General features: G+C 61.4%; 107 protein-coding genes (2 of these 107 cut by a window edge). 52 read left to right on the forward strand and 55 right to left on the reverse strand.

Going from position 1 to position 115,343, the window contains the following annotated elements:
- The 8 genes from ICI42_RS12635 to ICI42_RS12670 form a co-directional block, all read left to right on the forward strand.
- Positions 1–859, forward strand: partial view of a TRAP transporter large permease gene (locus tag ICI42_RS12635; protein WP_188164920.1) — the final stretch only. The gene continues 1,010 nt to the left of window position 1, outside the view; only the last 859 of its 1,869 coding nucleotides appear in the window; its start codon lies off the left edge, out of view; it ends in the stop codon at positions 857–859.
- Positions 860–919: 60 nt separating this feature from the next.
- On the forward strand, positions 920–1,930 hold the full coding sequence (locus ICI42_RS12640) for a TRAP transporter substrate-binding protein (protein WP_188164921.1): 1,011 nt from the start codon (positions 920–922) through the stop codon (positions 1,928–1,930).
- 217 nt (positions 1,931–2,147) lie between these two features.
- Positions 2,148–2,951, forward strand: coding sequence for an SDR family NAD(P)-dependent oxidoreductase (locus tag ICI42_RS12645; RefSeq protein ID WP_188164922.1), 804 nt, complete (start codon positions 2,148–2,150; stop codon positions 2,949–2,951).
- Positions 2,951–3,865: an IclR family transcriptional regulator gene (locus tag ICI42_RS12650; protein ID WP_188164923.1), complete on the forward strand. Its 915-nt coding sequence runs from the start codon at positions 2,951–2,953 to the stop codon at positions 3,863–3,865. Before ICI42_RS12645 ends, ICI42_RS12650 begins: the two co-directional genes overlap by 1 nt.
- The gene (locus ICI42_RS12655; RefSeq protein WP_188164924.1) at positions 3,862–5,031 is read left to right on the forward strand and encodes an acetyl-CoA acetyltransferase; all 1,170 of its coding nucleotides are present in this window, start codon (positions 3,862–3,864) and stop codon (positions 5,029–5,031) included. Before ICI42_RS12650 ends, ICI42_RS12655 begins: the two co-directional genes overlap by 4 nt.
- Positions 5,028–6,662, forward strand: a complete 1,635-nt coding sequence (locus ICI42_RS12660; protein WP_188164925.1) for an acyl-CoA synthetase — start codon at positions 5,028–5,030, stop codon at positions 6,660–6,662. The genes ICI42_RS12655 and ICI42_RS12660 overlap by 4 nt, the downstream gene beginning before the upstream one ends.
- 12 nt (positions 6,663–6,674) lie before the next feature.
- The gene (locus ICI42_RS12665; RefSeq protein WP_188164926.1) at positions 6,675–7,439 is read left to right on the forward strand and encodes an SDR family NAD(P)-dependent oxidoreductase; all 765 of its coding nucleotides are present in this window, start codon (positions 6,675–6,677) and stop codon (positions 7,437–7,439) included.
- A complete protein-coding gene (locus tag ICI42_RS12670) occupies positions 7,436–8,287 on the forward strand; it encodes a PCC domain-containing protein (protein ID WP_330999157.1) in 852 nt (283 codons plus the stop codon). Before ICI42_RS12665 ends, ICI42_RS12670 begins: the two co-directional genes overlap by 4 nt.
- 2 nt (positions 8,288–8,289) lie before the next feature.
- Here the strand turns inward: ICI42_RS12670 and ICI42_RS12675 are convergent, their stop codons facing one another.
- The 5 genes from ICI42_RS12675 to ICI42_RS12695 all read right to left on the reverse strand — a co-directional run bounded on the left by ICI42_RS12675 (position 8,290) and on the right by ICI42_RS12695 (position 15,133).
- The gene (locus ICI42_RS12675; RefSeq protein ID WP_188164927.1) at positions 8,290–9,591 is read right to left on the reverse strand and encodes a glucoamylase family protein; all 1,302 of its coding nucleotides are present in this window, start codon (positions 9,589–9,591) and stop codon (positions 8,290–8,292) included.
- A gap of 475 nt (positions 9,592–10,066) precedes the next feature.
- Positions 10,067–11,467, reverse strand: coding sequence for a dihydrolipoyl dehydrogenase (lpdA, locus tag ICI42_RS12680; protein ID WP_188164928.1), 1,401 nt, complete (start codon positions 11,465–11,467; stop codon positions 10,067–10,069).
- Between the two features lies 1 nt (position 11,468).
- Entirely contained in the window at positions 11,469–12,767 is a 1,299-nt protein-coding gene (locus ICI42_RS12685; protein ID WP_188164929.1) for a dihydrolipoamide acetyltransferase family protein, read from the reverse strand.
- Position 12,768: 1 nt separating this feature from the next.
- Positions 12,769–13,782 carry an alpha-ketoacid dehydrogenase subunit beta gene (locus ICI42_RS12690; RefSeq protein WP_188164930.1) on the reverse strand — a complete coding sequence of 338 codons (1,014 nt, stop codon included), beginning with the start codon at positions 13,780–13,782 and terminating at the stop codon, positions 12,769–12,771.
- Between the two features lie 118 nt (positions 13,783–13,900).
- The gene (locus ICI42_RS12695; protein WP_188164931.1) at positions 13,901–15,133 is read right to left on the reverse strand and encodes a 3-methyl-2-oxobutanoate dehydrogenase (2-methylpropanoyl-transferring) subunit alpha; all 1,233 of its coding nucleotides are present in this window, start codon (positions 15,131–15,133) and stop codon (positions 13,901–13,903) included.
- Positions 15,134–15,401: 268 nt separating this feature from the next.
- Here ICI42_RS12695 and ICI42_RS12700 point away from each other — a divergent pair, with 268 nt between their 5' ends.
- Positions 15,402–15,905: an Lrp/AsnC family transcriptional regulator gene (locus ICI42_RS12700; RefSeq protein WP_230980303.1), complete on the forward strand. Its 504-nt coding sequence runs from the start codon at positions 15,402–15,404 to the stop codon at positions 15,903–15,905.
- Positions 15,906–16,008: 103 nt separating this feature from the next.
- On the forward strand, positions 16,009–18,000 hold the full coding sequence (locus ICI42_RS12705; protein ID WP_188164932.1) for a PhoX family protein: 1,992 nt from the start codon (positions 16,009–16,011) through the stop codon (positions 17,998–18,000).
- Positions 18,001–18,058: 58 nt separating this feature from the next.
- On the opposite strand, the gene ICI42_RS12710 is transcribed toward ICI42_RS12705, so the two are convergent.
- From ICI42_RS12710 to ICI42_RS12735, 6 genes are all read right to left on the reverse strand, one after another.
- Positions 18,059–19,060: an ABC transporter ATP-binding protein gene (locus ICI42_RS12710; protein ID WP_188164933.1), complete on the reverse strand. Its 1,002-nt coding sequence runs from the start codon at positions 19,058–19,060 to the stop codon at positions 18,059–18,061.
- Positions 19,061–19,071: 11 nt separating this feature from the next.
- The gene (locus tag ICI42_RS12715) at positions 19,072–20,133 is read right to left on the reverse strand and encodes a Gfo/Idh/MocA family protein (RefSeq protein ID WP_210317172.1); all 1,062 of its coding nucleotides are present in this window, start codon (positions 20,131–20,133) and stop codon (positions 19,072–19,074) included.
- A gap of 217 nt (positions 20,134–20,350) precedes the next feature.
- Positions 20,351–21,190 carry a carbohydrate ABC transporter permease gene (locus ICI42_RS12720; protein WP_188164934.1) on the reverse strand — a complete coding sequence of 280 codons (840 nt, stop codon included), beginning with the start codon at positions 21,188–21,190 and terminating at the stop codon, positions 20,351–20,353.
- A gap of 11 nt (positions 21,191–21,201) precedes the next feature.
- A complete protein-coding gene (locus ICI42_RS12725) occupies positions 21,202–22,152 on the reverse strand; it encodes a carbohydrate ABC transporter permease (protein WP_188164935.1) in 951 nt (316 codons plus the stop codon).
- 237 nt (positions 22,153–22,389) lie between these two features.
- Positions 22,390–23,646: an ABC transporter substrate-binding protein gene (locus tag ICI42_RS12730; RefSeq protein WP_188164936.1), complete on the reverse strand. Its 1,257-nt coding sequence runs from the start codon at positions 23,644–23,646 to the stop codon at positions 22,390–22,392.
- Positions 23,647–23,670: 24 nt separating this feature from the next.
- Positions 23,671–24,585, reverse strand: a complete 915-nt coding sequence (locus ICI42_RS12735; RefSeq protein ID WP_188164937.1) for an N-acetylmuramic acid 6-phosphate etherase — start codon at positions 24,583–24,585, stop codon at positions 23,671–23,673.
- 206 nt (positions 24,586–24,791) lie between these two features.
- On the opposite strand from ICI42_RS12735, the gene ICI42_RS12740 reads away from it, so the two are divergent.
- Genes ICI42_RS12740 through nagA form a run of 4 tightly spaced genes read left to right on the forward strand, consistent with a single transcriptional unit; the run spans position 24,792 to position 28,647 of the window.
- Positions 24,792–25,688: an N-acetylglucosamine kinase gene (locus ICI42_RS12740; protein ID WP_188164938.1), complete on the forward strand. Its 897-nt coding sequence runs from the start codon at positions 24,792–24,794 to the stop codon at positions 25,686–25,688.
- Complete coding sequence (locus ICI42_RS12745; protein WP_188164939.1) at positions 25,685–26,449, forward strand: GntR family transcriptional regulator; 765 nt, start codon at positions 25,685–25,687, stop codon at positions 26,447–26,449. Before ICI42_RS12740 ends, ICI42_RS12745 begins: the two co-directional genes overlap by 4 nt.
- A gap of 24 nt (positions 26,450–26,473) precedes the next feature.
- Positions 26,474–27,484, forward strand: coding sequence for an SIS domain-containing protein (locus ICI42_RS12750; protein ID WP_210317174.1), 1,011 nt, complete (start codon positions 26,474–26,476; stop codon positions 27,482–27,484).
- A complete protein-coding gene (nagA, locus tag ICI42_RS12755) occupies positions 27,481–28,647 on the forward strand; it encodes an N-acetylglucosamine-6-phosphate deacetylase (RefSeq protein ID WP_188164941.1) in 1,167 nt (388 codons plus the stop codon). Before ICI42_RS12750 ends, nagA begins: the two co-directional genes overlap by 4 nt.
- On the opposite strand, the gene ICI42_RS12760 is transcribed toward nagA, so the two are convergent.
- Positions 28,639–29,619 carry an AraC family transcriptional regulator gene (locus ICI42_RS12760; RefSeq protein ID WP_188164942.1) on the reverse strand — a complete coding sequence of 327 codons (981 nt, stop codon included), beginning with the start codon at positions 29,617–29,619 and terminating at the stop codon, positions 28,639–28,641. The genes nagA and ICI42_RS12760 overlap by 9 nt on opposite strands.
- Before the next feature lie 80 nt (positions 29,620–29,699).
- Here ICI42_RS12760 and ICI42_RS12765 point away from each other — a divergent pair, with 80 nt between their 5' ends.
- Together ICI42_RS12765 and ICI42_RS12770 are read left to right on the forward strand one after the other, a co-directional pair.
- Positions 29,700–30,899 (forward strand): MFS transporter, encoded by a 1,200-nt coding sequence (locus tag ICI42_RS12765; protein ID WP_188164943.1) that lies wholly within the window; start codon positions 29,700–29,702, stop codon positions 30,897–30,899.
- Positions 30,900–31,065: 166 nt separating this feature from the next.
- Complete coding sequence (locus ICI42_RS12770) at positions 31,066–31,689, forward strand: TetR/AcrR family transcriptional regulator (protein WP_188164944.1); 624 nt, start codon at positions 31,066–31,068, stop codon at positions 31,687–31,689.
- 47 nt (positions 31,690–31,736) lie between these two features.
- Here ICI42_RS12770 and ICI42_RS12775 read toward each other — a convergent pair whose 3' ends face one another.
- The gene (locus tag ICI42_RS12775; RefSeq protein WP_188164945.1) at positions 31,737–32,510 is read right to left on the reverse strand and encodes a cyclase family protein; all 774 of its coding nucleotides are present in this window, start codon (positions 32,508–32,510) and stop codon (positions 31,737–31,739) included.
- Between the two features lie 22 nt (positions 32,511–32,532).
- Positions 32,533–33,519, reverse strand: a complete 987-nt coding sequence (locus tag ICI42_RS12780) for a fumarylacetoacetate hydrolase family protein (RefSeq protein WP_188164946.1) — start codon at positions 33,517–33,519, stop codon at positions 32,533–32,535.
- A gap of 93 nt (positions 33,520–33,612) precedes the next feature.
- On the opposite strand from ICI42_RS12780, the gene ICI42_RS12785 reads away from it, so the two are divergent.
- From ICI42_RS12785 to ICI42_RS12805, 5 genes are read left to right on the forward strand one after another with little or no spacing between them, the layout of a single operon-like run.
- The gene (locus ICI42_RS12785; protein WP_188164947.1) at positions 33,613–34,548 is read left to right on the forward strand and encodes an ABC transporter substrate-binding protein; all 936 of its coding nucleotides are present in this window, start codon (positions 33,613–33,615) and stop codon (positions 34,546–34,548) included.
- Positions 34,549–34,550: 2 nt separating this feature from the next.
- A complete protein-coding gene (locus ICI42_RS12790; protein WP_188164948.1) occupies positions 34,551–35,267 on the forward strand; it encodes a GntR family transcriptional regulator in 717 nt (238 codons plus the stop codon).
- On the forward strand, positions 35,264–36,055 hold the full coding sequence (locus ICI42_RS12795) for an ABC transporter ATP-binding protein (RefSeq protein WP_330999158.1): 792 nt from the start codon (positions 35,264–35,266) through the stop codon (positions 36,053–36,055). The genes ICI42_RS12790 and ICI42_RS12795 overlap by 4 nt, the downstream gene beginning before the upstream one ends.
- A gap of 23 nt (positions 36,056–36,078) precedes the next feature.
- Positions 36,079–36,816, forward strand: a complete 738-nt coding sequence (locus ICI42_RS12800; RefSeq protein ID WP_330999159.1) for an ABC transporter permease — start codon at positions 36,079–36,081, stop codon at positions 36,814–36,816.
- A complete protein-coding gene (locus tag ICI42_RS12805; protein WP_188164949.1) occupies positions 36,813–37,580 on the forward strand; it encodes an ABC transporter permease in 768 nt (255 codons plus the stop codon). The genes ICI42_RS12800 and ICI42_RS12805 overlap by 4 nt, the downstream gene beginning before the upstream one ends.
- 12 nt (positions 37,581–37,592) lie before the next feature.
- Here the strand turns inward: ICI42_RS12805 and ICI42_RS12810 are convergent, their stop codons facing one another.
- The 8 genes from ICI42_RS12810 to ICI42_RS12845 form a co-directional block, all read right to left on the reverse strand.
- Entirely contained in the window at positions 37,593–38,351 is a 759-nt protein-coding gene (locus ICI42_RS12810) for an SDR family NAD(P)-dependent oxidoreductase (RefSeq protein WP_188164950.1), read from the reverse strand.
- A gap of 11 nt (positions 38,352–38,362) precedes the next feature.
- Positions 38,363–39,376 carry an acyl-CoA dehydrogenase family protein gene (locus ICI42_RS12815; protein WP_188164951.1) on the reverse strand — a complete coding sequence of 338 codons (1,014 nt, stop codon included), beginning with the start codon at positions 39,374–39,376 and terminating at the stop codon, positions 38,363–38,365.
- A gap of 1 nt (position 39,377) precedes the next feature.
- On the reverse strand, positions 39,378–40,592 hold the full coding sequence (locus ICI42_RS12820) for an acyl-CoA dehydrogenase family protein (protein WP_188164952.1): 1,215 nt from the start codon (positions 40,590–40,592) through the stop codon (positions 39,378–39,380).
- Complete coding sequence (locus ICI42_RS12825) at positions 40,592–42,715, reverse strand: acetate--CoA ligase family protein (RefSeq protein WP_188164953.1); 2,124 nt, start codon at positions 42,713–42,715, stop codon at positions 40,592–40,594. Before ICI42_RS12825 ends, ICI42_RS12820 begins: the two co-directional genes overlap by 1 nt.
- A 2-nt stretch (positions 42,716–42,717) precedes the next feature.
- Positions 42,718–43,488, reverse strand: a complete 771-nt coding sequence (locus ICI42_RS12830) for an enoyl-CoA hydratase/isomerase family protein (protein ID WP_188164954.1) — start codon at positions 43,486–43,488, stop codon at positions 42,718–42,720.
- Positions 43,489–43,583: 95 nt separating this feature from the next.
- On the reverse strand, positions 43,584–45,080 hold the full coding sequence (locus tag ICI42_RS12835; RefSeq protein ID WP_188164955.1) for a tripartite tricarboxylate transporter permease: 1,497 nt from the start codon (positions 45,078–45,080) through the stop codon (positions 43,584–43,586).
- Positions 45,081–45,092: 12 nt separating this feature from the next.
- Positions 45,093–45,548 carry a tripartite tricarboxylate transporter TctB family protein gene (locus ICI42_RS12840; protein WP_330999160.1) on the reverse strand — a complete coding sequence of 152 codons (456 nt, stop codon included), beginning with the start codon at positions 45,546–45,548 and terminating at the stop codon, positions 45,093–45,095.
- A gap of 57 nt (positions 45,549–45,605) precedes the next feature.
- Positions 45,606–46,577, reverse strand: coding sequence for a Bug family tripartite tricarboxylate transporter substrate binding protein (locus ICI42_RS12845; protein WP_230980304.1), 972 nt, complete (start codon positions 46,575–46,577; stop codon positions 45,606–45,608).
- 278 nt (positions 46,578–46,855) lie between these two features.
- On the opposite strand from ICI42_RS12845, the gene ICI42_RS12850 reads away from it, so the two are divergent.
- From ICI42_RS12850 to ICI42_RS12900, 11 genes are all read left to right on the forward strand, one after another.
- Entirely contained in the window at positions 46,856–47,626 is a 771-nt protein-coding gene (locus ICI42_RS12850; protein ID WP_188164956.1) for an SDR family NAD(P)-dependent oxidoreductase, read from the forward strand.
- A 146-nt stretch (positions 47,627–47,772) separates the two neighbouring features.
- Positions 47,773–48,912, forward strand: coding sequence for an ABC transporter ATP-binding protein (locus ICI42_RS12855; RefSeq protein ID WP_188164957.1), 1,140 nt, complete (start codon positions 47,773–47,775; stop codon positions 48,910–48,912).
- 30 nt (positions 48,913–48,942) lie between these two features.
- Complete coding sequence (locus ICI42_RS12860; RefSeq protein WP_188164958.1) at positions 48,943–50,058, forward strand: ABC transporter substrate-binding protein; 1,116 nt, start codon at positions 48,943–48,945, stop codon at positions 50,056–50,058.
- Positions 50,059–50,130: 72 nt separating this feature from the next.
- Positions 50,131–51,075 carry an ABC transporter permease gene (locus tag ICI42_RS12865; RefSeq protein WP_188164959.1) on the forward strand — a complete coding sequence of 315 codons (945 nt, stop codon included), beginning with the start codon at positions 50,131–50,133 and terminating at the stop codon, positions 51,073–51,075.
- The gene (locus ICI42_RS12870; protein ID WP_188164960.1) at positions 51,072–51,872 is read left to right on the forward strand and encodes an ABC transporter permease; all 801 of its coding nucleotides are present in this window, start codon (positions 51,072–51,074) and stop codon (positions 51,870–51,872) included. Before ICI42_RS12865 ends, ICI42_RS12870 begins: the two co-directional genes overlap by 4 nt.
- A gap of 37 nt (positions 51,873–51,909) precedes the next feature.
- Positions 51,910–53,238 carry a histidinol dehydrogenase gene (hisD, locus tag ICI42_RS12875; RefSeq protein ID WP_188164961.1) on the forward strand — a complete coding sequence of 443 codons (1,329 nt, stop codon included), beginning with the start codon at positions 51,910–51,912 and terminating at the stop codon, positions 53,236–53,238.
- A 3-nt stretch (positions 53,239–53,241) separates the two neighbouring features.
- Positions 53,242–54,360: a zinc-dependent alcohol dehydrogenase gene (locus ICI42_RS12880; protein ID WP_188164962.1), complete on the forward strand. Its 1,119-nt coding sequence runs from the start codon at positions 53,242–53,244 to the stop codon at positions 54,358–54,360.
- Complete coding sequence (locus ICI42_RS12885; protein WP_407945154.1) at positions 54,357–55,679, forward strand: hypothetical protein; 1,323 nt, start codon at positions 54,357–54,359, stop codon at positions 55,677–55,679. The genes ICI42_RS12880 and ICI42_RS12885 overlap by 4 nt, the downstream gene beginning before the upstream one ends.
- A gap of 142 nt (positions 55,680–55,821) precedes the next feature.
- The gene (gene kynA, locus ICI42_RS12890; protein ID WP_188164963.1) at positions 55,822–56,661 is read left to right on the forward strand and encodes a tryptophan 2,3-dioxygenase; all 840 of its coding nucleotides are present in this window, start codon (positions 55,822–55,824) and stop codon (positions 56,659–56,661) included.
- Positions 56,662–56,685: 24 nt separating this feature from the next.
- Positions 56,686–57,519, forward strand: a complete 834-nt coding sequence (locus tag ICI42_RS12895) for an alpha/beta hydrolase (RefSeq protein ID WP_188164964.1) — start codon at positions 56,686–56,688, stop codon at positions 57,517–57,519.
- Between the two features lie 122 nt (positions 57,520–57,641).
- Entirely contained in the window at positions 57,642–58,394 is a 753-nt protein-coding gene (locus tag ICI42_RS12900; RefSeq protein ID WP_188164965.1) for a GntR family transcriptional regulator, read from the forward strand.
- On the opposite strand, the gene ICI42_RS12905 is transcribed toward ICI42_RS12900, so the two are convergent.
- The 5 genes from ICI42_RS12905 to ICI42_RS12925 form a co-directional block, all read right to left on the reverse strand.
- Positions 58,360–59,199: an alpha/beta hydrolase gene (locus ICI42_RS12905; RefSeq protein ID WP_188164966.1), complete on the reverse strand. Its 840-nt coding sequence runs from the start codon at positions 59,197–59,199 to the stop codon at positions 58,360–58,362. The genes ICI42_RS12900 and ICI42_RS12905 overlap by 35 nt on opposite strands.
- A 22-nt stretch (positions 59,200–59,221) precedes the next feature.
- The gene (locus tag ICI42_RS12910) at positions 59,222–60,061 is read right to left on the reverse strand and encodes a DMT family transporter (protein WP_188164967.1); all 840 of its coding nucleotides are present in this window, start codon (positions 60,059–60,061) and stop codon (positions 59,222–59,224) included.
- A gap of 73 nt (positions 60,062–60,134) precedes the next feature.
- Entirely contained in the window at positions 60,135–61,310 is a 1,176-nt protein-coding gene (locus ICI42_RS12915) for a M14 family metallopeptidase (RefSeq protein ID WP_188164968.1), read from the reverse strand.
- A 73-nt stretch (positions 61,311–61,383) separates the two neighbouring features.
- On the reverse strand, positions 61,384–62,448 hold the full coding sequence (locus ICI42_RS12920) for an aldo/keto reductase (protein ID WP_188164969.1): 1,065 nt from the start codon (positions 62,446–62,448) through the stop codon (positions 61,384–61,386).
- Positions 62,445–62,807 (reverse strand): TIGR04076 family protein, encoded by a 363-nt coding sequence (locus ICI42_RS12925; RefSeq protein ID WP_188164970.1) that lies wholly within the window; start codon positions 62,805–62,807, stop codon positions 62,445–62,447. Before ICI42_RS12925 ends, ICI42_RS12920 begins: the two co-directional genes overlap by 4 nt.
- 143 nt (positions 62,808–62,950) lie before the next feature.
- On the opposite strand from ICI42_RS12925, the gene ICI42_RS12930 reads away from it, so the two are divergent.
- The 14 genes from ICI42_RS12930 to ICI42_RS12995 all read left to right on the forward strand — a co-directional run bounded on the left by ICI42_RS12930 (position 62,951) and on the right by ICI42_RS12995 (position 80,678).
- On the forward strand, positions 62,951–64,957 hold the full coding sequence (locus tag ICI42_RS12930; protein ID WP_188164971.1) for a hydantoinase B/oxoprolinase family protein: 2,007 nt from the start codon (positions 62,951–62,953) through the stop codon (positions 64,955–64,957).
- Positions 64,954–67,077: a hydantoinase/oxoprolinase family protein gene (locus tag ICI42_RS12935; protein WP_188164972.1), complete on the forward strand. Its 2,124-nt coding sequence runs from the start codon at positions 64,954–64,956 to the stop codon at positions 67,075–67,077. The genes ICI42_RS12930 and ICI42_RS12935 overlap by 4 nt, the downstream gene beginning before the upstream one ends.
- A 97-nt stretch (positions 67,078–67,174) precedes the next feature.
- Positions 67,175–68,683: an ABC transporter substrate-binding protein gene (locus ICI42_RS12940; RefSeq protein WP_188164973.1), complete on the forward strand. Its 1,509-nt coding sequence runs from the start codon at positions 67,175–67,177 to the stop codon at positions 68,681–68,683.
- A gap of 80 nt (positions 68,684–68,763) precedes the next feature.
- Positions 68,764–69,714, forward strand: coding sequence for an ABC transporter permease (locus tag ICI42_RS23650; protein ID WP_188164974.1), 951 nt, complete (start codon positions 68,764–68,766; stop codon positions 69,712–69,714).
- 2 nt (positions 69,715–69,716) lie between these two features.
- Complete coding sequence (locus tag ICI42_RS23655; RefSeq protein ID WP_330999167.1) at positions 69,717–70,589, forward strand: ABC transporter permease; 873 nt, start codon at positions 69,717–69,719, stop codon at positions 70,587–70,589.
- 43 nt (positions 70,590–70,632) lie between these two features.
- On the forward strand, positions 70,633–72,480 hold the full coding sequence (locus ICI42_RS12955; protein ID WP_188164976.1) for an ABC transporter ATP-binding protein: 1,848 nt from the start codon (positions 70,633–70,635) through the stop codon (positions 72,478–72,480).
- Positions 72,481–72,551: 71 nt separating this feature from the next.
- Entirely contained in the window at positions 72,552–73,799 is a 1,248-nt protein-coding gene (gene kynU / locus ICI42_RS12960) for a kynureninase (protein WP_188164977.1), read from the forward strand.
- Between the two features lie 91 nt (positions 73,800–73,890).
- The gene (locus tag ICI42_RS12965; protein WP_230980305.1) at positions 73,891–74,439 is read left to right on the forward strand and encodes a MarR family winged helix-turn-helix transcriptional regulator; all 549 of its coding nucleotides are present in this window, start codon (positions 73,891–73,893) and stop codon (positions 74,437–74,439) included.
- A gap of 148 nt (positions 74,440–74,587) precedes the next feature.
- Complete coding sequence (locus tag ICI42_RS12970) at positions 74,588–76,906, forward strand: bifunctional salicylyl-CoA 5-hydroxylase/oxidoreductase (protein ID WP_188164978.1); 2,319 nt, start codon at positions 74,588–74,590, stop codon at positions 76,904–76,906.
- Positions 76,907–76,908: 2 nt separating this feature from the next.
- Positions 76,909–77,682, forward strand: a complete 774-nt coding sequence (locus ICI42_RS12975; RefSeq protein WP_188164979.1) for an SDR family NAD(P)-dependent oxidoreductase — start codon at positions 76,909–76,911, stop codon at positions 77,680–77,682.
- 49 nt (positions 77,683–77,731) lie between these two features.
- The gene (locus ICI42_RS12980; protein ID WP_188164980.1) at positions 77,732–78,184 is read left to right on the forward strand and encodes a cupin domain-containing protein; all 453 of its coding nucleotides are present in this window, start codon (positions 77,732–77,734) and stop codon (positions 78,182–78,184) included.
- Positions 78,185–78,223: 39 nt separating this feature from the next.
- Positions 78,224–79,069 carry an enoyl-CoA hydratase family protein gene (locus tag ICI42_RS12985; protein ID WP_407945155.1) on the forward strand — a complete coding sequence of 282 codons (846 nt, stop codon included), beginning with the start codon at positions 78,224–78,226 and terminating at the stop codon, positions 79,067–79,069.
- A 3-nt stretch (positions 79,070–79,072) separates the two neighbouring features.
- The gene (locus ICI42_RS12990; RefSeq protein WP_188164982.1) at positions 79,073–80,266 is read left to right on the forward strand and encodes an acyl-CoA dehydrogenase family protein; all 1,194 of its coding nucleotides are present in this window, start codon (positions 79,073–79,075) and stop codon (positions 80,264–80,266) included.
- 16 nt (positions 80,267–80,282) lie between these two features.
- The gene (locus ICI42_RS12995) at positions 80,283–80,678 is read left to right on the forward strand and encodes a RidA family protein (RefSeq protein ID WP_188164983.1); all 396 of its coding nucleotides are present in this window, start codon (positions 80,283–80,285) and stop codon (positions 80,676–80,678) included.
- Between the two features lie 26 nt (positions 80,679–80,704).
- Here the strand turns inward: ICI42_RS12995 and ICI42_RS13000 are convergent, their stop codons facing one another.
- Positions 80,705–81,523: a transglutaminase-like domain-containing protein gene (locus ICI42_RS13000; RefSeq protein WP_188164984.1), complete on the reverse strand. Its 819-nt coding sequence runs from the start codon at positions 81,521–81,523 to the stop codon at positions 80,705–80,707.
- Positions 81,524–81,961: 438 nt separating this feature from the next.
- Between ICI42_RS13000 and ICI42_RS13005 the strand changes: the two genes are divergently transcribed.
- From ICI42_RS13005 to ICI42_RS13015, 3 genes are all read left to right on the forward strand, one after another.
- Positions 81,962–82,276, forward strand: coding sequence for a co-chaperone GroES (locus tag ICI42_RS13005; RefSeq protein WP_188164985.1), 315 nt, complete (start codon positions 81,962–81,964; stop codon positions 82,274–82,276).
- 45 nt (positions 82,277–82,321) lie between these two features.
- The gene (gene groL / locus ICI42_RS13010) at positions 82,322–83,947 is read left to right on the forward strand and encodes a chaperonin GroEL (RefSeq protein WP_188164986.1); all 1,626 of its coding nucleotides are present in this window, start codon (positions 82,322–82,324) and stop codon (positions 83,945–83,947) included.
- Positions 83,948–84,039: 92 nt separating this feature from the next.
- Positions 84,040–84,201: a hypothetical protein gene (locus tag ICI42_RS13015; RefSeq protein ID WP_188164987.1), complete on the forward strand. Its 162-nt coding sequence runs from the start codon at positions 84,040–84,042 to the stop codon at positions 84,199–84,201.
- Between the two features lie 17 nt (positions 84,202–84,218).
- Here ICI42_RS13015 and ICI42_RS13020 read toward each other — a convergent pair whose 3' ends face one another.
- Together ICI42_RS13020 and ICI42_RS13025 are read right to left on the reverse strand one after the other, a co-directional pair.
- On the reverse strand, positions 84,219–85,223 hold the full coding sequence (locus tag ICI42_RS13020) for an inorganic phosphate transporter (protein WP_188164988.1): 1,005 nt from the start codon (positions 85,221–85,223) through the stop codon (positions 84,219–84,221).
- Position 85,224: 1 nt separating this feature from the next.
- Positions 85,225–85,869: a DUF47 domain-containing protein gene (locus ICI42_RS13025; protein WP_188164989.1), complete on the reverse strand. Its 645-nt coding sequence runs from the start codon at positions 85,867–85,869 to the stop codon at positions 85,225–85,227.
- Positions 85,870–86,142: 273 nt separating this feature from the next.
- On the opposite strand from ICI42_RS13025, the gene ICI42_RS13030 reads away from it, so the two are divergent.
- A complete protein-coding gene (locus tag ICI42_RS13030) occupies positions 86,143–86,532 on the forward strand; it encodes a GFA family protein (protein ID WP_188164990.1) in 390 nt (129 codons plus the stop codon).
- Positions 86,533–86,564: 32 nt separating this feature from the next.
- Here ICI42_RS13030 and lhgO read toward each other — a convergent pair whose 3' ends face one another.
- From lhgO to ICI42_RS13130, 20 genes are all read right to left on the reverse strand, one after another.
- Positions 86,565–87,770 (reverse strand): L-2-hydroxyglutarate oxidase, encoded by a 1,206-nt coding sequence (gene lhgO / locus ICI42_RS13035; RefSeq protein WP_188164991.1) that lies wholly within the window; start codon positions 87,768–87,770, stop codon positions 86,565–86,567.
- 392 nt (positions 87,771–88,162) lie between these two features.
- Positions 88,163–88,576, reverse strand: coding sequence for a hypothetical protein (locus tag ICI42_RS13040; protein WP_188164992.1), 414 nt, complete (start codon positions 88,574–88,576; stop codon positions 88,163–88,165).
- Between the two features lie 257 nt (positions 88,577–88,833).
- Entirely contained in the window at positions 88,834–89,502 is a 669-nt protein-coding gene (locus tag ICI42_RS13045; RefSeq protein WP_188164993.1) for a transcriptional regulator, read from the reverse strand.
- Positions 89,503–89,754: 252 nt separating this feature from the next.
- A complete protein-coding gene (gene cydB, locus ICI42_RS13050) occupies positions 89,755–90,759 on the reverse strand; it encodes a cytochrome d ubiquinol oxidase subunit II (RefSeq protein WP_188164994.1) in 1,005 nt (334 codons plus the stop codon).
- Positions 90,749–92,167 (reverse strand): cytochrome ubiquinol oxidase subunit I, encoded by a 1,419-nt coding sequence (locus ICI42_RS13055; protein ID WP_188165085.1) that lies wholly within the window; start codon positions 92,165–92,167, stop codon positions 90,749–90,751. Before ICI42_RS13055 ends, cydB begins: the two co-directional genes overlap by 11 nt.
- A 420-nt stretch (positions 92,168–92,587) precedes the next feature.
- On the reverse strand, positions 92,588–94,606 hold the full coding sequence (locus tag ICI42_RS13060) for an acyltransferase family protein (protein ID WP_210317178.1): 2,019 nt from the start codon (positions 94,604–94,606) through the stop codon (positions 92,588–92,590).
- Positions 94,607–94,740: 134 nt separating this feature from the next.
- Positions 94,741–94,971, reverse strand: a complete 231-nt coding sequence (locus tag ICI42_RS23660; RefSeq protein WP_230980306.1) for a hypothetical protein — start codon at positions 94,969–94,971, stop codon at positions 94,741–94,743.
- A gap of 25 nt (positions 94,972–94,996) precedes the next feature.
- Positions 94,997–96,031 carry a 4-hydroxythreonine-4-phosphate dehydrogenase PdxA gene (locus ICI42_RS13070; RefSeq protein ID WP_188164996.1) on the reverse strand — a complete coding sequence of 345 codons (1,035 nt, stop codon included), beginning with the start codon at positions 96,029–96,031 and terminating at the stop codon, positions 94,997–94,999.
- Entirely contained in the window at positions 96,028–97,146 is a 1,119-nt protein-coding gene (locus ICI42_RS13075) for an ABC transporter ATP-binding protein (protein ID WP_188164997.1), read from the reverse strand. The genes ICI42_RS13070 and ICI42_RS13075 overlap by 4 nt, the downstream gene beginning before the upstream one ends.
- The gene (locus ICI42_RS13080; RefSeq protein ID WP_188164998.1) at positions 97,143–99,086 is read right to left on the reverse strand and encodes a glycoside hydrolase family 127 protein; all 1,944 of its coding nucleotides are present in this window, start codon (positions 99,084–99,086) and stop codon (positions 97,143–97,145) included. The genes ICI42_RS13075 and ICI42_RS13080 overlap by 4 nt, the downstream gene beginning before the upstream one ends.
- A 30-nt stretch (positions 99,087–99,116) precedes the next feature.
- Positions 99,117–99,977, reverse strand: a complete 861-nt coding sequence (locus ICI42_RS13085; RefSeq protein ID WP_188164999.1) for a carbohydrate ABC transporter permease — start codon at positions 99,975–99,977, stop codon at positions 99,117–99,119.
- Positions 99,977–100,903, reverse strand: a complete 927-nt coding sequence (locus ICI42_RS13090; protein WP_188165000.1) for a carbohydrate ABC transporter permease — start codon at positions 100,901–100,903, stop codon at positions 99,977–99,979. Before ICI42_RS13090 ends, ICI42_RS13085 begins: the two co-directional genes overlap by 1 nt.
- A gap of 90 nt (positions 100,904–100,993) precedes the next feature.
- A complete protein-coding gene (locus ICI42_RS13095; RefSeq protein ID WP_188165001.1) occupies positions 100,994–102,235 on the reverse strand; it encodes an ABC transporter substrate-binding protein in 1,242 nt (413 codons plus the stop codon).
- A gap of 62 nt (positions 102,236–102,297) precedes the next feature.
- Positions 102,298–103,308: a LacI family DNA-binding transcriptional regulator gene (locus ICI42_RS13100; protein ID WP_230980307.1), complete on the reverse strand. Its 1,011-nt coding sequence runs from the start codon at positions 103,306–103,308 to the stop codon at positions 102,298–102,300.
- Positions 103,309–103,590: 282 nt separating this feature from the next.
- Entirely contained in the window at positions 103,591–104,205 is a 615-nt protein-coding gene (locus tag ICI42_RS13105) for a flavin reductase family protein (protein ID WP_188165002.1), read from the reverse strand.
- 15 nt (positions 104,206–104,220) lie between these two features.
- Positions 104,221–105,129: a 2-hydroxyacid dehydrogenase gene (locus ICI42_RS13110; protein WP_188165003.1), complete on the reverse strand. Its 909-nt coding sequence runs from the start codon at positions 105,127–105,129 to the stop codon at positions 104,221–104,223.
- A complete protein-coding gene (locus tag ICI42_RS13115) occupies positions 105,119–106,645 on the reverse strand; it encodes a tripartite tricarboxylate transporter permease (RefSeq protein WP_188165004.1) in 1,527 nt (508 codons plus the stop codon). Before ICI42_RS13115 ends, ICI42_RS13110 begins: the two co-directional genes overlap by 11 nt.
- A 2-nt stretch (positions 106,646–106,647) precedes the next feature.
- Positions 106,648–107,109 (reverse strand): tripartite tricarboxylate transporter TctB family protein, encoded by a 462-nt coding sequence (locus ICI42_RS13120; RefSeq protein WP_188165005.1) that lies wholly within the window; start codon positions 107,107–107,109, stop codon positions 106,648–106,650.
- Complete coding sequence (locus tag ICI42_RS13125; RefSeq protein ID WP_188165006.1) at positions 107,102–107,623, reverse strand: 3-isopropylmalate dehydratase small subunit; 522 nt, start codon at positions 107,621–107,623, stop codon at positions 107,102–107,104. Before ICI42_RS13125 ends, ICI42_RS13120 begins: the two co-directional genes overlap by 8 nt.
- Positions 107,624–107,823: 200 nt before the next feature.
- Positions 107,824–108,804 (reverse strand): Bug family tripartite tricarboxylate transporter substrate binding protein, encoded by a 981-nt coding sequence (locus tag ICI42_RS13130; protein ID WP_188165007.1) that lies wholly within the window; start codon positions 108,802–108,804, stop codon positions 107,824–107,826.
- A 434-nt stretch (positions 108,805–109,238) separates the two neighbouring features.
- Between ICI42_RS13130 and ICI42_RS13135 the strand changes: the two genes are divergently transcribed.
- Together ICI42_RS13135 and ICI42_RS13140 are read left to right on the forward strand one after the other, a co-directional pair.
- On the forward strand, positions 109,239–110,000 hold the full coding sequence (locus ICI42_RS13135; protein ID WP_188165008.1) for an enoyl-CoA hydratase/isomerase family protein: 762 nt from the start codon (positions 109,239–109,241) through the stop codon (positions 109,998–110,000).
- A gap of 88 nt (positions 110,001–110,088) precedes the next feature.
- Positions 110,089–110,817 (forward strand): GntR family transcriptional regulator, encoded by a 729-nt coding sequence (locus ICI42_RS13140; protein WP_188165009.1) that lies wholly within the window; start codon positions 110,089–110,091, stop codon positions 110,815–110,817.
- A gap of 5 nt (positions 110,818–110,822) precedes the next feature.
- On the opposite strand, the gene ICI42_RS13145 is transcribed toward ICI42_RS13140, so the two are convergent.
- The 5 genes in view from ICI42_RS13145 to ICI42_RS13165 are tightly spaced (at most 35 nt apart) and all read right to left on the reverse strand, a layout consistent with a single transcriptional unit that may run on beyond the window.
- Positions 110,823–112,085: a 3-isopropylmalate dehydratase large subunit gene (locus ICI42_RS13145; RefSeq protein WP_188165010.1), complete on the reverse strand. Its 1,263-nt coding sequence runs from the start codon at positions 112,083–112,085 to the stop codon at positions 110,823–110,825.
- Between the two features lie 35 nt (positions 112,086–112,120).
- Positions 112,121–112,732 (reverse strand): fumarate hydratase C-terminal domain-containing protein, encoded by a 612-nt coding sequence (locus tag ICI42_RS13150; RefSeq protein ID WP_188165011.1) that lies wholly within the window; start codon positions 112,730–112,732, stop codon positions 112,121–112,123.
- Between the two features lies 1 nt (position 112,733).
- Positions 112,734–113,603 carry a fumarate hydratase gene (locus ICI42_RS13155; protein WP_188165012.1) on the reverse strand — a complete coding sequence of 290 codons (870 nt, stop codon included), beginning with the start codon at positions 113,601–113,603 and terminating at the stop codon, positions 112,734–112,736.
- On the reverse strand, positions 113,600–114,229 hold the full coding sequence (locus tag ICI42_RS13160) for a carboxymuconolactone decarboxylase family protein (RefSeq protein ID WP_188165013.1): 630 nt from the start codon (positions 114,227–114,229) through the stop codon (positions 113,600–113,602). Before ICI42_RS13160 ends, ICI42_RS13155 begins: the two co-directional genes overlap by 4 nt.
- A 4-nt stretch (positions 114,230–114,233) precedes the next feature.
- Positions 114,234–115,343, reverse strand: the 3' portion of a protein-coding gene (locus ICI42_RS13165; RefSeq protein WP_188165014.1) for a CaiB/BaiF CoA transferase family protein. 66 nt of this gene lie beyond the right edge of the window; the window shows 1,110 of its 1,176 coding nt (coding positions 67–1,176); its start codon lies off the right edge, out of view; it ends in the stop codon at positions 114,234–114,236.

Genomic DNA, 115,343 nt, shown 5'->3' on the forward strand with positions numbered 1-115,343 from the left:
GATTGCCCTTCTGGCCACCGGCGCTGCCATGGCCGATACGGTGCCGCCATCCATCGTGCTGATCGTGCTTGGCTCGGTGGCCGGCGTCTCCATCGCAGCCCTCTTCACCAGCGGCTTCGCCATCGCCATGGTGCTCCTCGTCATGCTGGCGATCCTCGCCCGCATCAAGGCGCGCATCGAAAACGTCGACGGCGTCAAGCGCCCTACGCTCGGCCTCATCGGCAAGGCAGCACTCGTGGCCGCCCCTGCGCTTGTCCTGCCCTTCATCATTCGAAGCGCGGTTGCCAGCGGTGCGGCAACAGCCACCGAAGTCTCGACCATCGCCGTGCTCTATGCCTTCATCATCGGCGTCGTGCTCTATGGCGGCATCAGGCCGGCTAAAATCTACAAGATGTTCGTCGAAACGGCGGCCATGAGCGGCGCCATCCTGCTCATTTTGGGCACGGCCGCGGCCATGGCCTGGGCGCTGACGCAGACCGGCTTCGCTTTCCAGCTCCGCGATATGCTGAGCGGCCTGCCCGGCGGCTGGTTCAGCTTCATGCTGGTGTCCATCGCACTGTTCATGCTGCTGGGCTGCGTGCTCGAAGGTCTTCCCGCCATCGTCCTTTTGGCGCCGATCATGTTCCCCATCGCCCGCGCCATGGGTATCCACGACATCCACTATTCGATGGTGATCGTCACGGCCATGAATATCGGCCTGATGGCGCCGCCCATCGGCGTCGGCTTCTACATCGCCTGCAAGGTCGGCAATGTATCGCCCGACGAAGCCATGGGCGCCATCTGGCCTTACCTTGGCGCCCTTCTCATCGGCCTGCTCGCCATTGCAGCCGTTCCGTGGTTCTCGCTGGCCCTGCTCTAGGGTCGGCCGGACTTAGCCAACCGTTCTACCCGAAATTCAACCTGGAGGAGACTTTAAGACATGAAGATCACACGTCGCACGATGATGATAGGCACAGGCGCCGTCGCCTTGGGCGCTGCGTTTCACACGCGCGCCTATGCCGCCGACTTCACCTACAAATTCGCCAACAACCTGCAGCCCGCGCACCCGCTTAACGTGCGCCTGAAGGAAGCCACCGACAAGATTCTGGAAGAGTCCGGCGGCCGCATGCAGATCAACGTGTTCCCGGCCAGCCAGCTCGGCAACGACACCGAGACGCTGTCGCAGCTTCGCGCCGGCGCAACCGAGTTCTTCTCGTTGTCGCCGCTCATCCTGTCGACGCTGGTCCCGAACGCTGCCATCAGCGGCATCGGCTTCGCTTTCCCGGATTACGATTCGGTCTGGAAGGCGATGGACGGCGAACTGGGCGCCTATGCCCGCGCCGAGATTGAGAAAAAGGGCCTCGTGCCCATGGAAAAGATCTGGGACAATGGCTTCCGCCAGATCACCAGCTCGACCAAGACCATCAACACGCCGGCCGATCTCGAAGGCTTCAAGATCCGTGTCCCGCCGAGCCCGCTGTGGCAGTCGATGTTCACCGCCTTCGGCGCGGCACCGACGACCATCAACTTCTCCGAGGTCTACACCGCGCTTTCGACCGGCGTTGTCGACGGCCAGGAAAACCCGCTCGCCATCGCCTCGACTGCCAAGCTCTACGAAGTGCAGAAGCATTGCGCGATGACCAACCACATGTGGGACGGCTTTTGGTTCCTCGCCAACAAGCGGTCGTGGGAAGCGCTGCCTGAGGACATTCGCGAAATCGTCGCGAAGAACCTCAATGCATCGGCTCTCGATCAGCGCACCGACACCCAGAAGCTGAACGACACCGTTCGCGAAGAGCTGACCAAGAACGGCATGACCTTCACCGATCCGGATAAGGCCGCGTTCCGCGAAAAGCTCAAGGCTGCCGGTTTCTATACCGACTGGAAGGGCAAGTTCGGCGACGAGGCCTGGGGCATTCTCGAAAAGGCCGTCGGCACCAGCCTGACGTAAGAGCGGCTGGGGTTGACGTAAGCGGCACCCTCACCCTGTCCCTCCCCCACAAGGGGGAGGGAACGCTCTCAGCCAGCGGCAGCAAAATGCGCAGGCTGGAATGGCAATGCCGCAAATTTCCCTCCCTCCAAGGGGGGAGGGTCAGGGGGTAACCCCGCCAATATTTTCACTGCCGCGCACCGGTGCGGCGGATACTCTTTTGCATGCCGAGGAAACCGTGCCTGATCGCGTAAAAGGTAAAGTCGCCATCGTCTTCGGCGCCGGATCGTCCGGGCCGGGCTGGGGCAACGGCAAGGCCGCGGCGGTGCTTTATGCCCGCGAGGGTGCCACCGTCGCCTGCATCGACCTCTCGGAAGACGCCGCGCGCGAGACCGCCGATATCATAGAAAACGAAGGCGGCCGCGCCATAGCTATCGCTGCCGATGCGACCAAGCTTGACTCCGTCGAGGCGGCAGTTGCCCAGACGCTATCCGCCTTCGGTTCGATCTCCATTCTGCACAACAATGTCGGCGTCACCCATATGGGCGGACCGACGGAGTTGTCGGAAGCGCAGTTCCAGCTCTCGGTCGACCTCAATCTCGGCTCAGTCTACCGCACTGCCAAGGCGGTGATCCCGCATATGGTGGAAGCGGGCGGCGGCGCCATCGTCAACATTTCCTCGCTCGCAGGCATCCGCTGGACCGGCTATCCCTATTTCGCCTATTGCGCCACCAAGGCTGCGGTGAACCAGGCGACGGTGGCGATTGCCATTCAGTACGCGCCGCAGGGTATCCGCGCCAATTGCGTGGTGCCCGGCTTGATCGACACGCCTCTGATCTACAAGCAGATTTCCTCGCAATACGCGTCGGTCGAAGAGATGGTCGCGGCCCGCAACTCCGCCGTTCCAGGTGGCAAGATGGGCGACGCGTGGGATATCGCGCATGCGGCTCTGTTTCTCGCTTCAGACGAGGCCAAATTCATCAATGGCGTCTGCCTGCCGGTCGACGGCGGCCAGAGCTGCACGGTCATAGGGCCGCGCTGATGACAGCCAAGCCGCCTGTCGCCGACAAGGACACGACCGGCTCCCAGAGCGTCGACCGGGCGCTCAGGCTGCTGTCGCTTGTCGGCCATCAGGCGGAACGAGGCATGCCGCTCAACCAGATCGTCGAGGAAGGCGGCTTCAACAAGCCGACGACCCGCCGTCTGCTTCTGGCACTGATCCGCGCCGGCTTCCTCGAGCAGGACCCGGCAGACCGCCGCTATTATATCGGTCAGGAAGCTTATGTTCTGGGTTCGCTCGCCTCGCCGCGTTTCGGCCTTCTGCAGATGTCGATGGAAAGCCTGATCCGCATCTCACGCAAGACGGAGGATTCAAGCTTCTTGTCGATCCGTCGCGATACGCATTCGATCTGCCTGCATCGCGAGGAAGGCACCTACCCGATCCGCACCCATGCGCTTCAAGCCGGATTCGAGCATCCGCTTGGCGTCGGCGCCGGGTCCCTCGCCATGCTCGCCGCTTTGCCCGATGACGAAATCGAAACGGTCCTGCAGCGCAATTCCCAGGTTCTCGACGAGGAATATAAGCTGTTGACGCCCGAGCAGCTCTGGCGCGACGTCAAGACGACGCGTGCGCGCGGATATTCCTTCAATCCCGGCCTGATCTACGCCAATTCCTGGGGCATGGGAATTGCGCTGAAATTCCCCGACGGACGGCTCGCAGGCGCGCTCAGCATTGCGGCCATCGACAGCCGCATGCAGGAAGCCCGCCAAGCCGACCTTGCCGCCATACTGCGCGAGGAGGCTGCCCGCGTGGAAGCCAAGCTCGCTGACATACACAACACCCAAGACAAACCAGCGGACACGGGCCGACAGCGCGAGCCGATAGCCTTGCGCGCAAACACACCCCTTCGGAACAATACCCCTTTACGGAAAACCACCAGGAGACTTGCGAGATGACGAAAGCACAGATCGTTGGCTGGGCCCATTCCCAGTTCGGCAAGACCGAATACCCCGACACAGAAGCACTGATGGCAGCGGTCGTGGCCCCCGCGCTCGCCCATGCCGGCGTCGAAGCCAGCCAGATCGACGGCATGTTCGTCGGGGTGATGAATGGCGGCTTCTCCAAGCAGGAATTCCAGGCCGCGTTGATCGGCATGGCCGAACCCGACCTCGCCCATGTGCCCTCGGTGCGGCTTGAAAACGCCTGCTCGACCGGCTCGGCGGCGATCTACACCGCCATGGACTTCATCGAATCCGGTCGCGGCCGTATCGCGCTGGTCGTCGGCGCCGAGAAGATGACGGCGGTGCCAACCGCCCAGGTCGGCGACATTCTTCTCGGCGGCAGCTACCGCAAGGAAGAGGCCGATGTCGAAGGCGGCTTCGCCGGCGTGTTCGGCCGCATCGCCCAGCATTACTTCCAGCGTTACGGCGACCGCTCCGAGGAACTGGCCATGATCGCGGCCAAGAACCACGCCAACGGCGTTTCCAACCCTTATGCTCACATGCGCAAGGATTTCGGCTTCGACTTCTGCAACACCGTCTCCGACAAGAACCCGCTGGTCGCGGCCCCTCTCCGCCGCACCGATTGCTCGCTGGTCTCGGACGGTGCCGCAGCGCTTGTCCTGGCCGACGAGGAGACTGCAGCAACGCTGCAGCGCGCCATCGGCTTCCGCGCCCGCAAGCATGTCAACGATGTCTTCGCCCTGTCGCGCCGCGACATGCTGGCCTTTGACGGCCCGCGCCGTGCCTGGCAGGGCGCGCTGGAACAGGCTGGCATGACGCTCGACGATCTGTCCTTCGTCGAGACGCACGACTGCTTCACCATCGCAGAGATGATCGAATATGAAGCGATGGGCCTGGCCAAGCCGGGCGAAGGCTACAAGGTAATCCGCGACGGCATTTCGGCCAAAGGCGGCCGCCTGCCGGTCAACCCCTCGGGCGGCCTGAAGTCCAAGGGTCACCCGATCGGCGCCACAGGCGTATCTATGCATGTCATCGCCGCGATGCAGTTGATGGGCGAAGCCGGCGGCATGCAGATCCCAGACGCCAACGTCGCCGGCGTATTCAACATGGGCGGCGCGGCGGTGGCCAACTACGTCTCGATCATGGAGCGCGTAAAATGAGCGGAGCAGACCCGAAAGGCGGCGTGACGCCGTGCACCACGCGCGTCATGAACCTCTCGCATTTCGTCACCCAGGCAGCGCGTCGTCATGCCGACGGCATAGCCTTCGTCTGGGGCGAAAAGCAGTGGAGCTGGCGCGAGATGGAAGCGCGGGTCAACGCGATGGCCCACGCTCTGGTGCATGAATTCGGCCTCAAGAAGGGCGACCGCGTGCTGGTGCAGTCGGCCAACAGCAACCAGATGTTCGAGTCCATGTTCGCTACCTTTCGGGTCGGCGCAGTGTGGGTTCCGACCAACTTTCGGCAAACGCCCGACGAGGTCGCTTATCTCGCCGAGTCGAGCGGTTCGGTGCTGATGATCTGCCAGGCAAATTTTGCCAGCCATGCCCGCGCCTGCCTGGCAAGCGAGGGCAGCAGCATCAAATCGGTCATTGCCATCGGGGCATCCGACATCGGCGACGATTACGACGCCATTGTCGAACGCAACCTCGGCAAGACACTCACCTCCGAGGCCGTCGATCGCGACGATCCCTGCTGGTACTTCTACACCTCCGGCACCACCGGCCGCCCAAAAGCTGCCGTGCTGACCCACGGCCAGATGGCGTTCGTCATCAACAACCACCATGGCGACCTCTTCCCTGCCACCACGCATGAGGATCGCTCGATTGTCGTGGCGCCGTTGTCGCATGGCGCGGGCGTGCACCAGCTCTGCCAGGTCGCGCACGCCGCCACCACCATCCTGATGCCCTCCGACAAGATGGACGTCGATGCGTTCTGGCGGCTGGTTCAGGAGTGGAAGGTCACCAACCTGTTCACCGTGCCGACCATCGTCAAGATGCTGGTCGAGGATCCTGCGGTAAACCGTTACGATCGCTCGTCTTTGCGCTACGTCATTTATGCTGGCGCGCCGATGTATCGCGCCGACCAGAAGAAGGCGCTGGAAACGCTCGGGCCAATCCTGGTGCAGTATTTCGGCCTCGGCGAAGTCACCGGCGCGATCACCGTGCTGCCGCCCATGCTGCACAGCCTGGACGACGGCCCGGAAGCACGCGTCGGCACCTGCGGCTACGAGCGCACCGGCATGCAGATGCAAATCCAGGACGACAAGGGCAATGAAGTCGCCCAAGGCGAGACCGGCGAAATCTGCGCCATGGGACCGGCGGTCTTCGCCGGTTACTACAACAACCCCGAAGCCAATGCGAAAGCCTTCCGCGACGGCTGGTTCCGCACCGGCGATCTCGGCCATATCGACGAGACCGGCTTCCTCTACATCACCGGCCGCGCCTCGGACATGTACATTTCCGGTGGCTCGAACGTCTATCCGCGTGAGGTCGAGGAAAAGCTCTTGATGCATCCGGCGCTGAACGAGGTGGCTATCCTTGGCGTGCCGGATCCGTTCTGGGGCGAAGTCGGCATTGCCGTCTGCACGCTTCGGCCCGGCTCGCTGACGGATGGCAACGAGTTGCGCGCCTGGCTCGACGGCAAGGTGTCCCGCTACAAACTGCCCAAGAAATTCGTGTTCTGGGACGAAATGCCGAAATCGGCCTACGGCAAGATCGCCAAGAAATTGATCCGCGAGGAACTCGAAAAACGCGGCGACCTCGACGACATGTCCGAAAAACTCAGCGCATAGGCGGAATACACAATGACTGAAAAGCAGAAATCCGCTGTTATCACCGGCGGAGCATCCGGCATCGGCCTGGACATCGCCGTCGTGCTCAAGGAGCGCGGCTGGGCCGTCTTCCTGCTCGACCGCAATGCCGAGATGTTGGCCGAGGCCTGCAAGAAGCTCGGCCTTGACGATAGCCACGCGATCACAGCCAGCGTCACTGACGAAAACGACGTCGACGCAGCCGTAGCACGGGCCGGCGAACGCTACACGCTGGGCGCTGTCGTCAACTCCGCCGGCGTCGGCATGGACAAGCCCGCCGTCGACACCAGCGTCGAGGATTTCCGGCGCATCGTCGACATCAACCTGACAGGCACCTTCATCGTCGCCCGCGCCGCTGCACGCCACTGGATTGCCAGGAACGAGCCCGGCGCTATCGTCAACATCTCGTCCGTGTCCGGCATGATCGGCAACAAGGGCCGCAGCGCCTATGGCTCGTCCAAGGGCGCGGTCAACATGCTGACGCAGATTCTCTCGACGGAACTGGCGCGGAGCAACATCCGGGTCAACGCGGTTGCCCCCGGCGCCGTGGACACGCCTCTGGCGCGTGCCGTGCATACGGAAGACGTCCGCGCGCAATGGCACGAACGCATCCCGCAGGGCCGCTACGGGCACACCCGCGAAATCGCCACCGCCGTCGCTTTCCTGGTGTCGGACGATGCGTCTTATGTCAGCGGCCAGGTGCTGGCCGTCGATGGCGGTTTCGTCAATGCCGGCCTTGCAGACAGGAAAGTATCGTGAGAACTATCGTTCACCCCGGAGAGGCCAGCGAACCGCGCGTGCTGGCCCTACCTTGCACAGTCCGTTCGGTGCGCGTTACCTTCCAGCCGGGCATGCCGGTGCTGGATGCGGTCACGCAGGCATTCGCTCCGCATGGCATCGAAAGTGCTGTGGTGACCATCTCCGGCGGCGCTTTCGACCCGCTGATTTACGTTATGCCCGCCCCTGCCAGTGATGGCATCCACGCCGCATGGTACAGCGAAACTCACTCTCCCGAAGGCCGCGGCGCCATCGAGACGCTGACCTTCACCTATGGCCGCCGCGATGGCGCACCGTTCCTGCATTGCCATGGCATCTGGCACCACGCCGATGGAAGCCGGCACGCCGGGCATTTGATGCCGCACGATGCTCATTTCGCGGAGGTCGTCGACGCGGAGGTGCTTGCCATTTCCGGTGCGGTTCTCGACCAGCTCGATGACGACGAGACCAAGTTCAAGCTGTTCACGCCGGTGCCGCTCGAGGGTACTGCGGCCGAGGGCGGCAAGCGCGGCGTTCTCTGCCGCGTCAAGCCGAATGCCGAAATCAATGCCGCCGTGGAACAGACGGCCAAGGCGGCCGGTTTCGAACGTGCGACGCTTCACGGCATCGGCAGCTTGGTCGGCTGCGATTTTGTCGACGGACAGCATATGGAATCCTTCGCCTCGGAACTGTTCATCCGCAACGGAATGGTCGAGACGGTGAACGGCAAGATGCAATCAAGCATCGACATCGGCATCGTTGACGTTGACGGCGCCATCTTCGAGGGTGAGATCGTGCATGGCCGGAACCCCGTCTGCGTGACGTTCGAACTCCTGATCATCGAGAACTGACGCTAAGACAGCCATCCGCCGGTGAACCCGGCGCGACGCAGGCCACGCACGATGTGCGGGCAACCTCGCATCAGCGTCCACAGGAAGCCGGTGCGGTGGTTTTCGATCATCAGCGGGATCGGTCCCTGGTTGATGCCGACATGCTCGCAGGATGCCCAGCCGATGGGGTCGCCGTCCTCGGCAAGCGTCGGGTTGAAGCTGCAGGTGAAGCCGTAGGGGTTGCCGTCCCTCAGGTCGATCTCATGGAAATGCCGGATCGTCGGCAGCACGATCTCCGGCGCGAAGGGCAGCGACGCCACCGCCGACCAGGGCGACAGCGTGCCGTCGTCGGGGCCATAGGGAGCGCCGCGGGCGCGGTAGCTGTAGAAGCGACGCTCCTTGCCATCGACACGTCGTGTCAGCGGGCCGGGGCCGTCGCTCGCTGTCAGTCCCCAGCAGTTTGCGTCATACTCGCGAAAGCCGCGCGGATTGCGGATGGCATAGTCGCGCTGCACATAGGTCGCCTCGCGGCTGTTCTGAAAATAGTCCGACCCCTTCTTGCGCATATAGGCATCCTGTATCCCGCGCAGGTCGAGCCAGATATGCGCGAACTGATGGATGAAGAGCGGGCCGGCATAGACCATCTCGCGCCCGTAGATCGTCTTCCAGCGGTGGCCCGCCGTCCAGGCGGCATAGGCTTCCGGACCGATCGGGAAGGTCGGCGAGCCGAGCGCCAGCACATAAAGGATAAGTGCTTCGCTATAGCCCTCCCATCTGTAGGGCAGGAACCCCCGCTTCGGCTTCCAGCCGAGCGACAAGGCTGCCCCGCCATTCTGCGCCCATTGCCAATCGACTCGGCGGTACAGCGCATCCGACAGGGCGCGGATTTCCTTTTCTTCAGCGGTGTCGCGGGAAAAATACGCGCCGACCGTCAGGATACCGGCCATCAGAAGTGCGGTGTCGATGGTCGACAGTTCGCATTTCCAGGCGCGGCGACCGGTCTCCATATCGAGGAAATGATAGTAGAAACCGCGATGCCCAGTGGCATGCGGCGCTTCGCTCTGCTCGCTGTTGGAAAAGAAGCGAAGGGCCGCCAGCGTGCGCTGGCAAGCGTCGGCGCGTTGCATCAATCCACGCTCGACGCCCACCGTATAGGCCGACAGCGCAAAGCCGGTCGCCGCGATGCTTGCCGGCGACCCTTCGCGGGTACGGTCGCGCACCAAGCCGTTTTCGTGCCGTTCCTCGTGGAGGAAATATTCGAACGTCCGCCGCTGGAGAGAGTCGAGAAGCTCTGCGTCGGTCGGAATGTCTACGATCGTATCCATGCACTGCCCAGGTGGGTCACTCAAAACCGACCTGACATATACGCCGATTCTCGCGTCGCCGATCACCGCGCGCGAAAAGTTGACAACGGTAAACTTGGGTGTGGAAGAACCGTATTTATCTTAAATTGTATTTTGAAAGGGAAACTCGGCACAAAAAACGTGATGCTGTGTCACGGTGCTGGGGTGATGGACCTTTGCACTCTCCTCCATGTCACGGAATGGATTCCATGGTCGTGCTCGGCTTTGCCTCGCTTGCCATAGAATGACGAAGGTAGAGAGGTCCCCGCCGACTCCAACGTTGGTGACATACCCTTCCGCGTCTTCGTCATTCCCGCGGTGGAGCCGAGCGCAGCGAGGCGGAAACCCGGGAATCCATTCCGTGACCAATGAGATGGCCACGAAAGCAGAACTAGCCACGGCCTTCCCACACGGGAATGATAAGACGTGATACATTGCTCCGCTGCCACGTGTTCCCTCAAATATGCAGCGCGTGTCCCAATGCGCCCAAAGCGGCTTCCTGGAACGCTTCGCCGCGCGTCGGGTGGGCGTGGATCGTTCCGGCGATGTCTTCCAGCACGGCACCCATTTCCAGCGCCAGCGCGAAGGCCGAGGACAGTTCGGCGACGCCCATGCCGACCGCCTGGATGCCGAGCACAAGATGATTGTCGGCGCGCGCGACGACGCGAACGAAGCCCGCCTCGTCATCCTGGCTCATGGCACGGCCATTGGCGAGGAATGGGAAATTGCCGATGACAATTTCCAATCCCTGCGCCTTGGCTTGGTTCGGCAAAAGCCCGACGGAGACGATCTCTGGGTCGGTGAAGCACACGGCGGCAATGGCTGTCTTGTCGAAGCTGCGCTTTTCACCGGCGATGATCTCGGCAACCATCTCGCCCTGCGCCATGGCGCGGTGCGCCAGCATCGGCTCGCCGGTGACGTCGCCCACAGCCCAGACATTGCGCATGGAGGTGGCGCATTGGTCGTCGATGGCGATGAATCGGCCTTGCATGGTGAGGTCGAGCTTTTCCAGCCCGAAACCCTGTGTGCGCGGCATGCGGCCTACCGCTACCAGCACCTTGTCGGCAGCAATCGTCAGTTTGTCGACCGAACCGCTCTGCCGCACCACCAGCGCACGTTGGTCGTCGGAAAGCGCATGAGCGGTGGTCGCGGTCAGCACCTCGACGCCGAGCTGCTTGAGCCGCTTGGCAACCGGCGCGGTGAGTTCGGGGTCCCACACCGGCAGGATGCGGTCGGCGGCTTCGACAACCGTGACCTTGGAGCCGAGCTTGGCATAGGCCATGCCGAGTTCGAGCCCGATATAGCCGGCCCCGACAACGACGAGGGTGGCGGGAACCGCATCGAGCGCAAGCGCTTCCGTAGAGGAGATCACCGGCCCGCCGAACGGCAGCGCAGGCACTTCCACAGGCGCCGAGCCCGTCGCCAAGACGATATGTTCGGCATGAATGCGCTTGTCGCCGTCAGCCATCCGCACCACGCAGCTCTTGCCGTCGATGAGCTCCGCTTTACCCGCGATGGCCTTGACCTTGTGCTTGCGCAGCAGGCCGGCCACGCCATTCGTCAGCCTTCCGACGATGCCATCCTTCCAGCCGATGGTCTTGCCGAAATCGAGGGTAGGCGATGCCACTGAGAGCCCGAAGGGCGAAGCACCTTTTTCCTGTGCCTTGGCGTGGTGGAAGGCCTCCGCCGCATGGATCAACGCCTTGGACGGAATGCAGCCGACATTGAGGCAGGTGCCGCCGAGCTTTGCCTCCTCCACCACGATGGTGGGCAGGCCGAGCTGGCCCGCGCGGATGGCTGTGACATAGCCGCCCGGTCCGCCGCCGATCACCAGCACCTTTGTCGAAATTTCTTCCATGTCAGGCCTCGATGAACAAAGTTGCGGGCAGCTCAAGCCGCTCCTTGATGGCTCGGATGAAGCTTGCCGCGTCATGCCCGTCGACCACGCGGTGATCGAAGGAGGACGACAGGTTCATCATCTTGCGCGGCACGAACCGATCGTCCTGCCAGACCGGCCGGATCGCCATCTTGTTGATGCCGACAATCGCCACTTCCGGCCGGTTGATCACCGGCGTGGACACGATACCGCCAAGGTCGCCGAGGCTGCTGATGGTGATCGTCGAACCGGACAGTTCGTCGCGCTTGGCGGTGCCGTCTCGTGCGGCTTCCGCAAGGCGACGGATTTCCTGAGCCGTCTGCCAAAGGTCGAGTGTTTCGGCATGCTTCAGAACCGGCACCATCAGACCGTTCGGCGTCTGGGCGGCGATACCGACATGAGCGGCCGCATAGCGCGAGACCACTTCGGCATCGTCGTCATACAGCGCGTTCATCTGCGGGAAGTCGCGCAGCGCCTGTGTCAGCGCCCGGACGATGAAGGGTAGCACGGTCAGCTTCGGCCGGTCTGGATGACGCTTGTTGAGATGCGCGCGCAATTCTTCGAGAGCCGTCATGTCGACTTCCTCAACATAGGCGAAATGCGCGATCTTGCGGGTGGATTCCGCCATCTTCTCGGCGATGCGGCGGCGCAGGCCGACGATCTTGATCTGCTCGACGCCTTCACGCCTCGGCGTTCGCGAACTGGCGGCCGGGACGGCACCCGAGGCCATGAAGGCATCGAGATCCTGATGCGTGACGCGGCCTGCCGGACCGGTGCCGCGTATCTGGCGCAGATCGACACCGGCGTCGCGCGCCCTGCCCCGGACGGCGGGCGACGCAACCGGCTTTGCCTGTGCTTCGAGAGGCGTGCCGCGAACGGGCTCCGCCGGAGGACGAGAAACCTTCTCAGGTATGGGTGCTTTGGGCTTTTCCACGACAGGCGCCGACTTTTCGGCGGGCTTTTCCACCGATGCTGCGGCAGGTTCCGCTTTCGGCGCGTCCTCAACGGGCACCGTTTCGGCCTCAAGCCTACTGCCCGCGGCTTCCGTTTCGATGGCAACCAGCTTGGAGCCGACGGCCATAACGGAGCCGACCTCCCCGCCAAGCTCGATCACGGTGCCGGCGACCGGAGACGGGATTTCCACCGTCGCCTTGTCGGTCATGACGGCCGCCAGAAGATCGTCCTCCCCAATTTCCTGTCCGGGCTGGACGTGCCATTCGACAACCTCGGCTTCCGCCACGCCTTCACCGATATCGGGCAGCTTGATGATGCGGATCGCCATGTCAGCCCTCCATCGCCTGCTTGAGTGCGCGGCCGACCCTGTCGGGGCCGGGGAAATAGTTCCACTCCTGCGCATGCGGGTAAGGCGTATCCCAGCCCGTCACCCGAAGCACCGGCGCTTCGAGATGGTAGAAGCAACGTTCCTGCACCTGCGCGGCCAGTTCGGCGCCGAAGCCCGAGGTGCGCGTCGCCTCATGCACCACCACGCAGCGTCCGGTCTTGGAGACCGACGCCACGATCGTCTCGACATCGAGCGGCACCAGCGTGCGCAGATCGATCACCTCGGCGTCGATGCCGGTCTCCTCAGCGGCCGTTAGCGCGACATGGACCATGGTGCCATAGGCGAGCACGGTCAGCGCGGAGCCCTCGCGGCGAACCGCTGCCTTGCCGATCGGCACGGTGTAATGGCCGTCGGGTGTTTCGCCCAGATCGTGTTTGGACCATGGCACCACCGGCTGGTCGTGATGGCCGTTGAACGGACCGTTGTAGAGCCGCTTTGGCTCCAGGAAGATGATAGGGTCGTCGTCTTCGATGGCCGAGATGAGAAGGCCCTTGGCGTCATAGGGGTTGGAGGGGATAACCGTCTTCAGTCCCGCGACATGGGTAAACAGCGCCTCGGGGCTCTGGCTGTGGGTCTGGCCGCCGAAAATGCCGCCGCCGCAAGGCATGCGAATGACGAGCGGCGCGGTGAAATCGCCCGCTGAACGATGGCGCAGACGCGCTGCTTCCGAGACGATCTGGTCATAACCGGGATAGACATAGTCGGCGAACTGGATTTCGGCCACCGGGCGCAGTCCATAGGCGCCCATGCCGATGGCGACGCCGACAATGCCGGTTTCGGAAATCGGCGTGTCGAAGCAGCGGTGGGTGCCGTATTTCTTCTGCAGGCCCTCGGTGCAGCGGAACACACCGCCGAAAAAGCCGACATCCTCCCCGAACACGACGACCTTCTCGTCGCGGTCCATCGACACGTCGATGGCGTCACGGATGGCCTCGATCATGGTACGCCGGGTCATGGTCTAGAGCCTTTCACCATTGGTTCGGAACTTGATCGACCTGCAGCGCTCATCGGCTCCATCTTTTGCTGGAGCATGATCTTTGCCGAAAACCGGTTCCCACTTTTCGGGATCATGCTCAGTACCCCATCTGCTGGCGCTGTTCGCGCAGGTGCGGCGGCATCTCTTTGTAAACATCCTCGAACATTTCCGCGGGGCTGGTCTTGGCGCCCTCCTGCAACGTGCCGTAGCTGCGCGCTTCCTTGGCGGCGGCGGACACTTCTTCCTCCAACTCTGCCTTGGCCTGGACGTGGCGTTCCTCGCTCCATTCGCCAAGCTTGGTCAGGTGCAACTTCAACCGCTCCACCGGGTCGCCCAGAGGCCAGGCCTTCTGGTCGTCCTTGGGCCGGTATTTGGACGGATCGTCGGAGGTCGAGTGCGGCGCGACGCGATAGGTCACCCATTCGATCAGCGTCGGACCGAGATTGCGACGCGCCCGCTCGACAGCCCAGGACGATGCCGCGAGCACAGCCAGATAATCGTTGCCGTCGACGCGCAGCGAGGGAATGCCGTAGCCATGCGCACGGGCTGCGAAAGTGGTGTTCTCGCCGCCGGCCATGGCCTGGTTGGTGGAGATCGCCCACTGGTTGTTGACGACGTTGAGCACCACCGGCGGCCGGTAGACCGAAGCGAAGACCAGGGCGGCGTGAAAATCGCTTTCGGCGGTCGAGCCGTCGCCGATCCAGGCAGCGGCGATGCGGCTGTCGTTGCGGATGGCGGACGCCATGGCCCAGCCGACGGCCTGGACATATTGCGTGCCGAGATTGCCGGAGATCGAGAAGAACCCCGCATCCTTGACCGAATACATGACCGGAAGCTGCCGGCCCTTCAGCCGGTCCTTTTCATTGGACAGGATCTGGCACATCATGTCGACCAGTGGCCAATCCTGCGCGATCAGCAGACCCTGCTGGCGGTAGGTGGGGAAGTTCATATCGCCCTTTTCGAGCGACGCCTGGAAGCCGCAGGCAATGGCTTCCTCGCCGGTACACTGCATGTAGAAGGACGTCTGGCCCTGCCGCTGCATCTTCATCATGCGCGCATCATAGGCGCGCGTCTTGAGCATGGCGCGGAGGCCCTTGCGCAGTCTGTCTGGGTCGACGGAAGACGCCCACGGACCCACGGCATTGCCATCGTCGTCCTGGACGCGGATCAGCTTGTAGGCGAGATCGTGGATGTCCATCGGGTCGACATCCACCGGCGGGCGCCTCACCTCGCCGGGCGCCGAAAACCGCAGATGGGTGTAGTCGCCCTTCTGGCCCGGGCGTACCGGCGGTTCCGGCACATGCAGCGACAGGCGGGGCTTCTCATCCATGCGTCTCTCCTCCTCGTGTCCCATCAGCAGGGCCGCAGGTTGCCAGGCAAACGGTTCGTAGAGGGCGATTGGACATGTCCGCGCGCCCAAGCGCAAGCCCCGATGCGTCGGCTGCGGTCTGGGCGGTCTTCAATCGAGACATCGGGTTCGGCATGCTGGTCTCCTCCAAACAGATTTTATTCCGATACTGAAAGGAAAACCTGCTTTTCATCCGGTCTTCATTGCAGATAAGAAGATGGATCATCCGCTTTTTCGGAGATTTGACGAAATGTCTTCCATGACTGTCCGGCGGCGCCGCGATGGCGACCTCGATTCCGTCGACCGCAGAATCCTAAGCGTGCTGCGGGACGACGGCCGGCTGACCATCAACGATCTGGCCGAACGCGTCGGCCTGTCGCCGTCGCCCTGCTGGAGCCGGGTCAGGCGGCTGGAGGCAAGCGGGGTGATCGAGCGTTACGCGGCATTGATCGATCATGCCGCGCTGGGACTGCGCGACATTGTTTTTGTCGAGATCATGCTGGAAAAACACGACGAAAAGGTCCTGGACCGCTTCAGTGAAGCGCTGCAGCGCATCCCGGAGGTCATCGAGGCCAATCTGGTGAGCGGCGAATATGATTACTTGGTCAAAGTCGCGGTGGCCGATACCGCCGACTACGAGCGCTTCCTGCGCGAACGGCTCTATAAGCTGGAAGGCATCCGGCACACCCGCTCGACCTTTTCCATCCGCGCCATCAAGCGCACGACATCGGTCGATCCGCTGCAGGTGGGGTGATCTTCACCATCCTCACAGTGTCGCATAACCGTAATGGAAGGTGGCTAGGGTCCGGCCAACCTCCAGACCGGAGGCTGTTTTCAAATAAAGTCAGGATAGCCAGATGAACGAACGCGTTCAGCAGCCACACCCCTTCCGCACCAGCCTTCTCGAGGAAAATGCCGGACCCGGTCACAACCCGACTGAAAACCCGACGATGGGCGAAGTCATTTCCCGCCGCTTTTCGCGTCGCGGCTTTCTCAAGGGTTCGCTCGCCGTTTCGGCGATTGCCGCAACCGTCAGCCCCCTCGCCCTGATCACCGCCGATGAGGCGCGCGCCAATGGCGCATCCGCCTTTACCTTCGAGGAAGTCGAGGCCGGCGTCGATGCCGACCACCACGTTGCCGCGGGCTACGATGCCGACGTGCTGCTGCGCTGGGGCGATCCGCTGTTTACCGACGCCCCCGACTTCGATCCGCTGAAGCAGTCGGCCGAAAGCCAGGCAAAGCAGTTCGGCTACAACAATGACTATGTCGGCTTCATCCCACTGGAAGGCTCTTCGGACCACGGCCTTCTCGTCGTCAACCACGAATACACCAACCCGCACCTCATGTTCCCCGGCATCGTCACCATCGCCGAGGGCAAGGTGAAGCAGGCGCCGCTGACCAAGGAGCAGGTCGACATCGAGTTGGCTGCGCATGGCGGCACCATTGTCGAAATCCGCAAGGACAACGGCAAGTGGCAGGTTGTGCGCGACGGCAAGTTGAACCGCCGCGTTACGGTCAACACTGAAATGCAGCTGACGGGTCCCGCCGCCGGCCACGACCGTCTCAAGACCAATGCCGACGCGACCGGCACCAAGGTGTTCGGAACGCTCAACAATTGCGCCGGCGGTGTCACTCCCTGGGGCACCTACATCATGGCCGAGGAAAACATCCACGGCTATTTCGGCGGCGAACTGCCAGCCGACCATCCTGAAGCCACCAATTACAAGCGCCTGGGCATTCCGGAAGGCTCCTACGAATGGTCCAATTTCTACGACCGTTTCGACGTCTCGAAGGAGCCCAATGAGCCGAACCGCTTCGGCTGGATTGTCGAGGTCGACGTCAACGATCCGAATTCGCTGCCCAAGAAGCGCACCGCTCTCGGCCGCTTCAAGCATGAGGGCGCGGAATCCATCGTCGCCAAGGACGGACGCGTCGTCTTCTATCTCGGCGACGACGAACGTTTCGACTATGTCTACAAATTCGTCACCAAGGGTACCTTCAACCCGAACGACCGCGCGGCCAATATGGACCTGCTCGACGAGGGCACCCTTTATGTCGCGAAATTCGCCGAGGACGGCTCGGTCGAATGGCTGCCTTTGGTTCATGGCGAAGGGCCGCTGACGGCGGCGAACGGCTTCCAGAGCCAGGCGGACGTGGTGATTGAAGCACGACGCGCAGGCGACCTTCTGGGCGCAACCAAAATGGACCGCCCCGAGGACGTTCAGCCCAACGGCACCAATGGCAAGGTGTATGTCATGCTGACCAACAACACCAAGCGCAAGGAAGACCAGGTCGACGCGGCCAATCCACGCGCCGAGAACGCCTTCGGCCACATCATCGAGATCGCCGAAGATGGTGGCGATTTCACCGCCACGAGGGGGACTTGGGAAGTGCTGCTGAAATGCGGCGATCCTTCCGTCGCCGAAGTCGGCGCTTCGTTCTCGACTGCAACGACGGCCAATGGCTGGTTCGGCATGCCGGATAACTGCGCCATCGACGCCGCCGGCCGCCTTTGGGTATCCACCGACGGCAACAGCAACAAGGCCACTGGCCGCACCGACGGTCTTTGGGCGGTGGACACCGAGGGCGAGGCGCGCGCCACGTCGAAGCTGTTCTATCGCGTGCCGGTTGGCGCGGAGATGTGCGGCCCACTGTTCACGCCCAACGACGAGACCGCTTTCGTGGCCGTGCAGCATCCCGGCGATGGCGGCGAAGACTGGGACGGCTTCGGTCGCGCCTCTTATTACGAAGACCCGTCGACCCGCTGGCCGGATTTCAAGCCCGACCTGCCGGTTCGGCCTTCGGTGGTGGCCATCACCAAGCAGGGTGGCGGCAAGATCGCCGTCTAGCCCATATTCATCAAAACGCCGCTCCTTCATGGAGCGGCGTTTTGATCTGATTCCAGCTTTATGAAATAGCTCTTCCCTCGGCGTCAAAGCGGTGCATGCTGGCGGTGTCCGGCGCAGCGTAGACGATGTCGTCGGGCGCATAGGCGTGTTCGCCGAACAGACGGACGGTCAACAGGCCCGTCGTCTCCGTCTCGAGATAGACGATCGTGTCTGCGCCGAGATGCTCGACATGGATTACCTTGCCCGTCCAGTCGCCGGCCTCGCGCGACAGTGCGATATGTTCGGGGCGGATGCCAATGGTCTTCGCCCCCGATTGTCCAAGCTTTTCGGCTGCGATGAAATTCATCTGCGGCGAGCCGATGAAGCCGGCGACGAAGAGATTGGCCGGCTTGTTGTAGAGGTCCATCGGCGAGCCGACCTGCTCGACCTGCCCGGCATTCAGCACCACGATCTTGTCGGCAAGGGTCATCGCCTCCACCTGGTCGTGGGTGACGTAGATCATCGTGGCCTTCAGCCGGCGATGCAGGCCGGCGATTTCGAGCCGTGTCTGCACACGCAACGCGGCATCAAGGTTCGACAGCGGCTCGTCGAACAAAAATAGCTTCGGCTCTCGCACGATGGCACGGCCGATGGCAACACGTTGACGCTGGCCACCCGACATCTCAGACGGACGCCGGGCGAGGTAGGGATCGAGCGACAGCATGGCCGAGGCCTTGGCGACGCGCTGGTCGATCACCGCTTTTGATTCGCCGGCCTGCTTGAGGCCGAGGCCCATATTGTCCTTGACCGTCAGGTGCGGATAGAGAGCATAGGACTGAAACACCATGGCGATGCCGCGCTTGGCCGGCGGCACGGCACTGACTTCCTTACCGTCGATGCGGACGGTGCCGTAACTGGCGTCCTCCAGCCCTGCGATGACACGCAGGAGCGTAGATTTTCCGCAGCCGGACGGGCCGACGAAAATGACGAACTCGCCATCCTTGACGTCGAGGTCGATGCCTTTCAGCACGTCCTGATTGCCGAAGCTCTTGCGGATCGATTGCAGTTGAAGGGAACCCAAGGCGTCGTCCTTTACAAGAGAACCGGTTGGCCGCTGCGCACGCTCTCATCGGCGGCGAGGCAGATGCGCAGAGATTGCACGGCGTCGTTCATATGCCGGTCGAGGTCGATATCCTCGCGGATCGCTTTCAGCACATAGGCCTGTTCGAGGTCGCACAGATCCTGGTGGCCGGGCTCGCCCGCCATGGCGAGATCCTCGACCGGCCGGATGAAGCGTCCGTCCGGGCCGGTCTCCGCGGAATGAACGCGGATGACCGAGGTTTTCGTGTGGGTGTCGATGTCGTCGGACTTGGCGTTTGGGTCCATGACGATGGAGACCGCTCCGTTGGGCGACATCACGTCCTTCACGAAGAAGGCGGTTTCCGAGATCATCGGACCCCAACCAGCCTCGTACCAGCCGACCGAGCCGTCCTCGAACATCACCTGCAGATGGCCGTAATTGTACATGTCATCGGCGATATCGTTCGACAGACGCAGGCCCATACCACGCACCTGCACCGGCTTCGCATCGGTGATCTGGCACATGACATCGACATAATGCACGCCGCAATCGACGATGGGCGATGTCGTCTGCATCAGCGCCTTGTGCGTCTCCCATGTCGGGCCGCTGGACTGCTGGTTGAGGTTCATCCGGAAGACGAAAGGCCCGCCGAGCTTGCGCGCTTCCGCGATAAGCCGCACCCAGGACGGATGGTGGCGGAGAATGTAGCCGATAACCAGCTTGCGTCCGTTGGCTTTTGCAGCGGCAACAACGCGCTCGGCATCGGCCACTGTCGTTGCCAGCGGCTTTTCGACGAAGACATGGCAGCCCGCTTCAAGTGCTGCCACCGCATAATCGGCATGGCTGTCGGAATAGGTGCAGATCGAGGCCAGTTCCGGCTGCAACTCCTTCAGCGCCTCGGGAAAGGACGGATGAATCGGGTAGATCTTCAGCGCCTCGGGCAGCTCGACCTGCGAGCGGTTGACCAGGCCAACGATCTCGAAGCCGGGATTCTCGTGATAGGCCAGCGCATGGCTGCGACCCATATTGCCAAGGCCTGCGACGAGTGTGCGGATGGGCGATGAAGAAGTCATGATATAGTCTTTCCAAGAGCGGCAAGCCTTTGCCTTGGTATATGCCCCCTCACCGGTTTGCTGCGCAAACCACGTCTCCCCCACTTCGTGAGGGAGAAGAATGCAGCTTCGTGGGTCACCTCCCTTGCAGGACGTGGGTTCCTCTTCCTCACGAAGTGGAGGAGAGGTGGCGAGCCCGAAGGGCGGGACGGTGAGGGGGTCTTTCTAATCAACACCATCACTTCACTGCCCCCGCTGTGATTCCGCGGATCAGTTGCCGCGAGAAGATGACGTAGAGGATCATGACCGGCATGATCGCCAGCGACAGGGCCGCCAGCACTGCATTCCAGTTGGTGACGTATTGGCCGATGAACATCTGCGCGCCGAGCGTCACGGTCTTGGTCGCCTCGCCCGGCGCCAGGATCAGCGGAAACCACAGATCGTTCCAGATCGGGATCATAGTGAACACGGCCACCGTGGCCATGGCCGGTCGCACCAGCGGCAGCACGAGTCGGAAGAAGATCGAATATTCAGAGAGCCCGTCGATGCGTCCGGCATTTTTGAGGTCGTCAGAAACGGTGCGCATGAACTCCGACAGGATGAAGATGGCGAGCGGCAAGCCTTGCGCTGTATAGACCAGCACGAGCGCCGTGCGCGTGTTGACCAGCCCGGTCGCCACCATGCCCTGCAGGATCGCCACCGTGCCCAGCCGGATCGGGATCATGATGCCGAGCGCCAGATACAATCCCATCAGCAGATTGCCGCGAAAGCGGTATTCCGACAGCGCAAAGGCCGCCATGGCGCCGAACAGCAGCACGAGCGCAATGGAGGCTATGGTCACGATCATGCTGTTTTGGAAATAGCCCAGGAAATCGCCCTGTTTCAGCACCGTCTCATAGCCGATCAGGCTGAAGGTGGCGGGGGTGGGCACCGCCATGGGCTCGCGGAAGATCGCAGCGCGGCTCTTGAACGAGTTGACCACGGTGAGGAACACCGGAAACAGCGCAATGACGGTGTAACTCAACAACGCCAGATGGATCAGCGCGGTGCGGACGGGTGCGGTGCGGGCGTTGGACATATGTCAGGCCCTCAGAACTGGTAGCGGCGCATGCGCCGCTGGATGACGAACAGATAAAGCGATACGCCGGCCAGGATGATGAGAAACATCACCGTGGCGATGGTGGCGCCCATCGAGCGGTCGCCCATCTGGTTCTGGAAGCCGAAGAAGGTGCGGTAGAGCAGCGTGCCCAAAATGTCGGTGGCGCCGTTAGGGCCGCCGAGCGCGCCCTGCACGGTGTAGATCAGGTCGAAGGCGTTGAAATTGCCGACGAAGGTCAGCACCGAAATGATGCCGATGGAGGGCAGGATCAGCGGCAGCTTGATCTTCCAGAACTGGCTCCAGCCGGTGATGCCGTCGCATTCGGCGGCTTCCAAAACCTCGTCGGGAATGTTCAGGAGAGCTGCATAGATCAGCATCATCGGGATACCGACATATTGCCAGACCGAGATCAGCGAGACAGTGACCAAAGCAGTCTCCGGCTTGCCCAGCCAGGGCGCGAAGGCCCATTTCATGCCGACCAGATCCATCAGCCAGGGCGCGATGCCCCAGATCGGCGACAGGATCAATTTCCATATGAAGCCGACGATGACGAAGGACAGCAGCGTCGGCACAAAGATGGCGCTGCGGTAGAAGGCCGCGAAGCGCAGTTTAGGGATCGAGAGCATTGCCGCGAGCGCGATGCCGATGGGATTCTGCACCAGCATGTGGATGATGAAGAAGATGACGTTGTTCCGCAGCGCGTTCCAGAAATCGGCCGACAGACGCGGGTCGCCGAACAGGGTCTGAAAATTGCTGAGGCCAACGAACTGCATCTGGCCGGCGACGACGTTGAAGAAGGACAGCCGCAGCGTCTCGATCAACGGCAGGATCATGACGGCGGTATAAACGAGGAACGCTGGCGCGAGAAACACCGCGATATGCCACCGCGCCGGACGGCGGGCAGGCACGGCGTCGATGTCGTCAGTCTCGGCAGCGCTCATGGTTTGGGTCCGCATGGAACTTCGCGAATGGGATGATCCCTTTCGGCATTGTTAGAGGGTTCGGCATGAAGCCCCCCTCACCGGCTCGCCACTCTCCCCCATTTCATGGGGGCGAGGCACCCAAACCGGTTCAAGTCGCCGCCTGCGAGGCAGTAGTTCCTCTCCCCCTGGCAGGGGGAGAGGTGGTTTGCAAAGCAAACCGGTGAGGGGGTGCTTTCAGGAAGCAGCCCTGAAACCTCACTTCGCCGGCTTGTACCAGCTATCGAGGCCCTTCTGGGTTTCGGCACCGGCTTGTTCTGGCGTCTCGGAACCGTTGATGACATTGGCCGACACGCGCCACATTTCAAGGTCGAGATTCGGCTGGCCACGGCCGACGATGGCAGCGCTCGGGCGGATCGTCGTCTTGCAGTTTTCACGCCAGGACACGAATTCCTGCGCCAGCTTGTCTTCCATCTTCACCGGCGTCGAATTCAGGCTGAAGAAGCCGGGCGCCGCGTTGGCGTAGAGCTCGGCGAACTCCGGCGAGGCCACCCACGACAGAAAGGTCTTGGCGGCATCCGCATTGGCGCTTTTGGCGTTCAGGCCAATGCCGATGTCGTTATGGTCGGAGATGTAGCAGGTGTCGCCTGCCTTTTTGACCGGCGGCGGGAAGGCGCCCATTTCGAAATCGGCCTGCGACTTGAACGGCGCGATTTCCCATGAACCGGCGGGGTAGATCGCCGCGCGTCCGAGAGTGAACAGGTTCTGGCTGTCGGGATAGGTCTGTGCCTCAAATCCGTCGCCGAGGTAGGGCTTCCACTTGGCGAGCGTCGCATAGGGCTCGACCCATTGCGGATCGGTCAGCTTCTCGGTGCCGGCGATCAGCGCCTTACGGCCGTCTTCGCCTTTCCAGTAGTTCGGCCCAATGTTGTAGTAGCCCATCGTGGCCGCTTCCCACTGGTCCTTGGTGCCCATTGCCAACGGTATGTAGGTGCCGTTCTCCTTGAACTTGTCGAGTACGGCGAAGAATTCTTCCTCGGTCTTCGGGACCTCGACGCCGACTTCCTCGAACGCCTTCTTGTTGTAGATGAAGCCGTGGATGACGGAGGCCATCGGCACGCAGAATGTGGTCTTGCCGTCGTCGGTGGTCCAGGCTGATTTGCCGACATCGGTGAAATTCTCGATGCCCTTGAGGTCGTTCAGCGGTGCGAGTTGGCCCTTCTCGAACATGGCGAGCGACAGGTCGAACGGGCGGCAGGTGATCAGGTCGCCGGCGGTGCCGGCATCCAGCTTTGCATTGACGGCGGAGTTGTATTCCGTCGGGGCCATCGGCGCGAACGTCACCTTGATATTCGGGTTCTTGGCCTCAAAAGCGGGAATGATCTTTTCCTGCCAAATCGGCAGGTCGTCGTTGCGCCAGCTCTCAATGACGAGCTGAGTCTCCTGCGCCTGCGCCAGGCCCGCGGGTGCGAGCATGGTTGTGGCTAAGAGCATGCCTTTCATCAGTCGGGTCATAATCGTCTCCCATTGTTGCGCCGGTCAGGCGTGTTTTCGAAACCCGGTCGTGTCTTTGATCTCGGCAAGTGCGCCCCTCAGTGCCTGGCCTGAACTGTCGAGCGCAGCCTGCGCGGCTGCCGTATCGCTGGCGCCGGCAGCCAATAGCACCGCGATTTTCACTGAACCGCCAGCTTCGGCCAGCGCCTGCGCGGCTGTCGCGTCATCAACGCCGGCAATCTCGGACACGGTGCGCGCGGCGCGCTTGCGCAGCTTGTCGTTGTCGGCAATCAGATTGACCATGTGGCCGTCATGCACATGGCCGAGCTTGATGGCGGCCAGCGTCGACAGCATGTTGAAGGCGATCTTCTGGGCAGTGCCTGCGCCCATGCGCGTCGAGCCGGCGACCACTTCGGGCGGCGTCTGCAGCAGGATCGCGGCATCCGCGCCCTGAAACAGCCGCGCATTGGCGTTGTTAGCCATGGCGACGAGCCTGGCGCCGCGCTCGCGGGCAATGTCGGCGATGGCGACCGCGTAGGGTGTCGAGCCGCTGGCGGAAACACAGAGCACGCAATCGCCGGCGGCGATCACCGCCGCATCCCTCGCCGCAAGGTCGATATCGTCTTCCGGAGCACCCGGCAGACTGTTCAGGCTGGGGATGCCGCCCGCAAGCAGCACCACGATCTGCTCGCTCGGAATGCCGTACGTGCCCGGAAGTTCAAGTGCATCGGCCATGGCCATCAAGCCCGAACTGCCGGCGCCGACATAGACCAGCTTGCCGCCCGCTCGGATGGTTTCGGCAACAAGATCGGCCGCTGTGGCAATGGAGTCCGAAGCGTCGTCCACCACTCCTGCCGCCTGCTGCTGGGCGGACGCCAGGATAGCCAACACATCACGCGCTTCAAGCGCATCAATGCCATCGGCCATCCCATTCTTCGCTTCGGTGGCAATTCTGCTCATCCGGCTCTCCCACTTGCCAAAAGGATGCCAAAAAAATACCAATTGTCCAGCGCCAAAATTAACTTTCGTAAATATCCGCACGACCGACCCCTATAACGATGTAAATATACTTTCAATTTCAATGGCATGTCTGCATGGTCACCAACTTAAGCATTAGGGACTTGGTAAATGGTATTTTTTTGGTATCATCAATTTAGGAGGTGTCCATGGCGGATTATCTGATCGGAATCGATGGTGGCGGAACCAGTTGCCGCGCGGCGGTGGCCGATGCGTCCGGCCAGATTCTGGGCCGTGGCAAATGCGGCGCTTCCAACATTCTCACCGATCCCGACACCGCTTTGAAGAATATCGAGCAGGCCGCGCGACTGGCTTTTACCGAGGCCGGCCTGGGCGAAGACCTCGTCCCGTCGTCTCCCGCACTGCTTGGCGTCGCCGGCAACAATGTCGCGCATGCCGTCGATTATATCAGCGCCCGCCTGCCGTTCAGGCGGTTCGAGATCGTTTCCGACGGGTTGATCGCCCTGCAGGGTGCCATCGGCAACCGCGACGGCGCCATCGCTATTCTAGGCACGGGCTCCATCTTCATCGCCCGCCATGCCGGCACCGTCCACTATATCGGCGGATGGGGTTTCCAGATCGGCGACTTCGGCAGCGGCGCGCGCATCGGCCATGCCGCGCTGCAAGAAAGCCTTCTCGCCCATGATGGCATCCGGCCGCAGAGCGAAATGACCCGTACCTTCATGGCGGAATTCGGCGACGACCCGAGCAAAGCCGTCGACTTCGCCCGTGCCGCTTACCCCAACGATTATGGCCGCTATGCGCCGCGCGTGCTCGCCTTTGCTGAAAAGGGCGACACGGCCGCTCTGCGGCTGATGCGCGAGGCGGCGAGCCTCGTGGACGAAGCGCTCGACCGGGTCAGCGCGGTCAATGGCGGCGAAGGTCCGCTCTGTCTTTTGGGTGGACTGGCCGAAATCTATCCGCGTTTTCTCGCCGAACGGCATCGCGCGCGGCTGTCGAAGCCGGCAGCGGATGCGCTTGCCGGCGCGGTGTCGCTCGCCGCCGCCACCTTCCAGCATGCCCGCCACGAACTGGGCGCGTCATGAGCCAAACGCTATCCGCCATCCTGCCGCTGGATAGCCTGCAGGCCGCGGGCGGCGGGCCGCTCTATCTGAGGCTGCGACAGACCCTGGAAGAGGCAATCCGCTCCGGCCGGCTGTCGAAGGGTACGGCCTTGCCCGCAGAGCGCGACCTTGCCGATTATGCCCATGTCAGCCGGGTGACGGTGCGCAAGGCGGTGGACGACCTTGTCAAGGACGGGCTGCTGACCCGTCGGCAGGGCTCGGGCACCTTCGTCGCCCAGCCGGCAACGCGCGTCGAGCAGCCCTTGTCGCGGCTCACCTCGTTCACCGAGGATATGGCCAGCCGGGGACTGCAAACCACGTCGGAATGGCTGGAACGAGGGCTGTTTCACCCCTCGCCCGAAGAGAAGATGCGGCTCGGCCTGTCCGCCGGCGCGCTGGTGGCACGGATCGGTCGTCTGCGCATCGCCAACGACATGCCGCTGGCGATCGAGCGCGCCAGCCTTTCGACTGAGTTCCTGCCCGACCCGGAAGTTGTGACGTCGTCGCTCTACGCGCTGCTGGAAAAGACCGATGCACGGCCCGTCCGCGCCATCCAGCGCATCTCTGCCTGCAATGTCAGGGAGCCGGAGGCGGGCCTGCTCGGCGTGCCCGTGGGGGCGGCGGGCCTGTCGATAGAACGAATTTCCTACCTCGCTTCCGGCCGCGTGGTGGAATTCACGCGCTCGCTTTATCGCGGCGATGCGTATGACTTCGTGGCCGAGTTGGCGCTCGGCGAGACGTGAAAGGACCAGATAGTGCCAAGCCATATGCGCAACGAAATCAATGAAATACCGGAGGCCGCGGCACGCCTGCTCGACGGATCCGCAGGCGATATCGCGCGTGCCGGCAAGGCGATGCGCGACAGCGACCCGGCCTTTCTGATCACCATTGCGCGGGGATCTTCCGACCATGCCGCAACCTTCCTCAAATATGCCGCCGAACTCGTCGCGCAGCGTCCCGTAGCCTCGGTCGGGCCTTCGCTCGCCTCGATCTACGGCACATCTCTCAAGTTGAAGGGCGGGGCGGCGATTGCCATCTCGCAGTCCGGCAAGAGCCCCGACATCGTCGCCATGGCGCAATCCGCGACGACCGCGGGCGCCACCACCATCGCGCTGACCAACACCGTGCCCTCGCCCATCGCTGCCGCGTCCACTTATGCCATCGACATCAACGCCGGACCGGAACTGGCGGTGGCCGCGACAAAATCCTTCGTCAATTCGGTGGTCGCCGGACTGGCCCTGCTTGCGGAATGGACTGGCAATGACGGTCTGCGCTCGGCGGTTGCCGACCTGCCGGAGGCGCTCGCAAGGGCCGTGAGACTGGAATGGACGGAACTGACGCAGGAACTGGGCGATGCCGAGTCGCTCTATATGCTGGGGCGCGGGCCGGCGCTGGCAATCGCCAGCGAGGCGGCGCTGAAGTTCAAGGAAACCTCCAACATGCATGCCGAGGCCTATTCGGCCGCCGAGGTGCTGCACGGGCCTGTGGCGCTGGTCGAGAAGCGCTTTCCGATCATCGCCTTTGCCGCGCGGGATGCCGCCGAGGGTCCCGTGGTCGAGGTCGCCGACAATCTTGCCGGCAAGGGGGCGCTGGCTTTCGCCACGTCCAGCCTGGCTATGAAGGCGCGAAAACTGCCCTTCGTCGAAACCGGCCATCCGGTGACGGACGCGCTTGCGTTGATCGTGCCGTTCTACGGTTTCGTCGAGGCCTGGTCGCGGTCGCGCGGCTTCGATCCCGATGCGCCAGTTGCACTGAAGAAGGTCACCGAGACGCTATGACCCTGAAAGCCTTTATCGGCGCGCGCATCTTCGACGGTCTTTCCTGGCATGAGGATGCTGCCTTGCTAGTCTCCGATGGCAGGGTTTCCGGCATCGTACCGACAGGGCGAGTGCCCGTCGATGCGCGGAGACACGATGCCAACGGGGGCATGCTGGCACCCGGTTTCATCGACCTGCAGGTCAATGGCGGCGGCGGCGTGATGCTGAACGACGCGCCCACTGTGGACGGCCTGCGGCAGATCTGTTCCGCGCATGCGCAATTCGGCACCACGGCCCTCCTGCCGACGCTGATCACCGACACGCCGGATACAACCACCGCGACGATTGAGGCGGGGAAGCAGGCGCTGGCCCAGGGCGTTCCCGGCTTTCTCGGCCTGCATCTCGAAGGCCCGCATTTGTCGGTGGCGCGCAAGGGCGCTCACGACCCCAGTCTCATCCGCCCGATGCGGCAATCGGATCTGGACCAGCTTCTGGCCTGCAAGGAAGCTTTTCCGGCGATGATGCTGACGGTGGCGGTGGAGAGCGTCACACCAGAGCAGGTGTCGCGGCTGGCGGAAGCCGGCTTCATCGTCAGCATCGGCCACACAGAGGCGAGCTACGAGACTGCGGAGAACTATGCCAAAGCCGGTGCGCGCTGCGTCACGCATCTGTTCAACGCCATGAGCCCGCTGGGTCACCGCCAGCCCGGCCTGGTGGGTGCCGGGCTCGATCTCGGCGCACTGCATTGCGGCATCATCGCCGATGGCATCCATGTCCATCCCGCCGCCATGGCTGTTGCGTTGCGGGCTAAGCAGGGACCTGGGAAAATCTTCATCGTTACCGACGCCATGTCGCCCATCGGCACACACCTCCAGAGCTTTACCCTCAACGGCCGCGAAATCCTGCGCAAGGACGGCACACTGACGCTCGCCGACGGCACACTCGCCGGAGCGGACATCGACATGGTCTCGTCGGTTCGCTTCGTCTACGAAAAGCTCGGGCTGCCGCTCGACGAAGCCCTGCGCATGGCCAGTGCCTATCCGGCGGAAGCGGCGCGGATCGACGATCGCAAAGGCTTTCTCACAAATGGCTACGATGCCGATTTCGTGCTGCTGGGCGACGAGCTCGGCATGAAAAGCACCTGGATCGGTGGTGCGTGCGTGTTCGAGCGCGTGCTAGGATAAGGGTGCCTTGAGCCCGCCCGGCGGATGACCGGTGATGCGTTTGAAAGCCCGGCTGAATGCGGCTTGCGAGCTGTAGCCAAGCCGGTGCGCGGCGGTCTCGATGGGCATGCGGTCGCGACCTATCCATTGCGCGGCAAGCCGCATGCGTAGTTCCGTCAGATAGTGAACAGGCGTCATCCCGGTGACCTCCAGGAAGCGCTCGGCAAAGACCGAACGCGAGCTGTTCATCTCGGCGGCAAGTTCTGCAACCGTCCAGTTGCGGCCGGGGTCGCGATGCAAAGCGGCTATGACTCGGCCCAGCCTCGGGTCGCGCAAAGCGGCCACCCAACCGCTCGAATCGCCGCAGCCGCACTCTACCCAGGCGCGGACGATGAAAGCCGACACGACATCGGCGAGACGCGCCAGAATGCCGGCAAAGCCGGCGCGTTCCTCGCGCGTTTCCCGTTCCATCGCTTCGAGCATCGGAAGGATTTCCGGGTATCGACCCAAAAGCGTGCCGACCAGCAGCACCTCCGGCATCAGCCCGACCATCATATGCATGCTGCCGAGATCGAAATCCATGCAGCCGCTGAAGATCAGCGCGTCTTGGCTGCGGCAGGTCTCGGTGGCGCAATCCTTGACGGCGCTGACGCTCCGGCACAAAGGCGCGGCGTTCAGGCCGCCAATGTCACGGCTCGGCTGATCGGGCGCCGAAGACAACTCGTGGCGCCCGCCGCGCGGCAGCAGCACGGCATCGCCGGCATTCATTTCATGCACCACCCCCTCAGGGCTGCGCAGGAAAACAGGGCCACGCGCTACAAAATGAAACTGCGCCCTGCCCTCGACTTCGCCGAAACCTATGCCGAAGGGCGGCGTCATCTGGATGCGGCGATAGTCGAGCCCGACAAGCCGCATGCCCATCAGCAACTCGCTGACGAGATCGGCTGGCGGCTGCTCGGTTGCCAAAGTGGTATCGGACGTTCGATCAAGCATTTCGGATTTTATGGCATAGAACGTCCGGTTCGTCCAGTCTATCTGTGCTGCACTGCAATACGTTATCGAAAGGATCGGCCATGAGCCCTTCTCCAACTTCAACGGCTGTGCGGCCCGATGTTCCAGCATGGGCGGCGGTCGTTTCCGTCGCACTTGGCGTCTTCGGCCTCGTCACGGCCGAGTTCCTGCCGGCGAGCCTCCTGACGCCGATGGCCGCGGACCTCGGTATTTCAGAGGGCGTGGCGGGCCAGGCGGTAACCGCAACGGCCGTGATCGCTCTCCTCACCAGCCTTGTCACCGCCACCGCCACCCGCAGCATCGACCGGCGGCATCTGCTGATCGGCTTTTCGTTGCTTTTGGTGGCGTCGAACCTTCTGGTGGCCCTCGCACCAAATCTGCCATTGCTGCTTCTGGGCCGTGTCATGCTCGGCGTCGCGCTCGGCGGCTTCTGGACCATGTCGACGGCGGTCGTTATGCGGCTGGTACCGGACGAATCCGTACCACGCGCGCTGTCGATCGTGTTCAGCGGCGTTGCGGCCGCCACCATCGCAGCAGCACCGATCGGCAGCTATGTCGGCGACATCGCCGGCTGGCGCAGCGTCTTCCTGATGGCCGCCGGGCTCGGATTGGTCACGCTTTTGGCGCAGATCGGGACTTTGCCGAAGATGGCTCCGAGCGCGTCAGTGATCAAGTTGCGCACAATGGTCGACGTGCTGCTGCGGCCTGGCCTCGGCCTCGGCATGCTGTCCGCCATGCTCGTCTTCACCGGACACTTCGCCTTTTTCACCTATATCCGTCCGTTCCTGGAGACGGTCACGGGCGTCGGCATCAGCGCGGTTTCGGCGATCCTGCTCGGCTTCGGCGTGGCGAATTTTCTGGGTACGCTGCTTGCCGGCGCGCTGATCGAACGCAGCCTCCGTCTCACTTTGGTGTTGACGCCGCTGTTCATGGCCGTGCTGGGTATGGGCCTCGTGGCTTTCGGGGGTGTACCCGCAGGCGCCGCCGTCATGGTCGCGCTTTGGGGCCTCGCATTCGGAACGGTGCCTGTAGCATGGACGACGTGGCTCACACGGACAGCGCCCGACCAGGCGGAGACCGCAGGCGGACTGCTGGTCGCAGCCATCCAGTTCGCGATAGCCTTGGGTGCGGCCGCTGGCGGAGCGATCTTCGACCTCAACGGTGCAACCGGCGTGTTCACGGCAAGCGCCGCGGTCCTGCTGCTCGCCGCCTTGGTGATCGTCACCCGCATCAGGCCGAGCCGGGTTATGGCACCCGCCTGACTCGAGGCTTCATCGAACGAACCCGGCACCGTCACTGGCGGTGCCGGCCTCGAAAGAGAGTATTTGCACAACGCTGAAATACAATCGCCGGACGCTCCGCAACGTTTGTGGGCAAACGACTTCGTGATACTACCGCGGGTGAAGTTGTCTGCTGTTGGAGAAGCGCGTGGATTCGTCGAATGCCAGCCTGGTCGGTGCGGGAGCCGAACCGGCCTCTTCTCGCATCCAACAGATCATGAGCGTTGCCGGCCAGATTTTTGCCAAGAAGGGGTATGACGGGACCTCAATGCGCGAAATCGCCGAGGCCTGCGACATCTCCAAGGCGCTGCTTTACCATCACTTCAAAAGCAAGGAAGAGATTTACTCGCGCGTGGTCGTGGATTCCGGCAAGCGACTCTACGATTATGTCGACGCTCAGGTCGCAGCCCAAACCAGCCCGACCGAAAAGCTGCGCGCCTTCATGGTCTCATCGGCAAACTACTTCGAGGAGAACCGATGGGGATGGATAGCGGCCGCGTCGGCGTTCTGGAACGAAACGGACAGTGAGACACGCGACGAACGCATCGCCCGACGCGACCGTTATGAACACCAGTTGCGGGACATCCTGCAGGAAGCGGTCGACAAGGGCGAGATACGCCCGGAGGTCGACGTTGCCATGGCCGGGCGGCTTGTCCTCTCATCCATCAACTGGATGTATCGTTGGTACAAGCCGGAAAAGCAGATGAAGGCCGGCGAGATCGCCGAGGCCTATTTCGAGATGATCTTCGAAGGCTTGCGTTTGCGCGACTGACCGCGCGCCCGACCGGCGCGACGGTCGAACGTTGCCGAAACGCCGGGCTATTCAATGATCGCCACAGCCCGCGTCCAGCCGGCGGAAGCTTTTTCGATCTTCACCGGGAAGCAGCTGATCGTAAAACCAGTCGAGGGCAATTGCTCTAGCTGATGCAGCTTCTCGATGTGGCAGTAACCGGTGTGGCGCCCCGCCTTGTGGCCCTCCCAGATCAGTGACGCGTCGCCCGTCTCGGCATATTTCTTCGCCGTATGCACGAAAGGCGCGTCCCAGCTCCAGCCGTCGATCCCGGTGACCCGGATGCCCTTGTCGAGCAGGTACATCGTCGCCTCATAGCCCATGCCGCAGCCGCTCGCGACATAATCGGGCTGGCCAAATTTCGCACCCGCCGACGTGTTGACCACGACGATTTCGAGAGGCTTGAGCTCGTGGCCGATTCGCTTCAGCTCCGCTTCCACATCTGCGGCAGTCGCCACATAGCCATCAGGGAAATGCCGGAAGTCGAGCTTGACGCCAGGCTGGTAGCACCATTCCAACGGAATATCGTCGATCCGCCAGGAAGGCTCGCCATGGTTCATCGTCGGATGATAGTGCCACGGCGCATCGAGATGCGTGCCGTTATGCGTTGACAGCGTAACCTTCTCGACCGCCCAGCCGGCGTGATCGGGGAGATCCTCCGCCTTCAGCCCGGGAAAGAACTGCAGCAACTGCTCCAAGCTCTGGGTATGGTCGATATAGGTGACCGACGGGATCTGGATCGGCGGGTCGGCCGGAATGTCGTTGGCGATCGGGACCGACAGATCGATAATGCGACGGCTCATGGTTTCCTCCCTATTCTAAGTGTCAGGCCTGCTGGCGAACGACCGTGTTTCGCAAGATGCCGATGCCTTCGATTTCGAGCTCGACGACATCTCCATCCTCCAGGAAGAGACCCGTTTCCAGCCCGCAGCCATTACCGATTGTGCCGGAGCCGATGAACTCGCCGGCGTGCACCGTCTCGTCCTGCGACATGTGAGCTAGTATCTTCTCGAAACTGAACAGCATGCCGGCCGTGGTGCTCTTGCAGCGCGTCTCGCCGTTCACACGGACGCTCGCCTTCAACCGGTAAGGATCGGGAAGCTCGTCCTTCGTCACGATCCATGGCCCGAGCACATTGGCGCCGTCGAAGCTCTTGCCCTTTGCCGGCCCGAGCCAGCCCGGCATTTCCATGCTCTGCTGGTCGCGCGCGGAGAAATCGTTGAAGATCGTGTAACCGAAAATGTGGTCGCGCGCCTCGGCTTCCTGAATGTTGCTGCCGGTCTTGCCGACCACGATGCCATATTCGAGCTCGTAGTCCATCACCTTGGAGTAGCGCGGCCATTTGACGGTGGCGTCATGCCCCTGAACGATCATGCGGTTGGTGATGTAGTAGATCGGAATCCTCCGATAGATGTCTGCGAGCGGCGGCAAGGGCTCGGCATCGAGTGCGGCAAGCGCCTTGGCATCTCCAGCCGCCACCAGCCGCCGCATGCCACGTCCGGATTGGCGGATATGCGTCTCGTAGCTCATCCCGTCGCGCATCTGACGCGGCTCGGGAAGCGGTGAAAGCAGTGTGATATCGGCGATGGCGTCCGAGAGCTCGGCAACGTGCTTGTGGGTTTCGAACAGCTCTGATGCCTGCTCCAGCGCGGCAGCACCCCCATCGATCAGCTCAAGCATGGAGGCGAATGCCGGCACCTCGCGTCCGGCATGACGCGCCGCAGCGGCAAGGTCGAAGAGGCGTTGCTCATTGTCGTGCACGAGGCCGATCCGCCGCGCGCCGCCTTTGGTTTGATATGTCGCCAGCTTCATCTCGTCCTCCCGCTTGCGATTATATAGAATTCATGTTTTTATCGATATTCGAAACCGGCTGATTTGGGAAGCCGGAATCTTGGGAGGAGTTTTATGACTTTGTTTTCGAAGGCCGCCTTGGGCGGCGTATTCATGCTGTTTGCCTGGAATGGCACGGCGACCGCTCAGACCGCGCTTAACATCGGCTGCACAGCTACAACCGACTGCGCATCGGCCGCGGTCGCGCTTGAAGAAGGCATCTTCAAGAAGAACGGGCTTGACGTGACGATGACGCTCATCGGCATCAACTCGAACATCCCCGCGGCTCTCTTGTCCAACTCGATCCAGATCGGCGGCCCGACGCCGTCGGTCTTCCTGCAGGCCGTGGATGGCGGGCTGGACCTGGTCGCCGTTGCGGGTGCAAGCTCCACCTCCAAGGCGACGTTCGACACCGCCGGCGTGGTGGCGACAGAGGCCAGCGGCATCAAGGAGCCCAAGGATTTCGTCGGCAAGAAGGTCGGCGCACCGGGTATCGGCGCATTTTTGCAGGTGCTGTTTTCCAAATGGCTGATCGATAACGGTGTCGACCCGAAAGGCGTGAATTTCGTCGAGGTTACGTTCCCGACCATGAACGATACGCTCAAATCGGGCGCGGTCGATGCGGTGGTGACGGCCGAACCGATGATGTCACGCATCATCGCCAGCAAGACCGGCGCGCCGGCGGGCTATTTCCTCGAGACCTTGCCCGAACGTCGCCCCCAGATCGTCTACGCCTCGACCCGCGAGTGGGCAGATGCCAATGCGGAAGCGCTGAAAGCCTTCCGCAGCTCGATCGACGAAGCCGCCAAGATCGTCAACGAAAACCCTGAAAAGGGGCGCACCGCGATTTCGAACTTTACGAAAATTCCGATGGATGTGCTGTCCAACATGAAGCTTTCGGTGGCCGATCCAAAGCTCGAAACAGAACAGCTCGACTGGTGGGTCGCCACCATGGACGAGCAAAACATGCTGCAGGCCAAGCCGGACACTTCAACGCTGATCCAGAAATGACAATGACCCAGACCCCACCCACCCTGTTCGGGGAGGCTGCGCATCACGCAACGTCGGAGACGTTGAGCGAGCGAGCAGCGGCTCTTATCGAACACGATGTGCTGGGTGGGGTTTGGCAGCCTGGCGAGCGGCTGGGCGTGCAGGCGCTTTCCAGCCGCTACGGCATCGGCGCGACGCCACTGCGCGAGGGGCTGTCCCGTCTTGTCTCGCGGGGGTTGATCTCCGCGGTCGGCCAGAAGGGTTTTCGCGTTGCCAGCATCTCGAAGGGGGATCTGGTCGACATCACGCTGGTGCGCACCATGATCGAGCTGGAAGCGCTCAAGCGCTCGATCCGGGACGGCGGAGACGAGTGGGAAGCAGGCATCATGGCGTCGTTGCATCGCCTTGTCCGGTCGGTGGAACGAGACCCGGAGACAATGCGCGAAGGGGCACCGGAATTCGACCGTCTTCACAAGGCGTTTCACCGCGCCTTGCTCGAGGCCTGCGGCTCCGAAAGGTTGCTGCGCATGCATGACGATCTTTATTACCAAGCCTACCGCTACCGTCGCGCCATGATGCGCCGCTTTGCCGATCACCAGTTATTCATCGCCGAGCACCGCTCGCTGGCGGAAACTGTTTTGAGCCGCAATGCGAACGCGGCGGAAGCCTTCCTTGAGCGGCATTTGGCCCAGACCCTGCAAATCGTTTATGGCGGCGAAGAGCCCGGAGCATTGACGTGAGAGCACCGGACACAACCGTCAAGGCTACCGCGCCGGTCATCGCCTTCGACAAGATCACGCTCGCCTTCGGCGCAAAGACAATCATCTCGGACCTCAGCCTCGAAATCGGCCGTGGCGAGATCGTCTGCGTCATCGGCCCGTCGGGCTGCGGCAAGACCACCGCACTCCGCGTGGCGGGAGGCTTGATTCCCCCCACCAAGGGCACTGTCAGGCTGCTTGGCGAACCGATGGCAGGGCCACGGCGCGATGTCGCCATCGTCTTCCAGGATTACGCCAAGGCACTGCTGCCCTGGCGCACGGCGGCCGGAAACATTTCGCTGGCGCTGGAAGCCGCGGGCGTTGCGCAGTCAGAGCGCGGCGACCGCATCCGCGACCTGCTCGCCAAAGTCGGCCTTGCCGGCCACGAGGACAAATATCCCACGGAAATGTCGGGCGGCATGCAGCAGCGCATTCAGATCGCGCGCTGCCTGGCGCAGGACCCGGCGGTGCTTTTGATGGACGAGCCCTTCGGCGCACTGGATGCCATGACCCGCCAGGGCCTGCAGGACGAGATGCTGGCAATCGTCGCCGAAACCGGTGCGACCGTGTTCTTTGTCACCCACGACCTTGAAGAAGCCGTCTATCTCGGCGACCGGGTGATCGGGCTTTTGCCCCATCCCGGCCGGATCGGCATTGACCAGCGGATCGATCTGCCCCGTCCCCGCAACCAGCTCGAAACCCGCGAGACGCCGGAATTCCTGCGCTTGCGCCGGACCTTGTTCGATTTCATCGAAAAGGCCGAACATTGAAACGCGCATGGTGGAAAGGGCTGGTGGTTCCCGCGGCACTCATCGTGCTGGCTGAGCTTGCCATGCGCATCTACGGCTCGACATCGATGTCGCTTGCCGCACCCAGCGATATCGTCGCGGCGTTTTTTGCCATCATGTTCGACGGCTCCTTGCTGCTTGCCACCCGCGACACACTGGTTTCGGCGGGCACCGGATTTGCGGCAGGCGGCTTCATCGGCTTGGCTCTGGGCATCTTGTTTGGGCTCGTCAAACCGCTCGACAGGCTGATGGAGGTTACCATCGAGGCGATACGCCCGATCCCGTCGGTCGCCATCCTGCCCATCGCCATGCTGGTGTTCGGCTTCGGCTATCGCATGGAAATTGCCATCGTCGCCTTCTCCTGCCTGTGGCCGGTGATGATCATGACCCGTTCGGCCATGGCCGGCATCGAGCCACGCCTGCTTGAAGTTTCCCGCGCGCTGCGGCTATCGACATGGGACCGCGTGCGCAAGATCGTCCTGCCGGCTGCGCTGCCGCGCATCATGGTGGCGTTTCGTCTTGCAGCGTCGATTGCGTTGGTTGTGGCGGTGACGGTGGAAATCGCCGCCAATCCGCTCGGCCTCGGCTACGGCATTCTGGTGGCTCAGCAAGCGCTGCAACCCGCTGTCATGCTCGCCTATCTGGTCTGGATCGGCATGGTCGGCTACCTGCTCAACGCGGGCCTGTCCCTGATGCAGCAAAGGCTGTTCGGCAGGGCCGGACGGGTCGAGGCGGCGTCATGAGGCTGTCGCGTCTTGGACGGCTGCTCGCCAGCTTCGCCGTCGCCGCTCTCTTGGTGTGGGGCTGGCAGCTCATCGCGGACTACAAGCTGGTTAGTCCGGTTTTCCTTCCCGGGCCTGACCGCGCCTGGGGCGCACTGGTGAAGGGCTTCAGCACAGGCGACCTCGGCGTCAAGCTGCTCGCCACGGTCGAGCGCATGTTCTGGGGCTGGCTCATCGCCTCGCTGATCGGCATCGCGCTGGGGGCGGCCATCGGCACCTCGCCGCGCCTGCGCGCCTATCTGGCGCCGATGCTGGAGTTCCTGCGCCCGCTGCCGGCCTCGGCTATGATCCCCGTCGCCATTGCGGTTCTCGGACTTTCCAACGGCATGGTGCTGGCCGTCATCGCCTTCGGCGCGCTGTGGCCGGTGCTGCTCGCCACCATCCACGGATTTTCCGCCGTCGAACCGCGCCTGTACGAAGTCGGCCGTGCGCTCGGTCTGTCGCGTGCCTCGGTGATCTGGAAGATCGCCCTGCCTTCTGCCAGCCCCGACATCCTCGCCGGTATGCGGCTTGGCCTGACCGTCGCGTTGATCCTGTCTGTGGTTTGCGAAATGATCGCCGGCCGCGACGGGCTCGGCAACTGGATCCTGCTGGCGGCTCGATCCTTCCGCGCCCCGGACCTCTATGCAGGCGTCATCCTGCTCGGCATGCTCGGCTATATCACCGCAGTAGCGCTGGCTGTGCTGGAAGCGCGGCTTCTTGTCTGGCGAAACCGCGCTCGATAGCGAAGCGGTTCGTCAAAGATTCGTCCAGGTGATACCGCCATCCACCAAAAGCGTCTCGGACGTGATGAAGTTCGCCGCGTCGCTCGCCAGGAAGCAGATGGCGTTGGCGATGTCTTCAACCGTGCCGAGCCGACCCAAGGGTGTCGTCGCCACGCGCTTCGCATCGCGTTCGGCGGAGCGGTGCTTCTGCGTGCCTTCGGTGGGAATTGCCGACGGAGCAACCGCGTTCACACGGATATTGCGCGCGCCGAGTTCGGCCGCCGCGGCCCGCGTAATGCCCATGACGCCGGCCTTGATGCCGCTGTAGACGATGCTGTTGGCAGCGGAGCGATAGCCCGCCGTCGAGGCGACGTTGACGATCACGCCCCCTCTTTCCTCATCCATCAGTTCCGTGGCGGCCTGGATGCCCCATACGACGGATTTGAAGCCGATATCGAGCATGCGGTCCATGGTATCAGACGCGATGTCGGGAACCGCCTGATAGCGGACCCAGGCGGCGTTGTTGACCAGGATATCGAGCCGGCCGGTGCGTTCGACCAGTTCGGCAAGCGCGCTGCGGACACCGTCGCGAGAGGCGACATTGCAGGTGATGCCGATGGCCCTGCCACCCGCGGCCTCGATCTCGGCGACCGCCTCGTCGACGAACTCCTGCTTGAGATCATTGACCCCGACGATGGCGCCCAATTCCGCCATGCGGCGCGCGGTCGCCCGACCGATGCCGTGACCCGAGCCGGAGATGAAGGCGACACGGCCTTGCAGTGAAAGCGACATAGTCTTCTCCTTCACGCCACTTGAGCGATGAAATCATCGGCGAGGTCGAGCAGGACATGGTCCGCGTCGGCCTGCGCCTGAATATCGCGCACCCAGCGCAAATAGCGGTGCAGGGGCATATCCCATGTGAAGCCCATGCCACCGTGGATCTGGATCGACTTCTCGATGATAAATACGCCGCCTTCTACCGCTGCCAAGAAGGCTGCGCGGCTGCGCATTTGCAGGGACGAAGATGGCGCTTCGAAGCAACTCGCCAGCGCGGCCCTCATGTTTTCCAGAACCAGCTTCTGCCGTGCCAGAATATGACGCAGCGCCTGGTTGGCCGACAGCGCTTTGCCGAACTGGCGACGCGTGTTGGCATGCTCCTCGGCCATGGCGAGGCAGGCCTCGGATGCGCCGAGAATGAGCGCTGCCCAGCCCTGCAGGCAGGCGAGCCGAAAGGCCTGCCACTCCTCAGCCGAAACGATGTTTTCAGTCGAAACCCTAACATCGGCCAGATGCAGCTCGAACGCCGGACGATCCGGGTCGATGCCGCTAGCCGGCCTGATGTCGACACCGGCCGAACCCGTGGAAACGACCGCTGCGCCGCCGTCGTCGGTGGCCAGAAGGATAAACGCCGCCTTGTCGGCATGGCTCGCGCGCCCGACAACGCCGTCAAGCCTCACACCATCATCGTCGCTCCCGACGGAACCTTCGCCGCTCCAGGCCACCGATACGAGCGCTTCGCCCGCTACCAGCGCGGTCGCGGCATCAGGCAGACGGCCCTGCAGCAGACGGGCGGCGAAGATCGTTTCGAGCAAAGGGAAAGTGGACCGCGCGGCACCCGCCGCCGACAGCACCGGCATGGCAAAGGACTCCGGAAGACCCAGTCCTCCGATCTCCTCAATTGCCAGGATGCCGAGCAATCCATCGTCGGCAAGACGGCGGGCCGCATGCGACAGGTCGCCATGCGCGCTTGCGGCAATGGCCGCGGCCGCGGCCGCGGCAAAATCGTTGGGCGATAGTGTGTCTGGATCGAACGCCATCTTACTTGCCCTTCGGAAGCTGCAGGATGCGGTCGGCGATGATGCCGAGCTGAATTTCGGAGGTGCCGGCAAAGATCGTCTCGGCCCGCGAATGGAGATAGATGGTCTCAAAGCGCGCAATCGCCGCCTTCACAGCATCGCCATGCGGCAGCGATGCCTTGGACAGCAACTCGATCGCCAGTGCGGCGAAACGCTGGTGCGCCTCGCTCCAATGCAGCTTGGCAAGGCTGCCGCGCGACCCAATGGACTCGCCGGAAACCAGCGCCTCGACCACGGTCTCGACATAGCTCTTCAGCACTTCCGCGTCTCCAACGGAAGCGCCGATGCGGCGCCGATAGTAGCCGTCATCGAGCAGCGCCGACAGGCGCGGGTCGGATTTGCATGCGGAGACCAGATGCGCGATCTCGCTGTCGAAGCGCCATGCCCGGTGCATGCGGTTGGTTGCGCGCTCGATGCCGAGAACCCTGATGGCAGCGTTCCAGCCCTCGTCGGGCAGGCCGAGCGCATCCTTCTCATCGACCTCGACATTGTCGAAGAAGACTTCGCAGAAACTGTCCTTGCCGTCGATCGACCTGATCGTGTTGACCCGAATGCCGGGCAGGTCCATCGGCACGGCGAACAGACACAGCCCGCGATGCCGGTCCTCGACGGTGCCGGTACGTGCCAGAAGCAGGCAGCGCTGGGAATTGTGCGCGCCGCTGGTCCAGATTTTCTGTCCGTTGATGCGCCAGACATTGCCGTCCCGCTCGGCGCGTGTTCGCAGGGCCGCGAGGTCGGAACCGGCTTCCGGCTCGGAGAACCCCTGGCACCAGATTTCACGCATCTCCAGGATCGCGGGCAGATAGGTCAGCTTTTGCTCCTCTGTGCCCACCGCCTGGATGATCGGCCCCGCCAGTTCCTTGCCGATCGAGTTGAGGCTTTCTGGCATGGCCGTGCGGCCGATTTCCTGGCTGATGACGAGATGCTCGCGCAACGACCGACCAAAGCCGCCATACGCTTTCGGCCAGGTGATGCCGACGAGCCCGGCGCGATGCATCGCCGCTTCCCAGGCGATTGTCTCGTCGATGGACGGCTTCTCCGGGGACAGCCGGTCGGTCCGAAAATGCGCCGGCAGGTTGCTGTCGAGCCATGACCGTGCATGGCTGCGCAACGCAGCCCCGGAAAGCTCTTCAGGTGCAGTGTCGCGCGGTTGTCTCAAGGGTGCTGCAAGCGTCATTATCGTGTTCCTTCTGCGCGCGAAACAGGCACCAGCAACGCATCCAGCGCCACGGCGCCTTTGCCCTGTGGCCTGACCAGAAGCGGGTTGATATCGATCTCGGCCACACTGCCGACATGAGCGACCGCGAATTTCGACAGAGACGAAATGACCTTCGCCGCAGCTGTAACATCCGCCTTGGGCCGGCCGCGTGCGCCGTCGAGAAGCTTGAAGGCCTTCAGCGACGACAGCATCTCCATCGCCTGGCGTTCATCGACGGGTGCCAGGCGCAGCGCCACGTCCTGCATCAGTTCGGCAAAGATGCCGCCCAGCCCGGCAACCACGACAGGTCCGAAAATCGGGTCTTTCTTGGTGCCGATGATAAGCTCGACGCCATCGGAGGCCATTTCGGCGACCAGAACCCCATCGATGCGAGCGTCCGGCGCTTTTTCCGCCACCCGCGTCGTCATCCCGGCATGGGCCTCGGCAAGAGCTTCCGGCGTGGCCAATCCGACGACGACGCCGCCAACTTCGGTCTTGTGAGCAATATCAGACGACAGGATTTTCAGGACCACGGGGTAGCCGATCTCCCGCGCTGCGGTGAGCGCTGAAGTCAGGTCGCTTGCGACACGTTCTTCGAGAATCGGAATACCGGCCTGTGCCAGTACCGCCTTCGCCTTGCTCTCATTGGCAAAGGCTTCGGAGGAAAGTGGGACGGCACGAGCCACCTCTACATTTGCATGGGTTTTGGACAAAGCTGCCCGCAACCGGAGGAGCCCGGCCGCGGCCTTGCAGACGGCATCGATGCCTTCGACGGTCGGGATGCCCATCGCATTGATCTTGGCAAGGATGTCCTTCGGTCCGCTTCCGCACAGCACAAGCAGCCGGTCGGGATAACGCTGCCGGACCTCGGTCAGCGACCTGACATAAACTTCCCGCAATCGAGGCAGGAACAGCGAACTCGAAAGCAACAGGATGGTCAGGTCGCAGGCCTGGTCGTCGACCACCGCTGACAGCACTTCGGTGAGGATTTCCGGCCGGCTCGAAATCTGCGCCGTCGTATCGACCGGGTTGCGCGGCGCGGCATAAGGGATCGCCGCGCGGATGCGCCGCTGGGTCGAAGCGGACAATTCGGGAATGGCAAGGCCGGCCGCGCTTGCAGCATCCGCCATCATCACGCCGAAGCCGCCGGACGCCGCAAGCAGCGCGACGCCATTGCCTTTCGGCAGTTCGCCGCTGCCCACGATGGTGGCGGCATGGCCGACATCCAGCAGTTCTTCGATGCTCGCCACCCGCAGGGCGCCGGTCGAGCGGAACACCGCGTCGAACACCTGGTCCGCGCCGGCCAGCGCGCCGGTGTGCGACGCAGCCGCCACCTGGCCTGCATCCGACGTGCCGATCTTGAGCACGATGACAGGCTTACCTGCATCGTGGGCGAGGCTGAGCGCCTCGATAAGCTTGGCGCCGTCGCGACACGTCTCCATGCAGCACAGGATGGTGCTGGTGCCGGGATCGCGCGCCAGAAAGGCGATGGCATCGGCGATGTCGATGTCGCATTCGTTGCCGGTGGTCATGAAACGGCTGATGCCGATGCCGCGTTCGCCGGCCTGGCGCATGGTGAAGCTGCCGAGATTGCCGCTTTGCGAAACAATACCCACGCTGCCCGCGTCCGGCATTCTCTCCTCGAGAACAACCGAGAAAGTGGCGATGGCTTTTTCCGCCACGCCCACCGCGCCGAGGCAATTCGGTCCCAATATGCGCATGCCGGAATTTTCAGCGATCTGCGTGAGACGGGCCTGCTGGCGCGCGCCGTCTTCGCCCATCTCGGAAAAACCGGCGGACAGGATGACGGCGGCACGCACGCCGCGCGCCGCGCATTGCTCAACCGCATCGACAGCCACCTCGGCGGGGACGGCGATAACCGCCAGGTCCGGCGTCTCCGGCAGCGCCTCGATGCTTTGGAAAGCCGGCAGCGACTGGACCGTGCCGCCGCTTTTGTTGACCGGGAATATCGTTCCCGCATAACCGTATTTCTGCAGAAGCTGCAGCGGCCGGCCGCCGATCTTGCTCGCATCCTGCGAGGCCCCGACAATCGCTATCGAGCGCGGCGAGAATATCGCTTCCAGTCCTCTTCCCAGCGTCACGGTCAGCGTCCCTTGAATACCGGCTTGCGCTTTTCAAGAAACGCTCTGCGCGCCTCTTGCGCATCCTCTGTCTTGGACAAGGTGACCGTGATGTCCTGCTCGAAACGGTAGGCGTCGCGCTGCGGCATCAGCTCGACCATGTTCGCCGCCCGCTTGGCATGCATCATGGCGATAGGGCTCTTGGCGGCAATCTGCTCGGCGATCTTCATCGTTGTCGGCATGAGTTCGGCGCGTGGCACGGCCGCCTCGATGACATTGCGCTCCAGAAGCTCGGCGGCCGTCAGGCGAACGCCCGTATAGAACATCCGCCGCATCGTCGAGCGTCCGAAAATCGTATTGAGCATGGATGCCCCGCCGGCCAGGCCGACATCGATTTCAGGCATGCCGAAGACGGCGTCATCGGCGGCATAGAAGATGTCGCACGCAGCCATCATGCCGAGGCCGGCGCCGAGCGCCGCACCGTTGACGGCGGCGATCACCGGCTTGGAGCATTCGCGAATGGAGTTGCCGGTTTCCCGGGTGATGCGATTGTGTTCGAGGAAATCGCCCTTGATGTCGGCGTTCGGCCGATCTTTCAGGTCGGCGCCGGCGCAGAACACCTTGCCCTCGCCGGTCAGCACCGCCACCCGCACATCGTCGCGATCCGACAGTTCATCGAATATCCGCACGATGCGCTCGCGCATGACGCGGTTCAGCGCGTTCACCGGCGGACGCGCCAATGTGACCACCGCAATGTAGTTGTCGATTTCGAGGCGAACCAAATCCTCAGCCACAACGCATCTCCCACTTTATTACTGACTGACCGGTCAGTCAGTATCTCGATAACAAGTTTCCAGTCGGGTCGCAACCCGATGAAACGGCGGCTAAGCTATTCCTGCAGCGCTTTTTCGCGACGTGCCCGGATGCTCGGCAGCATCATGAAAATCAATGCAACGACTGCTATGGCCAGCAGCGTGCCCGAGAGCGGAGAGGTGAAGAACACCGTCGCGTCGCCACGCGACAGCAGCATCGCCCGGCGGAAATTCTCTTCCACCTGTGGTCCAAGCACCAGTCCGAGCAGCATCGGTGCAGGCGGCAGCTTCAGTTGCAGGATGCCATAGCCGACGACGCAGACAAGCGCGGCCTGGTAGAGCTCGAACGTGTCGTTCTTGATCGAATAGATGCCGATGCAGCAGAACATCATGATTGCCGGATAGAGGAACCGGTAGGGGATCGTCAGAAGTTTCACCCACAGCCCGACCAGCGGCAGATTGAGGATGACGAGCATCAGGTTGCCGACCCACATCGAGGCGATAAGGCCCCAGAACAGGCCCGGATTGGAGGTCATCACCTGCGGGCCAGGCTGGATGTTGTGGATCATCATCGCGCCGACGATCAGCGCCATGACCGCATTCGACGGCAAGCCAAGCGTCAGCAGCGGAATGAACGAGGTCTGGGCGGCGGCATTGTTGGCCGACTCCGGTCCCGCAACGCCGGCAATGGCGCCATGCCCGAACTCTTCCGGGGTGCGGGAAATCTTCTTTTCAAGTGTGTAAGAGGCGAAGGACGCGAGTGCTGCGCCGCCGCCCGGCAGAATGCCGAGAAACGTACCGAGCGCGGAACCGCGCAGGATCGGCGCCGTCATCTTCCGCCAGTCGTCACGTGTCGGGAAAAGATTGGTAATCTTCTGGGTAACCAGGCTGCGTTCCTCGGAGCGCAGATTGCGGACGATCTCGGCAAATCCGAAAATGCCCATAGCCAGCGGCACGAAGTCGACCCCGTCGTAAAGTTGCGTCAGGCCGAAGGTGAAGCGCTGCTCTCCGGTGTTGACGTCTGTGCCGACGAGGCTGATCATCGCGCCCAGGATCACCATACCCAGGCTTTCCAGAACCGGTCCGGTGGACAGCACGGTGGCGAGCAGGATGCCCAGGATCATCAGGGCGAAATATTCCTTCGGCCCGAACTGCAGGGCGGCTTCCGACAGGATCGGCGCAAAGGCGGCAATGGCAAGCGTCGCGGTGCAGCCGGCAAAGAACGAACCGATCGCGGCAGTGGAAAGGGCGACGCCCGCCCTGCCCTGGCGCGCCATCTGGTATCCGTCGATAGCCGTCACCACGGACGAGGATTCGCCGGGCAGGTTGACGATGATCGCAGTCGTCGAGCCGCCATATTGCGCGCCGTAATAGATGCCCGCCAGCATGATCAGCGCGGCATCGGGCGACAGCGAATAGGTGATCGGCAACAACATGGCGATGGTGGCCAGCGGCCCCAGCCCCGGCAAAACGCCGATCAAGGTGCCCAACAGGCAACCGATAAAGGCATAGGCGATGTTGTTGAAGGTCAGCGCATGCTGAAAGCCGAGCGAGAGATTTGCGAGCAGATCCAAGGCCTGTCTCCTCTAGAAAATCGTCGGCCAGACCGGAAACTGCAGCCCGATGCCATAGACGAAGGCTCCGAGCGCCGTGACGATGAGCACCACGGTGGAGACGATCGTGCCGCGCCAGGTAAACTCGTGGCTTGCAAGACTGGAACCGATCAGAAGCACGGCGAGCGAAATCACGAGACCGAGCCTCGGCAGCAGGAAGGCGAAGACCGCAACCGAGCCGGCGATCCACAACAGCGGAGCCAGGGTCCAGGGTTCGAGCCTTTCAACAGGCGCGGTCCGCTTGACCGCGCCTGCCATGATGACAAGCCCCAGCACGCCTAAGCCGACAGACAGGATTCTCGGGAAATAGCCCGGCCCCATCCGCGCGCTGGTGCCCGCCTCGTATTCCAGCGACATCATGAACACCACGACCGCAATGACCAGGAATATCGCGCCCGAAACGAGCGCGCGTTGATCGCGTATCTGCACGGGTTCCCCCGAATTGTCTTAAGGCAAGGTCCGGGCGCCGAAGCGCCCGGCGACCGGTCATTCCGCCAGGCCGGCGGCAGTGACGATGCGAGCGAACTTTTCGTTCTCCTCGACCACGAACTGGGTCATGTCCTTGGGACCCTTGTCGGTGATCGGCGTCTGCGCATTGATGGCGAAGTATTCGACCACGGACGGATCCGCCATCGAAGCTTGCAATGCGCCGGACAGCTTGTCGACGATCTCCTGCGGCGTGCCCGCCGGAAGTGCGACCGACGTCCAACCGACATTGACGGCATCGGGAAGCCCGGCTTCCACGACGGTCATAGCATCGGGAAAGGACGGCAGGCGCTCAGGTCCCGTCGCACCGATCACCTTCATCTTGCCGGCATCGGAATAGGGCTTGATGACGGAAGTATAGTCAAAAGACAGGTCGATGACGCCTGACATCAGGTCGACCATCTGGCTCGTGCCGGCCTTGTAGGGGATGTGGGTCATCTCGATGTCGGCCGCGGCCGCGAGAAGTTCGCCAGCAAAATGCTGTGCCGTACCGATGCCGGGCGAGCCGAAGTTCACCTTGCCCGGATTGGCCTTGGCATAGGCGATCAGCTCCGGGAGCGTATTGAACGGTGCGTTGGGGCTGGCGACGATCAACTGGCTAGACGAGGTGATGCCCTGGACATGGGCGAAATCCTTGACCGGATCGTAGGACAGCTTGCCTTTTTTCAGGTTCGGCAAAATCGCCATGGGGCCGCCGGACGCATAAAGCACTGTATAACCATCGGGCTTGGCGACAGCGACCCCCTCGGTGCCGACAATACCGCCTGCGCCGGGCTTGTTTTCCACGATGACGGACTGGCCAAGTTTATCCGCCAGCACCACTGCGATCTTGCGCGCGGTCGTGTCGGTCACACCGCCGGCGGCGAACGGCACCACCCAGGTTACCGGCCGTGTCGGCCAGTCTTCCGCACGGGCCATGCCAACGCCAAAGGTTGCAGCCACCACGGCTGCGATGGTCATGAGTCTTATCAAGATTTCCTCCCGATTTGTCCGCGCAACGCCGTGCGGGAACCTCCAAATCGCAGCGACTCATACAGACTGACCGGTCAGTCAGCAAGTGAAAAGACGCAGGAGTGTCGCCGTCGGCGTGACCGCCCCGGCCCTCGTCGAAGGCGATGCAGGGCAACCGCAAGCGGATGGAAATTGTCCTCTGGTCCATTGCATACGATGGGAATTCCTGCTCGATGCAGGTCAAAGGATGCTTTCCGGAAGGCGCTTTCTGCCTTTCGTCATTTCTGAAAGGATACGCCATGGCGTCGACCTCTTTCGATCTCACAGGACGCCGCGCCATGGTAACGGGCGCCAGCCGTGGCATCGGCCAAGCCATCGCTCACGCCCTGGCAAAAGCAGGCTGCGATGTCGCCATCTCGGCGCGCAAGATCGAAAACCTCGCTGAAACCGCTGGTCTGATCGAGAAGGAGGGTCGTCGCGCCGCCACTGTGGCGCAGGATGTGCGAGACCCCACAGATGCGGCCGGTGGCGTCGAAGCTGCTGCAGACCAGTTGGGCGGTTTGGATATCCTCATCAACAATGCCGGGTTCGAGCATGTCAGCCCCTCGCTCCATGTCGACCAGGCGCTGTGGGACTCCATCGTCGACACCAATCTCAAGGGCGCCTTCTTCGCCGCCCAGGCAGCGGGGCGCATCATGGCCAAGGCGGGATCGGGCGGTTCGATCGTCAATCTCTGCTCGCTCACCTCTTATGTCGGTGTGCCGACCGCCGTACCCTATGGGGCTTCCAAGTCAGGCTTGCTGGGCATGACGCGCGCGCTCGCCACCGAATGGGCCGAGCGCGGCATCCGGGTCAATGCGATTGCGCCGGGCTATTTCCGCACCGCGATGACGGAAGTATTCTACGAGGACAAGGAGTGGCAGCAGCGCATGCTTTCGCGCATCCCGCAGCGCCGTTTCGGCGAGGAAAGCGACGTTGGCGGCGTCGTCATCTTCCTGTGCAGCAATGCCGCCGCCTATGTCACCGGCCATTGCATTCCGGTCGATGGCGGTTATCTCGCTTCGGTATGAAACCGCTTGCGAGTCGCGGCTGCACATTTGGCAGGCAAGCGCAAGAAATCGGCAGGTTCCATTGACGCAATTCACCCGAATAAGTATAGACAAGATCGAGCAGAGGAGCCGCAGAAGTTCCCGCCGAGAGCGTACAGGGGAATAGCATGAGCGCCGCTCCAGCCGGGGTCCCGCAGCAGGAAACGGCAGCCGCCGCAGCCGTTTCGGTCAAGCGTGTCAGCAAGGTTTTCGGTGATGTCCACGCCGTGCGCGAGGCCTCTTTCGACCTGCCCAAAGGCCGTTTCTTGACGATTCTAGGCCCCTCCGGCTCCGGAAAGACCACCTTGCTGCGCATGATCGCAGGGTTCGATGCGCCGACGGAAGGGGACATCTATATCGGCGGCCAACCGGTCAAGGCGGTACCACCGCATAAGCGCGCTATCGGGATGGTGTTTCAGAAACTGGCGCTGTTTCCGCATATGACGGCTGCGGAGAACGTCGCCTTTCCGCTCAAAATGCGGCGCCACGACGCCCGCACCATTCCCGAGAAAGTCGAGCGCTATCTCGAACTCGTCCGCCTGGGCGGCTATGGCAAACGGCGCATCGACGAACTGTCAGGCGGCCAGCAACAGCGCGTGGCGATTGCCCGCGCGCTGGTCTTTGAGCCCGACCTGCTGCTGCTCGACGAACCGCTCGCCGCACTCGACCGCAAGCTGCGCGAGGAAATGCAGCTTGAATTCCGCCGCATCCAGAAGGAACTCGGCGTCACCACCATCAACGTCACCCATGACCAGCGCGAGGCCCTCGTGGTCTCCGACGAGATCGTCGTGATGGATGGCGGCGAAATCCAGCAGATGGCGCAGCCTGTGCATACCTACCGGACGCCGGCCAACGCGTTTGTCGCCAACTTCATCGGCGTCACCAATTTTCTTGAAGGCTCCGTGGTCGAAACGAGCAACGAGGCAATCGCGCTGTCGGTCGGCGGCATGAGGGTCAAGGGCGTTGCCGGCGGCACGGCGAAAGTACCGGCGCAAGGCGAGCTTGCTGCCGGCGCCCTGCGCGCCGAACAAATCCGCATCGCGCCGACCGTCCAGGGATTTTCCGGCCTTGCAAACGTCGTTTCCGGCGAAGTCCGCGACGCGATCTTCGAGGGCGAACGCATCGTCTATGAGGTTGTCGTGCCGGAACTCGGCGGCGCTGTTCTGCGCGTCTTCGACCACGACGCCGAAAGCCACCAGCAGTTCGGCCCCGGAGATTCCGTCGCACTCGGCTGGAACGCCAAGGATATGTATATTTTCAAGAAATGACCGGGAAGGTCGATCCAGAGGAGAATGGGAATGTCGAACCAGAAATTTCTATCCGCGCAGATCAAGCGCCGGACGCTGCTTAAGTCGATGGCGGCTGCGGGTGCCGCAGCCGGCGCCTCGACGCTCGGCCTGAACCGCGCCTTCGCGCAAGAGCCTGAAAAGCCTGCCGAGATCATCGTCCGCGCCTGGGGCGGAAGCTGGGTCGACGCACTCAAAGCCGGCGTCTCGGACAGCTTCACCAAAGCAACCGGCATCGCTGTCCGCCACGATCTGACCGAGGACAACGAGATCCAGCCCAAGGTCTGGGCCGCTGTGGCCCAAAAGCGCGTGCCGCCGATCCACATCAACTGGGACACCACGACCAACGCCACCAAGTCGGCGCTGCGCGGCGTAACCGAAGACCTGTCGGACCTGCCGAACCTGAAGAACACCACCGACCTGTCCAAGCCGGTCGGCCTCGACGGCTATCCGATCGTCAACACCTATGGCTATGTCTATGTGCTCGCCTTCCGTCCGGAAGCCTTCCCGAACGGCGCGCCGAAGTCCTGGAACGACCTGCTCGACCCCAAGCTGAAGGGCCGCATCGCACTCTACAATGACGGCATCGGCTTCCACTTCCCAGCCCAGGTCGCCGGCGGCGGCAAGCTCGAGGACATCCCGGCCAACATGCAGCCAGCCTGGGACTTCATCACCAAGATCAAGGCGCAGCAGCCGCTGCTGGGTGAAGACCCGGATTTCACCACATGGTTCCAGCGCGGCGAGATCGACGCCGCCTGCACCATCTCCACCAATGCGCGCGAAGCCAAGAAGAACGGTATCAACATCGACTGGGTGGTGCCGGAAGAAGGCGCCAAGTTCGACACCGACGGACTTTGGATTCCCAAGGGCCTGCCGGAGAACGAGCTCTACTGGGCCAAGCAGTACATCAACCATGCGCTGACAAAGGAAGCCCAGCAGGTCTGGCTCGATGGCCTCGGCCTTCCCGGCGTCGTGCCTGGCCTGACGCCCCCCGCCGATCTGGTTGGCGATCCCTCCTATCCGACCACCGAAGAGGATTTCAAACACCTCATCCGCATCTCCACCAAGGTGCAGGTCGAGAACGAGAGCCAGTGGTTCGCCAAGTTCAAGGAAATCATGCAGGGCTGACGACAAGCCTTTGAAATCCAGGCCTGCCGAATATGTCGGCAGGCCTGTGCCTCACTGAACAGGAACGCGAGAATGCGCCCTTCCCGTGCTGCTTATCCCATACGCTGGCGCGTCATGGACATTCTCGAACAGGTTGCCGGAAAACTCTGGCCGCGGAGCTTTTCGGCCGGCCTGCCCTATCTGATGCTGCTGCCGGCACTGCTTCTGGTGGGCGTGCTGGTATGGGGATTGGTCGAGATCGGCGATTCCAGCCTGCGCACGCTCGACACCTCGACCTTCCTGATGTCGGAGAACTATACGCTCGCCAACTATCAGCGCGCGTTGAGCGAACGATTCTTCACGACCGTTGCAGGCCGCAGCCTGATGGGCTCGCTGATCGTCACCGTCGTCACGCTCATCTTCGCGTTTCCTTATTCCTACCTGATGGTGCGGACGCAAAGCTCAGCGCTGCGCAAGTTCCTGCTGGTCGCGCTGTTCCTGCCCTTCTTCATCGGCCAGGTCGTGCGCGCCTATGGCTGGCTCATCATCCTGGGCAACCAGGGCATGGTCAACGAAGCGCTCGGGCTTGTCGGCGTGACGCCCATACGGCTGCTCTACAACTATCCCGCAGTTCTGTTCGGTCTGGTGCAATACATGCTGCCGTTCGCGGTGCTGATGCTGGCGCCGGCCATGACGGCCATTCCGGCCGAGCTCGAATCGGCGGCCAGTTCGCTCGGCGCCAACTGGATCAGCAGTTTCCGCCATATCGTGCTGCCGCTGTCCAAACCCGGGCTGGTCGGCGCCGGGCTGGTGGTGTTCACGTTGTCGCTCACCGATTTCGCCATTCCCGCCATCCTCGGCGGCGGGTCGCAGGATTTCATCGCCAACGCTATCTACGACCAGTTCTTCCGCACCTCCGACCAAGGCATGGGCGCGACGCTTTCGCTGCTTCTGGTCGCCGTCGGGTCGATCCTTGTGGGGCTGGTGTTCATGGTCTTTGGCGCTGGAACGCTGGCCATGGGCGGAGATCGGAAATGACCGGTAGCCTCAGCAAATCCATCGTCATCTGGACCTTCGTCATAGCCTCCCTTGTGATGCTGTCCGCGCCGACCATCGTGGTGCTGGGCGCATCGTTCACCGCCGGCAACATGATCACCTTCCCGCCCGAAGGCCTGTCGCTGAAATGGTATGCCGCCATCAGCCAGGCATCCGGGCTGCGCCAAGCCTTTTTCCGCTCGCTTTATGTCGCGACCATCTGCACTCTGATCGCTATCCCGGTCGGGACGCTGGCCGGCATCGCACTTGCCAAATACCGGGTGCGCTTCGGCCACGGCATTCAGATTTACCTGCTGTTGCCCTTCACCATACCGCTTATCGGTTCCGGCATCGGCATGATGCTCGCCTTTGGCAATGCAGGCCTTGCCGGACAGCTCTGGCCGCTGGGCGTGGCCTGCGCCGTCATCAACCTGCCCTTCATGATCTGGGCCGTGACGGCAAGCGCATCGAACCTCAGCCCGGACCTCGAACTGGCGGCGGCCAATTGCGGCGCACCGCCGCTGCAGCGCTTTCTCTACATCACGCTGCCCGCCGTCATGCCCGGCATCATCACCGGCTCGCTTCTGATGTTCATCCTGGCGCTCAACGAATTCCTCGTCAGCCTGCTTCTGGTCGATGCGCGCAACGTCACGCTGCCGGTGCAGATCTACAATTCAATCCGCTCCATCATCACGCCCGACCTCGCGGCAATTTCGGTGGTTTTCATCGCCTGCGCGGCCATAGCCATCGCGGTCCTCGACCGCCTCGTCGGGCTCGACGTCTTCCTCAAATCGAAATGAGTGCCGGCGTCCTTCCGGCAGCATCAGGGACAACATCATGACCGACGTGTCTTTCCATGAATACGCCAAGCTTTCCGCGGACGAGAAGGCAGCCTTGCTGCGCCGCTCGGAAACCGATCTGTCGGGCTTCATCGACAAGGTAGCGCCGATCCTCGAAGCCGTCCGCACCGAAGGCGACACTGCACTTGCCCGTTTCGGACGCGAACTCGACAAGGCCGATATCACCGAGGACCGGCTGAAGGTCACCGAGGCAGAGTTCGACGCCGCCTTCAAGCTCGTGGATGACGAGACGAAGGAATCCATCGCCTTCGGCATCGCCAACATCCGCACCTTCCATGAGGAGCAGAAGCCCGAGGCCATGTGGCTGAAGGAGATCCGCCCCGGCGCCTTTGCCGGCGACCGCTTCACGCCGATCCAGTCGGTGGCGCTCTATGTGCCACGCGGAAAGGGCTCTTTCCCGTCGGTCACTATGATGACCTCGGTTCCGGCCATCGTTGCCGGCGTACCGAACATCCAGATCGTGACGCCGCCCGCGCCCGATGGCTCGGTCGACGCAGCAACGCTGGTCGCAGCCCGTCTGGCCGGCGTCGAAACCATCTATAAGGTCGGGGGCGCGCAGGCGGTGGCAGCGGTTGCCTATGGCACCGAAACGGTGAAGCCGGCACTCAAGATCGTCGGCCCCGGCAGCCCCTGGGTGGTCGCGGCCAAGCGCTCGCTGTCGGGCATCATCGACACCGGCCTGCCCGCCGGCCCCTCCGAGGTCATGATCCTGGCCGACGACACCGTGCATGGCGGATTGGCGGCGCTCGACCTGCTGATCGAGGCCGAGCACGGCCCCGACTCCTCCGCCTATCTGGTCACCCATAGCCGCCGCGTCGCCGAAGAAGCGCTTGCCGCCCTGCCCGAACACTGGGCACGGATGACCGAACAGCGGGTGGCGTTCTCCACCGCCGTACTCACCGGCAAGACTGGCGGCATCGTGCTCACCTCGTCCATCGAGGAGAGCTATGCATTCGTTAACGCCTATGCACCGGAACATCTGGAGCTGCTGTCGGAAGAGCCCTTCGTGCATCTCGGCCACATCACCGAGGCCGCCGAAATCCTCATGGGCACCCACACGCCCGTCAGCATCGCCAACTTTTCGCTGGGACCCAACGCGGTTCTGCCCACCAGCCGCTGGGCGCGGACATATGGTCCGCTGTCGGTAACCGATTTCGTCAAGCGCAGCTCGATCGGCTACGTTACGGCACCGGCCTATCCGGAATTTGCCAAGCACTCGCACCGGCTGGCGCTCTATGAAGGCTTCTCCTCTCATGCCAATGCGGTATCGCCGATCCGCGACGCCTACCTCAAGAAGGGCGGCTGAGCCATGAAGGCGGTCCGGCTCTACGATGCCCTCGACCTGCGCGTGGAAGAGGTCGACGCGCCATCCGATGTGCCGCCGGGTCATGTCCTGCTGCGCGTCGAGGCTGCCGGCATCTGCGGCTCGGACCTGCACAATTACCGCACCGGCCAGTGGATCACCCGGCGCCCGTCCACAGCCGGGCATGAACTGTCTGGCGCGGTCGCGGCTTTGGGCGAAGGCGTCGAAGGCTTTGCCTTAGGCGACCGAGTGGTCGCCGATTCCCGCGTCTGGTGCGGCGCTTGCCCGGCATGCCTGTCGGGACGTTCCAACATCTGCGAAAAGCTCGGTTTCGTCGGCGAGGTTTGCGACGGCGGCTTTGCCGAGGCAGTCGTCCTGCCCGCGCGCCTGCTAGTCAAGCACGATCCATCGCTTCCCGCCCGCGTGGCAGCCATGGCCGAACCGTTGGCGGTGGCGCTGCATGCCGTGCGGCGGCTTTCCGCGCCCGCAGGCGAGCCTGTTCTGGTAGCCGGCTGCGGCACAATCGGGGGGCTTTGCGCGCTGCTTCTGGCAAAGCTGCATGATGGCCCGGTTCTGCTCTCCGATCTCAACACCGCACGCGCGAGAATGGTCGCGGAACTGGTCGGCGGCACGGTGGTCGCTCTGAAGGCCGATGCGGTCGCCGAGGCGCTCGGCCCCCATGCCCGGTTGCGTTTCGCGATCGACGCCACCGGCCATGTCGGCGCCATCGACGCGACGCTGAAGCTTCTGGCCGGCGGCGGCGCGCTCGCGCTCGTCGGTATAAGCCATGGCAAGCTCGATCTGGACCCCAACCTGCTGGTCGAGCGAGAAACAGCGCTTCTGGGCTGCCATGCCTTCAACGGCGAATTGCCGGAAACCGTCGCCATGCTGCCCGAGCTTGCTCCGGCGCTGCTTGCCGTGTCGGAAACGCTCTCCAGCCTCGATGACATACCCGCCGCCTATGACCGCCTGCTGAAGGGAGAGGCTGCCAGGCTCAAGACGCTCGTCGATCTTTCCGAAGACTCCAGCGGCTCTGAGATGCACAGGTCACCAAGCGTTTCGCTGACATCTTCGCGCTACCCGAAGAGCGCTTCGCCTGAACCCATTTCCGGAATTTCCACATGATCCATTCCCCGAGCCGGACCGCCGAAATCCGCAGGCTTGCCAGACTGAACAACGGTTCGGCCGAGGCCCTGCTGGGCGAATTGCTGCGCGATGCCTTCGGGATCGATGCCAACAACATCTCCATCAATCGCGACCGCTACAGCCTGAATTCGCTCAACGGCTTCTTCGATACCGGCGAAGGCCAGTTCTTCTTCAAGTTTCATCAGGAGGAAGGCGAGGAAGAGATGAGCGGTGAATATTACCGCGCAGACATTCTGGCGCGCGCCAAGCTGCCGGTCGATCTGCCGGTGCTGTCTTCTGTGCTGCCGGGCGAGCAAATCCTGGTCTATCGCCGACGCAGCGATCCACGTTTTTCCGACGTGTTGCGCGCGCTTGATCTCAGCGGCGATCCAGTGTCCGAAGCAAAAGCCATCCAAGCCGAGGCGGATCTTTCCGATGCGCTTCTGGCCGTCTATCTCCAGTCGCTGCACCCGATCACCCCGGAACAGTCAGCCGCCGAACCCGTCCATCGGCTGTTCTACGAACGCCTGATCGAACCCTTGACCGGCAAGTATCCGGGCGGACGCCTGCTCAGCTTCTATATCGACAAGGATTTCGCCTTTCCGGGCGTTGAACTCGACTGGCAGACGCTGGCGTCGGCGCATTTCGTGGTCAACGGCGTGCGCTACGGCCGTACGCTTGGCCAACTCTTCGACGAGGCCGCGGAGCGGCTGAACCCGCGCCGGCTGGCCGATGCCGGCGGCGTCATCGCCCATGGCGACGCGCACAACGCCAATGTCTGGTACAGCGAACACCCGGACGGCACAGCGGCGCTGTCGTTCTTCGATCCGGCATTCGCCGGCGAGCATGTGCCCACGCTCCTGGCCGAGGTGAAGACCACCTTTCACAACATGCTTGCCCATCCTCTCTGGCTCTACGATCCCGCGGACGCGGCCGATACTTGGCAGGCGCGCGCCGAGATCAGCGCCGGCGATCTCATCGTCACCACCGACTTCGCACTCAGCCGCATCCGTCTCGCCCTGATGGATGTGAAAGCCCAAAGGCTCTGGAAGCCGCTGCTGGCAACGCTCGCCGAACGCGGTATGCTGCCGGACGACTGGCGCCGCGTGGTCCGGCTCGGCCTGTTTCTATGCCCAACATTGGTAATGAACCTGCGCGCCGGCGCGGGAAACCACAATGAGGTATCCTCGCTGATCGGGTTGTCGGTGGCGGTCATGGCAGGTAGCGAACCGGACAGCGGCGATGATGTCGTCAGCCGTTTCCTCGACGCCATCGATCCACACCAGGGTATCGCAGAAACTCCTTCAGGTTTGAAATAAATATTTGATCTAATATCAAGTTCATATTGCCAGCCGCCACGGCACCTCTTATTCTCGCTCTCAGGGATCACGGACAGATCAACGAAGACCGCCGCGTTGCCATAAAACGAGCTAACGGTCTTCAGGCAAAGGGCACCGCACGATGAGCGTCAAACCCTATGACCCCGCCCAGGACGGCGCTCAGATGTCCTTTAAGGAGCGGATGTCCTATGCCGACTATCTGAACCTGGATATGGTCCTGGGTGCGCAGAAACCCTTGTCCGACGCTCATGACGAAATGCTGTTTATCGTGCAGCATCATGTCTCCGAACTCTGGATGAAACTTGCCATCCACGAGATCACATCGGCCATCGAGGCGATCCGCAACGACCAGCCGCAGGCGGCCTTCAAGATGCTGTCGCGCGTGGCGCGCATTTTCGAGCAGCTCAACAATGCCTGGGATGTGCTGCGGACCATGACGCCAAGCGAATACACCACGTTTCGCGACGCGTTGGGGCAGTCCTCGGGCTTCCAGTCCTACCAGTACCGCGCCATCGAGTTTCTCGCCGGCAACCGCAACCTGGCCATGCTCGGACCGCATGCGCATCGTCCGGAAATTCTCTCGAAGCTGGAAACGATCCTGGCGCAGCCGAGCCTTTACGAGGAGGCGCTGCGTCTTCTGGCGCGCGCCGGATTCGATATCGGCGACGATGCCGAACGCAGCGACTGGCGCAGTTCGCGCAGCCAGAACGACAAGGTCATGGAAGCGTGGAAGGAAATCTACAACGAGCCCGAGCGCTATTGGGATCTTTACGAGCTCGCCGAGAAACTGGTGGATTTCGAGGACTACTTTCGCCGCTGGCGCTTCAACCATGTCACCACCGTCGAGCGTGTCATCGGCTTCAAGCGCGGCACCGGCGGAACGTCAGGCACCCATTATCTGAAGAAGATGCTGGAGGTCGAACTGTTTCCCGAACTCTGGCGCGTTCGCACCGAGCTCTAGGATCAACAAAGCCCGCGGGGGATCATGATTTTCCATCACATCACGGATTGGGACGACGCCTATTCCAACGGCGCCAACATCGCCGGCGGCAATCGCTGGCCCGAGGCTTGGGTCGCGCCCGCGCAAGCCTACCGTGACGAGCTAACAGCTGCCGGTCGCGCCGAACTCGGCCAGTCCTACGGCGCGAAGCCGCGCAACCGCTTCGATCTGTTTCTGCCGGAGGGCAAGCCGAAGGGCCTCGTCGTCTTCATCCATGGCGGCTACTGGTACAGCCTCGACAATTCCTACTGGTCGCATCTGGCGCGCGGTGCCAACGAGCGCGGTTTCGCCGTGGCTATGCCCACCTATACGCTCTGCCCCGAAGTCCGCATCGCCGACATCGTCGTCGAAGTGGCCGCAGCCATCGAGACCGCCGCGGCGAAAATCGAAGGGCCCATCCACCTCACAGGTCATTCCGCCGGCGGCCATCTTGTCTCGCGCATGATCTCGGCGACATCGCCGTTGAAGCCGAATGTCCGCGCGCGCATCGGCAACACGGTCTCGATTTCCGGAGTGCACGACCTGCGTCCGCTGATGCGGACCAAGATGAACGCGAACCTTCGCATCGATGCCGAAGAGGCCCAGACGGAAAGCCCCGTTTTGCTCGAACCGGGCCCGGATGCGCGGCTGTTCTGCTGGGTCGGCGCTAATGAGCGCGCCGAATTTATCCGTCTTAACGATCTTCTGGCCAATGTCTGGACAGGTCTCGGTGCGTCCACCGGACATTACGCCGAGCCGGACAAGCACCATTTCAATGTCGTCGACGGCTTGGCAGACCCTTGGCACGCCCTCACCTGCACACTCCTGGGCGAACGTTGAGTGCCAGGGAGTTGACGTTCGATCTTTGATCATAAAACGTATCCTGCCTTGCGATGAGTCGCCGAGCGGCTTACTAGCGGCGTGACACGCAGAGGCGGTCAAACGATCGAACTGGAGGAATCGTGGCCGACCACGACACCAACTCACTTCTCGTCGACGTAGTGCCGGTTCTGCGTGAAACGGTTCAGAACCGCGTTCATCAGCAACTCCGGCATCTGCTGATGGTCGGGCGTTTCCAGCCTGGCCAGGCATTGAAGATCCACGATCTCGCCGAGGTTTTCGGTACGAGCGCGCAACCGGTGCGCGAGTCCATCCGCCAACTGGTGGCCGAGCGCGCGCTGGAGGCTCTGCCAAACCGCAGCGCGCGGGTGCCCCTGATGGACGACACGCGGTTGGAGGATCTCAGACGCACGCGCCTTGCGCTCGAAGGCCTGGCGGCGGAGATTTCAGCAGAACGGGCGACCGAGGAGGATATTGAGGCGCTTGCGCGGATCGTCGACGAAGAAGTGCGGGCCGACGAGGATCTGCATGTCGAATCCAGTGTCAACCGCAACCTCGAATTCCATTTCCGGCTGTATCGAATATCCGGCTCGACCGTGCTCTTGCCGATCGTCGAAGGCCTTTGGCTTCAGGTCGGCCCGAACATCCGCCGCGCGGCCGAGAATTTCGATGCGCGCGACGGGCGCGGAGCGGAACTGCACATCAGAACTGTCGCCGAACTGCGCAAGGGCAACGTCAAGGGTGTCCGCAGGGCTATCGAGGACGACATCAACCGGTTCTTCGACCTGCTGGTGAAGCCGCGCCCGGCGGACGCGGCGCCTGCCAAGCCCGATCCCGCGATCAACGGCTCCTATCCATCCATTCGCGCACTTTAAGCGTCCAGAGATCGTCCGCATTGCCGGTGTTGAGATGGATGCTGAAATGGTCGTCGTCGGGAAAGACGTGATGTTCGACCGGCTGCCCGACTGCCTTCAGGGCTGCGACCAGCGCCGGACCGTCGCGCAGAACCTGTTCCTTTTCCTTGCCGCCCCAGGTGATGAAGAACGGTGCGGAAGTCTTGCTCGCAATCTCGATGGGGCTGTTTGGCACATCGGCCGGAACGCGCAGGCTTTCGTCGGCCTCGATATCGGCCAGCCGTCGCGAATAGCTGCCGCTGATCGGCAAAACGCCTAAGAACGCATCATCCGGCAAGCCGGCGGCACGGCGCGCCTCGTGTTGCAGCGCCATTTGCACGACGATCTGCGCGCCCGCCGAATGTCCGCCGATGAAGATGCGTTTGGGGTCGCCGCCCAGTTCGGCGATGGTCTCGCGGACATGGGTGAGCGCCGCGAAGGCATCCTGCATGATGTCGCGATAGGATACGGTCGGCGCGAGCCTGTAGGACACCGAGACGAAAATTGCCGGAAATGCGGTGATCACCGGCGCCATGAAGCCGCACCACTCCTTGTAGCCATGCGTGAAATTGCCGCCGTGGAAGAACAGCAACACCGGCAGCGGCTCGGATGTCGGCTCTTCCGGCAGGTAGATGTCGAGCTTCTGCCAATAATCAGGGCCGTAGGTGACATCCAGCACTGCACGCGAATTCTCGGCCACCGCGCGCGACAGCCTGAGACAGGTTTCGGCATAGGCGTCGGCATTGGCGTTGATCGGCGTTTGGGGCGGAAGATCGTCAAAGCTCATGGGATGCTCCGTTTAACTGGCGTCATTCGAAAGGTTTGATTTTCACGGGGCTGCGGCGCAGCGACAGGAGCGCACCGACGATGATGACGACGGTGCCGAACAGAGCGAGCGCCGTCGGCATTTCGCCGAGGAAAATAGCGCCAATGGCAATAGCAAAGACCGCGCGGGTGAAATCCACCGGCGCCAGTGCGGACGCTTCGCCGACGCGCAGTGCCATGATCATTGAGGTGTTGCCGATGACGCTGAGCAATCCGGTCGCTACGAGGATGCAGAATGTCTCGAAGTCGGGAGTCACCCAATTCCATATCGCAATAGGCGTCAGCATCAACGTGCCGAATGCAGTCTGGTAGAGCAGCAACATAGCGGGCGGATCACGCTGGGCAAGAACGCGGGTGGCTATGGTCCCCGCCGCCGCGGCAGCGGCCGAAAACAGTCCCATCAGCGCACCAGCAGTGGACACGTCGCCACTGCCGGGACGCGCCAGGATGAGGATTCCTGCAAAGCCGACGAAAACCGCGAGCCAGCGTCGCGGTCCGACCGCTTCGCGAAGCAACATCGCCGCGAACAAAGTGACGAAGAAGGCCTTGGAAAAACTGATCGCGGTTGCCTCTGCCAAAGGCAAAAGCACCACGGCGGAAAAACCGGCATACAGGCTGCTGATGAGAAGAACGACGCGCAAGAGATGGGCGCCGCGCCGTTCGCTCTTGACCAGCGCCTGGCCAAACATCGGAAAATTGCGCAGGCCGATGAAAAGGAACTGCGTGGCGACGGAGAAGAACATGATGAGCGAGACCGGCACGGATTCAGCGCTGGTCTTGATGAGCGCCACCATGATCGAGAAGATCAAGGCGTTCATCGTCATCAGAAGCGAGCCGCGTACATTTCCGCTCAGCCCGCTCCAGCGATGACGTGTATTCGCTTTCAGATCACCCCATCTATTGCCCGGCATTCGTACCAAGCCGACCGACCACCGCCCTCAGGGCTTCGGGAAACGACCTTCCGAAATTGTAGGCGCGATCGGGAGACCAACCGGTTTCGGGCGTCGGGAACTCGGTCGTATCCTTGAAGGGCTGTTCGAGCAGGACCGAAAGGGAATGCGGAAAGCGGTTGCCGATCCAGTTCCAGCCCATTCCGAGATTGGCCTCGGCCGGACAGCCGCCCGGGTAGGGATGGCCGAGCTCGTAATCCGGCGAAGCCGCTGCCCAGGCCTCCTCGAACCGAGTGAAAATATCACGTCGCTCCGGCTTCCAGCTCGGCACGTTCTCGGAAGGCCAGATGAAATTGCAGTTCAGTTCCTTGTCGGCGTGGCAGTCGATGCAGAAATCAAGGCCGATTTCCTCCATTTTCGAGCTGACATGGAAGACCTCGGGTGACTTTTCCAGCGAAGGACTGTCCCATTCGCGGTTGAGATTGGCGCCCGTCGCATTGGCGCGGGTCAGACCGTTCGCCGAGCCGTCGGGATTGACGTTCGGCACGACGTAGATCACCGCCGACGCCAGCAAGGCGCGTGCCGTGGGATCGGTTTCGTCGAGGAGCCGATCAATAATGCCTTCGAGAAAGTATCCGCCCTGCGTTTCGGAAGCGTGCTGCCGCGCGATTATCCAGCATTTCGCCTTGCCAGTATCCGGCGTGCCGATCGTGAGCATGTCGATCGGTCGGCCTTCGACACTTTCTCCAATGGTCTCGAGCTTGACCAGTGGCGAGGTCTGCGCCTCGGCGATATAGCGGTGTTCGCGCTCCGCGCCATAAGGCGGCCAGGCCGCATAAAAGCAGAGGTCGTGTTCGGGCTGATGTTCGAAGATGAAGGATGTGCCGTCGAAGGTGCCAGGCACGCGGAACCAATAGTCGCCATCATAGCTCGCCATCGCGCCGGTGTTCTGCCAGGCGTTGTCGTAATCCTCGCGGTTGGCAAGGCGCCAGGAAAGAACGTCCGAGGCATTCGTCAGGCTGAAGCGGCAGGCCTGGCCGGCGGCGCCTGAAACCCGGAAGTGGTACCAGCCGAGAAATACACCGTCAGGATCCTTGCGCAGGGCAAGACGTATGTCGGCGGGGTCGGACGCATCTACGACGTCGATGCTGCCTGAGGTTATCTTCGAGCTGACTGAGATCATCGGTACTCCATCCTTTCCGGAACTTCAGGCAAGTGCGGAAGGCTGCAAAACTTTCCGCCCGAGTTTATCGGCGTCACGCAGCCGGTTTATCCTCGTTGAGATTGTAGTGCATGATCCGGCCGTGACGGCCTTTCTGGTCGCGTTCGAGATCGTAGACATCGCCTTCCATCGTTGTTTTCTGCGCCAGAACAGCATCGATTTCAGCGCGGTCGGCATCGGTCAGCGTCAGGCCGAACAGGCGACTGTGCGCCTCAAGATGACCCCCATGGCGCACGCCGACGATGATGCCGGCAACCTGCGGCCAGTCCAGCACGGCACGCATCGCGACATCCGCGATGTTGACGTGATGACGGTCGGCTATTTTTCGCAAGGTGGACAGGAGTGTCTGAAACAGCTCCCATCCGCCCATATCGTCGATGATCAGCTTGTATTTGACCAGAGAGCGGTTCTCGAGTTCACCGACCGGCTCCGGCACGCTTAGCCAACGATCGCTGAGGAAGCCGCCGGCAACCGTGCCGTAGCACAGGATCTTGATGTCGTTTTCCTTGCAGAATGGCAGCAGATCCTTTTCCGGCCTGTTATCGAGCAGCGAGTACTGCACCTGCATCGACGCGAACTCGATGCCGGAATCCTTGAGTTCGCGCATGCAGGACGTATTGAAATTGGTCGTACCGAGAAGGTCGATCTTGCCCTCCTTCTGGAAATCGGCGAGCCAGCCGGCAACCTCGACATAACGCGGCACTGCCGTATCCCACCAATGAAACTGGACGAGGTTCAGTCGATCCAGACCGAGCCGCACCAGCGAGCGGTCGATGGTTTCCTGAAGCTCGGCCTTCGTGATGGTCCTGAGTTTCTGAAGGTCGGGCACGCTCTTGGTATGAACCTTGAGCGGTGCCAGGAGTTCGCGGTCGCCTGAGGCTATCGTCGCGCGGCGGAAGTCGCCGATCAATTGTTCGACCCCCGTGTAGATGTCGGCGCAATCGAAGGTGGTGATGCCGGAGCGGATATAATCGCCCATTTCCGCAATCGCCTTTTCATGATCGACGGCAGCGTGACCGCCGGCAAGCTGCCAGCCACCCTTGAGCACGCGGCTGATCGTATAGCCCGGCCTGATGTCCGTGGTTTCGACTGCAGTCACGCGTCCTCCTCGCCCGGCAGGGCTACTTTTGTCGTGTCATTGTGATTGAAGCGGCGATAATTCAGCCTGGTGATTTTCATGCGCGTCGGGCAATGCGGATCAGGACATGCCACCTCCGCATCCGATGTCATCCAATCATTCTTATGCGAGGGCCGCTGCTTCGCGGCTAGCAAAGGCAGGACGGCTGCGAGCGAATAAATGGAAAACCCCTGCCCGGGCGGCAGGTACAGCATCTCGCCGCGCAGTTCGAAATAATCCCCCGGTTTGGCACCGCAATAAATCTTGCCTTCGCCGCTGCGGACGACCTCGACCTTGAGATCGTAGAGCTCAAAACTCTGGTCCTCTTCGTCCCGCGTCACGCCGCCCTCGATCCCGTTGAATGTTCATTTTTTTAAAAATCTTGTTGATCTTTGATCAAATGTCAAGCAGCTTTGCTTGGCAATTGGACGAGGCGCACGGCCACCAGAAAGAGTGGCAGCGCTGTAATGACGAGGGGTCGTGGATGGTGCCCGATAGCATGACGCTGGAAATCCTCCGTTATAAAACGGTGGCTGCCGCGGAAGAGATGGGGCTGACGCTGGTGCGGGCGGCGCGCACGATCTACATCAAGGAAGTGGCTGACTTCAGCACCGCGATTGCCGGTATCGACGGCAAGTTCTTCGCCTATCCAGAGGCACTCGGTGTTTCGGCCTTCGTCGACCTCGATTTGAACCCATCACTCAAGGCCGTCGGGACGCTCAAGCCGGGCGACGTCATTCTGTCCAACCTACCCTATGCCAATGGCGGACTGTCGACCCACCTCCCGGACCTGCAGTTCATCAAGCCGTATTTCCACGATGGCGAGATCGTGGCCTATGGCTGGACCTTCGCGCACACCTCGGACATTGGCGGCGGCGTGCCGTCTTCGATCTCGCCACGCTTCTCTGACGTCTATCAGGAAGGCCTGCAAATCCCGCCGGTAAAGCTGGTACGCGAGGGCAAGATCGATGACAGCCTTCTGACCGTCTACCTCGCCAACTGCCGCTCGCCGGAAACCAATCTCGGCGACATCAAAGCTATGCTGGCAGCCCTCGACAAGGGCGAGCAGCGCATCGCCGACGTCGTCGCGGCGCATGGTGCGGACGCGCTGGTGGCCGCGCAAAATCTGCTTGCGGGCTATGCCGGCGAGAAAGCGATGGCCGTTCTCAAGACCATTCCCAACGGGGTCTACGACTTCTGGGACTATCTCGACCATGACTTCGTCAGCCACATCCCGGTGCGCATCCGCTGCCGGATCACGGTCAAAGACGGCGCCATCGACCTGAACTACGATGGCACCGACCCTCAGCTGATGTCGGCCTTCAACGTGCCGACGCAGGGCTTGCGGCATCCCTATCTGACGCTGAGGCTGATGCACATGGTCACCACGCGCGACCCCTCCGCACCGCTGAATCATGGCATTCTGGATTCGGTCACCACCAGCGCGCCCAAAGGAAGCCTGATCAATCCCGAATATCCCGCTGCCTGTGGCGTCCGCCACGCCACCGTCATGCGGCTGATCGACGTCGCTTCCGGCGCACTGCACAAGGCAGATTCCGCGCTCGTGCCGGCAGCTGGCGGCGGTACGGTTCTGCCCGTCGTTCTGGCCGAACCCGACCCTGCGACCGGCCTACGGCGCTCCATGGTCATCCAGTCCATCGTCTGCGGCTCGGGTGCGCGCAACGGTTCCGACGGGGTCGACGGACGCGAATCCGGCCTTTCCAACACACGCAACTCGCCCATCGAACGCACTGAAGACGAAGCGGGCGTGATGATCGAGGAGTATGCGCTGCGGTCGGATTCGGGCGGTCCCGGACGCTGGCGCGGCGGCACCGGCGTGGTCTACACGCTGCGCATCCTGAAGGACGATTGCGCCGTTCTGGCGCGCGGCCTCGAACGCTTCTTCTTTACGCCATGGGGCGTGGCGGGCGGCCGATCGGCGGCACCTTGCCGCGTGGTGCTCAACATCGGACGGCCGGACGAGAAGGAACTGAGCCGCGTCGACATGCTGGAAATTGCGCGCGGCGACACGCTGAGCCTGATGACTCCGGGCGGCGGCGGTTTCGGAGACCCATTCACCCGGCCCGTCGAAGAGGTGCTGTACGACGTGGAACGCGGTTTCGTTTCGGAAGAATCGGCCCAGGTCGACTATGGCGTGGCGATCCACAGCGGCGTTCTCGACGAGGCGGAAACGCAGCGGATAAGGGGCGAAGCTCGACCAGCCTCAGGCGCATTCAACTTCGGCACCAACCGCATGCTGTGGGAAAGCGTGTTCGGCGACGACCTGGTCACCCGGCTCAACACCAGCCTGATGCGCTTTCCCGCCTCGATCCGGGGGAAACGCAGGCGGTCCATCTACGAGACGGTGTTTCCCGAGCTTAAGGAAACGTCCGGCTTCGACATCAACACCATCGCATCGAGAGCGGACGCCATGCGCGACCATTTCGCCGATCTCGTCGGCAACCTTGAGGCCGAAGGAGCGCGGGCATGAGCATGGCATCAAAAACCACAGCCTGGCGCATTGGTATCGACGTCGGCGGTACCTTCAACGACTTCGTCGCCGCGGAAAACGGAACCGGGCGGCGTGTGTTCTTCAAGGAGCCCAGCGTGCCGAGCGATCCGTCGCTTGCGGTCGAGCGTGGCATTGCCGGCCTGCTGAATAAAGCCGGCATTGCGCCCGATGCTGTCGAGCTTGTCATGCACGGCACGACGCTTGCGCTCAACTCGATCCTGCAGCGCAACGGCCCGCGCCTCGGCATGGTGGTATCGCGCGGCAATCGCGACGTCTTCGAAATCGCACGCTCGCGCATGCCGTCGGCCTTCGACTTCACGGCAAAGCGCGAAACGCCGCTGATCCCGCGCAATCTGGTGTTCGAGGTCGGCGCGCGCTGCCTGTCCAGCGGCGACATTGTCGACCGGCCCGACGAGGCGGCGCTCGACAGGCTGGCCGAGCAGGTGCGAGCAGCCGACCTCAAGGCCGTGGCGGTGATGCTGATCAACTCCTTCCGCCATCCGGAGCTCGAGCGCGAGGTGGCCGACGGTCTGCGCAAGCGGCTGCCAAACCTGCCGATCACGGAAAGCGCCGCGATCTGGCCGGAAATGCGAGAGTATGAGCGCGGCCTTCTGGCGGCGCTCAACGCCTATATCCAGCCGCTGATGCAGTCCTATTTCGACCGGCTCGAAACCCGGCTGCGAGGACTCGGCCTGACGGCGCCGATCTTCATCACCACCAACAATGGCGGTACGGTCAGTCTGGCGACGGCGCGTGCGCGGCCCATCGATACGGTTCTTTCGGGACCTGCGGCCGGCGTGGTCGCAGCCGTGAAAATGGCGCCGGAAGACGTTCGCGACCATCTCGTCACCCTCGACATGGGCGGCACCTCGACGGATATGGCGGTGGTGATCGGCGGCGAGCCGGAATATACCCAACTCGCGCAGGTCGGCGCGTTCCCTATCATTCTGCCGGTGGTGGCTGTAACGGCAATCGGTGCCGGCGGCGGTTCGACGGTCTGGATCGACCCGCAAGGCATCCTGAAGATCGGCCCCGAAAGCGTCGGCTCCGACCCAGGACCAATCTGCTACGGACGCGGCGGCACGCGGGTGGCGATCACCGACTGCTATCTCGCCAGCGGCATCCTGGACCCCAATGCTTTTCTCGGCGGCCGCATGCCGCTCGCCAAGGAACCGGCCTTGGCCGGCCTCGCCAAACTGGCGCGAGATATCGGGCTGACCGGCGAAAACGCGGCCGAAGAGGCCGCATCCGCAGCCCTTAGGGTAGCAACTGCCAAGATGTCGGTGGAGTTGTCTAAAATGCTTGCCAAGCGTGGGCTGGATCACCGCCAGTTCGCACTTGTCGCCTTCGGCGGGGCAGGCGCCACGCATGCGACGCTTCTGGCCGAAGAAGCCCGGTTGGAAAAGGTCATCATTCCGCTGGCGCCGGGCACTTTCTGCGCCCTTGGCGCAAGTCTTGCCGATATTCGCCGCGATTATGCCCGCTCGCTCGGCGGCTTCCTGCAGCCGGACGGTCAAGGCTTTGCCCCGGTCGCAGCAGCACTCGCCGAGATGAAGGCCGACGCGCTCAGCTGGATTGCGGGTGAAACCGACAGTGACGCCGATCTCTCCTTCCGTGTGAAGGCTGATATGCGCTTTGCCGACCAAGCCTACGAGTTGGAAATCTTCGTGCCGGAAGCGTTGCGCGAGACGCTCGACGGTGTGGCGCTGCTCGAACTCTTCCACGCCGAACACGAGCGTCTCTACGGTTTCGCCGACCGTGTCGCCTCGGTGCGCATCAGCACGATAAGGCTGTCCATCGCCGCCCTCAACGCAACAACCGGCAGCACCGCGATCGAGCCCCGAAAAGCACCTCAAGCGGGAACACGTCGGGTTTTTCACAAAAGCCGGCGGCTGGACGCCCCGCTTTATCGACGGTTCGACCTGCCTGCCGGGTTCGAAATCACCGGTCCGGCAGTCGTGGAACAGGACGACACCACAGTCTGGATCGTGCCGGGCTGGCAATGCCGTGTCGAGCCAATGGGGAACCTGGTTTTGACGCCGCAAAAGCAGGCGCGTGCCATCGAAAACGAAAGGACCATCGTCAAGGCAATTGCCTGACACACCAGCCCTTAGCGGGATTGACGACCCAGATGCTTTGGGGCAGTCTGAGAAAAATTGATCAAAGATCAAACAAGAGTGGGAACGGAGAACAAAAATGAAAAGAACGACTTCTTATCTCCGCTCGGCGGCCCTCATCGGCGTGCTGGCGGCTTCTTTCGGTAGCGTTGCCAATGCCGCAGACCTGCGCTTCGCACTGGCTGACGACCCGGACGCACTGGACACGAAAAGCAACCGCGCCCAGACTGGCCTCACGGTCCTGACCGTGATGTGTGACCGGCTGATGTGGACCGATTCCAAACTCACAATCCTGCCTGGTCTCGCCAAGAGTTGGTCGTGGTCGGACGACGGCAAGGAACTGACTCTTGATCTTATAGAAGGCGCCAAGTTCCAGGATGGCACGCCGTTCGACGCCGAAGCGGTGAAGATCAACATCGAACGCAATAAGGAAAAGGGTTCGCAACGCGCCGACGATATCTCGACCGTCGCCAGCGTCGAGGCCGTCAGCCCGACCAAGGTACTGATCAAGGTGAGCGAACCCAGCGCCCAGTTGCTGAGCAAGCTTGCCGACCGTGTCGGCATCGTGTTCTCCCCCACGGTGATCAAAGAGCTGGGCGACAATCTCGGACGCGCGCCGGTCTGCGTCGGCCCCTATAAATTCGTCGAGCGTGTCGCTCAGGACCGGATCGTGCTGGAGAAGGATGCGAATTATTACGACGCGGCGAAATACGCTTTTGACAAAGTGACTTTCCGCATTATCCCCGACGATGCTGTGCGCCTTGCCAACCTGCAGTCGGGCGAACTCGACCTGATGGAAAAGCTCGATCCCTCGAACGCCGCGACCGTGGCCGAGGACAAGAACCTGCAGATCATCCCGATGACGGTTCTGAACAACCAGACAGTTGTTCTGAACCTGAACCGCGAAGGCCCGATGAAAGACCCCAAGGTGCGGGAAGCGCTGGAAATGGCGCTCGACCGCCAGGCCATCGTCGACGTTGCCTTCGCCGGCCAGTACCAGGCTGGCAACCAGTTCGTCGCGCCCGATTCGCCCTTCTACAACGCCGACTTCCCGATCCCTGCGCGGGACCCGGAAAAGGCCAAAGCCCTGATCGCCGAGGCTGGGCTGCAGGAGCCCGTTCCGCTGAAGATCCTGGTGCCGAACCGTCCGTTGTCTGTTCGCGTCGGCGAGATGATGCAGGCGATGGGGACCAATGCCGGTTTCGCCATCACGCTCGATGTGGTGGATTTCGCCACGACGCTGAAGTTGACGGATGAGGGCAATTTCGAGTCCTGGGGTCCGATCGGCCCGCAATTCGCCAACGATCTGGACACGGTTGCCTATCCAGTGCTGCACTCGACCGGCGGTCGCAATCTGAGCCGTTACAAGAGCCCGGAGATGGACAAGCTCTTGGAAGCGACCCGCACCGCGACCGATCCGGCAAAGCGGATGGAACTCTTCAAGGAGGCATCAGCGCTTGCGGTGAAGGACCGTCCGGTACTGTATCTCTACCACCAGAAGCCGCTGTTCGTGGCAACAAGCAAGCTGAAGGGCTTCCACGCCACGGGCGACGGTTTCGTGAAGCTCGACGGCATGACCATCGACTGACGGACAAAGGTATCTGATAATATCTGGAACAGACGGCGGTCCGCAGCAGCGGACCGTCCGATGCCCCGCAAGGAGCGTTCATGTTCGGCTTTCTCGTGCAAAGGGTGTTGGCAGCGATACCAACCCTTTTCATCATTTCACTGATCGTTTTCAGCCTTCAGCAATTGCTGCCAGGCGATCCGGCGCTGGTGATCGGCGGCGGCGAAGCCTCTCCGGAAATGCTTGCGCAGATCCGCGAACAATACGGCTTCAACGATCCCTTCCTGGTGCAATACTGGCATTGGATCACCAATGTCATGCAGGGCGATTTCGGCGTCTCCTTCCGCACCCGCGAGGAGATCGGCCCGATGTTGGCTGCAAAGATTCCGGTGACGTTGACGCTCGCCACCGCAGCCATGCTGGTTTCGCTGGTCATCGGCATTCCGGCCGGCATTCTCGCCGCGATCTGGCGCGGACGCGGCTGGGATCACGCCGTGACCGTCGCAGCGCTGTCGGGCATTTCGATCCCCAATTTCTGGCTCGGCATCATGATGATCCTGCTGTTCGCCGTGCATTTGGGCTGGCTGCCGGCAAGCGGCTATGTCAGCTTCTTCGACGACCCCATCCAGAGCATCAGGACGCTCATCATGCCGGCCATCGTGCTGGGCGCCGGCCTTGCCGCCGCCATGATGCGCCACACCCGCAGCGCCATGCTGACCGTGATGCGCCAAGACTATGTGCGGACGGCACGCGCGAAAGGGGTAGCCGAAAAGACGGTGATCCTCAAGCACGCCTTCCTCAACGCGCAAATCCCGATCATAACGTTAGCAACCCTGCAATTCGGCACGCTTTTGGCGGGCGCGGTGTTGACCGAACAGGTCTTCTCCATTCCCGGCGTCGGCAAGATGGTGGTCGATGCCGTCTTCAACCGCGAATATCAGGCGGTTCAGGCCGTGACGCTGCTGTCGGGGGCAGCTTTCGTACTGATGAGCCTGCTCGCGGACGTGCTCTATTTCGTCGCCAATCCGAAATTGAGGACGAAAACGCTGTGAGCATCTCCGTCAGCGCCCCCACCGCCGCCAGCGACAAAGCGCCGTCGCAATTCGCCTGGCTCGCCCGGCGCTTCATCCGCAACAGGGCGGCCCTGTTCGGGCTGGTCATCGTCGGGCTGTTCGTCATTCTCGCGGTGTTCGCGCCGCTGATAGCTCCGTTCGATCCAATCAAGACCAACTGGTCGATGATCCGCAAGGCGCCGTCGGCGCTGCACTGGTTCGGGACCGATGAGCTTGGCCGCGACGTACTCTCGCGGGTGATCTACGGGGCGCGGGCATCGTTGATGGCTGGCGTTGTATCGGTGCTGATCGCCTTCACCATAGGCGTGCCGATCGGTATCGTCTCCGGCTATATCGGCGGAATCTTCGACACCGTCGTCATGCGCATCATCGACGCCTTCCTAGCCATTCCGTTCCTGATCATGGCGATTGCGCTGGCCGCGTTTCTCGGACCGAGCCTGACCAATGCGATGATCGCCATCGGCATTTCGTCCGCACCGATCTTTGCGCGGCTGGCACGCGGCCAGACGCTGGTGATCAAGGTCGAAGAATATATCGAAGCGGCCTATTCGCTTGGCGTCCGGCCTATGACGATCCTGGTGAAATACATCTTTGTAAATGCTTTTCCGCCGCTCCTGGTGCAGTCGACGCTGGCGATTGCCACCGCGATCATCGCCGAGGCAGCCCTTGCCTTCCTCGGCCTCGGCCAGCAGCCGCCGGATGCGAGTTGGGGCAGCATGCTGAACGCAGGACGGTCCTCGCTGTCGCTCGCGCCCTGGATGTCGATCTATCCCGGCATTGCAATTTTCCTGACCGTTCTCGGCTTCAATCTGCTGGGCGACGGACTGCACGACGCGCTCGATCCCAAGGACTGAGCGCAGTCCAAGACAACGGCTATCGCCGCATGAAGGAATGACGATGCTGGATGTGACGAGCAGGAAGGATGAAACGACAGCAAGGCTTGCGCCCGTGCTGTCGGTCGAGAACCTGACGACCTCCTTCCGGACCGATAGCGGGTGGAAATCGGTGGTGCGCAACATGTCCTTCGACATCGCGCCACGCGAGACGGTTGCGATTGTCGGCGAATCCGGCTCGGGCAAAAGCGTGACGTCACTGTCGATCATGCGGCTTCTGCAAAAGGGTGCAAGCCGCATCGAAGGCAAGATACGGCTCGGCGGCAAGGACTTGCTGTCCTTGTCGGACGAGGAAATGCGCGGCGTCCGCGGCAAAGACATCGCGATGATCTTCCAGGAGCCGATGACCAGCCTCAACCCGATTTTTCCAATCGGCAACCAGATCGCCGAGGCGCTGACCGTGCATCAGTCGCTGACCCGATCCCAGGCACGCGCGGAGGTCACGCGGCTTCTGGAGAAGGTGCGCATTCCCAACGCCGCCTCGCGTTTCGACGAATATCCGCACCAGTTTTCCGGCGGCATGCGCCAGCGTGTGATGATCGCCATGGCCCTTGCTTCCCGGCCGAAGCTGCTGATTGCCGACGAGCCGACGACGGCGCTCGATGTGACCATCCAAGGCCAGATTCTCGACCTGATCAAAACGCTGCAGGACGAGGAAGGCATGGCCGTCCTGTTCATCACCCACGACATGGGCGTGGTGGCCGAAGTGTCAGACCGGACATTGGTGATGTTCCGCGGCGATATCGTGGAGATGGGCACGACAGACGATATCTTCCATCGCGGCAAGCACCCTTACACGCGGGCGCTGCTGGCAGCCGTGCCGCGGCTGGGTTCGATGAAAGGCCGCGCTTTGCCGCAGCGCTTCCCCATCATCGACATCAACACCGGCGAAGCGATGCCGTTCAAGGATGTCACGGATACCGTCGCCAAGACCAAGACGCCGATCCTCGACGTCAAGGACCTGACGACGCGCTTCGACATCAACGCCGGCTTCTTTCGCCGCCACACGGGCTCGGTGCATGCGGTGGAGAAGGTGTCCTTCAGCCTGTTCGAAGGCGAAACGCTGTCGCTGGTCGGCGAATCCGGTTGCGGGAAATCGACCACCGGACGCTCCGTCACCCGCCTGGTCAGGCCGACCAGCGGCCATGTCACTGTCGACGGCTATGACGTCATGACGCTCGACGCCTCGACCTTGCGCACCATGCGGCGCTCAATCCAGATGGTGTTCCAGGACCCGTTCGCCAGCCTCAACCCGCGTATGAGCGTCGGTTCGGCTGTCACCGAGCCCTTCGTCGAGCACAAACTCGGCACAAGGCGGCAGGCCCGCGAAAAGGCCGCCGACCTGATGGAGAAGGTCGGCCTGTCACCCGACATGATGCGGCGGTTTCCGCATGAATTTTCAGGCGGCCAGCGCCAGCGCGTCGCCATTGCCCGCGCCCTGATGCTTGACCCGAAGGTGATCGTCGCCGACGAGGCGGTTTCGGCGCTGGACGTCTCGATCAAGGCGCAGGTCTGCAACTTGCTGCTCGACCTGCAGCAGAGCCTGAACCTCGCCTATTTGTTCATCAGCCATGACATGGCGGTGGTGGAACGCGTCAGCCACCGGGTGGCAGTGATGTATCTCGGCGAGATTGTCGAGATCGGCCCTCGGGCGGCGGTGTTCGACAATCCACAGCATCCCTACACGCGAAAACTGATGGCTGCGGTGCCGGTGCCCGATCCAGCCCGCCGGTCGCTGAAACGCAACATGTCCACCGACGAGATCAAGAGCCCTTTCCGCCCCGCCGGCTATGTGCCGCCGCTGCGCACGTATCGCGAGGTCTCGGAAGGGCATCTTGTCCAGACTGGCTAAGGCTCGGATCTTCGCGTGACATAGGACCGGCTGGCGCCATAAATGCGCAGGAATTGAGGATTGCCCTAACCATGACTGGACTTCCCGACCTCACCGCCATCGAAGCGATGGACGCCGCCGATCCGCTGCGCGCAATGCGCGACCGCTTCGTTGTGCCCGAAGGCCTCGTCTATCTCGACGGCAACTCGCTGGGCGCAGCCTCGCCTGCCGCCTTTGCCGAATTGGAGCAGGCGGCGAAGGTCGAATGGGGCCGGGACCTGATCCGTAGTTGGAACAAGGCCGGCTGGTTCGAAATGCCGCTGGTCTTGGGTGACCGCATCGGCAAGCTGGTAGGCGCCGCTCCCGGCCAGACCGTGGTTGCCGACACCACCTCGATCAACATCTACAAGGCGCTGCACGCGGCGATGAGCCTTCGGCCCGACCGCACCATCATCGTCGCGGAAGGCGGCAGTTTCCCGACCGATCTATACATCACAGAAGGCGTGCTTTCGACCCGGCCAGGGGCGACGCTCCGGCTTGAGGGCGTTGACGCGCCGAGCATCGAAGATCTGATCGATGAGAACGTCGCCGTTGTTCTGGTCAACCACGTCAACTACAAATCGGGTGAGTTGCGCGACATGGCGGCACTGACCAAGCGCGTGCAGGACGCCGGCGCTGTCGTTGTCTGGGACCTCTGTCATACCGCTGGAGCCTTGCCTATCGACCTAGACGGCGCCAACGCCGATTTCGCCGTCGGCTGCAGCTACAAATATCTTAATGGCGGCCCCGGAGCACCGGCCTTCATTTATGTCGCGCAACGCCATCTGGCCGAAGCCCGCCAACCGCTGAGCGGCTGGTGGAGCCACGCGCGGCCCTTCGCCTTCGAGCAGGGCTATGCAGCGGATGCGGGTATCCGCCGCTTCCAGTGCGGCACCCAATGCATCCTGTCGATGCGCGCGCTGAAGGGCGCGTTGGATATCTGGGACGATGTCGACATGCATGCCCTGCGCAGAAAAAGCGTAGCGCTGACGGATCTGTTCATCCAGCTGGTCGAGGCCAAATGCGAGGGTCTCGGCCTGACGCTGGAAAGCCCACGCGACAGTTCGAGGCGCGGCAGCCAGGTGGCGTTCAGGCATGACAACGCCTATGCGGTGATGCAGGCGCTGATCGAACGCGATGTGATCGGCGATTTCCGTGCGCCGTCCACGCTCCGCTTCGGCTTCACTCCGCTCTATATCGGGTTCAAGGATGTCTGGACGGGGGTCGAAGTTCTCGAGGACATCCTGCGCAGCGATGCCTGGAAGGACGAGCGCTTCGCAGTGAAAGCGGCGGTCACGTGATCCGCCACAGTTTTCCGGCCTTGTCCCGGCCTCTGAAACGGCTCTACAACAGCCCGGTCGCGCCGGCATCAGCCGGTGAGCTGGGATGAACATGGCCGAGCAGAAAATGGACGAAACGAAAGCGGCCGGCGCGGCCGCCGAGTGGATAGATGGCGAAACCAAGGTGCTGGAAGCCCCTGGCGACCACGGCGCCGAGTTGCGGCTCTGGTTGCGCCTGTTGACCTGCTCCACGCTGGTGGAGACGGAGGTGCGCCGCCGCCTACGCGAGGAATTCGATTCCACCTTGCCCCGCTTCGATCTGATGGCGCAGCTTGAACGCGCCAGCGACGGCATGGTGCTGGGCGAAGTGTCCAAGCGCATGATGGTGTCGCCGGGCAACATCACGGTTCTGGTGGAACGCCTTGCCGAGAGCGGCCACATCAGCCGCACCACCTCGCCCACCGACCGGCGCGTGCAGATCATCGCGCTGACTCCCTTCGGCCGCGCCGAGTTCGAGAAGATGGCGGCCGCCCATGCCGGCTGGATCGCCGACCTGTTCGGCCGCCTTTCAACAAAAGACGGGGCAGTCTTGCTCGACGAACTCGCCAAGCTCAAACGATCCATCGTCGGCTCGCTCGGCAAGGCCGGCAAGCCGGCCTGATCCTCTTAGTGGGAGTCGCCATCAGAGGCTTCGTCGTCACGAATAATTTTAAGCTTGAAGTTTTTCGAAAGCAGGTTCATGTTCCTTTTGCCGGCGGTGCTACCGCGGCTTGCCCGACAGGGCGATACGAATTCCGGAGGAGAACGGCATGCGGATTGTCTGCATCGGTGGTGGTCCGGCGGGGCTCTATTTCGCGCTTCTGATGAAGCGCCAGCACCCCCAACACGAGATCACCGTGGTCGAGCGCAACCGCCCGTTCGACACCTTCGGCTGGGGGGTGGTCTTTTCCGACGCCACCATGCAGTCGATGCGCCAGTGGGACCCGCAGACAGCTGAAGCCATCGAAGTCGCCTTCAACCACTGGGATGACATCGAGCTGGTGTTCAAGGGCAGAAAAATCCGCACCAGCGGCCACGGCTTCGTCGGCATCGGCCGCAAGAAGATGCTCAACATCCTGCAGGAGCGCTGCCTCGAACTAGGCGTCGAACTGGTCTTCGAGACCGACGTGCAGGGTGACCAGGATTTTCCCGATGCCGACCTGATCATTTCAGCCGATGGCGTGAACTCGCGCATCCGGCACAAATATGCCGACATCTTCAAGCCCGACATGCTGATGCGGCCCAACCGGTACATCTGGCTCGGCACCGACAAGCCGTTCGACGCCTTCACCTTCGACTTCCAGAAGACAGAGCATGGCTGGTTCCAGGCGCATATCTACCGTTTCGACGAGAAGACCTCGACCTTCATCGTCGAAACCACCGACGACGTGTTCAGGGCGCATGGTATCGACCGGATGGATCAGGACCAGTCCATCGCGTTTTGCGAGAAGCTGTTCGCCGGCACGCTGGACGGCCACAGGCTGATGACCAATGCGCGCCATATGCGCGGCTCCGCCTGGCTCAATTTCGGAAGGCTGATCTGCGAAAAATGGAGCCATTTCAACGGCAGGAGCCATGTCGTGCTGATGGGCGACAGTGCCCATACCGCGCATTTCGCCATCGGTTCGGGCACCAAGCTCGCCATAGACGACGCCATAGAGCTGACGCGTCAGTTCGACCTGTTCGGTCACGACACGGCAAGGATCGGCGAGGTGCTCGCCGCCTATGAGGAAATCCGCCGCGTCGATGTCGCCCGTATCCAGAATGCGGCGCGCAACGCCATGGAGTGGTTCGAGGTAGTCGGCACGCGCTACGCCGACACGATGGAGCCCGAACAATTCATGTATTCGATGCTGACGCGCTCGCAGCGCATCAGCCACGAAAACTTGCGGTTGCGCGACAAGGACTGGCTCGAAGGCTACGAGCGCTGGTTCGCTGAACGCGCCGGCGTGAATCCCGCGCCCAATGGCGCCGTGCCGCCGCCGATGTTCACGCCCTTCAGCATTCGCGGGCTGAAGCTGCACAACCGCATCGTCATGTCGCCGATGGCGATGTATTCCGCCACAGATGGCATGCCGAACGACTTTCACCTCGTCCATCTCGGTTCGCGCGCCATGGGCGGCGCGGCTTTGATCTTTCCGGAAATGACCTGCGTTTCTCCCGACGCACGCATAACACCGGGTTGCCTCGGCCTTTGGAACGATGAGCAGAAAGCGGAGTGGAAGCGCATCGTCGACTTCGTCCACACCACCACACCGGCCAAAATCGGCATCCAGCTCGGCCATGCCGGCCGCAAGGGGTCGACCCGGCTTGCCTGGGACGGCATCGACCAGCCGGTCGACGAGGGCGGCTGGCCGCTGATCTCGGCATCGCCCCTGCCCTATCTCAAGAACTCCGCCACCCCGCGCGAAATGACGCGCGAGGACATGGACAGGGTGATCGGCGACTTCGTCAGCGCCACTGAGCGCGCCCGCGACCTCGGCTTCGACATTCTGGAGCTGCATGCCGCGCACGGCTATCTGCTGTCGAGTTTCCTCTCACCGCTGACCAACCTGCGCGATGACGAGTACAATGGCGACCACGCCGCACGCGCGCGCTTCCCGCTCGAAGTGTTTCACGCCATCCGCGCGGTATGGCCAAAGGACAAGCCGATCTCGGTGCGCCTCTCCACCAACGACTGGGCCGAGGGCGGCAACACCCCCGAGGACGCGGCTATTTTCGCTGAACTGTTCAAGGATGCCGGCGCCGACATGATCGACTGTTCATCGGGACAGGTGGTGAAGGAGGAGAAGCCGGTCTATGGCCGCCTGTTCCAGACGCCTTTCTCCGACAAGATCCGCAACGAGGTTCAGATCCCGACAATCGCAGTCGGCGCCATCTCGGAAGCCGATCATGCCAACTCGATCATCGCAGCCGGCCGCGCCGATCTGTGCGCAGTGGCCCGCCCGCATCTCGCCGATCCGTCCTTCGTCATGCATGAGGCGGCCAGGATCGGCTACGACGCACAGGTCTGGCCCAAGCAATATGCCTCGGCGCGCGGTCAGTATGTCAACAACCTCGCCCGCGCGGCGACACCGCCTAAGGGCTGACCATGGCTCAGCGCCACGCCTTCGTCACCGGTGCCGGCAGTGGCATAGGCAGGGCAATCGCCCTTGAGCTCAGTGCTGCCGGTCTGACGGTCACGCTTGCAGGCCGCCGGAAGGCGCCGCTCGAAGCTGTTGGGGCCGAGATCGAGGCAGCCAGCGGGAGCGCGCTTGTCGTTTCAGGCTTCGATGTCACCAACGAATCATCCATCGCCCACGGCATCGAATCTGCGATTGCCGCCTCGGGCGATATCGCGGTTCTGGTCAACTGCGCTGGTGAGGCGCCCTCCGCGCCCTTCGAGAAGACCGATCTGGCGACCTGGAACCGTGTCCTGGCGATTAACCTGACGGGAACCTTCCTGGTCACCCAGGCCGCCCTGCCCGCGATCCGCCGCGCTGGCAACGGCCGTATCGTCAATGTCGCCAGCACTGCAGGCTTGACCGGCTATGGTTATGTCGCTGCTTATTGCGCTTCCAAGCACGGCGTGGTCGGCATGACGCGCGCTTTGGCGCTTGAGCTTGCTCGAACGGACGTGACGGTCAACGCCGTCTGCCCCGGTTTCACCGACACGCCGCTCATCGACAAGGCCATAGACACGATAACCGGCAAGACCGGGCGGACGCCCGACGAGGCCCGCGCAAGCCTGGCCCGCGCCAATCCGCAGGGCCGGCTGGTGACGCCGCAGGAGGTCGCCGACGCGGTGCTCTGGCTCGCATCCGAGAGAGCAACCGCCATCACAGGCCAGGCAATACCCGTCGCGGGGGGCGAGGTTCTCGGATAAAACCAATCGCCCGAAGAGTTTCAGGCACGTTCAACAGGGGAATACGAAAATGGCAGGCGATCTACAGAAAGGCATTACCCGCAACGGCGAGGGCTTCGACGGCAAGACTTGGAACATTTTGGGCCAAGTCTATTTACCGAAAGCTGTCAGCGAGGCGAGCTTCGCCTTCGAAACCAACAGCGAGCCGGGCCAGTTCGTGCCCGTTCATATCCATCCGACGCAAGATGAGTACATCCTTGTCCAGGAAGGCGAGCTCGACCTGAAGCTTGACGGCGAATGGTTCAAGGCCAAGGCCGGCGACCTGGTGCGGATGCCGCGCGGCGTTCCGCATGGCTATTTCAACAAATCCGACAAGCCGACCCGCGCTTTGTTCTGGGTGTCGCCGGCGGGCATGCTCGAACAACTGTTCGAGAAGCTGGACAACATGTCCGACGTCGAGGAAGTCGTGAAGGTGTCCGCCGCGCATGAGGTGGATTTCCTGCCGCCGTCGGCCAACGACTGATCAAGACAACCGGCCAGCGGTGCGATGGAGGAGCAGGCAATGACGACCAACCCGATGCAGGAGAAAAAGCGTCCGTTCAAGGACCATAGGGCGAAGCATTTCCTGTTCGAAACGGATGCCGATGGTCGCGTTGCAACCATCACGCTGAACCGGCCGGAGAAGAAGAACCCGCTGACCTTCGAAAGCTACGAGGAACTGGGCGACCTTTTCCGCTCGTTGCACCGTGCCAGCGACGTACGCGCCATCGTCATCACGGGCGCTGCCAACAACTTCTCCTCCGGCGGCGACGTGTTCGATATCATCGAGCCGCTGACCAAGATGGCGATGCCCGACCTGCTCGATTTCACCCGCATGACGGGTGATCTCGTCCGCCAAATCCGTTCCTGTCCGCAACCGATCATCGCGGCGGTGGACGGTATCTGCGCGGGTGCGGGCGCAATCCTTGCCATGTCGGCAGATTTCCGCATCGCCACGCCAGAAACCAAGACTGCCTTCCTATTTACCCGCGTCGGCCTTGCCGGCGCGGATATGGGCGCGTGCGGCATCCTTCCCCGTATCATCGGCCAGGGCCGCGCCGCCGAGTTGCTGTTTACGGGCCGTATCATGACCTCAGCCGAAGGCCATGCCTGGGGGTTCTACAACGCCCTGCACGAGCGGCCGGTTCTGCTGGAGGAAGCTCAGAAATTCGCCCGCACCGTTGCCGACGGTCCTTGGTTTGCGCACGCCATGACCAAGAAGATGCTCGACCAGGAATGGGCGATGGGGATCGATCAGTTGATCGAATCCGAAGCCCAGGCCCAGGCGATCTGCATGGCGACCGGCGATTTCCGCCGTGCCTTCGAGGCCTTCGCCGCTAAGGCAAAGCCCGAATTCAAGGGCAATTGAGACATGGCCGCGCATTTGAAACCCACCGGCCAGCCGGCGCGCGACCATCTCGAGTGGCCGTTCTTCGACGAAAGCCACCGGACACTTGCTACGGAACTCGACCGCTTCGTCTTAGATGGCGGACTAGGCGAGATCGATCACAAGGACGCAGATGCGGCGTGCAAAAAGCTTGTCCGAACGCTGGGCGAGGCCGGCATTCTGCGCCACTGCGTGTCCAACGCGTACGGCGGCGCGGGCGATGAGATCGACAGCCGCTCGCTGTGCCTCATCCGTGAAACGCTGGCCTATGCGGATGGGCTCGCCGATTTCGCCTTCGCCATGCAGGGGCTGGGGACCGGCGCCATCAGCCTGTCGGGTTCGGAAAGCCTCAAGCAGGCCATTCTCCCCAAAATCGCTCGCGGCGAGCTCATCTCAGCCTTCGCGCTGACCGAGCCGGAGGCTGGGTCCGATGTCGCCGCGATGAGCACATCGGCGCGCCGCGACGGCGACGACTTCGTGCTCGACGGCGAGAAGATTTTCATTTCGAACGGCGGTATAGCGGATGTCTACACTGTCTTTGCCCGCACAGGCGAAGCGCCGGGCACGAGGGGCATCTCGGCCTTTGTGGTATTCGCCGATACGCCCGGCTTCAGCATCGCCGAGCGCATCGAAACCATCGCGCCGCATCCTCTGGCACGCATCCGTTTCGACAACTGCCGCATCCCCGCTGTGCAACTTATGGGCTCGCCTGGCGAAGGCTTCAAGATCGCCATGCGCACGCTCGACATCTTCCGGCCTTCGGTAGCCGCCGCAGCCCTCGGCTTTGCCCGCCGCGCGCTGGACGAGGTCGTAGTGCATGCGAAATCGCGAAAGATGTTCGGTGCGACTTTGGCCGACCTGCCGACGGCGCAAAGCACGCTGGGCGAGATGGCCACCGCGATCGACGCGGCCTCCTTGCTGACCATCCGCACCGCCTGGCGCCGCGACGTGCAGAAGCTGCCGATCACGCGAGAAGCCGCCATGGCCAAGATGACGGCGACGGAAAACGCGCAGTGGGTGATCGACCAGGCGCTGCAGATGTTCGGCGGCAGGGGCGTCCGGGTCGGTGAGATCACCGAACGGCTCTATCGGGAGATCCGCGCGCTGCGCATCTACGAAGGCGCCACCGAAGTGCAGAAACTCATCATCGGCCGTGAGCTGATGAAAGCGGCGAAGTGAAGAGGTAGACCATCCCATGCATGAAATCCTGCAACCCGAAGGATGGGCCAAGCCGCTCGGTTATGCCAATGGTGTCGCGGCGAGCGGCAAAACGATCTTCGTCGGCGGGCAGATCGGCTGGAACGCCAGTTGCGAGTTCGAGACCGACGATTTCGTAGCCCAAGTCAGGCAGACCCTGGAGAATGTCGTCGCGGTCTTGCGCAGCGGCGGCGGCGAACCGCACCACATCACCTCGATGACCTGGTATTTCACCGACAAGAAGGAATACACCCAAAACCTGCGTGGCATAGGCAAGGCCTATCGCGACGTCATCGGCCGGCATTTCCCAGCCATGGCTGCGATGCAGGTCGTGGCCCTGGTGGAAGATCGGGCCAAGATCGAAATCCAGGCAACGGCAGTGATTCCGGAATAGCCCCTGCGCCAGCACCATGCGGTGGACTATCTCGGCTGCAGATTCGTGACCTCATAGGTCCAGACGCGGAAGCCTTTCAGGATATGCGGGCCGAAGGAGTTGATGAGCGGTATGTCGGTTGCGTCGCGGCCGCGTGCTACCACGATCCGGCCGATCCTCGGCTTGTTGTTTCGCGGATCGAAGGTGTGCCATTCGCCGTCCAGGAAAACCTCCATCCAGGCGCTGAAATCCATCGGGTCGACAACCGGAACGCCGATGTCGCCGAGATGGCCGTTGACGTAACGTGCAGGAATGTTGAGGCAGCGGCACAGTGCGACAGCGAGATGCGCAAAGTCGCGGCAGACGCCGACCTGTTCGTGAAACGCCTCGAAGGCGGTCCGTGTCGATCGGGCCTGCTGGTAGTCGAAACGGATATGGCCGTTCACGAAATCGCAGATTGCCTGGACGCGCCCCCATCCGGGCGGAGTGGCGCCGAACATGTCCCAGGCGATCTGGCTTAGACGGTCCGTCTCGCAATAGCGGCTGCCCATCAGATAAACCAGGCAATCGTCCGGAAGATCGGCCACGGGCACTTCCCGCGCTTCGGGCACGATCCTGTCCAGCATGCCGTCGTCCTCGATCGTGGCGTCGCCCCACAAGGTGAGATCGCCCGCCGGTGCGACGAGCCGGCGGCACCTGTTGCCGAACAGGTCGCGATAGGTCGTGGTCGGGACGTCTGGATTGGTGAAGACCGCTTCCGGGACCCGGATATCCGCCGCCCTGTCCTCATGGACAGACAGCAGGCAAACCAAGGCGGTCGGCTGCTGACAGGTCAGCGTGATCTCGTAACCGTAGCGGATGAACATCTGAATTGGCTCTCTGGAGAAAATCTGAAGCTGGAAAAGACTGGTCTTGGACAACAACGCGGCTGGGCACGCTCGGTTCATTTCAATCCCAACAGGGCAGATGCGCCCGGCTCCGGCGCTGTGGGATCGGGCTTCGAGCTGACTGGATGCGGACCGAGATGGGCACTCTTTCTCTATGCGCCGGACCCATATTTCAAAAAAGGCGCAAAGCCTTCTTTATTTGAGCGCAAAAATAAAAACGCTCTACCGAGCAGACGGAGTAGTTCGAGCGGAAAAATACTGCTTAAATTATTGGCATTTCGATACTATTTCAGGCTAAAATCTTGCGCGGTGTAAATCGCACCCGCAATTAGATTTTAGCACTCCTATCTATCGAGTGCCAAGGATGCTATGAAGACTATGCAGCCGCCCTATGCGCCGGCAGCAGAAAGACTTCTTATGAAATTCCGTCCACTTCACGATCGCGTCGTCATTCGACGCGCGGACAGTGATATCAAATCCAAGGGCGGCATCATCATTCCAGATACCGCCAAGGAAAAGCCGCAGCAGGGCGAAGTCATCGCCGTTGGGCCTGGATCGCGCGATGAAAGCGGAACGCTCGCGCCGCTCGACGTCAGGCCCGGTGACATGATCCTGTTCGGCAAATGGTCGGGCACCGAGATCAAGATCGATGGCGAGGATCTCCTGATCATGAAGGAGACCGACATCATGGGTGTCGTCGAAGCGACCGTGGCAGCCAGCAAAGCCGCCTGACCGACAATTGCGGCCCCCTACTCTCAAAAGAACTGGACGAACATCATGTCTGCCAAACAGATCAAATTTTCCACCGATGCGCGGGACCGTATGCTGCGCGGTGTCGAACTGCTGAACAACGCCGTCAAGGTGACGCTCGGCCCCAAGGGCCGCAACGTGGTCATCGACAAGGCCTATGGCGCACCCCGCATCACCAAGGACGGCGTTTCCGTCGCCAAGGAAGTCGAACTCGCCGACAAGTTCGAAAACATGGGCGCCCAGATGGTGCGCGAAGTCGCCTCCAAGACCAACGACCTTGCCGGTGACGGCACGACCACCGCGACCGTGCTGGCCACCTCGATCCTGCGCGAAGGCGCCAAGCTGGTCGCAGCCGGCATGAATCCGATGGACCTCAAGCGCGGTATCGACCTGGGCATCGCTGCCGTCGTCAAGGAAATCCAGGCGCGTGCCACCAAGGTCAATGCATCCGCGGAAATCGCACAGGTTGGCACGATTGCCGCCAATGGCGATGCCTCAGTGGGCGAGATGATCGCCAAGGCGATGGACAAAGTCGGCAATGAGGGGGTCATCACCGTCGAGGAAGCCAAAACGGCCGACACCGAACTCGACGTCGTTGAAGGCATGCAGTTCGACCGCGGCTATCTCAGCCCCTATTTCGTCACCAACCCCGAAAAGATGCGCGTCGAATTGGACGATCCTTACATACTTCTGCACGAGAAGAAGCTCGGCAATCTGCAGGCGATGCTGCCCATTCTCGAAGCCGTGGTTCAGTCCGGCCAGCCGCTGCTGATCATCTCCGAAGACGTCGAAGGCGAGGCCCTGGCAACGCTGGTCGTCAACAAGCTGCGTGGCGGCCTGAAGGTCGCAGCCGTGAAGGCTCCCGGCTTCGGCGACCGGCGCAAGGCCATGCTCGAAGACATCGCAATCCTGACGCAGGGCCAACTGATTTCGGACGACCTCGGCATCAAGCTGGAGAATGTCACCATCGACATGCTGGGCCGTGCAAAACGCGTCGTGATCGATAAGGAGACCACGACCGTGATCGACGGCTCGGGCGAGAAGTCGGCTATTGCGGCGCGCATCAGCCAGATCAAAGCGCAGATCGAGGAAACCACCTCGGACTACGACAAGGAGAAGCTGCAGGAGCGGCTGGCAAAATTAGCCGGCGGCGTGGCGATCATCCGGGTCGGCGGCGCGACAGAAACCGAGGTCAAGGAAAAGAAGGATCGCATCGACGATGCGCTCAACGCCACGCGCGCGGCGGTCCAGGAAGGCATCGTGCCGGGCGGCGGCGTCGCTCTTCTGCGTGCCAGGGCTGTCTTGACCGCGTTGACCGGTGAAAACGCCGACGAGACCGCAGGTATTTCCATCGTGTCCAGGGCACTCGAAGCCCCGATCCGGCAGATCGTGGAAAATGCCGGCGTCGAAGGCTCCATCGTGGTCGGAAAGCTCAACGACAGCACCGATCATAATCAGGGCTTTGACGCGCAGACGGAAACCTATGTCGACATGATCAAGGCCGGCATCGTCGATCCTGCCAAGGTCGTTCGTACCGCTCTGCAGGATGCCGGCTCCATCGCAGCGTTGTTGATCACTGCTGAGGTGATGATCACCGACGCGCCCGCGACGGACTCCACTTCGCCCGCCGCCAATGGCGGCATGGGGTACTAGTCGCAAAGCGACTGTTCTCGCAAAGTTTGAAGGCCGCGAGCCTCGGCTTGCGGCCTGCCTCTTTTTCTCAGCCATCAACAGGAGCGTGACCCATGATTTCCTTCTCGAAAAAGGCCGATAGCGCGCCGAAGCCGGCTGAGAAAGCCGACGACAACCGTTTCGACAAGATCAAGAAAGAAGCGGCGGACAAGCGCAAGAAGTCGGAAGCAGACAATAGGACGCGGCCTGCGCCTGAGGCCGCTGATAGCGACTAGGCCGGAGTCCCAAACGGCTACTGGAAAAACGTGACGAGCCAATAAGAGACAGCGGAAATCATGCCTGCGACCGGCAAGGTCACGAACCAGGCAATGACGATGTTGCCGGCCAGCCCCCAACGTACCGCCGATGCCCGCCGTGCAGCGCCCACGCCGACGATGGCACCGGTTATGGTGTGGGTGGTGGACACCGGAATGCCGAGCCATGTCGCCGCGAAGAGGGTGATTGCGCCGCCGGTTTCGGCGCAAAAGCCCTGCATCGGATTGAGGCGGGTGATGCGCGATCCCATGGTGTGGACGATGCGCCAGCCGCCCAGCAAAGTGCCGAAAGCCAGCATGAACTGGCACGACAGGACCACCCAGAGCGGCACGTAGAAGGTATCGCCGAGATAGCCTTGCGAATAGAGCAGCACCGCGATGATGCCCATCGTCTTCTGCGCATCGTTGCCGCCATGGCCGAGCGAGTAGGCCGACGCCGAAATGAACTGCATGATCCGGAACACGCGATCAACTGCGAATGGCGTGTATTTCACGAAGGTCCAAGAGACGATCAAGACCAGCACCAGCGCGAGCACGAAGCCGGTGAAAGGCGATAGGAAGATCGCCGACGTCGTCTTGAGGACGCCGCTCCACACCACGGCGCTGAGCCCAACCTTCGCCAGCCCTGCCCCCAGCAAGCCACCGATCAGCGCATGCGAACTGCTCGACGGGATGCCATAAATCCAGGTGACGACGTTCCAGACAATGGCACCGACCAAGGCCGCGAAGATGACCGACGGGTCGACGACATTGGCGTCGATGATGCCGGTTCCGAGCGTTTCGGCGACATGCAGGCCGAAGAACAGAAACGCAATGAAATTGAAGAAGGCGGCCCAGGCCACCGCATATTGCGGCCGCAGCACCCGGGTCGAAACGATTGTGGCGATGGAGTTCGCCGCGTCGTGAAGTCCGTTCAGCATATCGAACAGCAGCGCCACGCCGATCAAGGCGATCAGCAGCGGAAAGGCGAGTGTGGCGTCCATCTCAGACGTTCTCGATCAGGATGCCGCTGATCTCGTTGGCGACGTCCTCGAAGCGGTCGACCACCTTCTCCAGCTCCGAGTAGATTTCGCTGCCGATGATGTATGCCATCGGGTTGCTGGTGCCGTGCTTCTTGAACAACTCCTTCAGTCCGTGGTCGTGGAGTTGGTCGGAGCGTTCCTCCACCCGCATCACCTCTTCGGCGATAGCGCTCAGTCGGGCGACGTTCGGCCCAAGCTTCTGCAAGAGTGGAATAGCCTCCGCCGTCAGCTTCGCCGCCTGCACAATGACCGTGCCCATTTCCCGCATCGGTGGCTCGAAACTGGTCTGCTCGAACAAGCTGACTGTCTTCACCGTCTTGTGCATCATGTCGATGGCGTCATCCATCGACTGGATCAGGTCCTTGATGTCGCCCCGGTCGAAGGGCGTGATGAAGCTGAGGCGCACCGCCTGCAATACCTGGCGCGTGACCTCGTCGGCCTGGTCCTCCAAGGCAATGATCTCACGGCAATGCTGCTCGACACCCTCGCCGCCCTGCAGCAGCTTTTCCAGAGCTTCCGCACCGCTGACGAGTATCCGAGAATGCTCGGTAAACAGGTCGAAGAACTTGTCTTCCCTCGGAAGCAGATAGCGAAACCAGCCAAGCATCCGAACACTCCGCGCAATATGGCCTGCACCGGTCCTTTGCCGGCGTATGGCCCTACATAAACGCGCTTTCGCCGAAATGATCCAGCAAAAGCGGGATTTTCACAGGTTCCGATTCTCGGCAGCGAGACGGCTTGGTCGGTACAAGCAATCCTTGACTTTCCACTTGCGGAACAAGTCGGTGGCGGTCGGCTTTCTATATACGAAACGACTTAGCCCAAGCATTGACCCCTATACAGTCGTCAGAGCCCACTCTTGATCTTGGAGACAACCGAAATGCAGCAATTTACCGGCGGGTGCCTGTGCGGCAAGGTGCGGCTCGTGGCAACGGGGCAGCCCTACAGGGTGGGGCTTTGTCACTGTCTGGATTGCCGCAAGCATCACGGGGCATTGTTTTATGCTGCGGCAATCTTCCCAAAAGATGCTGTGACGATTGAAGGCGAAACTCGCGACTATGGCGGAAGGGCCTTTTGTCCCAATTGCGGATCGTCGGTCTTCGGCCGGTCGGCGGACGAAATCGAAGTCACTCTGGGAACGCTAGACGAGCCGGACCAGTTCATGCCGACTTATGAAAGCTGGACCATCCGCCGCGAATCCTGGCTGCCGCCATTTCCGCTTTCGTACCAATACGAGCGCAATCGCGATACTACGGGCCGCCATGAGTGAACCGCGAGTCGCGCGGCTGGCAAGTCCACTCTCTATTTCCAGTGGAACTGCTTTTCGGCTTGGTCCACCACATGGTTTGCGATTGGAAGAGCGGACGTTGCCGCCGGGGATGGCGCGTTGCAGACGTGGATGGTTCGTGCGGTCGTGCGGATAATGAAATCATGCTCGATCGAGCCGTCCTTCATGACGGCTTGCGCCCGGATGCCGGGACGATAGGGGTGAAAATCGTCAACGGTCAGTTCGGGGCAGTATTTTTGGCAAAGCGCGAGATAGCGTTTTTTGCTGAGAGAGTTGGCCATCTCCTGCATGCCGAGCTTTAAATGGTTGCGCGCCAACTTGCGAAAGCCGGTATAACCGACGATCTCGATAAGATCCTTCAGATTGACGTCGCCGAAGCGGTAACCTTCGCGCGCAAAAGCAAGAACGGCGTTTGGGCCAACAGTGACATACCCCCCGATCATCCGGGTCAGGTGGACTCCCAGGAACGGCAGGGCTGGATCGGGCACCGGATAGATGAGGTGGTTGACGATGTCATTCTTGTCGGGACCCAGGCGAAAATACTCGCCACGGAACGGCACCAGTTGGAAGTCGAGATCGAGATGGCACATCCGCGCCAGCCGGTCGGCCATCATACCTGCACAGACGATGAGGTGACGGGCGCGGATTGTCCGGTCGCCGGCTTCGACGGTGATGCCGGAAGCATCCTCGCCGATCGCTTTGACTTCAAGGCCTTTGAAGATGTCCCCACCATGACACTCGACTTCCTTGCCCATGGTACGCGCGACAAGTCCAAAATCGACAATGCCCGTGGTGGGTGAAAACAGCGCTCCAAGGCCCGTGATGCGCGGCTCGCGTCGCTTGAGTTCTTTGGCGTCGAGCCGTTCGAGGTTGAGCCCGTTCTCCTTGCTGCGCTCGTAAAGCGCGGCCATGCGCGGCAGATCGTCGGGTTCGGTCGCGACGATCATCTTGCCGCATTGGTCGTAAGGGATGGCGTGCTTGTCGCAGAACTGCATGGTGGCATCCACACCCGCCCTGCAGAACAGCGACTTCATTGTGCCCGGCTTATAGTAGACGCCGGCATGGATGACGCCGCTGTTGCGTCCCGTCTGGTGCTGCGCCAGCCGGTCTTCCTTCTCAACGATGGCGATAGAACGCCCCGGGTAACGCTCGCTGATGCGCATGGCGGTCGCCACGCCGACAATCCCGCCACCGATGATGGCTACGTCGTAGTTGCTCAAAAGGTGCCCTCATATTGACCGATCATGTCCTGCACCGTTGACCTCCGACGATCTTTCAACTTCGCCTACAAAGCTGGCGGGTGACAGTTCCATTTGAATACCGGAGAGGCAATATCGGTCATGTTTCACGAGGATGGAATGGGCGGGTCGTGGGCTTAAAGGTGTTTCCTCATTATCCCTTTGGAGAGCCGCCTTTTGTGGATGCCTGATCTCAGCGGCGCTAAACACCTGACTCCTGCGGGCGTATCAGCGTTACTTAAAGCGACGGGAATCTCTAAGATACCGGCTGTAAAATCGGCGCCCATCTTAATCAGATGAAGCCTCCCGGATCCAGCGCGTGCACGACATGCACCCAACCAGTTCGGTTCCGACAGCCAGACGGCCCCGCCCCGTCAGCGTTCGAACCGCTCCAGCATCTTCTTCAACTGCGCGTTTTGCAGTCGCAGCTTGCTCGCCAACTGCTCCCTGAGAACTTTGATCTCCGCATCGATCCTCAGATCGTCTGCATTATGGACGACTGAAGCGAGTTCCAAGGCAACCGCGACCGTCTTAGCTTTCTGGCCCCGAACTTTCCGCCCGCGTTGTTCGCCTTTGGCTTTTTCGAGCTTCGCAGCCTGGTGGTCAATCGAGGCGGCGGCAACGATATCACCCGGTAACGCCGCATCGGAACCGACCACGCGCTCAGCGCTTTCGCCGTCCACCCTATCGTGAGGGTCACGTCCCACTCCCTGCGGCGGCGCAGGCGCTGCTGAAACCGGATCGGCTGGATCATCACGGGGCGGCTCGACGCCTGCCGTGCGATCCACCGAGCTCTCGCTGTTCTCCGCACGCGTTTCGCTTACACGAGGCACATCGCGCGTCACATCATCGATCGAGTCGCTGTCCGGCTTTTGCCCACGTCGCGACGACACCAGTCGAGACAGAAATTTCCATGGAGATGCCATCTATCCGACCTCGCGCTTTATCCCGCATGCAGGTTGCGAGTTTCGATTGGCAACAGCCGTGATCAAAACATTCATCTCAATAAGCAATGGACATCGGCCGGCGCTTGGCCGCGCTGTTCTCAATCCAGTTTGAGACGCTTGCGCAGATCCGCATTTTCAGCGCGAAGTTTTTCTGCCAGCAGCTTGCGCAATTTCTGGTTTTCCGCCTCCAACTGAAGAAGGTCCGCCATCTCGTCGCTTGCCACTGTCGGCTCCGCAGCCGCAGTCTGCGCTGCCTTCGGAGCACGCTTCTGATATGCACGTTTGGCACTCGCCGGGGCTTCCACCGCCTTGGCCTTGCGCCCTCTCTTCTGCTTGCCACCGTCGCCGTTCGAGGCACCTGCCGGCGCCGTCACAGTATTGTCAGAAGCCGGTGCCGCCTCAGCAGCGGCTTTCTTAGCGCGCGGTTTACGCTGTTTTGGCGCAATTGGCGTTTCAACAGTGGCCGCCGCTTCGGCAGTGCTCATCGTATCAATCTCGTCCGCCATGCCCGTCTCCTGTGCATCTGATTCAGTTGTCATTGCTGAAGACAGTGTCGATACCGCTCCAGCGTGATCTTTCTGCTGTAAAGATAGTTCGTCGGATTTGCCGACTTGCTCCTTACCCAACAAAAATAGCGTCGCCTCTTTTTCTACATCGCGCGCAACGGATTTGAGATCGACGTCTCCCCATATCGAGTTGGATTTAAGATCCGGTTTCCGACGGCCGGATTTATACTCGACGGCAAAACTGCGTTGGACTTTTTTCAATTCTTAAGCCTTGGGACTCTACGAGATGTTCAGCGACGTGCTGAAACGTTGAAAATAACGAATACCGCCGCAGTAGTCTAGGGTTTGAGCTCAACGAGTGCAGCTACCGCGATGCAAGGTGGAAGCCAGTGTGCCGCTACGGGGATAAAACCAGCTTTATAGCCAAGCCGACAATCCCCACAGCGGTCACTCCTGCAAACCAAAGGATTGCGAACCAAAGAAGCTTCACCGGCACGCTGTTTTCCTTTGGCATCAGTGGTAGCCCTCCCCGGGATCGATCTTCCCCCGGAACACCCAATAGGCATAAGCGGTGTAGGCCAGGATCATCGGCACAAGCAGGACTGCGCCAACCAGGAGAAAGGCAAGGCTGGACTCTGGCGCCGCCGCATCCCAGATGGTCACCGACGGGGGCACGATGAAGGGGTAGAAGCTGATGCCAATCCCCGCAAAACCTAGAATGAACAGGCCGAGGGCTGCAAGGAAGGGTTGGGCATCGCGCTTGTTGCGGATGCCTACGACGAGAAGCGCAAAGCATCCGAGAACAAGCGCAGGCACGATAAAGCTGAACATCGCCGTAGGCCAACCGAACCAGCGTTCGAGATAGAGCGGGTTGAGAAAGGGTGTCCACAAGCTGAACATCCCCATTGCAGCGATGGTCGCAAAGCAACAGCGTAACGCGACGCGCCGCGCCTTCTCGTTCAGCTCTCCAGTTGTTTTCATCACCAGCCAGGTGGAACCCAGCAGCGCATAGCCGACAGCCACCGCGAGACCTGTTGCAAGCGAAAACGGCGTAAGCCAGTCCCACCAAGCACCGGCATAGGCGCGATTGACGACCGGAATCCCTTGGACGAGCGCACCCAGTGTTATCCCTTGTGCCATCGCAGCCAGCAAAGAGCCGCCCGCAAACGCCCAGTTCCAAAGGAATTCGCCTCGCGTGGTGCGCCATCGATATTCAAAAGCAACGCCACGGAAAATCAGTCCCAGAAGCATGGCGATAATCGGGGCATAGAGCGCCGGCAGAATGGTGGCATAGGCCAAGGGGAAAACAGCCATCAAACCGCCGCCGCCCAACACGAGCCAGGTCTCGTTTCCATCCCAGACCGGAGCCACCGAATTCATCATGACATCGCGATCATGTTTTTCGGAAAAGAAGGGGAAAAGGATTCCCACTCCCAGATCGAAGCCGTCGAGAATGACGTAGGCAAGGACGGCGAAGGCAATGATGCCGGCCCAGACGAAAGCGAGATCAATGACCACGATGCTGGCCCCCTTCGATGTGTTCCGTCGCAGGACCCGGCATGATGCCGGAGGTTCTGATCGGCCCTTTGTCGAGATCCGGCAGCGGATCGCGAGGCAGACGCTTCATCAGCCGCAAGATATAAAAAGTGCCGGCGCCGAAAACGAAGAAGTAGGTGACGATGAAGGCGATCAATGAAGCTGCGACGGCGGGCGCCTCTACCGGGGAAAGGGAATCGGCCGTCAGAAGATGGCCATAGACCGTGTACGGCTGGCGGCCGACCTCCGTGGTCACCCAGCCGGCGAGAACCGCGACAAAGCCGGCCGGCCCCATGACGACCGCTGCTCTGTGAAGCCAGTCATTGGTGTGGAGCGTTCCGCGATATCGGTTCCAAAGGCTCCACAGGCCCATGCCGAGCATGGCAAAACCGATGCCGACCATTATCCTGAACGACCAAAAGACTACCGCTACCGGCGGCTCCAGCGCATCGGGAACACTGTCGAGGCCGGCAAGAGGCGCGTTCAGGTCGTGCTTGAGGATCAGGCTCGAGAGTTTTGGGATCTCGACGGCGTAATCGATGCGTTTTTCGGCGGTGTTGGGAATTCCGAACAGGATCAGAGGCGCACCATCGGGGTGGCTTTCGAAATGGCCCTCCATCGCCATGACTTTGACCGGCTGATATTCGAGCGTGTTGAGGCCATGGGCGTCGCCCGCGAAAATCTGTAGCGGCGCTACAAGCGTTGCCATCCACATGGCCATCGAGAACATCGTGCGCGACCGCCGAGGTGCTGTATTGTCCAAAAGATGCCATGCTCCAACAGCCCCGACCACGAAGGCGGTGGTCAGATAAGCAGCCAGAACCATATGGACGAGACGATATGGGAAGGATGGATTGAAGACGATCTTCCACCAATCCAATGGAATGAATTGGCCAGCGGCATTCATGCCAAATCCGTCCGGAGTTTGCATCCAGGAATTGACCGCCAGGATCCAGGTGGCCGAAATCAGCGTACCTATCGCCACCATGCAGGTGGCGAGAAAATGCAATTTTGGTCCGACACGATTGAGCCCGAACAGCATGATTCCGAGGAAACCTGCTTCGAGGAAGAACGCCGTCAGAACTTCGTAGCCCATAAGGGGCCCGATCACCGGCCCGGCCTTGTCCGAAAAAACGCTCCAGTTGGTGCCGAACTGATAGGACATGACGATGCCGGAGACGACGCCCATGCCGAAAGCCACCGCGAAGATCGTTTTCCAGAAATTGAAAAGGTCCAGGTAGACCTGATCCTTCTTCCAAAGCCACAAGCCTTCCAGTACCGCGAGATAGCTCGCAAGTCCGATCGAGAATGCCGGAAAGATGATGTGGAAGGAAACCGTGAACGCAAATTGCGCTCGCGCTAAAATCGCTGCGTCGAAAGACTCTAATATGGCCATCTCATATCCGTTCGATAGAGAAGATTAAACATATCGGCCGCAGCCAGGTATGTCTTGACATAACGAATGCGTCTCATTGCTTGCGGTTGCAATACTGAGCTTCACGAGACGGTACTGAGGCGCCTCGACTCTCGTATAGCAAGCACCCAACTGTATTTCTCTAGGACAGAAGGTCCAATAGCTGTGACCTGATCTGGACAAGAGCCCTTCGAAAGCGACGTCACGACGCGGCGGCGTTCCCAATACATGACGCCAGCACGTCCGTTGGGCGGTTGAGGCAAAGACGCATCGAGACCGTCCGGTGGCCAGCAGCAGCGCGTGGCAATCGCCCTTACACCAAGCCAGGAAATGCAGTTCGAATTCCGCTACATCCAGGGTGAACCAGGAAACCGTGAGAAACAAGATTAGATCCTGTCAACCTGACGGGGTTTCGCTCCGTCTAACCGACTTTGATCTGGGGACTTTAGGGAAAGGCAGCCCCACTTGTTTGGCAAGATATGGAGCCAATGCTGCAGAGTATGTCGCCGACAGATGATGGCGATCGCGCCAGACGATCATGTTTCCGACGATCGTTTCGCAGATCTCTGGCCCGCATATGGCGTCATTCATATCGACAACATGTATGCCGTCCATCGTGCTCGATGCATATTCAAACACGTCCGGCGGCAAGACCTCCTTGCGCCGCGCCACGCAAGATTTCCCATCCTTCCTGGCGAGACATTCCTCCGGTTGAAATGGCATGAAAGGCGTGTCCTGGATGGGGATTATCCTTATTCCCAATTGCGAGAGTTCTCCCCAGACGCTGCGCAAGCCACGTACCATGACCTCTTTATCGATATAGCGATACGGCGATTGACCGATGAACATGATGTCTACAGGGTTTGACCTGATGAACTCGACGACATTCTCGCGCCACTCCATGCAAGATGTGTAGGGCTTGCCCTTCAGCTGCACCTCGACGCGGCTGAACGCACAAGCCGACTTGGTGAATGTCAGTAGCCTCCAGTCGTTCTGGGTAGCAATCCTTTCCAGAGCCGGTATCCAGTTCGCGGCATGCGAGTCGCCGACGACTGCGATGGTTTTGCGTCCTTCAGGGTTGCCCAAAATGCAGTGGACGGGCTCTGCACGCCTTTGGTTCTGATGGCACTTATCGTACACTGATGGCAGATCGCGCTTCAAGACAGCGAGCGGTGGGATCGGCTCGATGTCCGGAGGTGCGGATACGTTGGAAACAAGGACAGCGGGCCCAGGATAGCGTGCGTCGGCAGGGCTCACTCCGGCACTGCCTTGTGACACCATCCAGTGCTGCAGCACTCCGAACGCGACCACCGCGCCGGCTAACGATCCGAGACCATACACCAAGGGACGCCGCTCTGACTTATATCTTGAGTGGCGATATCGCTGCTCGATGTGACCATAGGATATATGCGACAGCACCACGGTAATTGCCATGAGGCCGATCCCATCCATCAAGCCGATCTTTTCGTACCAAGCGGTGTAAAAGATAATGATTGGCCAGTGCCACAAATACAACGAATAGGAACGGTCGCCGAGCCAGATTAGCCATCCCGGCTTGAGTCTGCGGAAGGCACCCAACTTGATGTCGCCGGCAAGGATGACCGCCGCGGTTCCAAGCGTTGGTACGAGCGCAGCGATGCCAGGAAAAATTGTCGACGGCGTGTAAGTGATCGCCGACCAAAGAATGGCAGCCAGACCAGCGACAGCGACGCTAGCACGTACGCTACCCGGCATTCCTTGGCCATGATGAATGGTAAGAGCGAGCAAGCCGCCTAACGCCAATTCCCAGATCCGGGTGTGCGTTACGAAATATGCGTAGCCGGGATCTTGCTCGGTCAAGATGACAGAGGCGGCGAACGAGCTTGCAAATATTATCGAGACGACGAAGAAGGTGAGAGCGCGTGACGGGACGTCAAACCGTCTTGCTATCCATATCGCCGCGATTATCAGAAGAGGCCAAACAACATAGAACTGTCCCTCGATCGAAAGAGACCAATAATGTTGGACCGGGCTGGGGTCCGCATCAGCACTGAGGTAGTCGATGGATCTGGCCGCGAGAGCCCAGTTCTGAACATAAAATGCGCTGGCCAAGATTTGCGCCGCTGTTTCCTCCCAGCGCGCCGAGGGCAAAAAGGCAAACATACCGAAAAATGTGACGAACAGGACTAGCGTTGCCGCCGGTAGCAAGCGTCGTACGCGACCGGAGTAGAACTCCAGCAGCGAGATTTTACCGTCGCGCTCCGAATCGCGACTCAACTTTCCTGTTATCAGAAAGCCGGATATGACGAAAAAGACGTCGACGCCCACATAGCCGCCCGACAGCCATTGCGGCCATAGGTGGAATATAAAGACGATTCCCACGGCGAGTGCCCTAAGACACTGTACTTCCTGGAGAACATTTTTCGTCGATCCCATCAACCGCAGCCCGATTCTGATCGTTCGGGATTTAGCTGAAATACTTTGGCGCGACTAGGATGGGGACTCATTCAAATCCATGCGATTAGAGCCGAACGAGTGCGACAGCCCACAGGTGGTTTGAAGCCAGCCTATCACAGCGTGTTACGATGCGCCGCGACGAGTTCTGCAATCTGCAGAAGCGCCATTCGATGACATTTCGCCGTCGGTAGGCTTTCGATCGAGAGGGTACGGCGTTCTGCGTGCGGCACCAGAATCTTGCTGAGCCGGCATCCGTCCGGCGCGTAAATCCCGCTGTGACGCAGATGCCGTCCGTCGATGATGTCGAATGCCCTGATATGGTAACGATCTACCCGCGTCCGCATGCGCGAATCCACATGACGACGACGGTCAAGCGCTACCACCTCGATTGTGTGCCGCGGTGGCCATGCGGGCAGCCAGCAACACGGCCTCCTCGCTGGCAAGCGGATTGGCGATGCCCTCGCCGGCAATGTCGTAGGCGGTGCCATGCGCGGGCGTGCAGACGGGAAAAGGAAGCCCGCCAAGCATGGTCACGCCGCGGTCGAAGCCGATCAGCTTCATGGCGATCTGGCCCTGGTCGTGATACATGGTCAGCACCGCATGATATCCGTCCCTGAGTGCGGTCAGAAAGACCGTGTCGGCCGGAAGCGGGCCTGAGACATCGAAGCCATCGGCAACAGCCGCGTTGACGGCCGGACCGATGATATCGATCTCCTCCATGCCGAAACTGCCGCCGTCGCCCGCATGCGGGTTGAGGCCGGCCACAAGCAGGCGCGGCGCTTCAACGCCTGACTGTTTCAGGCAGTCTACGGTCAAGCGAATCTCGGCGAGGATTGCCTCGCGCGACAGTTGGCCCGCGACATCCTTCAGCGGAATATGCGAGGTGACGCGGGCATTCCACACGGTATCGAGAACGTTGAACTCCTTGATCCTGCCCGTCAGCTGCAAAAGTTCCTGGATGAAGCGGCTTTCGTCGTCATAGCCCGGATGGGCGAAGCGCATCGCCTTCTTGTTCAGCGGCGTATAGCACACGGCGGCCACCTGGCCTGCTTCCGCCAGCCGCAGGGCGTACGAGAAATTCTCGACGGCGAACGTTCCACCCGTCAGCGTCGCCTCGCCGACCGTCACGGCCGCTGGATCGAGATTGCGCAGATCGATCAGGACCGGGCTGGCAGCCGGCCCTATGACGCCGCTTTCCACCGTGGCGATGCCAAGCATCAATCCTGCTGCCTTGGCGCCGCCTTCGAGGATGCGCCGGTCTCCGATCACCACCAGGCGCGCGGCGGCAGCGACCCTCGGCGATGCGATCAACCTGGCTGCAAGCTCCGGGCTGATCCCGGCCGGATCGCCCATGGCGAGCGCTATCAGGGGACGTTCGCCGGCGTCGTCGACTTTCACATTCATGGCGTTGCTTCCACATGAAGCGCTGCCGGGCGCAATCGTCGGCCATCCGCCGTAAACAGCCTTAGGCATTCGGGCTCGCAGCTCAGCCACGCTTCTTCACCAGGCGAAAAGTAGCGTCCGTCGCGCTGTTCAACAGTGAGCATCTCACCGCTCGGAAGATAGCAATAGATGTATCGGGTACTGCCAAGATACTCGGAAAAATCGACTTTCACGCGCAGCGCATCCTTTCTGCGATCTCCGACCGTCAGGTGCTCCGGGCGGATACCGAGTTTAACGTTTTCCCCTTCCGAAATGCCAATCAGGGGCTGCGGTATTGGCATAACCGCATCGGCCACTCCGATATGGTTTTTAGCCATATACACCGCATCGACAAAGTTCATGCGGGGCGAACCGATGAAGCCGGCGACGAAAAGGTTGTTGGGGTCTTCGTAGACTTCGCGCGGCGTGCCGACCTGTTCGATGACGCCATCCCTCAGTACGACGATGCGATCCGACAGCGTCATAGCTTCCGTCTGATCATGGGTGACGTAGATCATGGTGTTGCCAAGCTCGCGATGCAGGCGCGCAATCTCGATGCGCATGCTGACGCGTAGCTCCGCATCCAGGTTGCTGAGCGGCTCGTCGAACAAGAACGCGAGCGGCTTGCGCACGATCGCACGGCCGATCGCCACGCGCTGGCGCTGTCCGCCAGACAGTTGGCCGGGCCGGCGATCAAGCAGCGGTTCGATCTTGAGAATCTGGGCCGCAGCCTGTACCTGGCGCTCGATCTCGTCACGTGGCGTCTTGGCCATTTCGAGCCCGAAAGACAGGTTCTCCCGGACGTTCATATGCGGATAAAGCGCATAGGACTGGAAAACCATCGCAATCCCGCGTCTGGACGGGTCGAGATCGGTCACATCGCGACCGGCGATGAGAATGTCGCCCGATGTCACATCCTCCAGACCGGCAATCATGCGCAGCAAGGTGGATTTGCCGCAACCGGACGGCCCAACGAAGACGACGAATTCGCCGCCTTCGATGGTCAGATCAAGCCCTTGGATGACGTTGACAGCGCCAAAGCTTTTTCTGACATCACGAAGCTCGATCTTCGCCTTTTCATGGATGGATCCGGTCATTTCTGCGCCCTGACCCAGACGAGCATCTCGCCGGGCTCCCGATTGTCCCACAGAAAGTACGGCAGGAAACGCGCTGTGGTGTCCTTGAGCGTTGGCTCGCCCGTGTCATACAGTTTACCTTGCCAGTCTCTCCACACCTCCCGCTTCGCCTTCACGTTGATCGCTACGGCCTTGTCGAGCCCTTCGATGGATGCCGTATCGGCTTCGCTGACATCCCCGGTCAGGATCAGGCTGTGCAGTTCCCCACCGTTGTCGATTTCCTCCGCACAGTAGATCATCGGACCACGCGCCAGTGCGACGCGACCGATATCGGCTCTGACCGCAGGATTGGCGTGCAGGGCGCGCACATCCATCGGCAGATCGAGAACAACCCTTTCGCCGCCTTGCCAGAGGCGATCGATCCGCAGGTAGCCCTTGTCCTCGACGGCGGCGACGTCGATAACCTCGCCGTCAATGGACAGTCTTGCCTGGCCGCACCAACCGGGCACACGCAACGCCAGCCTGAAGGCGGCCGGTGCATCGACGCCCACGGTCAGCGCAATGCGACCGTCCCAGGGATAATCGGTGCGTTGGGCAATCGTGACCGCCGTCGAGCCCAGCGCCAGCCGGGCGGTGCTATCGCCGTAAAGGTGGACTGCCAGTTCGTCCGACGACACGCCGTACATGTAGCTGCCGATGGATGCCACGGTGCGGGCGATATTCGGCGGGCAACACGGGCAACGATGCCATGTCCAGCGATGGTGGCTGCCATTGCTTTCGAGCGGGTTGTCGTAGAAGAACGTGGCGCCATCGGCAGCAAGTCCGGAAAGGGCGCCGTTGTAGAGCGCTTGTTCCATGATGTCCGCATAGAGCCGATCCGGACCTCGGCCGAGCATCCGGCTGGCCCACATGACCAAGCCGACGGCAGCGCAAGTCTCGGCATAGGCGTTGTGATTGGGCAGGTCATAGTAATCCGTGAAGCCTTCGTTGCTGGCAGCCGGGCCGATACCGCCGGTGACATACATCTGCTTGGTGGTAAGATCGTCCCACAGAACCTTCAGAGCGTCGGTGAGACTATTGTCGCCGAACTCGGTGGCGACATCCGCCATGCCGGAATAGAGGTACATGGCGCGCACCGCATGGCCGATGACCTTGGTCTGCTGCCGAACCGGCAGATGCGACTGGTTGTATTCATAGGTCCGGTGGCGGAACTGCTTCGGGTCAGCCCCGCGTGCGGCGGCCTCCTCGTCGAAATAATGCGGCTGCTGGCCGCGCTGCTCGATGAAAAAGCGGGCAAGATCAAGGTATCGCTGCTCGCCGGTTGCTCGGCCGAGCCGGATCAGCGCAAGTTCGATCTCTTCATGGCCGCAATAGCCAGGCTTTTGGACCGGCTGTGGCCCGAACGTCTGGTCGATATGGTCGGCATACCGGCACATCACGTCCAAAAGCCTACGCTTGCCGGTCGCATGGAAATAGGCGACGGCAGCCTCAATGAGATGACCCGCGCAATAGAGCTCGTGATGATCCCGAAGGTTGAGCCAACGCTTGCCAGGCTGCATGCGGATGAACCATGAGTTCAGGTAGCCGTCCGGCAATTGCAGCCTGTAGAACATGTCGATGATCGCATCGACTTTGGCTTCTAGATCGGGATTGGGCTTGCGGTACAGCACGTAGGCCGCCGCCTCGATCACCTTTGCGACATCCGAATCCCAGAACATCTGGACATTGACTGTATCGGGCGAACCGTCGGAGCGCAGGTGGTAGGGCAGCCGCAGTTCCGGCACCGGCCTGTCGGGGTCGATCTGGTCGAACATTCCCGCCGCGACGCAGCGATCGTAGAGGATCATAACAGTCTTATCGGCGACCGCGTCGATGCGTTCGCCCCAGAAACCATGCACATCAACATCGGGGACCGCCGGTGGGCGAAAGCCGGACGAAGTGGGTGTATTCAAATATGTCATGGGTCGATATCCGTTTGATTTCTGTTTGTTTTATTTGACGGCGCCCGCGGTCAGGCCGCGGATGTAGTAGCGTTGCAGTCCGAGGAAGAGCACGAGGCATGGCGCCATCATCAGCGTCACGCCGGACTGCACCGCACCCCAGTCGATCGTACCGAACTGGCCCGAGCGCACGGCCGCCATCAGCACCGGAAGGGTGTATTTATTCTGATCCGTGAGTAGGATCAGCGCCGCCAGGAATTCGTTCCATGATGCAAGGAAGGCGAAGATCGCCACCGTGACCACGCCCGGCAGCACCAGCGGCAGCATAATGCGGTAGAGGACGGCGAAGATCGACGCTCCGTCGACGCGGGCCGCATCCTCGATCTCCTTCGGCACGGCATCGAAGGCGTTGCGCATCATGAAGATCGAGAACGGCAATTGCAGCGTCACATAGACCAGGACGATCCCGGTCAGGGTATTCTGCAGCCCCAGCTTGGTCAGGATCAGGAACAGCGGCGTCAGAATCGACTGAAACGGGATCATCACCGTCGAGATGATCAGCACGAACAGCACGTTCTTGAACGGAAAATGGAACCGCGAGAAGCCGTAGCCTGCCAGCAGGCTCACGACGACGGATGCCACCACGGTTGCAAGGGCGACCGTGAGGCTGTTGCCCGTATAGGTCCAGATGCCCGCTCCGTATTTCGCCAGATTTTCATAGCTCTGCACGCTGAATCCGCCGACCGGCCATGGAGGCAACGGCGGTTGCCTGGCTTCGACGGAAGGCTTGAAGCTGACCAGGACGCTCCATGCAAGCGGTGCCAGGAAAAGAAAGGCTGCGATAATCCCCAAGCCGTTATAGCGCAGGGAGGCGAACAGATGGCGCGCTGAAGCGCTGCGGCGAGCGGACACTACATCCCCTCCGGATTGCGCAGCAGCCGCAGCTGCACGACGCTGATGAAGACGAGTATGACCAGCAGGACCATCGACAGGGCAGCACCATATCCGAGACGGAAGGAGCCGAAGGACTGGCTGAATATCCAGTAGACAGCCGTCACCGTGCGGTTCTGCGGACCGCCGTCGGCAATGATGTAGAACTGGTCGAAGGCCAGCATAGAGCCTGAAACGGAAAGAATGAGCGCAAGCGCGATCGTGCGACGCATGAGAGGAAGCGTGATCCGGCGGAACCGCTGCAACGAGGAGGCACCATCGATGCGGGCGGCCTCTTGCACTTCCGTCGAGATGCCCTGCAGGCCGGTCAGGAGGATGATCATGTTGAAGCCCGCAGTCTTCCAGACGACCATGATGATGATCGACCAGAACGTCGTGTCGAAATCTGCCAGCAGGTTAATGCGCGTGGTCATTAGTCCAAGATATTCGGCGGCGGGAGAGAATAGGCCGGAGTCGACGTCAAGCAGCCACGCCCAGAGCAGGCTTGCGGAGCCGAAGCCGACGACCACCGGCAGGAAAAAAGCGGTTCGGTAAAACTTCGTGAACCGGTGGGCTTTCTCGGCGAACAAGGCCAGAGGAAAGGCGACGGCGAAGATCGCAATGGTGACGATCACAGTATAGTAGACGGTGAAGCGCATCGACGACCAGAACTGCGCGTCCTGCGTCAGCCTAATGTAATTACCGAAGCCGATAAACCGGGGCCGGCCGAGCAAGGGCCAATTGTGCAGCGACATCCAGAACGCCATCCCCAGAGGAATGACGAAGAATGTGGCGACCAGGATTAGCGCCGGAGCGATGAAGAGAAGCCCGGCAAGCTGCTTGCGCCGTTGCCTGCCGCTCCTTCGGCGGATAGGTGCACCATCGTGGATATTCTGCGAATTGATCATAGCCTCTCGTCCATTGGGCGTGCCGGGCCGGCCCGGACGGGGATCCCGCACGGGCCGACAGCCAAAGCTGGAAGAAATCCCGGACGCGTATCAATCGGTGTCGTCGAGGATGGACTGCATCGCTGTCTGGGCCTTGGTGACCGACCCTTTGACATCGTCGTCGAAGAAGACCTCATTCAGCATCTGCTTCCAGGGACCGGTGCTGCTGTTGATGATGTCGTTGTAGACGGGCGATGATGGCGTGCGGCCGAGCTTCAGGGCTTCCGTCGCAACTTGGTAGCGCTGGTCCAGCGATTTGACCGCTTCGGCTGCGACGTCGTCGCGAGTAGGCAGGCTGCCGAGCTTAGCCAGAAGGGTCTGTCCCTCGAGCGAATAGACGAACTCCAGGAACTCCTTTGCGGCCGGCGCATTGTCGCGGCCCGCCGTGACCACGAAGTTGTCGCCGCCGCCGAACGAGGCCTTGCCGCCTGTCTTTCCGGGGATGAAGGTGACACCGAAATCCACCGTGGGATAGTTCTTCACCAGGTTGCCGATCGCAAACGCCCCGATCGGCGACAAGCCGATCTTGTCGGTGGCAAAACCGCCAAAGAAATTCTTGCCCGAATCCGTCTTGGCGCTTTCCGGCACGTATCCTTTCGCGACCATATCGCGATAGAAGTTGATCGCATCGTACATCTGGGGTGAATCGAGTGTGGCGCGCTTGCCGCCATCGACCAGGATGTCGCCGCCAGAAGCCCAAATCAGCGGCATGAAGGTGAAGGCGTTGCAGCCGCCGCACGCACCGGAGAAGTAGAAACCGCGGATATCGCCACCAAGCGCGTTGACTTTACCTGCGGCCTCTTCGATCTCCGCCCAGTTGGTTGGCGCCTTTTCGGGATCAAGACCGGCCTGCTTGAACAACTTCTTGTTCCAGAGAAGAACGGACGCATCAGCCGACATTGGCATCGCGTAGATACGCCCCTCGAAGGTTCCCGTACCGATATGGGCCTTCGAGAGATGTTCGAAATAGGGCAGGCTTTTCGCTACATCGGTCAGGTCTTCCAGTGTACCGGACTTTGCAAACGCCGGGCCATAGACGAGGTCGAGCGAAACAAAATCCGGGGCGGAACCGCCGGCTGCCGCGGTCGCATATTTCTGAACCATTTCAGCCGAGGGCACGATCTGCAATTCTATCTGCGTCTTGTGGGATGCGTTGAACGCGTCGATCAGCGCCGGCATGAATGCCTCGCTGCTGGAGCGCGACCACATGGTCAGCTTTTCCTGCGAGAACGCGGATGTCGATAGTGCACCCAGTGCGGTGGCAGCTAGTGCCACGATCTTGAGCAGCTTCATAATTAGGTCTCCTCCCTAAACAGCCGTTAATCGATTGGCCTGTTATTCCCTTTGCTAAGTTGTCATGAGCCGCGAACCACCAGCGTGCATGGCAATTTCCAAATTCCCCGTTGGACGGTTTCACCGTTCACAAGGCGCAGGAGCGCCTGTCCGGCCTGCCGCCCAAGTTCCTTCAAATTCATGTCCACAGTCGTCAGCGGCGGGCGGGTCTGTTCGGCGACGATTTCCCAATTGTCGAAGCCGACGACAGACACGTCTCCAGGGATACCCACCCCGCGTTCCCGCAGGGCATCGATGACGCCGCGTGCGATCTGGTCGTTGCCGCAGAATATTCCATCCGGTTGAGCGTCATCCGACCAGAGCACCTCCACCGCCTCGTGACCCCATCGCTCCGACCATTCGCCCCGCAGAATTGCTGCATCCGATACCGGCAGGCCCGCCCGTTCCAGCGCCTCGGCAAACGCATCGGCACGCTCCTGAACCACCCGGAAGCCTCTCGGCCCGGTGACGTGAACGATCCGCCTGCGCCCCTGGGCAACGAGGTGCTGCACCGCCTCCCGTGCACCCCGTTGATCGTCCGGGAGCAACGTCACCGCATCCGAAGGACCCGCCGTCAAAGCATAGACGACCGGAACCGACAGCTTCGAGAGATCCACAGGCAGAGGTTTGTCGATCCGCTTGCCGGTCGCTATGATGCCGTCGACTTGCTTGTCGAGCATGGCATCCACATGAATCTTGGCGAGTTCCGGATTGTCTTCCACGGTGCAGAGAAAGACCGACACGCCATGATCGATCAATCCCTCGGAAATCCCCGCCATCACTGGAAGCGTAAAGCGACCGTAAGTATCGTTGGTGAGCAGACCGACGGTGAAGCTACGCTTGCTGGTCAGGCTTTTCGCGAGTGCATTCGGCCGAAACCCCATTTCTAGCGCCACGCGCCTTATCCGCCCACGCGTCTCCACAGACATGCGCCCCGTATCGTTAAGAGCCTTGGAGGCCGTAGCGATACTCACGCCAGCCGCAGCGGCGACATCATTAAGGGTGACTCTCGATGCGAAATCCGCGCCCGCCAATTCTACATCCTCGCATGAGAAACCGCTTTCTCATGGATGTATAGCGCAGTTTAGGAGATGAGAAAAGGGTTTCTCAAATTTTTCTGTTGTACATCACGCGAATGAACAACGTGGTGCGAGGCCATATCGAATAGATCGTGAAGAAAGTTCGCCAAGGTATAGGCAAGGGTAGAGGCGTAAGCTTGCCGACCTCGAGCAGAGATGGTGGCGTTCAAAGGCAACGAAACGTGACCGGTATGCAGTGGCCGACGTCCCGCACTCACTGCCTGCCTTGCGGTCGTGTCAGGGTCTTTGGTTGTCCAGCCCGGGTCGGTGCATGGAAAATACTTCTGTTACGCGCGCATAATTGCGATAACCAAGGCGCGCGATAAGGTCTGCCAGCGAGATGTCGAACAACCCGTCGACCAAGCATCGGTCAGCGATATAGACGCCGCTGACCTGGCCGATGATTAGGCGGTTATGTGTATCTGCTCCGTCGACAGTGGTGATCGCCAGGCTTGAGGTCAGACGGCACTCAAGCGCTGCCGGCACTCCGGCGACGCGGGGTGCCTTCACGGTTTGGCTCGGCTCGGCGTTCAGCCCGGCATAGGCGAACTCGTCATCGCCATGCCGGAGCCGAGCCGAACTCAAATTCATCGCTTCGGCCATGGCATAGTTAGCGACGTTGACCACGAATTCGCCGGTTTCACGTATATTGCGGACGGTGTCTTTGATGCCTTCGGAGGCGAAGCTGATCATTGGCGGACGGCTACACACCGCATTGAAGAAGCTGTAGGGCGCCAGGTTGACTTTGCCCTCGAGACTGACCGAGGAGATCCAGCCGATTGGCCTGGGCGCCACCAGCGACGTAAAAGGATCGTGCGGCAGGCCGTGGCCGTCCTTCGGAGCATAAAACATCGGACCGTCCTGGTGTCAGGAAAGAGAAGAGTGCAGATGCGCGGCGATCGCGGCGTGGAGCGTGTCGGCCATATCGTAGCGCGTTTCCAAGGTGACGGCCGCATAATGCGGCTCAAGCACCACATTGGGCAGAGCAAAGAACCTCTCGTCGATCTCGGGCTCCTGCGCAAACACATCGAGGCCTGCGCCCGCAATGGTTCTCGCCTCCAGCGCTGCTATGAGCGCCGGTTCGTCGACCACCGAGCCCCGCGAAATGTTGATGAGAATGCCCTCAGGCCCCAAGGCCGCCAGAACCTGCGCATCGACAAGGTTTGCCGTCTCCGCTCCCCCCGGACAGCAGAGGATAAGGACGTCGACGACGCGTGCAAGGTCTACCACATCACCGACGAAACGGTATGGCAACTCGGGCTTGGCGGAGCGGGCTGTGTAAGAGACTTCCATCCCTAGCGCGGCGGCGCGAGCGGCCACGACCTTGCCGATTTTGCCTAACCCTACAATACCAAGGCGGCGAGAGGATACGCGGCGCGAGGTCGTCATGCGCTCGGTCCTCCAGCGTCCAGACCGTACGAAACGGTCTCCCTCGACCAAGCGGCGCACCGTGGCGTAGATGAGGCCGATAGCGAAGTCGGCGGTATCATCAACCACTGCGTTGGGGGTGTTGCAGACGCTGATACCCCTTGCCGTGGCGGCATCGACGTCGATGCGTTCGAGGCCTGTGCCATTGCAGGCAATCAGTTCCAGATTGGGCAGACGCTCCATGAGGTCAGCGTCGATACCGGCCATACTGGTCGTCAGGACCACACGATGAGGTAGCGTTTCCGTTTCTTCCGGGCGTATCTTGCGCAAATGAAAGTCTGCGGTGAGGCGCCGCTCCAACTCTGGCGGAATGGCTGCAACGACCAACACTTCTTCCTTAGAGATCACGGCTGGCCTCCTCTACCGCAACAGATCCGGTTTTGACGCGTCGTACGACACCCTTCAGTGCATAGAGGATGAGAGCGACCGAAATCGCCAGCAGAACAGCACTGATCGGCCTTTGCCAGAAGATGTGGAACGAGCCACGAGACATCAGCAGGGCGCGTGCGAAGTGCTCTTCCATCATCGGGCCGAGAACGAAACCGAGCAGGATCGGCGCCGGCGGATAACCAAACTTGGTCATGGCGAAGCCGATAATACCGAAAATCAACACAGCGACGATGTCAAATACTTGGAAGTTGATGGCAAACACGCCGATGCAGATGAAAAACAGCATGGCTGGGTATAGCAGGCGATAGGGGATCGCCAGGATGCGCACCCAGAGGCCGATCAAGGGGATGTTGAGAATGAGGAGCATGATGTTGCCGATCCAGAAGCTGGCAACCAAGCCCCAAAACATCACCGGCTGATCCACCAGGAAGCGCGGACCGGGGACGATGCCATGGATCATCATCGCGCCCAGCAGGAAAGCCATCAGAGCATCGCCTGGGATGCCCAAGCTAAGCGTCGGTATAAAAGCTGCCTGCACGGAGGAGTTGTTGGCCGCCTCTGGAGCCACAACGCCTTCGATAGCGCCATTGCCGAAGCGGGATGGGTCCTTGGCAACTTTCTTTTCGACGGCATAAGCCATGAAGGTCGCGACCGTGGCACCCGAGCCTGGCAATACACCGATCAGTGCCCCAATACCCGTGCCGCGCAGGGTGGGCATCACCGAGTCCTTGATGTCCTTCCGGGTGGGTATCATCGAGCGGAAAGTGATATCTCTAGGCGACATCCCTTTACCCTCGTTCCGACCGATGCTGGAGAGAATTTCGGCAACACCGAAAAGTCCCATGGCAATGGCGACAAGGCTAACCCCGTCAGCCAGCGGCAGAAGGCCGAAGGTGAAGCGCACGACACCCGAACCACTGTCTGTCCCGACGACACCGAGCGCCAAGCCAAGCACCACCATTATCAGGCTCTTGAGTACCGATCCTTGAGAGATCGTCACCGCCGCCAGAAGACCCATGGCCATGATCATGAAATACTCGGCCGACGAGAATTGCAGAGCGAACGCCGCAATGGCCGGCGTGAACAGCATCATAAGGACGATGGCAATTGACCCGCCGATAAAGGAGGTCATTGTCACCATGAACAGGGCAACGCCGGCGCGGCCTTGCTGCGCCATGGGGTAACCGTCGAGGCAAGTGACTGCGGATGTTACAGATCCTGGAACGTTGAGCAGGATGGAAGCGGTCGAACTTCCATATTGGGCGCCATAGAAAATGCCCGCCAGCATGATCAGGGCGACTGTAGGGTCCATGTAAAATGTCAGGGGCAGGCACAACGCAACAGCGGCCATTGCACCGACACCAGGTAGCACACCCACAAACGTGCCGATGGTGACACCGACGAAACAGAAAAGCAGCGCGTCGAAGGAAAGCGCCCGCTCGAAGCCCAAGGCAACGTTGGCGAATAAATCCATGGTTACCACCAAAAGGCTTTGAGCGGCAGGTTAAAGCCGATGATGAAAACGAACCAGGCGACGAGGGCCAGGCCGGCGGCAAGCAGAACGGAGGTGCGCAAACTGTTGCCAGGCTCGGCAAATCGGCTGATGAAGATCACCGAGAAGGTGGCTGGCACGAGACCGGCAAAATTCACGAGCAGCGCGAAGGAGAGTAAGCCCGCGCTCAGAGCCGCAAGGATGCGCAGCGGAACAGCGGGCGGTTGGGCCAGGCTGTGGCGCACTTCGAAGGCGACACCTATTGAAAGCACCATCAGCAACACGCCAATGCAGATCGGAAAATAGCCTGGGCCAATGCGGGTGATCGTGCCAATCCCATAGCGGGTTCCCTCATAGGCCATGTAGGCGCCTATCAAAAAGAAGGCTGCGGCGATGCCAACCTCCCATTTGTTGAAGCCCTCTTGAGACTGCGGATGGTCAGGCATTGCGGATATCCTTGGACAATCTGGACTTGAGCGCAGCGCCCAGGCCCCCGGCCTGCCAGACTTCTATCATTTGAGGCGCAAACGGACGGAAGCTAAGCGTCTGCCCGGTATCTGCGTTTCTGACGATACCAGCCACGATATCGAGTGCCACGGTGTCGTGGTCGGCCACGATGGCCGTGACGCCTGGGCAAGACACGATCGGCAAGCCGACATTAAGGGCTTTGCGCACAAAGGCAGAGTCCGTGCTATCCACCACTACTGCAGCCACACCACTCTCGCGCATCGCCACACAAGCATGCGGGTGGCTGTGATGACCGAAATTCTTGCCGGCGACCACCAGGTCTCCAGCTCTCACGGCGGAGGGAAATTCGGGGCGCAGCCGGGCAAAGCACATGGCTTTGAGAGCGGGAATGTCAAAGCTCCCAAGATCGGGCACCTGCGAGTATTCGATAATGCCGTCGTCAGCGCTGATATTGTCGCCGAAGCGCCAAGCACGGCCGATCAGTTCACTCATATTGACCTCGCGACAGCGCCTACGGCACTTCTTGCATGGACCCAAAGCCGACGAGCTTCATAGTTCGAGCAACACTTGGTGATCATGGATGCCTCCTCCGGAACAACGCGACAGAGTTTATGAGCTGGCAGACCCCTATCCCCAAGGGCCCCTAGCTGCGGCTGGACAGGTTTGGGCGGAGAAGGCCTCCGCCCTCGCATTCACTGCGCGTCTTTGACCCCGGAACTGTCAATTAGCCCCAGAACAATCGCGGCATCGGTGTTGAGATAGGCAAGGAAATCCGCGCTGTTCTTGTAGAACAGTTCTACGCCCTGCTTCTGCAACCGATCCTGCACTTCGGGCGTAGCCATGGCTTGCTTCACGGCCTCGTCGAGCTTGGCCACGACTTCAGCCGGAGTGCCGGCAGGGGCCGCGACACCATACCAGGTGCCCATCTCGTAGTCCTGGAAACCCAACTCGCCCATTGTCGCGACATCAGGTAGCTGAGTGCCTCGTTTGGTCGCTGCTACCGCCAAGGGAACCAGATCCCCACTTTGGATATGCGGCATGAGTGCGGGCAGGTTCAGGAACCCCGTGTCCACATTGCCGGCAAGAAGATCCACGGTCGCCGGCGCCACGCCCGGATAGGGAATATGGAGCATCTGCGCGCCGATTTCGTTGGCAAACATCAGTCCGGTCAGATGCGGAAGACTTCCGCCACCCACTGACGCATAAGCCACGGTGTCAGGCGCTTCCTTTGCCCGATCCACCAATTGTTGGGCAGAGGTTATCCCCGACTGCTTCGACACCACCAGCAGGTTTGGCACATTGGCCACCATGGACACAAATTCGAAGTCCTTCATGCCGTCATATCCGGCATCCGGGTTGAGCGCCGGGGTGATGACGAAGGTCGGCGACCCGGCCAAGAGCAACGTGTAGCCGTCCGGGGCTGCACCCGCGACGTAGGTTGCAGCAATGGCAGTCGCCGCGCCTGTGCGGTTCTCCACCACGACCGGCTGCCCCAGCGCACGGCCCATATATTCTCCGATAGTCCGTGCGATCAGGTCGGCCGAGCCGCCTGCGGAATAAGGGTTGATCAAACTAATGGGTCGGCTCGGATAATCCTGCGCCGAGGCGGCAACCGGCGCTGCGACAGCAATGGCAAAGGCAAAGGCAAGTCCCAATTGGATAATGTTTTTCATGCTTCCTCCCTCGGATCCATTTTGATCCATTAAATGCCTAATAGACCAGTTTAATGACCTTTTCAACTGGCCTCGTTGAGTTCACTGAGGATGGGCGTGAGAATCTCGCTGTCTTCGATGTCGCGCCGATCGCTGATTTGTGCCACTTCGCCATAACCATGAGGGACTTCGTCAGATTCTCGATCGCCTCAAGAAGCGCCGGTCACATGTCCCGCAGCCTTGGATTGAGCGGGGGAAACAATCGTGAAGATTGCAATCGGCCCAGCCGCCCAACTGTGAACCGTTCCGATTGGTAAGGCTTGCGACATTGCCCACCCCAGCCTAAAACGCGATCTATTGACCTTTACAGGTGAGCCTCTCATTACAAGGGTTGTCAATACCAATATGATCAATTAGCTAGCTTTATAGTTTTTAGGTATATGGAGGAGCTGTAAATGCCTTTGGTAGTTGAACGATCGGGCAAGGTTGCCAAAATCATCCTCGATCGCGCGCCGGTTAATGCTCTGACCATAGAGTTATATGCCGAAATCGCGGACACCTTTACGAGCCTTTCCGCCGACCCTGACGTCAGCTGCGTCATTTTCACAGGCGCCGGCAACAGGGCCTTTTGCGCCGGGCTCGATCTCAACGAGTTCATCACAGCCACGGTGGATCAGGACCCGGGTCGCGCCCAGGTTGTACGCAGGACCTTCGCGGCCGTCCGCCACGCTGCCATGCCGGTAATAGCTGCCGTCAATGGCCCGGCGCTAGGAGCAGGCTGCGTGCTGGCTTCGGTGTGCGACATTCGCCTCGCAACCCCGGAGGCCCGGTTTGGCCTACCTGAAGTTAATGTGGGTCGCTGCGGTGGCACGGCGCATATGGGGCGGCACCTTCCTCAAGGGATTTTGCGCCAGATGGTCTTCACGGGCGCTCCGATCAGCGCGGAGGAGGCCTATCGCCTCGGCTTCGTCAACGCTATCCATCCTGCCGATGCGTTGCAGGCCGAGGCCGAAGCAATGGCCCAGAGCATCGCTGGCAAAGCACCCCTTGGACTACGATTGGGCAAGGAATCCATGAACCGCGCTGAATTCATGTCGGTAGACGAAGGATATGAACTCGAACAATCCTATAGTACGCGCCTTATGACCACTGCGGACGCCCGCGAAGCAGCCCGCGCCGTTGTCGAAAAACGTCCGGCGGTGTTCGTTGGTCGTTAGCACGACACGCACTATCGTTTCGGATATGCATCAATTCGACCGCAGCGATACTACGAAATGACCTTCACCTCGAACGCCAGGCGAGCCGATGAGCAGCGTTGATCTCAACAGAAGCAGTGTTTCTCGATATATCCAGTTGGCGACGCTGTTTCGGCAGCGGATCGACTCCGGCCACTGGAAGATCGGCTCGCAAATCCCCACCGTGGAAGAGCTTTCGGCCGAATATGGTGTCGCACGGGCGACGATCCGCCAGTCACTGGACCAACTGGAACGGGACGGATTGATCGAACGGTTTCGCGCCAAGGGCACCTTCGTTCGCTCCCGTTCGCAGCCAGAGCTATGGTGCACGGTGGGGACGGACTGGTCTGGACTTCTGCAACCGACTGCTGATGCGCAAATTGAGGTGCTCAAGGATGAGCCCAATATAGAGGTCGGCGAGGTCCCGTATCTCATCGGAACGCTGGCCCCGTGCTACCGGCGGCTGCAGCGCCGTCACTGGCGTGACAAGACGGCGTTTCTACTGACGGAGGTCTATATTGATGAACGCCTCCGGGAGTTCGTAACCGATGAGGACGTTCGCACCAAAACCGCGCTACGGCTGGTTCACGACATTCCCGGCGTGCAGGTGGCCGATGCTCAGCAAACGCTGGTGATCGGTACAGCGGATGTCGAGACGGCAGCCGCGCTCAACATGCCGCTCAACGCTCCAGTCGCCCACGTCTACCGTCGCGTCGTCGATACCGACGGCTTTGCGATCCTTATAGCCAAGGGCATTTACCAGGGCCATCTGGTGCGTTTCGACATCAAGCTGCGCTAAAGACCTCAGCCCAGAACTTCACGCGGATCTGCTACTTGACCCGCAACTGCTGCTGCCGCAACGACATAGGGGCTGGCGAGGTAGGAACGCGACTCGCGGCTCCCGTTGCGGCCGTGATAGTTCATCTGGTGGGTCGATAGTTGCACTTCCCCCGGGTTGAGGAAGCCCTCATAGCCCCAGCAGGTGCTGCAGCCAGGGGATAGCACCGTTGCCCCTGCCGTCATGAAGATTTCCATCAGACCCTCCCCGGCGGCCTGAGCATAAACCTCGCGACTACCCGGCGTGATGTAGAAGGTCACGTGAGGGGAAATGACGCGTCCCTTGAGAATTTCAGCAACCGCCCGCATATCCTCCAACCGGCTATTGGCGCAGGAACCGACCGCCGCCTGATCGATCTTCAAACCCCGGAAAGCGCTCACAGGAACGGCATTGTGGAGCTCCGGCGGCGGTGTAATCATGGGCCCGAGCGCAGACAGATCATAGCGGTGCTCAAAGTCGTAATGCGCGCCAGGATCACTGGCGAGTGGAATGATGCTGGTATCGCCAGCGCGCGATTGTACGTAGGCGAGGGCCAGCGCATCAACCGGCATCAAAGCGCTGTCCGCACCAGCATGATAGGAGCAGGCGAGTAGGCTCTGGCGTTCGTCAAGGCTCATCCCTGCAATCGCCGGGCCGGCATACTCGATGCATGCCTGGCTCAGCGTGTCGGTCTGCGCGAAATCACGAATGATGCACTGCGCAAGATCCCGCGCCATGACGCCACGCGAAAAGCTCCCATCGAGCGTGAAGCGTACCGAACGGGGCACCATGACCCAGTTCTCATCCGTCAACTGCGATACCACGACCTCAGACGACATCGCGATATTAAGCGCGCCGACGACGCCGACAGTTGCAATGTTGGGTTCGTCCGAAAAGACCAGATCGCCCGGCTTGGCCAATCCCCTTTCCGTCATCACGAGGTGCCTAAGGCCCGAGCCAGGCCCGAAGAAATGTGCGCCCTGCTCTCGCGCATAGTCCTGCATCTCGCGATGCGCCTTGTAGTAGGGCGTGCCCATGCCCGCCGAAGTCGTGTGGTCTACGACCATCACAACCTTTTCAGGTCGCTTGAGACGCGTGGTGCCGGCCCGTTCCATGATGGCCTTGCGCGGACCCCAGGAAATTTCCTGGCACACAGTGTAAGCAGGGGAAACGGTCACGTACTCACCGGCAGCGACACTGTCCCGCCCGGCCGCTCGTGCGACGATTTTTTCGGCCATGGTCAGTTGCATGTAAGTCCTCCAGCCCCGTTTCTACGGCTTTGATATCACTGGCTTTGGCGCTGCTGCGCCAAGCGTTCAAGAATGGCGGCGCGCTTCGAATGGGCCGCATCGTCCAGATTTCGGTAAAGGCTATTGCCGCGAGCATCGATAGCGACGGTAAGCGGACCCAGCGCCTCGACCTCAAGCTCCACCAGCCGGTAATGGGAGATCAAATCGTCCCAGGCGACTTGCCTGATGTGGCGGATGGCAGCCGAGATGATGGGAGCACCGCCACCCAGAAAGGACAGGTAGACGCCACCAACGTCCTGAAGTGCCAAGGTGCATTCGTCGTCCAGTCCGCCCTTGCCGCCGACGCAGCGAAGACCGAAATGGCGGATGATACGGGGCATCAGCGAATTGAAGCGCGTGCTGGTCGTGGGATTCATGTAAAGGATTTCGAAGCCATCCGCCGTTTCCCGGCTGTAGCTGCCAAGGTGGAAGAAGGCCGCGTCCTCGAGAGCTATTGGCGTCGGCCGTCCGTCCTCGATATGCTCGATGATGCGGTGATGGGTTGGAATTCCCGCCGTCACCACGATGGGTCCGCTGACCGTTACCATCTCGCCCAATTCCAGTTCGGCGACGGCTTGGCGAGTAGCGGGCAAAACAATGTTGCGCATGCTACTCCACCCGCTCTATCCGGCCATCACCATGAATGCGGGCAATGGATCGCCGGTTGATCCAACAGTTGAACGCCACGGCGACCGGCGTGAAACCATGGCCCGCGGCGTAGTTCACGTGCACGCCCAGCACGGTTGTGTCTCCGCCGGTCCCCATCGGCCCATAGCCCAGAGCATTGACCGCTTGGTAAAGCCGCTGCTCCATATCGGCAACGATCTTTTCGGGGTGCGCCTGGCCGATCTGGCGCAACGTGGCCTCCTTGGCCATCTTGGCGCAGTAGTCGAACGTGCCGCCAATCCCCACCCCCATGACGACGGGCGGACAATGTTGCGAGCCGGCCTTGATGGCAACGTCAAGGATGTAGGTCTCGATGGTCTCAAGCGTGGGAAAAGTAAAGAGCTCCATTGCCGCCCAGCGGCCCGATCCCAGCGCCTTGGGTGAACAGATGATCTCGATATAGTCGGCGTCTTCGATCAGGTCGAAGGTGACAATAGGCATATCCTTGCCGTGGTAACCGCGTTCCAGCGTCAGCGGATTGGTCACGTGCTTGAGCAGTGGTGGGTCGATCGTTTGCACCAGCTCGTCAAATCCCGCGCGTAGAGCCGATTTTATGTTGGCATTCCAGTCGGCCTTTGTCCCAATCCGCACGAAAAATACAGGGATGCCTGCATCGGAACAGACATAGCGATCCGCTGTCTCCGCGGCGCTGGCACTATGGAGCATCATGTTCAGCGTCTTTCGCGCGGTCTCATTGGACTCACTCTCACGAGCCTGAGCCAACGCGGCCTTTGTATCGTCAGGCACCCGGCGTAAGGCCCAAGAATACAGATTCATGGCGGCTTGGGTGATGTGCTGATCCTGGATCGTCATGCCGTCAACTCACTTTCAGCCAGTTCTGTGCGGACCGGCCCCAAGGGGTGAATGCCGGGAGCGTCCTCCGGGGGAACAGGCACCAGATGAACGTTCACCATCATGGCAACCATGCTGTAATAGCCGACAATGGCCGTTAATTCGACCACGCCACGGTCGCCCCAGCGCGATCGGATGGCCGCATAGGCATCGTCCGGAACTTGGCCGTGACGTAGCAGCAAGCGGGTAAATTCGTAGACTTCGCGGTCTTCCAAGCGCGCGAAACAAACCAACTTGGCGGCCTCGATTGCGGCGATTACGTCGGCCGATACGCCTGCCTTTTCGGCGGCATTCCTATGCACCGCCCACTCGACATCGCTGTTCCAATGGCGCCCGCAAGCCAGAATTGCAAGCTCCTTAAGCTCCTCCGGCAGCACCATGCGATAGCGCACCAACTCACCGAATTTCTGCCAGCGATCCGCCAATTCAGGACTATGGACGACCGCCCGCATCGGCCCGACCATACGGCCGCGCGGTCCCTTGACCATTGCACGATGGATGGCCAGTTGCTCGGGCGTCATCTGCGCCGGCTCCGGCAGGGGAATGCGGGCAGTGGCCGTGACGGGAAACCCGTAGTCGTGCGTCATGGCATCAACCCTTGATCTCGGACAGCACTTCTGCCGTATGCTCGCCGAGCCTGGGCGGCGCCCGGTCGAATTCGAGCGGATGATTGGCAAATTTCATGGGGCTGAGCACCTGCGGAATTTTTCGTCCCGCCGTGTCGGTAATGGTCGCCAGCATGCCGCGATGGATGACCTGTTCTTCGCGGAATACGCGCGCCACATCGTTGATCGGACCGCAGGGAATGCCATGTTCGCCGAAAACAGCGATCCACTCGTCCACATCGCGGGCCAACAATGCGTCCGAGATCAGCGGATGAAGCGTGTCGAGATTATCGACGCGCGCCGCATTCTTAGTATAGCGGAGGTCATCCGCAAGCTCAGCATGACCGATGGCCTGGGCAAAGCGCCGAAACTGCTCGTCATTGCCGACAGCCAGCACCAAATGGCCATCCCTGACCGCGAACACATCCTGCGGCTGGATATTGGGATGGCGATTGCCACGCCGCTTGGGAGACTTGTTCGAGACGAGATAGTTCATGGCCTGGTTAGCCAGCATGGCCACAGAGACGTCGAGCATAGCGACGTCAATGTGATCGCCCTCGCCCGTCCGGTCTCGCGCTACCAGCGCGCCGAGCACCGCGTTGGAAGCATACATGCCGGTCATCAGGTCGACGATCGGCACACCGACCTTCTGCGGACCGCCATTACGCTCGTCGCTTTCGCCCGTCACGCTCATGAGCCCGCCCATGGCCTGGATCATGAAGTCATAGGCCACCTGGCTGCTGCGTGGCCCGGAAAGGCCGAAGCCGGTTATCGAACAATAGATCAGTTTCGGGTTGAGTTGCCGCAGGTCCTCGTAAGACAACCCGTAGCGAGCGAGTGTGCCCACCTTGAAATTCTCGAGCAGGATGTCGGACCGAGTCGCTAGAGTGCGAACGGTTTCGACGTCTTCAGGGGAATTGAAGTCGATCTCAATGGAGCGCTTGCCGCGATTGGCGGAGAGATAATAGCCGGATTCACGGGATTTGGCCTCGGGCGCATCCTCAAGATAGGGCGGCCCCCAGCCCCTGGTGTCGTCGCCAACGCCCTTGCGCTCCACTTTGATTACATCCGCCCCCATATCGGCCAGCATCTGACC

The organism is Oryzicola mucosus, assembly GCF_014534685.1.
Taxonomy (GTDB): Bacteria; Pseudomonadota; Alphaproteobacteria; order Rhizobiales; family Rhizobiaceae; genus Oryzicola; species Oryzicola mucosus.

Excerpts from the sequence above, each read along its gene's own strand:
- ICI42_RS12640 (WP_188164921.1), top strand. The coding sequence starts at position 920 with ATGAAGATCACACGTCGCACGATGATGATAGGCACAGGCGCCGTCGCC.
- ICI42_RS12650 (WP_188164923.1), top strand. The coding sequence starts at position 2,951 with ATGACAGCCAAGCCGCCTGTCGCCGACAAGGACACGACCGGCTCCCAG.
- ICI42_RS12655 (WP_188164924.1), top strand. The coding sequence starts at position 3,862 with ATGACGAAAGCACAGATCGTTGGCTGGGCCCATTCCCAGTTCGGCAAG.
- ICI42_RS12660 (WP_188164925.1), top strand. The coding sequence starts at position 5,028 with ATGAGCGGAGCAGACCCGAAAGGCGGCGTGACGCCGTGCACCACGCGC.
- ICI42_RS12665 (WP_188164926.1), top strand. The coding sequence starts at position 6,675 with ATGACTGAAAAGCAGAAATCCGCTGTTATCACCGGCGGAGCATCCGGC.
- ICI42_RS12675 (WP_188164927.1), bottom strand. The coding sequence starts at position 9,591 with ATGGATACGATCGTAGACATTCCGACCGACGCAGAGCTTCTCGACTCT.
- lpdA (WP_188164928.1), bottom strand. The coding sequence starts at position 11,467 with ATGGAAGAAATTTCGACAAAGGTGCTGGTGATCGGCGGCGGACCGGGC.
- ICI42_RS12685 (WP_188164929.1), bottom strand. The coding sequence starts at position 12,767 with ATGGCGATCCGCATCATCAAGCTGCCCGATATCGGTGAAGGCGTGGCG.
- ICI42_RS12690 (WP_188164930.1), bottom strand. The coding sequence starts at position 13,782 with ATGACCCGGCGTACCATGATCGAGGCCATCCGTGACGCCATCGACGTG.
- ICI42_RS12695 (WP_188164931.1), bottom strand. The coding sequence starts at position 15,133 with ATGGATGAGAAGCCCCGCCTGTCGCTGCATGTGCCGGAACCGCCGGTA.
- ICI42_RS12700 (WP_230980303.1), top strand. The coding sequence starts at position 15,402 with ATGTCTTCCATGACTGTCCGGCGGCGCCGCGATGGCGACCTCGATTCC.
- ICI42_RS12705 (WP_188164932.1), top strand. The coding sequence starts at position 16,009 with ATGAACGAACGCGTTCAGCAGCCACACCCCTTCCGCACCAGCCTTCTC.
- ICI42_RS12715 (WP_210317172.1), bottom strand. The coding sequence starts at position 20,133 with ATGACTTCTTCATCGCCCATCCGCACACTCGTCGCAGGCCTTGGCAAT.
- ICI42_RS12720 (WP_188164934.1), bottom strand. The coding sequence starts at position 21,190 with ATGTCCAACGCCCGCACCGCACCCGTCCGCACCGCGCTGATCCATCTG.
- ICI42_RS12725 (WP_188164935.1), bottom strand. The coding sequence starts at position 22,152 with ATGAGCGCTGCCGAGACTGACGACATCGACGCCGTGCCTGCCCGCCGT.
- ICI42_RS12730 (WP_188164936.1), bottom strand. The coding sequence starts at position 23,646 with ATGACCCGACTGATGAAAGGCATGCTCTTAGCCACAACCATGCTCGCA.
- ICI42_RS12735 (WP_188164937.1), bottom strand. The coding sequence starts at position 24,585 with ATGAGCAGAATTGCCACCGAAGCGAAGAATGGGATGGCCGATGGCATT.
- ICI42_RS12740 (WP_188164938.1), top strand. The coding sequence starts at position 24,792 with ATGGCGGATTATCTGATCGGAATCGATGGTGGCGGAACCAGTTGCCGC.
- ICI42_RS12745 (WP_188164939.1), top strand. The coding sequence starts at position 25,685 with ATGAGCCAAACGCTATCCGCCATCCTGCCGCTGGATAGCCTGCAGGCC.
- ICI42_RS12750 (WP_210317174.1), top strand. The coding sequence starts at position 26,474 with ATGCGCAACGAAATCAATGAAATACCGGAGGCCGCGGCACGCCTGCTC.
- nagA (WP_188164941.1), top strand. The coding sequence starts at position 27,481 with ATGACCCTGAAAGCCTTTATCGGCGCGCGCATCTTCGACGGTCTTTCC.
- ICI42_RS12760 (WP_188164942.1), bottom strand. The coding sequence starts at position 29,619 with ATGCTTGATCGAACGTCCGATACCACTTTGGCAACCGAGCAGCCGCCA.
- ICI42_RS12765 (WP_188164943.1), top strand. The coding sequence starts at position 29,700 with ATGAGCCCTTCTCCAACTTCAACGGCTGTGCGGCCCGATGTTCCAGCA.
- ICI42_RS12775 (WP_188164945.1), bottom strand. The coding sequence starts at position 32,510 with ATGAGCCGTCGCATTATCGATCTGTCGGTCCCGATCGCCAACGACATT.
- ICI42_RS12780 (WP_188164946.1), bottom strand. The coding sequence starts at position 33,519 with ATGAAGCTGGCGACATATCAAACCAAAGGCGGCGCGCGGCGGATCGGC.
- ICI42_RS12785 (WP_188164947.1), top strand. The coding sequence starts at position 33,613 with ATGACTTTGTTTTCGAAGGCCGCCTTGGGCGGCGTATTCATGCTGTTT.
- ICI42_RS12790 (WP_188164948.1), top strand. The coding sequence starts at position 34,551 with ATGACCCAGACCCCACCCACCCTGTTCGGGGAGGCTGCGCATCACGCA.
- ICI42_RS12805 (WP_188164949.1), top strand. The coding sequence starts at position 36,813 with ATGAGGCTGTCGCGTCTTGGACGGCTGCTCGCCAGCTTCGCCGTCGCC.
- ICI42_RS12810 (WP_188164950.1), bottom strand. The coding sequence starts at position 38,351 with ATGTCGCTTTCACTGCAAGGCCGTGTCGCCTTCATCTCCGGCTCGGGT.
- ICI42_RS12815 (WP_188164951.1), bottom strand. The coding sequence starts at position 39,376 with ATGGCGTTCGATCCAGACACACTATCGCCCAACGATTTTGCCGCGGCC.
- ICI42_RS12820 (WP_188164952.1), bottom strand. The coding sequence starts at position 40,592 with ATGACGCTTGCAGCACCCTTGAGACAACCGCGCGACACTGCACCTGAA.
- ICI42_RS12850 (WP_188164956.1), top strand. The coding sequence starts at position 46,856 with ATGGCGTCGACCTCTTTCGATCTCACAGGACGCCGCGCCATGGTAACG.
- ICI42_RS12855 (WP_188164957.1), top strand. The coding sequence starts at position 47,773 with ATGAGCGCCGCTCCAGCCGGGGTCCCGCAGCAGGAAACGGCAGCCGCC.
- ICI42_RS12860 (WP_188164958.1), top strand. The coding sequence starts at position 48,943 with ATGTCGAACCAGAAATTTCTATCCGCGCAGATCAAGCGCCGGACGCTG.
- ICI42_RS12865 (WP_188164959.1), top strand. The coding sequence starts at position 50,131 with ATGCGCCCTTCCCGTGCTGCTTATCCCATACGCTGGCGCGTCATGGAC.
- ICI42_RS12870 (WP_188164960.1), top strand. The coding sequence starts at position 51,072 with ATGACCGGTAGCCTCAGCAAATCCATCGTCATCTGGACCTTCGTCATA.
- hisD (WP_188164961.1), top strand. The coding sequence starts at position 51,910 with ATGACCGACGTGTCTTTCCATGAATACGCCAAGCTTTCCGCGGACGAG.
- ICI42_RS12880 (WP_188164962.1), top strand. The coding sequence starts at position 53,242 with ATGAAGGCGGTCCGGCTCTACGATGCCCTCGACCTGCGCGTGGAAGAG.
- ICI42_RS12885 (WP_407945154.1), top strand. The coding sequence starts at position 54,357 with ATGATCCATTCCCCGAGCCGGACCGCCGAAATCCGCAGGCTTGCCAGA.
- kynA (WP_188164963.1), top strand. The coding sequence starts at position 55,822 with ATGAGCGTCAAACCCTATGACCCCGCCCAGGACGGCGCTCAGATGTCC.
- ICI42_RS12895 (WP_188164964.1), top strand. The coding sequence starts at position 56,686 with ATGATTTTCCATCACATCACGGATTGGGACGACGCCTATTCCAACGGC.
- ICI42_RS12905 (WP_188164966.1), bottom strand. The coding sequence starts at position 59,199 with ATGAGCTTTGACGATCTTCCGCCCCAAACGCCGATCAACGCCAATGCC.
- ICI42_RS12910 (WP_188164967.1), bottom strand. The coding sequence starts at position 60,061 with ATGACGATGAACGCCTTGATCTTCTCGATCATGGTGGCGCTCATCAAG.
- ICI42_RS12915 (WP_188164968.1), bottom strand. The coding sequence starts at position 61,310 with ATGATCTCAGTCAGCTCGAAGATAACCTCAGGCAGCATCGACGTCGTA.
- ICI42_RS12930 (WP_188164971.1), top strand. The coding sequence starts at position 62,951 with ATGGTGCCCGATAGCATGACGCTGGAAATCCTCCGTTATAAAACGGTG.
- ICI42_RS12935 (WP_188164972.1), top strand. The coding sequence starts at position 64,954 with ATGAGCATGGCATCAAAAACCACAGCCTGGCGCATTGGTATCGACGTC.
- ICI42_RS12940 (WP_188164973.1), top strand. The coding sequence starts at position 67,175 with ATGAAAAGAACGACTTCTTATCTCCGCTCGGCGGCCCTCATCGGCGTG.
- ICI42_RS23650 (WP_188164974.1), top strand. The coding sequence starts at position 68,764 with ATGTTCGGCTTTCTCGTGCAAAGGGTGTTGGCAGCGATACCAACCCTT.
- ICI42_RS12955 (WP_188164976.1), top strand. The coding sequence starts at position 70,633 with ATGCTGGATGTGACGAGCAGGAAGGATGAAACGACAGCAAGGCTTGCG.
- kynU (WP_188164977.1), top strand. The coding sequence starts at position 72,552 with ATGACTGGACTTCCCGACCTCACCGCCATCGAAGCGATGGACGCCGCC.
- ICI42_RS12965 (WP_230980305.1), top strand. The coding sequence starts at position 73,891 with ATGGCCGAGCAGAAAATGGACGAAACGAAAGCGGCCGGCGCGGCCGCC.
- ICI42_RS12970 (WP_188164978.1), top strand. The coding sequence starts at position 74,588 with ATGCGGATTGTCTGCATCGGTGGTGGTCCGGCGGGGCTCTATTTCGCG.
- ICI42_RS12975 (WP_188164979.1), top strand. The coding sequence starts at position 76,909 with ATGGCTCAGCGCCACGCCTTCGTCACCGGTGCCGGCAGTGGCATAGGC.
- ICI42_RS12980 (WP_188164980.1), top strand. The coding sequence starts at position 77,732 with ATGGCAGGCGATCTACAGAAAGGCATTACCCGCAACGGCGAGGGCTTC.
- ICI42_RS12985 (WP_407945155.1), top strand. The coding sequence starts at position 78,224 with ATGACGACCAACCCGATGCAGGAGAAAAAGCGTCCGTTCAAGGACCAT.
- ICI42_RS12990 (WP_188164982.1), top strand. The coding sequence starts at position 79,073 with ATGGCCGCGCATTTGAAACCCACCGGCCAGCCGGCGCGCGACCATCTC.
- ICI42_RS12995 (WP_188164983.1), top strand. The coding sequence starts at position 80,283 with ATGCATGAAATCCTGCAACCCGAAGGATGGGCCAAGCCGCTCGGTTAT.
- ICI42_RS13000 (WP_188164984.1), bottom strand. The coding sequence starts at position 81,523 with ATGTTCATCCGCTACGGTTACGAGATCACGCTGACCTGTCAGCAGCCG.
- ICI42_RS13005 (WP_188164985.1), top strand. The coding sequence starts at position 81,962 with ATGAAATTCCGTCCACTTCACGATCGCGTCGTCATTCGACGCGCGGAC.
- groL (WP_188164986.1), top strand. The coding sequence starts at position 82,322 with ATGTCTGCCAAACAGATCAAATTTTCCACCGATGCGCGGGACCGTATG.
- ICI42_RS13015 (WP_188164987.1), top strand. The coding sequence starts at position 84,040 with ATGATTTCCTTCTCGAAAAAGGCCGATAGCGCGCCGAAGCCGGCTGAG.
- ICI42_RS13020 (WP_188164988.1), bottom strand. The coding sequence starts at position 85,223 with ATGGACGCCACACTCGCCTTTCCGCTGCTGATCGCCTTGATCGGCGTG.
- ICI42_RS13025 (WP_188164989.1), bottom strand. The coding sequence starts at position 85,869 with ATGCTTGGCTGGTTTCGCTATCTGCTTCCGAGGGAAGACAAGTTCTTC.
- ICI42_RS13030 (WP_188164990.1), top strand. The coding sequence starts at position 86,143 with ATGCAGCAATTTACCGGCGGGTGCCTGTGCGGCAAGGTGCGGCTCGTG.
- ICI42_RS13060 (WP_210317178.1), bottom strand. The coding sequence starts at position 94,606 with ATGGGATCGACGAAAAATGTTCTCCAGGAAGTACAGTGTCTTAGGGCA.
- ICI42_RS23660 (WP_230980306.1), bottom strand. The coding sequence starts at position 94,971 with ATGCGGACGCGGGTAGATCGTTACCATATCAGGGCATTCGACATCATC.
- ICI42_RS13070 (WP_188164996.1), bottom strand. The coding sequence starts at position 96,031 with ATGAATGTGAAAGTCGACGACGCCGGCGAACGTCCCCTGATAGCGCTC.
- ICI42_RS13075 (WP_188164997.1), bottom strand. The coding sequence starts at position 97,146 with ATGACCGGATCCATCCATGAAAAGGCGAAGATCGAGCTTCGTGATGTC.
- ICI42_RS13080 (WP_188164998.1), bottom strand. The coding sequence starts at position 99,086 with ATGACATATTTGAATACACCCACTTCGTCCGGCTTTCGCCCACCGGCG.
- ICI42_RS13090 (WP_188165000.1), bottom strand. The coding sequence starts at position 100,903 with ATGATCAATTCGCAGAATATCCACGATGGTGCACCTATCCGCCGAAGG.
- ICI42_RS13095 (WP_188165001.1), bottom strand. The coding sequence starts at position 102,235 with ATGAAGCTGCTCAAGATCGTGGCACTAGCTGCCACCGCACTGGGTGCA.
- ICI42_RS13105 (WP_188165002.1), bottom strand. The coding sequence starts at position 104,205 with ATGTTTTATGCTCCGAAGGACGGCCACGGCCTGCCGCACGATCCTTTT.
- ICI42_RS13115 (WP_188165004.1), bottom strand. The coding sequence starts at position 106,645 with ATGGATTTATTCGCCAACGTTGCCTTGGGCTTCGAGCGGGCGCTTTCC.
- ICI42_RS13120 (WP_188165005.1), bottom strand. The coding sequence starts at position 107,109 with ATGCCTGACCATCCGCAGTCTCAAGAGGGCTTCAACAAATGGGAGGTT.
- ICI42_RS13125 (WP_188165006.1), bottom strand. The coding sequence starts at position 107,623 with ATGAGTGAACTGATCGGCCGTGCTTGGCGCTTCGGCGACAATATCAGC.
- ICI42_RS13130 (WP_188165007.1), bottom strand. The coding sequence starts at position 108,804 with ATGAAAAACATTATCCAATTGGGACTTGCCTTTGCCTTTGCCATTGCT.
- ICI42_RS13135 (WP_188165008.1), top strand. The coding sequence starts at position 109,239 with ATGCCTTTGGTAGTTGAACGATCGGGCAAGGTTGCCAAAATCATCCTC.
- ICI42_RS13140 (WP_188165009.1), top strand. The coding sequence starts at position 110,089 with ATGAGCAGCGTTGATCTCAACAGAAGCAGTGTTTCTCGATATATCCAG.
- ICI42_RS13145 (WP_188165010.1), bottom strand. The coding sequence starts at position 112,085 with ATGCAACTGACCATGGCCGAAAAAATCGTCGCACGAGCGGCCGGGCGG.
- ICI42_RS13150 (WP_188165011.1), bottom strand. The coding sequence starts at position 112,732 with ATGCGCAACATTGTTTTGCCCGCTACTCGCCAAGCCGTCGCCGAACTG.
- ICI42_RS13155 (WP_188165012.1), bottom strand. The coding sequence starts at position 113,603 with ATGACGATCCAGGATCAGCACATCACCCAAGCCGCCATGAATCTGTAT.
- ICI42_RS13160 (WP_188165013.1), bottom strand. The coding sequence starts at position 114,229 with ATGACGCACGACTACGGGTTTCCCGTCACGGCCACTGCCCGCATTCCC.